The following is a 115343-nucleotide window of genomic DNA, read 5'->3' as shown; positions in this document are numbered from 1 at the left end:
GCTGCACGCGCATCAGCAGTACTGCGTTTTTCTTCAGCAGCAGCTTCTAATCCAGCGCGACGAGTTTCAAACTCAGCAACGTTTGTTTTAGTGGCAGGAACAGCTTTGCCATAAGGGATCAGGAAGTTACGCCCGTAACCAGATTTAACGTTAACCTGATCACCCAGATTGCCAAGCTTGCCAATTTTCTCCAGCAGAATCACTTGCATGGTTCTAACCCTCTCAAATACGCCGACATATGCCTTGTCCTACTGTGCAGGACGAACCGGCAAACGCCGTCTAATATCAATCCAACTATCCACAATCGCTATCAATATCAGCGCCACCCAAAGTGGTCTCAATATCAACAGCGCTACGTAAAAAACTATTAACCAAGCGCGGCCTAAACCTAATCGACCAACAACACCATGCACCAAAGCCAGACCAGCGATTACGATAGGCATTACACACATCACAGCCCAAAATCGGTAATCACCACCAATTTTGCTTAGCAACAACATCAACGCCACAAGACCGATGGTTATCATTGGCGACAATCTTAGCTGCCACATCTCCAAGCGGAAACCGCCGGGATTGTATAGCAGCGCCTGCCACCATCGCGCTAGCATTACAGCCAGCGTACTCCACAACACCGCGCTCACACCGATTAATGCAGCAACATCACCGGTTGTGATTTCCGGAAATGCTCCCGGCGCCGAAGCCTGCATCTTTTGCAGCATCGGCTGCACAAGTTCAAGCACTGAGGCCAGATAGGCATTCGCAAATTGCGTCAGCAACAAGGCTGAAAACAAGCCTACCGCTACCGCAGTGATCAATGCATTTGCCCACTGCTGGGTGTTACGAAGTACAAGAGCCGTTACGGAAGCCCCTAGCAACATTGTCAGCGGACCGACATCTGCTCCGATTGTTGCTACAGCTATGGCCGGTAACAGTGCCCAAAAAACCACATAAGCACCTTCGGCCAAACCTTTACGTAGCAACACCAGTACTGCCGCTGCTACACCGACCCAAGCAAATACGAGCGTACCAACGCCCAAGCCTGCAACGGCTACCGCCTGCAAGCGCCCTTTCATAATAAATTCAGCTAAGGCGCGCATGGTATAACGTCTTTTTCTTACTTATGACTGTCTGTGTAAGGCAGTAAAGCCAAGAAACGCGCGCGCTTAATTGCAGTAGACAATTGGCGCTGGTATTTAGCATTCGTACCTGTGATACGGCTCGGTACAATTTTGCCTGTTTCAGAAACATAGGCTTTTAGGGTTTCCAAATCTTTATAATCGATTTGTTTAACGCCTTCCGCTGTAAAGCGGCAAAACTTACGACGACGGAAAAAACGTGCCATAACTATTCTCCTAACTCAGTCCGCAATTATTCAGCGTTATCTTCTGCCGTCTCGGCATCAGAATCGCTATCGTCATCAGCTGCTGACTCAGAGTCATCACGGCTGCGCTCTACACGTTGCTCGCTGCGGCTACGACGCTCACGGCTCTCTTTTTCCGCTTTCATGATTGGAGACTCTTCAGTCACCGCGTCATCGCAACGGATAATGAGGTTACGCAATACAGCGTCGTTGTAACGGAAGTTAGTAGTCAACTCTTCCACTGCTTCAGCAGACGCTTCAGCATTGATCAGCACGTAATGTGCTTTGTGGATTTTGTTGATAGGGTAAGCCAGTTGACGACGGCCCCAGTCTTCTAGACGGTGAACTTTACCACCGTCTTTTTCTATGGCTTGCGTATAACGCTCAACCATACCTGGTACCTGTTCGCTCTGGTCTGGATGAACCAGGAACACAATCTCGTAGTGACGCATTTTCAGCTCCTTACGGGTTAAGCCACCCTTTACGGTGTGACAAGGAGGACAACTCCACCTTTAATTAGGCGGAGTTACCATAAATCAAGAGCGCGGATTTTAGGCAAGGGAGCCGTCAGATGCAAGCTATTCGCACAAATATTAGCCAATAGCTGAAGATTGGCGCTGGCGAACAGCCTCAAACAGGCAAATTCCGGTCGCAACAGACACATTTAGACTGCTAACCGTGCCGGCCATAGGCAGCTTAGCCAAATAATCGCAGTTCTCGCGGGTTAGCCTGCGCATACCAGCGCCCTCGGCACCCAGCACCAGAGCAACCGGCCCACTCAGGTCACGCTCATACAATGACGCCTCTGCCTCACCAGCCAAGCCAACCACCCAAATACCTGCCTGCTGCATTTGCTGTAAACTGCGGGCAAGGTTAGTAACCTGAATAAAAGGCACCACATCGGCAGCGCCACAGGCGACCTTAAATACCGTTGCACCAAGCCCGACCGAATTATCTTTAGGCGCGACAACAGCAGTGACGCCAGCGGCATCCGCACTGCGCAAACACGCACCTAAATTATGAGGATCAGTAACACCGTCAAGCACTAATATCAGCGCAGCACTCCCCGCTGCAGCCACCAGATCGGGTAAATCTTTTTCGCGATATTCAGTTGCGGGCTCAACCACCGCAACAACACCCTGATGGCGGCCCTCTACCATCTTATCTAACTCTTCGCGGGGACGCTGAGCAACGCCAATTGACGCCGAGGCCGCCAACCCTAAGACCTCTTGCAAGCGCTTATCGCCCCGACCATTTTGCACATAAAGATTTTTAACGCGTTCAGGGTTGCGCGCCAAAACCGCCTGCACGGCGTGAATACCAAATATTTTTTCTGCCACAATAAGAACTCTATCGACTGCGACGCTTGCCAGAAGCGCCCGATTTTCTTGCAGCGGCGGTTTTAGCCCCCACTCCTGTTTTCTTTGCCTTTGCCGCTGGCGTTTTTTTCGCCGCTGCCTTTGGTGCCGCTGCCTTAGATTTAGCGCCGCGACGTTTCGCCGCACCACTCTTAGCTGGCGCCTTGCCTTTAGGGGTTTTAGCACCTGACGCCGGCATCACTCCTTTTGCTAAAGCCTCACGCACAGAAGGCTTTTGACGCTTTGCCGGCTCACCTGCCGGCAAAGCCAAATCTATTTTACGCTGATCAAGATCAACCCCCATCACCTGCACCCGCACGGTATCACCCAATTGGAATACTCGACGCGTGCGCTCACCAACAAGGCGCTGATGGGCTTGATCAAACTGGTAATAATCCTGCGGCAAGGCAGAGATATGCACTAAGCCTTCGATATATAAGTCTTTAAGCTCGACAAACATGCCGAAGCCGGTCACCGCTGCGATAACGCCATCAAACTCACTACCGACATGCTCCTGCAAAAATTCGCACTTCAAAAATGCCATTACATCGCGGCTGGCATCATCAGCTCGACGCTCAGCCATCGAGCAATGCATACCCTGCGCAACTAGCGCTTCCATATCATAGGGATAGATTTTTTTCCGACTTAGCGCCGGCGCACCATCTACTTTAAGGAAACACTTCGCTGCCTCGCCACCGCCGCTGCGCACTAAATAGCGCAAAGCGCGATGCACAAGCAAATCAGGGTAGCGACGTATGGGCGAGGTAAAATGGGTATAACCCGAATAGTGCAAACCAAAATGACCTTCGTTGTCGGGCTGATACACCGCCTGACTCAAAGAACGCAGCATCATTGTTTGAATGACCGCCGCATCGGGACGCTCACCCAAGCTCGACAACAGTAATTGATAATCTTTAGGGCTTGGCTCCACACCGCCACGTAGACCTAAACCAATCTCTTGTAAAAATGTGCGAAGGTTAGTCAGCTTTTGCTCACTAGGGCCATTATGAACGCGATACAAGGCCTCTAAGCCAGCACGATCCAATGCCTTGGCCGTGGCAACGTTTGCACACAACATGCACTCTTCTATTAAACGATGCGCGTCGTGGCGACGAATCGGCACAATCGCTTCAATCCGCTTTTCATCATTAAACACGATACGGGTTTCAACCGTTTCAAAATCGATGGCACCGCGCTCAGATCGCGCTTTACGCAAAACGTGATAAAGATCCTGCAAATCTTTTAGGTGCGGTAAGACAGCGCGATTTTTGCCTGTATCGTAGCTCGGATCAACCTCTTTAAGTTCCAGCAAAGCGCCCACTTCGTTATACGTCAGCCGCGCATGAGAGCGAATCAAACCTTCATAAAACTGGTAGCCGCTGAGTTTTCCCGTCGCACTAATGGTCATTTCACAGACCATCGTTAAGCGATCTACATTCGGTTTTAATGAGCACAAACCATTTGAAAGCGCCTCTGGCAGCATCGGCACAACTCGATCAGGAAAATAGACCGAGGTAGCGCGCTTATTCGCCTCTTCATCCAAGGCCGAGCCGACCTGAACATAATGCGAAACATCCGCAATCGCTACCCACAACCGCCAGCCACCCGATTTTTTCGGTTCACAATACACCGCGTCGTCAAAGTCGCGAGCATCCTCGCCGTCAATAGTGACCAGCGGTAACTCCCGCAGATCCACCCGATGCTTCTTATCTTTTTCTAAAGGCTCAGAACCAAAACGCCGCGCCTCGTCATCGACGGCTTCCGGCCACTCAAAAGGAATGTCGTGGCTACGAACCGCCAACTCGGTTGCCACACCCACGGTGCGACGATCACCCAAAACCTCAGTAATCCGACCGCGCGCCTGCTGACGTGCACCGGGCTGCTGGGTCAGCTCGACCATCACGTAATCGCCTTCTTTAGCGGTCGCAACGTCGTTATCTTCCAGTGCCAACCAATTTTGGATACGAGTATTTTCGGGCACCACCTGTGGCAAGCCTCGATGCATCATCAGCTTACCAACTAATTGCTGAGTATTATGCTCAACAACCTCAATAATCACGCCCTCACGCCGACCACGCTGATCAACACCGGTTACTTCAACCTTGACGACATCACCATCAAACACCTGCTGCATTTGGCGGTTCGCCAAATACACATCCTCATCTTCGCCATCAATAACCACGAACCCGAAACCGTCGCGATGCCCCTGCACCCGCCCGAGCATGGCGTCACCACCACTGATCGCACGCAAGCGCCCCCGCCGTCCCTCGATAATCTGACCGTCGCGAAGCATAGCTTTCACGCGACGCCGCAAACCCTCCTCCTGATCTTCGCCCTCGATCTCTAACTGCCGGCGCAACTGCGACAAGCTCAAACCATTCTCTACATCTTTCAACTGCTCGAGAATAAATTCGCGGCTGGGTACAGGATTATCGTAACGCGAAGCCTCGCGCTCGGCATGGGGATCGGGGAGATTGCGGCGTTTTGCCATTCAGTAAAACTTCCTTTGAAACGGGATTTAAAAACTTATTCGCTAGTGTAACGCAACCGTTGACAAAAATACTTTCTATCAGTAAATTGCGCGCCTCGGCATAATAGCCGCACACCTCCTGCCCAGGTGGTGAAATTGGTAGACACGCCAGCTTCAGGTGCTGGTCCTCGCAAGGGGGTGGAGGTTCAAGTCCTCTCCTGGGCACCAAAACAAAAACCCAAGTATTTTCAAAAACTTAAAAACAGCACCAACTGAAATTGCTGCCGTCGAATCACGCAAAAATTTAGTCCCCCAACAGCAAGCTCTCATATTTTCTGCCTTCATTATAGCTAAGCTCTCACGCTTAACTCCCTGCGCCCCACAATCTCTCAATAAAATGACGAGAATAAAAGACCTGCAAATCGATTACATATTGCTCGCTACAGATTTACACTCCAATCTTTGCAATCGCACGTCAAAACACCCATCGCCATATGAAAGAGGGGAATACACATATCAGCAATAAGGAACTGATTCTCATCGGCGGCGGCCATGCACATGTGCAAGTACTCAAATTGTGGGGCTTAAACCCACTTGCTGGCGTAAAGCTAACGTTGATTTCCCCGCAGCATCAAACACCATACTCTGGCATGCTACCCGGGCTTATTGCAGGTCACTACAGCCAAGCCGCTACCCATATAGATTTAATTCAACTCTGCCAGTTTGCAGGGGCGAAATTTATTCAAGCTAGCCTCGCGCACATTGACCTTGCAGGCAAACAGCTACACCTAAACGAAAACGATCGCACCATAAAATTCGACGTGCTGTCCCTTAATAGCGGTATTACGCCCAATTTAGCCATTGAGGGGGCTAGCACATTTGCCACCCCAGTTAAGCCCATCAGCGAGTTTTATCCGCGCTGGCAGCAAACGCTAAATGAACTTTGCTCAGGCAATTCCGCTAAATCTATTGGCGTGGTAGGTGGCGGCGCGGCGGGAGTCGAATTAATCATGGCGATGCAGCACGCGGTGTTGCATCACGCGGGCATTTCTCGCGAGGTCAGGTTTCACTTTGTTTATCGAAACGATGAGCCGCTTAAACAATTCCCGCGCCGCATTCGCCATCGCGCACACGCCGCACTAAGCAAGGCAGGCATCACTCTCCACAATCACAGCGAAGTGTACGAGTTAAAGCACAACAAAATGTATTTTGCAGATAAGCGCTCACTGCACTGCGATTATATATTTTGGTGTACCAGTGCAAGCGCACCAGAATGGCCAAAGAAATCAGGATTAGATACCAAGAAGCAGGGCTTTATTAGCGTGCATGACACGCTGCAATCGAGCAGCCATTCCTTTGTATTTGCGTCTGGTGATGTGGCGCAACAATACAATCACCCTCGACCACACGCTGGTGTGTTTGCCGTTAGACAAGGGCCGATTTTATTTCAGAATTTGCAAAGAAAACTATTAGCCAAACCCTTGGTAAAACACCACCCTCAGCAGCATTTTTTAAGCATACTCGCATTGGGCGACAAGGACGCAATTGCATATAGGCGCTTTTTTCCCGCTCTGCAAGGTCGCTGGGTATGGCGCTGGAAAGACACCATCGACCGGCGCTTTATGGCCATGTTTTCAAAGTTAAACTAAAGCAACACAGCCGCAGCAAACACGAGCAAACCAGCAGCACTAAGCAGAATAGTTTTTTGTTTATACGCAGTCGACATCCAGCCTAAATACATTCCACTGAGCATAATCAACATCAAGCCCACGGCAAACACAGTCTCGAGCAGGACATAAATTTTAGGCCCATGACCTTTATGTAATTCCATCATCATGGCCTGCAAATTTGGGTTGGCAACTTCTACATCCACCCCCGACTCAGTTTGTCTTAGGGTGTAATTTTGACGACTTGAGGGACGGGTATAAAAATTTGTACCGCGCACCCGAACCTCTTCTACCCTAGCGTCAATATCAAGAGTGGCGAGAATTGCGACAACATCGCTTCTTAAAGTTTGACTATCGGCGTCTAAGCGAGCGTCGGCTACGTGCCCGACTTCGCTACGAACTACTTCACCTTCGTAGTCCAACAGATACAAGCCGCCAGACAGCGCCATAATAATAACAATGGGTGAAAAGAAAGCGGCAAGGTATAGGTGAATAGTAACAATGAGTTTGCGCGACATCAGACTAAGCTCTTAGCAATGAAAATAGCCCCGAATTATCCCTGTTTACCCAGAACATTACAGCCATAGCCCGCCATAAATTATAGAAATATTCAGCCATCCATGAAATCAATTTGCCATCTTGTGACCATACCCCCGTAGCCATGTAGCCATATACGTATTGGCGAGATAGTCTGAGAGAAGCATGCGACAAAGTGTCGCAGCCAAAGCTCGTCGCTACCGACAAGACCCGCGTATACTTATAATTTCACGCGCACTGAATATAACCATGGTCACCAAGGCACATAAAACGTGAGCTTAAATCCAAACACAGCCAACTTACGCGGCCTATGTATAATTCGCAGCTTGGTTATCGCCGGTCAATTCGGCGCCGTATTTTATGCTGAAACCCAATTAGGCTGGCTGCTACCCTACGTTATGTTAAAACTGCTGCTTGCTGCGATCTCCGTTTTTGCGGTTTTCAGCTGGTGGCGCAGTTTTCGCAGCTGGCCAGTGACGGACATCGAATTATTTGTCCATCTGTGTGTAGATATTGTTGGTTTTAGCGNCGTACTGTATTTCTCTGGCGGCGCGAACAATCCCTTTATTTCGTATTTACTCGTGCCCCTTTGTATTTCTGCCGCGACCCTAGCTTGGGCGTATGCGTGGACGCTTAGCGCCCTCGCCTGCGCGGCCTATAGCTTATTATTATTTTTCTTTATTCCTTTAGAGGCAGTAGCACCGCTACACCACCAACACGGCATGTCGCCCAACACTCATATCCTTGGTATGTGGGCTAGCTTTCTCGTCAGCGCACTGCTGATAAGTTACTTTGTGTTTAAAATGGCTCAGCGCTTACGTCAGCGTGAAAATGAATTAGCGCGCAGCCGCGAACACCGACTCCAAGATGAGCAAATGTTAGCGGTCGCCACCCTTGCCGCCGGCACCGCCCACGAATTCGGCACACCACTTTCAACAATGAAGGTAATACTGGAGGATTTGGCCGAGCAAAAAACCGCTGAAGACGCCGAGGACATCCGTTTACTAGAACAACAACTCGACCACTGCAAAGACATTTTAAATAAATTAGTCAGCACCGCCCGCGACCTAAGCGAGGGCGAAGTGATCTCGATTAATGCTGGCGATTATTTAGCAGAATTAGCCGAGCGATGGCAGGTATTACGCCCCGCGTGTGAACTGCAAACTGAAATTAGTGCCGATACCACAGCGCTAGCATTACGGCTTGATGGCACGGTTAGTCAGGCAATTTTAAACTTACTAAACAATGCGGCCGATGTCAGTCCAGACCATATTGGCTTGGCATTAAGCCATAGCAGTAGCGAACTCATATTCGCCATAAAAGATCGCGGCCCAGGACTTAGCCCCGAGCAGGCCAGCATATTGACCAAAGCATTTATCAGCACCAAGGGCAAAGGCCGCGGTTTGGGCTTATTCCTCAGCCATGCCACCGCCAATCGCTATGGCGGTACATTGAGCTGGCAGCAGCGGGAAGGCGGCGGCAGCCAAGTGGAATTAATATTACCGCTGGATAAAATACAGAGGCCAGCATGAGCCAAAGTTCAGAAAAATTTTTATTAGTTGATGACGACATCACCTTTAGTACAGCGTTGAGTCGATCACTGAAACGCCGAGGCTACACAGTCGAGGTCGCCCATAGCGTGGCGGATGCGCTGCAACAATGTGAAAACTTTACCCCAGACAAAGCCGTTATCGATTTAAAGTTAGAAACCCGCTCGGGGCTAAGCCTGATTCCCCTGCTGCGAAAACGCTTTCCCCATTTGCGAATGATCGTACTTACCGGCTACTCCAGCATCGCCACCACTGTTGACGCAATCAAAATGGGGGCAGAAAACTATTTGCAAAAGCCTGCTGGTACCAGAGAAATCCTCTCTGCGTTTGATGATCAGTCAAGCCAGCATGACGTACCCACCGACACACTCAGCCCACCGTCTTTAGACAGAATCGAGTGGGAACACATACAGCGGGTACTAGCAGAAAACGACGGCAATATTTCTGAAACTGCTCGCCAACTTGGTATGCACCGCCGGACACTGCAAAGAAAATTACAAAAGCGGCCAGTTAAATCCTAAGCCGCCCAAACGCCTATTAAATGGCGAAAAAAAACCGCGCTTTAATAGGCGCGGCTTTTTGTAAGCAAATTATTAATTACTGACTCACACCAGAATCAACTTTAATCACTCTCACATTACCCGTCTGTGCATTTGCAACAGCCAGATACGCGCTGCTATTTAAGAAAAACGCGGCAATGCCATCAGCACCAATATCCCCAGAGCCCTGCCCTTGGTTACTGTTAGCAAAATCGCGATTATTCACGTACTGCACAAACTGCACACCCAGCGGGGAGGTAATATCGTAGATTGCGATACCACCAGTGCGCTCCAAGCTAATAAAAGCGTAAATGCGATTCCCGCTAGACAACAGAGCAACACCTTTAGGTTCTGCGCCGCTATCATCACTTGCTTGATCACGATCATTAAAACCGGCACCCACCACTGCCTGGCTTACTTTGGCAAGATCCGATCCGGAGTCATACATCAACACGCCCTCTTCACTCCAAATAGAAAATGATCGAGCACCAAATGCCGAGATCTCATCAATATCGCCGTCGCCATCCGTATCACCAGCATCATTGCTTGCGAACAAACGCCCCAGCTGATTATTGTCTCGAGCCGCAAAATAATTGGGATTACCAACATCAATTTCAGGCTGACCAAAGCCGTCTAAATCCCTAGCTCGAACCGCGTCGCTAAAGGCCGAATTTGTCCGCACTTTACCTTCATTGGCCGTGACAAAATAATTTTTATTGCCAAATCTGTAGGCCGCAATGCCATCCGGTTGATACAGGCCGTAAACACCATCCCATGTGCGAATTTCTACGGTGCCGTTATCATTCACATCGAGCTCATTGCCGACAGCACCAAAATCTTTACTACCCAGCGCGATAATACGATCAATGCTCAAGCTACCTAAATCAATAACAGCAACGGCATTATTCTCTTGCAGGGTCACAAATAACTTAGCGTTATTCAAAGACACAGCAAGATGCTCAGGCTCCAAATCTTGCGCTACCGTAGGGCTATTCGCACCGAAGATTCGCACCGCCGCCGGCAATTCAGCCGCTCGACTAGCGCCTACATTAAAATCCTGAAAACCAATCGTCGTAATAGTTGGGCTGTCTACACCACTTGAAATATCGATAATGCTAACCGAACCCACTGGATCAGAGCTGTAATCGTTACTCGGCACGCCTTCGTTAGCAACGGCGATACGGGTAGACAAACCGTCAAACGCCAGCATTTTAGGTGCCGCCCCAACACTATATGTAGCTTCTAAACTCAGATCAGCCAAGGAGTACAAGGCAACAATACCGTTCGCCTGCGGGTTCACATTATCAATTGCCACCGCGACATAGCTACTGCCAATCGTTACCCATTTAGGCGCACCGATAGAAACGCCGGCATTACTTGCCGCTGCGGCAAGGTTTAACTGGCTACTGCTTGAAGGTGGCGTTAGCGGAGTGGAAATATCCCATACGTCTACCGAGTTAGCCTGTTTATTCACTACAAACATTTGACCTGTAGCACTATCTGTTGTTACGGCAGTAGCCGCATTGGAGCCGAATATCGCATCGCTACGCTTATACGATGCCGAATCAGCATAATCTAATGACGGTTCAATGGGTGCCGAGGATTGCACAATGTACGAACCAATTGGCGCAACCGCGGCAATACTCGCCTCACCGTAAATGCCATATTGATTGTCATTAAGCAGTACCGCAAAATTTGAATCCAGCAGCGCCATACCTTCAATGTTTTTCACCAGTGCATTGATGGTTGTAGGCAATGGTGTGGTCAACGAATCAAAACCTAATTGCTTAGTTACAAACTTCGTATCAACTAGATTCTCCTGCTCTTCCAAGCTGGGTACCGTGCCAACAAAATCCCAAGCACTTCCGAGTATATCGGTGGCATTGGCAAGATTAATTCTGAAATATTTACTAACTGTTCTCGCCTGCTCTACCACCACCAAATAATCTTCTGCAAGGGCAACCGCTTCATTAATGGTAACGTCGCCTTGTGGAACAAAATCTCCGTTGCTATCTAAGTCGCCACTATTTGTCGATTTGATTGCGTAGTTCGACGCAGCGTCGAGCTTATACAAATACTCCCCGACCATTGCGCTAGGCGTACCGTCAGAGTTCAACTGAATTTTACCGATACGCACAATACGTGAATTATTCGCAGCGTCGTTACTCGGATTCGCCAGCGGGCTTTGCATAATAAAATACAAATACTCATTGTCTGGACTCAAGGCCAAGGCTTCGATGCCACGACCAATTTTACGGCGCGAAAAAATAGCCGGTAAAATGTCATCTTTAACGGTGTAATTCGCACCACCAAGATCAAAGGCAGCACCAGCAGGAACCTGGCGCTGTAAAATCCGACCATCGGTATCAACAAGAAGCAGGCTTGGGCCATTCTCTTCGGCAATCCAGTACTTACCATTGTCGAGCTTAACAATGGCTTCTGGGTCAATCCCATTCGCCGTCGGCTGCAACTCACTACCATTGCTATCAAAGGCTTTTTCATTCAGCGCATTTGTAAAGTTATTGGGCAAACCATTTAATTCAAGGCCATTGCTGCCCGTTAGGCTTATCACTTCGACTTGCTCGAGTTTTAATTCTGTACCAATCCCACTAAGCTGCCACTTAACAATTTTGGGCACATAGCTGGGAAGCGCAAAAATAGAGCCAGTGCTTGCGCCGCAAAAATTGGCAACGCCAATAGCCGCCTGGCTATCTGCACAGTCAATGGTCGGGCCGCGATCACTAACTGTGTAAAACACGTCATTTGATTCTTGTATCGGACGAAAAGCACCGCTGCCCAAACTCTCGGTAAGGTTCAAGGTTGAACCACCGGCAAATGAAACCGTTGCCAAGCTTTCAGTGATATTAAACTGTCGAGAGTTAGGTTCTGTGCCTTTAAAGCTGGAAGTATTATTGCCGTCACCACTGCAGGCCGCTATCGTCGCGACACCAACTGCAAAGGACATAATCTTAAGGCTGCGTAGATAGTTTTGCGGTTCAAAAAAAGTCATTAATTGCGTCCCATTTTGCAAATACAGTCAGCGCCAACGGTGCACCGGAGCTTTAGCATAGTGACCAAAATATGGTCGTTATTGTTTTTTTATCTTTAAAAACAAAAAGGGGCTGTATCGCCCCTTTTTGTGCTGACAATTAAGACAGCTGTGAACGTCCCTTATTCGCGGCAATGCGCAAACGCAGCGCATTGAGCTTAATAAAGCCCTCAGCGTCCTTTTGGTTGTACGCGCCAGCATCGTCTTCGAAGGTAGCAATTGCCTCGTCAAATAAAGAATTATCTGATTTACGACCCACTACGACCACATTGCCTTTGTAGAGTTTCAGGCGAACTACGCCGTTCACAAACTCCTGCGATTCATCAATAGCGGCTTGCAACATACGACGCTCAGGGCTGAACCAGTAACCGTTATAAATCAATTTAGCGTAACGCGGCATCAATTCATCTTTTAAATGCGCCGCTTCGCGATCTAGTGTAATCGACTCTATGGCGCGATGAGCGCGCAACATGATGGTGCCACCAGGCGTTTCATAACAACCCCGCGACTTCATCCCCACATAGCGGTTTTCTACCAGATCTAAACGGCCAATGCCGTTGTCGCCGCCAAGCTTATTCAAGGTTGCCAGCATGGTTGCCGGACTCAGGGCTTCACCGTTTAAGGTCACCGGGTCGCCATTTTGATAGCCAATTTCAATATACGTTGGGGTATCTGGTGCCGCTTCAGGGCTAACACTCCAACGCCACATATCTTCTTCTGGCTCCCAGTACGGGTCTTCCAAATTGCCGCCCTCGTAAGAGATGTGCAGCAAGTTAGCATCCATAGAGTAGGGCGATTTTTTCTTTTTACCGGCGTAATCCACCGGAATATTGCGCTCTGCACAATATGCCATCAAAGTTTCACGTGAAGTTAGGTCCCATTCACGCCAAGGTGCAATAACCTTAATACCTGGCTTGAGTGAGTATGCACCCAACTCAAAGCGCACCTGATCATTACCTTTGCCGGTCGCCCCATGAGAAATGGCATCGGCGCCGGTCTCGTTGGCAATCTCGATTAAGCGCTTAGCAATCAGCGGACGCGCGATAGAGGTGCCCAGCAGGTATTCACCTTCGTAAATCGCATTAGCGCGAAACATGGGGTACACAAAATCGCGGACATATTCTTCACGGAGGTCGTCGATGTAAATTTCTTGCACACCCAGCGCCTTGGCCTTAGCGCGCGCAGGCTCTACTTCTTCGCCCTGACCTATATCGGCGGTAAACGTCACCACCTCACACTTATAGGTATCTTGCAGCCACCTGACAATAACCGAGGTATCGAGGCCACCTGAATAGGCCAACACAACCTTGTTGATATCCGACATTACACACTCCGCTGAAGCCCCGCAAAACGCCATGCCTGCGGGATGAAAAAGACCGCCATTTTACCGATCTTTACGCCGCCGCGCCATGCCGCTTTAAAGCGCGGTATTAATCGCTCAAAACAATGCAAAATGCGCGCACAAAAGCTATTGACGCGGAGGCCTTCAGCGGAAAAAAATAGCGCCCATTGCAAACCGCCACGGAAGCCCCCCAAGCAGTGTTAGAAATCATTGACGTTTCGCGCCGTTTTGGCGACTTTGTGGCCTTAGACAAGGTGAGTCTGAATATTCAAGCAGGCGAGTTTTTTACCCTACTCGGCCCTTCCGGTTGTGGAAAAACGACGCTACTGCGCCTTATCGCGGGCTTTGATCAGGTCGACGAGGGTGAAATATTACTCGACGGCAAGCCTCTAACAGCGCTAAACCCTGAACAGCGCCCAATTCACACCGTATTTCAAAGTTACGCGCTGTTTCCCCACATGACCGTTGCGGAGAATATCGCCTTTCCACTGCGCATGACCAAAATCGCCAAACCGGTTATCGACTTAATGGTGCGCGAAATTCTTGAAGATGTGCGCCTACCGGACAAGGCTAAGCACTATCCCGACGAGCTTTCCGGCGGCCAAAAGCAGCGAATTGCCATCGCCCGCGCTTTGGTAAACCGCCCGCGGCTCCTATTACTCGATGAACCCCTGTCTGCACTAGATGCAAAATTGCGCGAACAAATGCAGATCGAGCTTATTAATCTTCAAAAAGAAATTGGCATCACCTTTGTCTACGTCACCCACGATCAGGGCGAAGCGCTGGCGCTTTCGCACCGTATTGCGGTCATGAATAAGGGCACAATTAGCCAGATCGATGAGCCGTCGGTACTTTACAGCTGCCCAGACAATCGCTTTGTCGCGGACTTTATCGGCCAGTGCAATCTCCTCGATGCCACTGTGGTAAGTGTTGCTGAAAAACAGCTGCGCATCGCCATTGCAGGTTTAGGGGAGCTAGACGTTTGCGCAAACCCAGAAATCGACTTTGCTGTCGGTGACACTTGCGCCCTCACCCTGCGACCAGAAAAAATTCGCCTCGCGGCACAATTAGATATCACCGACGACGAGGTGCTATTCAGCGGTAAAGTGCACGACATGCTGTATTTGGGCGACGTAACGGTTTACATCATCGAACTCGCCAATGGTGTATTAATAGAGGCCATGCTCGCCAATGACGCCCCCGGTCGCACTCGACTATTCGACACCGGCGACGCCGTAAAAATTGCTTGGCACACCGATGCCGGCCATTTGGTAGCTTGATCAGTGACGACGCTGAACTCAAAAATGCCAAACCGCGCTGAACGTCTAAGCCGTATTTTGCTATCACTGCCGCCAGGCTTATACCTGCTGCTACTTTTTGCGGTGCCCAGCCTAATGATGCTGTTCGCCTCGTTTCGCTTCTCAGGTGAATACGGCGGCCTAGCGCCTTGGTATTACATTGAAGACGGCCAATTCACCCTAGACCTAACCTTAGAAAATTGGCAGCGCCTATTTGAATCAGACATCTATTTAGGGTTACTCCTAAAATCATTGGCCTATGCCTTAGCCACCACTCTGATCTGCGTCATCATGGCCTACCCACTCGCCCTGATGATTGCGCGAAGCAAGAAGCGCCATCGCGATTTACTGCTATTGCTAGTCATACTCCCATTTTGGAGTAATTTTCTGGTGCGCATTTACGCGTGGATGATTATTTTTAGCCCCCAAGGCGCACTGACCGCCGCCCTCAATGTGGTCACCAGCAGCCTTGGCCTAGAGCCCATTACGCTAATGTTCAGCGGCACCGCGGTCATTATCTGCTTAGTGTATGTCCACCTGCCCTTTATGATCCTGCCCCTGTACGCTAATTTAGAAAAACACGACCACCGCTTGCTAGATGCTGCGCAAGACCTTGGCGCCAATCGTTTTCAATGTTTCTGGCTGATTACCTGGCCGCTGTCTCTGCCCGGCATATATGCTGGCGCGGTATTAGTTTTCATTCCGTCGCTGGGGATTTTTGCCATCCCAGACCTACTCGGCGGCACCAATGGCATCATGATCGGCAATGTCATTAAGCAGCAGTTTGTCGAATCCCGCGACTGGCCATTTGGCAGTGTATTGTCACTGGTTCTTACCGCTATTACGCTAGTGCTTGTACTACTAGCCGCCAAACTAGGTAGCCCCGCTGGAGAAAACAATGGCAAGAAGTAACGCCTACCCCAGCAAATTTCTCATTGCGGCCGGCGGCATGGTGTATCTGTTTTTATACATTCCCTTGGCCGTCGTAGTGCTGTTTTCATTTAACGACTCAAAGCTCAATGCCGAGTGGGTCGGCTTTACATGGAAGTGGTATGACAAATTATTCCAAAACGGCGACATCTTACACGCGGCGGCAAACTCGCTCATTATCGCCGTTATTAGCGCCCTGCTAGCCACCATACTCGGCACCTTAGCTGGCCTCGCCATTTACCGATTTCGGCAAAAATGGCTGTCGGCCTTAGTGCTCGGCCCCATCGCCATGCCCGATATTTTAATCGGGGTCAGCCTGCTGCTGATGTTTATCCTTTTTAACGTCACGCTGGGCATGACCTCCATCATTCTCGCCCACGTTAGCTTCTGTATTGGCTTTGTCGCATTAGCGGTGCAATCGCGACTTTCAGGCATGGATCAAAGCCTAGTAGAGGCGGCGCGCGACCTTGGCGCCACTCCGTTTCAGGCATTTCGACTCATCACCCTGCCACTTCTGAAACCCGGCATTATTGCCGGCGGCATGATGGCCTTTACACTTTCTATTGACGATTTTGTAATTACGTTTTTTACTGCAGGCGTTGGCAGCTCAACGTTGCCTCTGGAGATTTATTCCATGGTCAAAATTGCTGTCACCCCAGAAGTCAACGCGGTGTCGACCTTGCTCATGCTGGTCACGCTGGTACTAATCACCGCGCTTTCCCGAATCTCACCAACGGTGTTGAGAAACTAAGCCACTACCCCTTACCCAACCCTTTTAAAAGGACGCTACCGTGAAAAAGATACTGTGCTGTTTTGTGCTGTGCCTTTCGCAATTTGCTATGGCCGAGAAAGCGTTACATTTATTTAACTGGAACGACTATATCGCCGAAGACACAGTCACCCGCTTTGAAGAGCAGTGTGGCTGTAAAGTTGTGCAGGATTACTTCTCTGCCACCGAAGAAATGATGGCAAAACTGCTCGCCGGCGCCGGTGATTACGACGTTGTTATTCCCACCCAAAACGCCGTCGAAGCATTGGTTAAGCAGGGCTTTCTGCTGCCACTCAATAAAAGCAAGCTAAGCAATTTAGGCAACACTGCCAAGGGCTTTCTCGACAAAGCTTACGACCCTGGCAACGTCTACTCACTACCCTATGCCTTCACTACTACGCTTATCGGTTACAACGAAGAAAAAATCGCTGAGCTAGGCATCGATCCGAGCAACTGGTCTATTATTTTTGACCCCGCCGTGCTGGAAAAAATCAAAGGCAAGGTGACGGTAATGGACGATTCAGAAGAGCTATTCGGCGCTGCGCTTAAATACCTCGGTTACTCGATCAACGACAACGACGAAAAACACCTAAAAGAAGCTCAGGCGCTGATCTTAAAAGCCAAACCTTACTGGGCAGCGTTTAACTCTTCTAGCTATATTAAAGAACTAACCGTTGGCAATATCTGGGTTGCCCACGGCTACTCCAGCGACATGTTCCAAGCGCGTGTAGACGCAGCAGATGCTGGGCGTGACTTTAGCGTGAACTTCGTACTACCAAAACAAGGTGCAGTATTGGCCTTGGATAATATGGTCATCCCGAAAAAAGCCCGCAATCCTGAACTGGCGCTGCAATTTATTAACTTTATGATGGCACCCGAAAACGCCGCAGAGTTAACTAATGTTGTTGGCACCGGAAATCCAAATGCGGCCGCCACACCATTTATCGAGCCAGAGATTCTGAAAATCTCCGCTATCTTCCCTGACGACGAAGCACAAAAAACCCTCGAGACCGTCGGCGCGCGCAATGCCAAACAACGCCGCCTAATCAATAAATTATGGACTGAAATAAAAGTTCGTTAATCCCCTCCACACCGGCTTTGCATAATAGCCGGTGTGTTCTATTCTAGAAGCAGGCACAGATAAAGTGTCTGCTTTAACAAACTTCACATAATTCATCTTGAAAAGGATTTTACGATGAAAACTATTCTACGCCGCTTGTCGGCCACTCGTATTTTACTCGCCCTCGTTCTAAGCCTCGGTTTTCTTAGCCCCAGCTATGCGCTAGACGTTAATACCGCCACCGCAGAGGAGCTACAAACACTCAAAGGTGTTGGCCCTAAACGCGCTGAAGCCATTATTCGCTACCGCGAAGAAAACGCCTCAATCAACTCAGCCGAAGAACTAATGAAGGTTCCGGGCATTGGGCGCAGCGTGATCGCTGCCAACAGCGATGAGCTGACATTCAGCGCCAGCAAATCAAAACCAGCAGACGAGTAAACCAGCTAGACCGGTATAAACACCCGTCACAACACGGCGGCAGGTGTTTATACCCCCTTCAAATTCCTGTAGCATTCTCCGCCAGATACCACACCTCCAAAGCCGGCCCTTATAGGTAGCTCGGCGGACGCTAGCAGTAAGGCTCAGCATGCAAACCTTAGAAATTACCCGACCCGACGACTGGCATATTCATTTGCGAGACGGCGAGGTATTAAGCCATACCGTCGCAGACGCAAGCCGCTATTTCGGCCGCGTGATCGTCATGCCAAATTTAACGCCACCAGTGCGCAATCTTGCCGAAGCAACGGCATATCGTCAGCGCATTGAGCAAGCATTACCCACCACTGGCCACAAACTGCAGCCGTTAATGGTGCTTTATCTAACCGACAACACCCAGCCAGAAGACATTGCCGCCGCCGCTGCGTCAGACGTGGTCTATGCTGCAAAGCTTTATCCTGCCGGTGCTACTACCAATTCGGATTCTGGCGTCACCAGCATCGAAAAGCTCTATCCAGTGCTAGAAAGCATGGAAAAGCACGGCTTGCCGCTGCTTGTTCACGGTGAAGTCACCGACGCTGAAATCGATATTTTTGATCGCGAAGCACAATTCATCGACCGCTATTTGCGTCAAATCTGCACGCATTTTCCAGCGCTAAAGTTGGTACTCGAACATATTACAACGGCTGACGCAGCACAGTTTGTAAGTGAGTCAGCAGATAACGTCGCGGCAACCATCACCGCCCATCATCTGCTGTATAACCGCAATCACATGTTGGCCGGTGGCATTCGCCCGCACTATTACTGCCTCCCCATTCTTAAACGCAACACCCATCAGCAGGCACTGATCGCCGCAGCAACGTCAGGCAGCCCCAAATTTTTCTTGGGGACAGACTCGGCCCCTCACGCACGCCACCGAAAAGAAGCCAGCTGTGGCTGCGCAGGCTGTTACACTGCCTACGCAGCAATTGAATTATATGTAGAAGCATTTGAAGCTGCGGGAAAACTCGACAAACTAGAAGCCTTTGCTAGCTTTTATGGCCCCGATTTCTACGGTTTGCCACGCAATAACGACACCATTATTTTGCAGAAGAACAGCTGGATCGCCCCAGAGCAACTTCCCCTTGGCGGCGACACTATTTACCCACTGCGGGGCGGTGAACAACTGCACTGGCAGATAGCCTGAGACAACTATGGACTTCAACGATGAAAAATCGATGATTGCGCAACGCTTTCGAGGCTTTCTCCCGGTTGTTATCGACGTCGAAACCGGTGGCTTTAACAGTCAAACAGACGCGGTGCTAGAAATAGCAGCGACGTTTTTACGTATGGATGATTCTGGCCAGCTCGAGCCCGACGACACCGTGAGCTACAACGTTGAACCCTTCGAAGGCGCAAATTTAGAACCCGCCGCCCTTGAATTCACGGGTATCGACCCCCATAACCCATTAAGGCAGGCACAGAAAGAAGTGACTGTAATGGGCGAGCTGATGAAACGAATTCGTCAGCAAGTTAAAGCCAGTGGGTGCACCCGAGCGGTGCTGGTGGGACACAATGCGCACTTTGATCTCGGCTTTGTTTTAGCCGCCATCGAGCGCAGTAATATCAAACGCAATCCCTTCCACCCCTTTTCGGTTATGGATACCGCTAGCCTCTCAGGGCTTGCCTACGGCCATACCGTACTGGCTAGAGCTTGCCAGTTAGCCGATATCGACTTCGACAATAGCGAAGCTCACAGCGCTGCTTACGATGCCTTTAAAACTGCCGAGCTGTTCTGCCAGATCGTCAATCGCTGGCAACAATTAGGAGGCTGGCGTTGGCCCTGATTTTGCTGCATTAATTCACGACCAACAGTGAAGTGTCAGCGAAACATCATGTAAATCAGGTACAACATTTAACTGCGTTACAACCCAAAACCATACTCAGGAGAGAATCACATGGCTTTTGAATTACCTGCACTACCCTACGCAAAAGACGCGCTGGAACCACACATTTCTGCCGAAACCCTCGACTTCCACCACGGCAAGCACCACAACGCCTACTTAACCAAATTAAATGAATTGGTACCTGGTAGCGAGTTTGAAGGTAAGTCACTAGAAGACATCATCAAAACGTCTAAAGGTGTTTTATTCAACCAAGCCGCTCAGGTTTGGAACCACACGTTCTACTGGAACAGCCTTAGCCCAAATGGCGGCGGCGCCCCAACTGGTGAACTAGCTGCTGCAATTGATAAAGCATTTGGTTCTTTTGACGAATTCAAAACCGCATTCAATGGCAAAGCCGTTGGCAACTTTGGCTCAGGCTGGACGTGGCTGGTTAAAAACACTAACGGCAGCTTAGAAATCGTTAACACCGATGACGCTGATACCCCAATCGCTCGCGAAGGTCAAACACCACTGTTTACCGCCGACGTATGGGAACACGCTTATTACATCGACTACCGCAATGCTCGTCCAAAGTATTTGGAAGGCTTCTGGAATTTGGTGAACTGGGAATTTGCTGCGGCTAATTTTGCTTAATTGCAAAATTTGGTCGGACGTCTGAGGTCGGGCGTCGGATAAAAAAAGCCCGATGCGTTTCACGCATCGGGCTTTTTCGTTTTAGCATCTGGCGTCCGACTTCCGACGCCCGACTATCTCATCACAGCTTATCTGAATTCTCAGCCAAGTAGGCAGCAACGCCGTCTGGTGATGCATTCATGCCTTTGTCGCCTTTATTCCAACCAGCTGGGCATACTTCGCCGTGCTCTTCGTGGAATTGCAGTGCTTCAACCAAACGCACTAGCTCATCAACGTTACGGCCAAGTGGCAGATCGTTAACTAATTGCGAACGAACCATGCCTTCTTTGTCGATTAAGAACGCACCACGGAAAGCAACACCGCCTTCAGCTTCTACGTCGTAGGCACGGCAAATGTCATGACGAACATCAGCAGCCATAGTATAAGTTACTGGACCAATACCGCCGTCTTTAATAGCGGTGTTGCGCCATGCATTGTGAGTGAACTGAGAATCGATTGAGACACTGATCACTTCCACACCAAGCTCACGGAATTTATCCATGCGGTGATCTAGTGCAATCAGTTCTGACGGGCAAACGAATGTGAAGTCCAGTGGGTAAAAGAACAGTAAAGCGTATTTGCCTTTAGCTACTTCGCTTAAAGTAAAGCTATCAACAATTTCGCCAGTACCAAGTACTGCTGCGCATGTGAAATCTGGAGCTGGCTTGCCTACGAGAACGCCCATGTAATACACCTCTGATTAATAGTTAATATAAGTTTATTAAACGACAAAACATGCCGTAAAAACATGATTCAGACCGGCAATCATACACGCCACCCCCGCCCAATCCCATTGAATTTTCTTATCGCCATCATAGCTATGCGCTATTGAAACCTGACTGTAATATACGAAAATACATAATTGACAAGCATTCTCATTTGCATTATCGTTGACATTCAATTTCGAGCCCACTGAGATTCAAAAAGTATGTACGTTTGTCTCTGTAAAGGTATTACCGACAAGCATATCCGCGACGCTGTAGATGCCGGTGCTGGCAGCTTCCGCGAGGTTCGTCGTCAACTTGAATTAGCCAGCCAATGTGGCAAATGCGGCTCACTCGCCCGCGATATTTACGATAGCTATTTAAACAGCTACGACGAAAACCTCTGTTATGCAGCAGCGTAACGCAACTGATAACGATTAGTTTTACCCTTCTCTTACCTCTTTAAAATCAATCACTTAGCTTGACTTTCCGCTTAGTCTGGGCGCACACTTTACGCCTCACAATCAGCTAATCGCACAAAGGACAGCAAGCATGAAAGGTGACAACAAGGTTATTGCCTACCTCAATAAAGCCCTCGGCAATGAACTCGTGGCGATTAATCAATATTTCCTCCACTCCCGCATGTTTAAAGATTGGGGACTGAAGGAGTTAGCCGACTACGAATACCATGAGTCTATCGACGAGATGAAGCACGCCGATCAACTCATCGAGCGTATTCTGTTTTTAGAAGGCCTGCCTAATCTTCAAGACCTCGGCAAATTACTCATTGGTGAGAACACCAAGGAAATGCTGGAATGCGACCTAAGCCTTGAGCTAAGGGCAATTCCGGATCTTAAAGACGGTATTAAGTACTGCGAGTCAGTCGGCGACTATATTAGCCGTGAACTGATGGAAAGCATTCTGGAATCTGAAGAAGAACATGTCGATTGGCTGGAAACCCAGCTCAGCTTGATCGACAAAGTAGGTATTCAGAATTATCAGCAGTCTATGATGGGCGGCATCGGCGCGTAATCACTCGCCAACAATTCGGCGTCCCATCAGGGGCGCCTCGCCACTCACTTTGGCGTTAAAGCTTCGCCCTCAAAACTCACCCCCGCCCAACCACTGCGCATAAAATTGCGAATATTTGCGTGATCGCTACCATCAGGGTTCCCCAAAACATCTTGAGTATAAAAATCACCGAAGGCATTTAAGGTTGCCTGCGCTGTTAATTGATGCAAACGTCCAAAGGCAAAAATCTTGCAGGAACCATTGTTCGTACCTGCTTGATTTTGCTGATCACCATTTTTAAATGTAGTGGGAACAAAAGTGTATTCCGCATCAATAAGCGCGATAACATCTGTAAAAGGTTGCGGCGCTTGCTTAAGCTTTTCTATTAGCTGGTCGCTTGTCATTTAATATCCTGTTTATAGTGCATAAAAACCAGAGACGGCAAACGTAGCTTCATTATTCTCGACACTACGCGGTACCTCTCAAGAACTAATTATACCTAGGAAAGCACTCTTCAAGGTTCATAAATTCGCCACAAAAAAATACCGGAGCGAGTCCGGTATTGTAATGCTATGTCACCTAGGCATTAGTGACGCTGATTTACATTCACTCGCGTATTCCAGTAAGCCTGATTATGCTTTTGACGATCATTTAAATTACCTCGGCCATATTGCTTGTTACTACCCTGATGGTCACGACCGTGGTTGTCGCGTGCAAAGCGGTCAGACCGGTTATCGTGCTTGTCATGGCGATAGTCTTTGCCTTTTTTATAGTCCTTACCTTTGTAATATTTATGACTGCTGTGGCCAGCATGAACATCGGTATACACTTTTTGATTCCGATAACCATTGTTATAACTATTACTGTAATTGTGATGGCCCGTGTCACGGTAGCTCACCTGATGGCCGCAATGCCTGTCATGCACATGATTTTTGCTATAACGGCGATCGTCTTTATAGGAATCATGTGCGGCATATAAAACTGCCGCGCCAATCATAATTGCAGCGGCGGTTTCTACCCCGTCGGCGTGGGCCTGCTTTGGCGATACCGCAACAGCCACAATCAGCAGCGCCGTAAGTGCGAAATTACGGATCAACGCTGGCGGTCCAATATGTAGTGCTTTGATATTTGTCATAGTCGCTTCTCCTTTGTGTAGCTGTAAAGTATCAGGAGTTAACTGAATGCCACCTTAAGCGCAGCAAATACGACTATATCTTATTGCGCCGTCATCGACGCACCATACTCTCCCATAACTTGCCCTTCTAAGGGGTCTTTAGTGGAGCCACGCAACATGAATATCTCGACGCGACGGTTTCTAGCCCGCCCCTCCTCTGTACTGTTGTCTTCAATCGGACGAGTATCTGCGTAACCAGCGACTCTAAAGCGGCTTGGTAGCTGACCGCTGCTCTGGACGATACTGCCGATCACCGTAGCCGCCCGTGCCGATGACAAATCCCAGTTTGAGTAGAATCTGTCGGTATGAATAGGGAGGTTATCGGTATGCCCCGCCACCACAATCTGACCGGCGATATCGTTTAAAACCATGCCAAATTTTTCAATTACGGTATCAAACCCCGGAGAGAGTTCTGCCTTACCGGAGGGAAACGATCCCCGTTCCCGAATCCGGATAATAATCACTTTATTGCCATCGTTTTCTACTTCTACCAAGCCTTCGCTAATTTCTAGAGCCAAATGCTCTTTTACCTTTTCTAAATCATCCAGCATGTCATCATCGGCTTCCTCTGATACAAACTTGGTCATCTCCTGTAACGCTTGCTGACGCACCTCTCGTTCCACCGTAGGTCGTACGGTGCCGGGGGTAAAATCTCGGGCAATCATGCTAGTGCCAATCGGTGGCTTAAAGGCGGGAATGTCCCGCTGCACCCCAAAAGCGTCTTTCATTGAGCCCGACAGTTCCTTGAATTTCTGCTTATCCATTTCTGAAAATGAGAAAAGAAGTACAAAGAAGGCGAGAAGTAGCGACATCAAATCTGCAAAGGTAAGCACCCACGCGGGCGCCCCTGCATCAGCTTTTTTTACCGGAACGTCATCCATCTACGCCTCCTCAGCCTTTTTCTCTGGCTCGCGCTTATTATCAGGCAAATATGTCGACAGCAAGGATTCTAATACACGTGGATTGACCCCCTCTTGAATTCCGTCAACTGCCTCAAGAATAAGATGACGATTACGGCGCTCTTCAGAGGTTCTAAAGGCGAGCTTTTCTGCTATTGGTAAAGCAACAACATTCGCCAGTACCGCGCCGTACAAGGTCGTTAACAGCGCCACCGCCATAGCCGGACCAATCGCTTTAGGGTCAGACATATTCGACATCATCTGCACTAAACCCACCAGTGTGCCGATCATTCCCATTGCAGGTGCCGACTCACCAAAGCCTTTAAACACCGCCTCGCCCATTTCGTGGCGCTCAATAGCCATGTTAATTTCTTTATTCAAGACTCTACGTACAAATTCTGGGTCGTGGCCGTCAATGGCCATTTGCACGCCCTTGTTTAAAAATTCGTTGCTAATCTCTAGCGATTCAAGGCCTAACAAGCCTTCTTTACGGGCCACGCCAGCCATTTCCATGCACTGCGCAATTAGGGCTTCTGAGCTGGTTGGTTTATGAACAAATGCGCGGGAGGCGACCTTAAAAGCCCCCATGGTTTGATCAAGTGGAAACTTAACCAAATTGGCGAGTAGGCCGCCGCCGACCACAATTAATAAGCTCGGAGTATCGATAAACCCACTTGCGCTGCCGCCGATCAAAATAGCCACAACTATGACGCCCAGCGCCCCTAACATGCCTAATAGCGTTGCGATATCCAAAGTCTTCTCCAATACCTTTGTTACCTACACCGGCTTATAGTCGGCTGACGGAATGTGTGTCGTCGACTATTGCCCTAATACGTAACCCACTTAACGGCTGAAGAATCACTCTCTGTATAAGAGAATACCCTGATAGCGCATAGGCAATTTTCTATTTTCCGCATTAGCACGAGCCATACACGCCACGCTTTTTGGCATGGTATGCTTGCTAATCACTAACAGAACTAATGAAACTACTCCATGTTTACCACTCATCAATTAGATTTTGGCCGCGGCCCAGCGAGCTGGCTTGAAGGCGGAAGTGCAAATGACACTCTGCATTTTGCGGCAGCAAATGGCTTCCCCGTTGGCAGCTACCATTTTTTTCTAGAACACTTCCAAGACAATTTTACTATTGCTGCACTTGAAAATCGGGGGGCATGGGACTCGCAGCCGACGCCGCGAGGATTCACATGGCGCCAGCACGCTGACGATCTCATCGCATTTCTTGATCATCGCAGAAAAACACAACATTCAGGCCCCGTCATAGCGATGGGGCACTCTATTGGCGGCACAGTTAGCGCCATTGCCGCCGCAAAGCGGCCAGATCTATTCAAAGCATTGCTCATGTTTGACCCTGCCACCATCCCAGGTCGAATTCTACCCATGGTCGCGGCAATTGCGCCGTCGACATTGATGGGACAAATGAACTTAGTCAAAAGCACTAAACGAAGAAAACCCCAATGGGAAAGCCACGCAGCATTTATTAGCTACCATCGCAAAAAATCTGCATACCGACGGTTTTCAGATGCGGCCTTTGAGGATTACGCCCGAGCTGGCCTAGTTGAGCAAAGCGATGGCAGTTTTACCCTGCGCTACAGCCGCGAATGGGAAGCTCACAACTTTCAGCACACCTATACACCCTGGCGAGCGCTGCGCCATATTACTGTGCCCACACTGGTTCTGCGCGCGGAGCATTCGTATCTACACAAGCACGCTGATTTTGCCCGTAATATCGCCCGTGTATCGCCAATGGTCAGTCATGATGTGATTAGCGGTGCTGGCCATATGGCCCTGCAGGAAGACTGCCAGCAAGTGGTGGCAAAAAGCTACCAGTGGCTGCGAGACAATCAACTCCTCGGCACGCCTACATGAGACGCTCGTACTGCCTAAGTAATTCTTTTAGACGCGGGACATTAAGCTTAGCCTCGCAAAAATATCTGCTTATTGCGCTGACCCTTATTGTCGCTACGCTAAGTGCCTGCACAAACAATCGTGTAAACACGACAGCTGAAAATCAACGCTTTAGCAGCGAAAAGTGGCAAACCGTAAGCCTTGGCGATCACAAAATGGGGTATCGCCACATTACGAGGGAACAGGAAACAAAACTGCTTAAAACCACCGAAACCTTAACCCTCACCCTCAGTCAACCCGGCGTTCCCGACCGTGAAATAGCGACGACTCTCAACTATCACGAATCTTTGGCGGGCAAACCGATAGCGCTTTTCAAAACAGTGAGCTCAGACACCGCCAATCACAAAATGAGCGCCACCATAAAAGGTAAAACGCTGATTTTAAAACGCGACAATTCTTCAACCATCGAACGCTACCCCATCCCCCAGCCATTTTTATTAGCCGAAGGCCTTAGGCTCACGCTAATAAAACTAGCTGACACCCGACAGGAATTTGAATATTACAGCTGGAATTTCAGCACCCGGCAGTTTGACAAAACGCAGCTGCGAATCAGCCCCTACACCAGTAGCGAACACCCCGATTACGCATGGCGTATACAGAAAACCACCGGCCTCAATTCCAATAGTAAGCACACCGATATATTCACCGACACCCAATTCCACGTACTAGAAGAGCGCAGCCACTCCAATGGTGAAGAACTTCTTATCACTAGCTGTGACAAGGCCTGCGCAACCGCCAGCTTTGTGCCGAATACCCACGTTTACCGGCAGCTCATTCAATCGCCTTATAAAATCTCCGATACCGCGTTACACGGAAAAATTCGTTACCAGCTAAGTGGCGACTTCCAGCTAGATTTACCCAATACCTATGAGCAGCGCAGTAATAGAACACTAGACGGAGCTGAAATTATTGTGTGCAAAGACTGTGGCACCGAAACGCCACCCGACAACTCAACACTGCGCGACACCCTAGAGGGCAACTATTGGCTGCCAGCACAAACCCCCATATTTAAAAACGTGGTCGCAGATATATTACCCAACAGCAGCAGCGCGAGCGGCCAAATGCAACGTCTTACCCGCTACGTCGCTAGACATATGAGTGAGGAACCGAGTTACTCTGGCTATGCCACCGCCCTTGAGGCCTACAACAGTAAGCAAGGCGATTGCACCGAACACGCACTATTACTTGCCACGCTGGCCCGCGCGGCGCAAATTCCAACGCGAGTTGTATTTGGTCTCGCCTATACTAACGAGCGATTTCTGGGGCGAAAATATGTGTTTGTACCCCACGCTTGGGTTCAAGCTTGGACGGGAGAGCGCTGGGAAAGTTACGACAGCGGATTAGGGGAATTTAGTGCCGGCCACATCGCCCTTGGCCTAAGCAATGGCGACCAAGCTGATATTTTGCGGATTAATGAACAACTGCAAAAAATAAAAATAACATCGGCAATACAAATCAGGAGTCGCTGATCAACTCAACGACTCCTGAAAATAAAGACCAATAGTGGAGATAAAACGACTACACAAAAACAGTATAACTAAGACAGGCTTACTCGTAAGCAACTGGCATGTCTTGCAGCGCGTCGTCCGCAGCCAAATCAATATCCGCAACCTCAACAGCGCCGCTGCGAACAGCACCGACAACCGTTACTTCTTCAATCAGCTGGGCGGGCTCATCAGCCATGGCGCTCATTGGCGCAACAACAGCAACTGCTGCCAGCATCAGTACACGTACAAAACTATTTACACTCATATCTACTCCGTCGCCCTTAGGCAGCTAATCTTAAATGCGGCAACCTTCACACACTGCACGAGGGCCTTAACGGATTAATTATCGTGTTAAATTGTTACATTCGTATTAATGAAATATGACAATTTTGGAGGAATTCAAAAAGAATTGTGACAATTTGTCACACTTGCGTAAGTAATAGGATCTCTTAGCTGCTAAGTATTACCAATTCACTCAGCAAAACAAAAAGCCAGAAGCGGCCTAAGAACTTACGACAGCACCCGCATTCCGCAGGCTATCGGGCAGATTGTCAGCAAGGTATTTAAGCAGCAATTTCAGCTTTGGCGACAAATGCCGATTTTGCGGATACAGCGCCCATATCCCTTCCTCCGGTTCTTGGTAACTATCGAGCAAGGTAATTAAATCCCCGCTCTCAAGATAAGACATCACGTAATAATCCGGCAGTTGAATGATGCCCAAGCCTTTCACCGCCGCATCCACCAAGGCGTAACCACTATTACAATGAATATTCCCAGTGACACGCACCGTGCGCAATTTGCTCTTTTCGTGAAATCGCCAATACTCCGACGCGCCGGTCAAACAATTATGGCGATCTAATTCTGCCAAGGTATGCGGCATGCCGTAGCGATTCAAATACTCTGATGATGCACACACATAGCGCCGCCGCGAAGACAGCTTTTTGGCTATCATGCTGGAATCCTTTAAGCTGCCAACCCGTATGGCTAGGTCATAGGATTCTGCCAATATATCTACCGTGTGATTACTTAGCTGACAGTCAATTTCGAGCTGCGGGTATAACTTCACGAAATCATTTACCAACGGCATCACGCTTTCTTCGCCGTAGGTAATTGGCGCGGTTAATTTAATTTTTCCCCGTGGTGAACTCTGTAGGTCAGAAATAGCACGCTCGGCATCTGCCAAGCCGTCAAGTACACTTCGACAGTGCTGGTAATACACCGCGGCCACCTCAGTCACCGTCACTTTGCGTGTTGTCCTATAAAACAACTTCGCACCAAGGCGGTCTTCCAGCTCACTAACTTGACGACTCACCTGCGCTACTGACAAACCCAAGCGCTTTGCCGCGCCGGTAAAGCTCTCAGCCTCGACCACCGCCACAAATTCACTTACCCCTCGCCAATCGCTCACTATTACACCACCGTAAAAGAGTTTTACATTTTTAGAGATTATGCCGGCAAGGGAAACAATTACAATGGAATCTGTCGATACACCTACAACTCACGTTCCACATACCATCACACTTGCGGGAGCAAACTTCATGTCAGACAATTTTATAAAATCGAAAGCCGCTGTAGCCTGGGGCCCCGGCCAGCCATTAAAGATAGAAGAAGTCGACGTTATGCCCCCCAAAGCGGGCGAAGTGCTCGTCCGTATTGTTGCCACCGGCGTATGTCACACGGATGCATTCACGCTGTCTGGCGATGACCCAGAGGGTATCTTCCCCGCCATTCTTGGCCATGAGGGCGGCGGTATTGTTGAGCAGATCGGCGAAGGCGTTACCTCGGTTGCCGTCGGTGATCACGTCATTCCGCTGTACACACCGGAATGTGGCGAATGCAAATTTTGCCTATCAGGCAAAACCAATCTTTGCCAAAAAATCCGCGAAACCCAGGGCAAAGGCCTAATGCCAGACGGCACCACCCGTTTCTACAAAGACGGCCAGCCTATTTTTCATTACATGGGCTGCTCGACGTTTTCGGAATACACCGTATTACCTGAAATATCACTCGCCAAGGTCAACCCCAGCGCGCCACTTGAAGAGGTGTGTTTACTGGGCTGCGGCGTAACTACTGGCATGGGTGCAGTGATGAACACCGCCAAAGTAAAAGCGGGCGACACCGTTGCAATATTTGGCTTAGGCGGCATTGGTCTCTCTGCCGTGATTGGTGCGGTTATGGCTAAGGCCAGCCGTATTATTGCCATCGATATCAACGAATCTAAATTTGAATTAGCAAAGAAACTTGGCGCAACAGATTGCATTAATCCCAAGCTCTTCGACAAACCAATACAGGAGGTCATTGTTGAAATGACCGATGGCGGTGTAGATTTCTCCTTTGAATGCATTGGTAACGTCAACACCATGCGTTCAGCACTAGAATGCTGTCATAAAGGCTGGGGAGAATCGGTGATTATCGGTGTTGCCGGTGCAGGCCAAGAAATTTCAACCCGACCATTTCAGCTAGTAACGGGCCGAGTATGGCGCGGCACCGCCTTCGGCGGTGTGCGCGGACGCTCGGAATTGCCAGACTATGTCGAACGCTACCTAGCGGGTGAATTTAAACTCAGCGATTTCATCACCCACACCATGCCGCTAGAGCAAATAAACGAGGCCTTCGATCTAATGCACGAAGGCAAAAGTATTCGCTCTGTCATTCACTACTAAACCACTGATCAACACGAGGACATTGCCCTGCGGGGCAATGTAGGCGCTTATGAGTATTGAAAATATTAGCAGCAACAAGAGCTTTGACGGCTGGAATAAGCAATACACCCACCGCTCGGCAGTGCTGAACTGCGAGATGCGTTTTGCCATCTATTTGCCGCCGCAGGCATCTGCAGGCGAAACCGTGCCCGCACTTTACTGGCTGTCAGGCCTTACCTGCACCGACGAAAATTTTATGCAGAAAAGCGGTGCACAGCGCGTCGCTGCAGAACTGGGTATCGCCATTATCGCACCCGACACCAGCCCACGCGGTGATGACGTTGCCGACGATGAGGCCTACGACCTCGGCAAAGGTGCTGGTTTTTATGTGAACGCCACCCAAGCACCGTGGAATCGTCATTACCAAATGTATGATTATATTGTGAAGGAGCTACCTGAGCTTATAGAAGCGAGCTTTCCAGTATCCGGACTCCGTGCAATTTCCGGCCATTCAATGGGCGGTCACGGCGCTCTGACCATCGCCCTGAAAAATCCGCTACGCTACCAATCGGTGTCGGCCTTCAGTCCCATCAGCAATCCGGTAAATTGCCCTTGGGGACAAAAGGCCTTCACGCAGTATTTGGGGGACGACAAAACCCAGTGGCTGCAATACGACGCCAGTGAATTAATTCGCGGCGCCCGCCAATTTGTGCCCGCCAGAATTGAACAAGGCAATGCCGACCAATTTTTGGAGGAACAATTGAAACCCGAGACTCTAACGAGTGCAGCTAATACCAGCGGCTATCCCCTGGAGCTACATAGTCACGACGGCTATGATCACAGCTATTACTTTATCGCCAGTTTTATTGAAGAACACCTGCGTTTTCACGCTACGCATTTACAGAAATAGGGCGATGGGTGTCAGCACAACGCTGACACCCATCTCTATCAATGACTCGTCGGCAGAGGCAAAACCGCTATTGACGACATCGCCAAACTTCCCAGCCATAAATGGCCGTCATACTCATTTACGCTAGTTATTGTGTGGTAAACGCCACTCTCGGACTGCAAATTAAATTTAACCGTTCCATCTAAACCCAAGCCCAGCGCAAAACCAAGCTTGCTAGCCGGCACCAGTAAATCTGCCGGCAGACCACCAAGCAGCTTCCGTAAAAATGGGTGCGCCGCCAAGGCATCAATTTCTTTGCTTCGCAGCGCAGGTATTGCCAACCAAAATGTATCTGTCCCGTTAAAGCTAATATTGTCCGGCATACCAGACAAGCCATCTATAAAAACATCTTGAACACCCGCTTTGGGCCCCTTGAGCCACAAACGGCTTACCCGCGACGCACCAGTTTCATTGACCAGCACCCAAGTATCATCTGGGCCAAGAGTCACGCCATTGGCAAAATAAAGCCCACTAAGATGCACTTTGGTCTGCCCATTAGATGGCATATAGCTCAACAAGCGCCCCGTTGCCGACGCCTCGATTAAATCGTAAATATAGTCATGCAAACCAAAACGGCTGGAGGCATCGCTAAACCAAATAGTGCCATCCGCTGCTACATCCACATCGTCAATAAAACGCAGCGACGGATCATCTGCGTAATCAAGCAAGGTATTTATTTCACCTGCTGGCGACACCGACAGCAAACCCTTGAATGCATCTGCAACAATTAAATTTCCAGCAACGTCAAATTGCATACCCAAAGGCCGACCACCGGTGTTCACAAACTCGCGAAAACTACCCTCAAGCACCTGCCCGTCGCGAACGGTAAATCGCACAATGCGGCCATCTTGGTAGCCGGTATAAAAATTACCGTCTGGGCCTTTCACAATATCTTCTGGGCCACTACCTACATGCTGCAAATAAGTCGTTACCGCCGCTAATTTTTCATTCCTTGCAAACGCGGCATTGGCCTCACTACCAGAAGGTTCAAAGACCACAGCTTGAATAGGTGAACGAGCATATAGCGCCAATACTCCAACAAACACAATCAACGCAACAATAGCGATCACACGAAACCAATTTGCCATACAAAATTCTCTTATTTTTATGTAGTTACTCGTTACCACAAACAAGCACTGGCGATTAAACCACGATACCGCTATGCTAAAAATTAGCATTTGACGACAGCATACTGGCTTTTTGATGGATGTAAACCTATGCGCCCCCTAGTCCGCGCCTCTGCTCTTAGTGGCTACATCGAACTCGTTCAGGCGCTAGGCGAAAACCCTAAGCCGCTGTTACGACGCTTCAATATCGACCCAGACCGGCTGGACGATCTCGACTATTTAATTTTTTTCCACAGCCTAATGCAGTTACTAGAAACCACAGCGGACACCTTGCAGTGCCCCGACTTCGGCCTGCGTTTATCTAAAAAACAAAATATGGAAACCCTTGGGCCAATCGCAATTATGGCCCGCACATCGAGTACCGTTGGCGACGCCCTCTTCTTTATTGCGCGCTATATATCCCATCACAGCCCAGCTATTACCTTGGCACTCGATGACACTTCCGCGCCCAAATTCCCGCGCATTATGCTCGACATCAACGTAGCCGATTACCCCTATCGTCACCAAACTACTGAAATGTCGATTGGCCTTATGGCAAACGTGCACGCCATGCTAACCGAAAACCGCAAAAAGCCCGAAGCCGTATTATTCCGTCACAGCAGAACCTTAGACATCAAAGTTTACCGACGCCACTTTGCTTGCCCCGTACTCTTCAATCAAGAATGCAATGCGCTGGTACTCACCCCGGAGCAATTTGATTTTCCTATTCGCACAGCCGACTCATTTCAACGCGACGTGATTGCCAACTATGTCATTAAAAAAAGCGGTGGCTCGCCATTAACGTTTATAGAACAAACCAAATTCATTATTAGCCGGCTACTACCCACCCAGTGCTGCACCATTAAAACCGTAGCCAACGAACTGTTCATGCACCAACGCACCCTGCAGCGGCGCCTCAAAGACGAGGGCCATATATTTGAAAAGATCGTAGACGAAATCCGTCGTCAAGATGCGCAGAATTTCCTCGCCGAACAAGGTATGCCAATGGCCCAAATTGCAGGCTTGCTGGGCTACCAAGAACAAAGCTCTTTTAACCGCGCCGCAAAACGCTGGTTTGGAGTGACGCCAAATACCTACCGTAAATCGCTACTAAGCATAGCAAAACAAAAAAGTTAGGCTAGGCTTGTAAATATCAGCCCAGTACTGGATCACAAATCTACGACGCGTGAATAATAACCAAGCCATATGTCATCAAATGACAATAATTAGTCGCCAAATGACAATTCCAAAAACCCGCCTTTCGGCATTCTCCACGCTCGTGAATTTCTAAATAACAAGACCCAATCCGTCATAGCTTGAAAGGAACTACACATGCAGCAACGTCGCTCAGCTACACACAAGAGTCGCCGACACTTATTGAGTACAGGTATTTACCTCGCCATTGCCAGCTCCTTTAACAGTGCTTTTGCTGCACCCATGCTGGAGGAGGTTTTAGTTACTGCCCAAAAACGCAGCCAGAGCACCCAAGATATTCCAGTGGCAGTTACCGGCTTAACAGGTACACAACTCGACAAATACGGATTCGAAAACGCCAGCGATATTTCTGCTCAAGTACCCAATATGCAGGTCAGCGGCCCCTACGGTGACATTCAACCGATCTTTGCTATTCGCGGCGTCAGCATGTCTGACTACAGTTCGAACCAAGCCAGCCCCATAGGCGTCTATGTCGACGAAACCTATCTAGCTCCGGTATACAGTCACGGCGCCAACTTTTTTGATATTGAGCGCTTAGAAGTGCTGCGCGGCCCGCAGGGTACGCTGTACGGAAAAAACACCACCGGCGGCGCGATCAACATCATTACTCGCACACCCCAATTTGGTGATGAACCGAGTAATTACATTAAACTTGGCGCTGGCAGCTACAACGCAACCAGCGCAGAAGCCGGTGCTGAAACAGAGCTAATACCAGGTATTTTAGCTGCGCGCGGCGCATTGAGTTTTAAGCGCGACGAAGGCTATGCCGACATCGTTGGCCGCAGCGAAAACGGCGCACAAACGGACTTTCAGGGCGGCCGTCTGGCCTTCCATTTTGCGCCGAACGACACCTGGGATGCCGTTTTTAAATACACCGTATCAGGTAACGATGCCCTAAGTACCCCAGCCCGAAACGAAGGCCGTACCAGCCTACTCGGTGCACCCAATTCTGACTACAACGGATACTCCAGCCAAAGCCGTAATTTAGACTTCCATGAAACCGAGGCCAACGAAGTTGGCGCACTCATTACCAATACCGATATCGCTGGCTTAACCGTCACCTTCGCTGGCGACGGCTTCTCTATCACCTCGGTAACGTCTTACTACGACGCAGACTATTATCAAAAAGCCGACACCGATGGCTCGCCAAACGACCTGCTAACCATCACCTGGTCGTCTGATACCATAGGCTACAGCCAAGACCTACGTTTCTCGTCAGAATTCGACGGCATGTTTAATATCATTGCCGGTGTTTACTACGGCTATGAAGATCAATACATGAACAATATTTACGACATCTTCGGCACCCCCCCAGATGTCCGTGTCGGCGTCGCGAAACCCGATACCGCCCAGCAATATCCCTTCTTACTCGACTACGGCATGCTTGACCAGCGCATGGAGACTAAAAAAACCAGCCTAGCCGCTTACTCGCAAATGCGCTTTGATTTTACCGACCGTTTTGGTATGGATTTAGGGCTGCGCTATACCAAAGACGGCAATAAACAAAGCTATTTCAATATATCCCGCGTTGGTTACGACGGCAGCCCAAGAGGCACTTACGTTCCCGGCAACAATACTGGCGTTGATGATGCGTATATCTCGTTGCCGCTATCTGGATCTCAACTGATCGACATTCTGGGCGACCCAACGCTACTACTAAATCTGTTAAGCCTTGGTTACACCCACGGTGCCTATACCCTTGATTCAGCCCCCAAGCTGGAAGCCAACGAAGCAGAGTGGACAGGTAAACTTGGACTGGACTACCGAATCAATGACGACGTGATGGTCTACGTTAGCGCCAGTCACGGCTATCGCAGCGGTAGTTTCAACGGCGGCGCATATTATTTAGCCCGCCCAATAGAAACCGCCTACGCATCACCAGAGTATATCGACGCCTTTGAAGTAGGTTTTAAAGCAGACTTACTTGAAAACAGCATGCGCTTAAACGCCGCGTTATTTTCCTATGACTACACCGATCAGCAATTTATCAACGTGGTTGGTTTCTCTAATTTCCTAGAAAACGCAGGTAGCTCCAAAATTGCCGGTGCAGAAGCTGAACTGTGGGCGCGCCTGACCGAAAAGCTCACCCTGCAAATCGGCTTTGGTTATTTACAAACCGAGTTTTCTGAACTCACCTTAGCAAATACCGAAACCATTGCTGACGCTGACAACCGCGTTGACTTAAGCGGCAACGAGCTTATCTCTGCCCCCAAGTTTAATTACAGCATCTCGCTGGATTACGATATTTGGGTAACCGAAGCAGGTTACCTAACGACTAATCTTAACGGTAACTTTCAGGATGACCAATGGTATAGCGCCTACAATGATCAATACGGCTACGGCAAAATTCGTCAAGATGCCTATTGGCTATTCAACGCTCGAACCAGCTGGCACGCTAGCGATGACAGCTATTCGATATCACTTTGGGTGAAAAACCTGATGGACGAAGAATACGATAGTTACGCAATTAACCTGCAAGCAGGCTTTGGTCACGACAATTACCTAGCTGGCCCACCGCGCAGCTACGGCGCTGAAGTCACCTACCGCTTTTGACAGAGATTGGTAGATAGCTGCGCAAATGCACAGCTATCTACTCACCAGCACTGCCACTACACGCAAGTAAGCAAGCAACATTGAATGAGCATCACGCCTTTGGCGCTCAGTTAATATATCGCCACACTCCCAGAAAAATTCAAGAACAAACCGCACTCAATTTACAAAAATATCACACAGAGTACACCCACGAGGTTAAACCTCACCTTGACACAAACCTTATTCATATATATTTTGTTCGCAAACTAACAGTTAGTGCTGCTTACAAATTTAATTAAACACTGCCACGCTTAGACACGGCCTCGAATTATCTAAGACCACACTGCACCAACTCCACCATCTGCATTAAAGGCTTACTCAGCCGCTCCGGATTTTACAATGACAAGATTAGCTCGCCATGCTAACTATAAAAGACTGTTAACCTTTATTATTTCATCAAGCCTAAGTTGCACTAGCCTTGCTGTTGAATTAGGCAGAATAGAGGGCTTTGGCCCTGTCTCGCGAGGATTTGCGGGCGGCGGCGTAGCACACGCCACCGGCGCCGCGGCAATCATCCTCAACCCCGCAGAACTGCTCTCCAACAAGCCCGGCCACGAATTAATGATGCAGGTCTCTGAGATACGTGCCGCCATTGATGTACGCAATGAACAAAGCCACGAAATTGTTCGCACCGCAAATTTAGGAAATAATCGCGGCCCCTACGACTTACCAGAAATTGCCTATAGCTATCGAGCTGATAAATGGGCATTTGGTGTTGGTCTTTTTGCAGCTGCAGGCTTTGGCATTGAATATGGTCGCGACTCATTTCTTTCCACAACGACGACCGGCAATGTCGACACGGGACTAGAAGCATCTGCCCGTTTAACGGCTTTGCGAATTCCGATCGCACTGGCTTGGCAGCCAACACCAACGCTACGATTGGGGGCCGCGCTAGATATTGTAAATTTAGGCATTAACATCGCAACGCTATACGACGCCAAACAAGTAAGGATGCTAGTACAACAAAACCGCGCATCTGGCGGACTAGTTACAGTTGTTGGCGCCCTGCCTACGCTTGCAGGTGTACATCTAAACTTCATTAATGATCACCCCATCTCCGGCGGCCTATCCGGCTGGGGTATCGGTGGCAGACTTGGCGTGTCGTGGCAGGTACAAGCAAACACCAGCCTAGCCCTTGCCTACGAGTTTGAAACACGGCTAACCGATCTGAGAGGCAAAGGCAGGCTGACAGCGGTGGATATTTTAAACAACCATATTCCTGTCGATGGTCAAGGTCGGTTTAACGATATGCAGTTACCCGCGGCATTTATTATTGGTGTGTCACATCAAGCAAAACCAAACATAAGCGTTATTGCTGACCTACGCAGAACTTTCTGGAAAAACATGCTTGGCGACGCCCGTTTTTCCTACCGCGCTCAAGGTGGTCTTTTTGATGGACAGGAGCTAAATGCACTATTACCGCTTGGCTTTAACAACATTACGTCGCTAACCCTTGGAGCAGAGTGGTCGCCCAACGACAATTGGACGTTCCGCAGCGGTGCATCCCACGCCGTGCAGCAATTAGTAAAGGATCAAAATTTCAGCGGAACCTTTCCGACGCTAACTCGAAACCACTTAGTTGCTAACGCCAGCTATCGCTGGCAATCACAATACGAGCTAACATTTGGCTGCACCTACGCATGGACACCGACGGTGCGCAACCCCGGCAACAACATCTCCAGCATCCCTCCTATTAAAGGACGAAACCACCAAATAACACCGGTTAATTTCCTACCGAATTAATTTCTAAAAGATCTAACAACAGCCGAAGTGCATCTGCCCTAATCTTCTTCATTAGCCTCGCGAATTCGTTCGCGACGTTCGGCTTCCTCTTCCATCACCGCCTTAATCTCCAGCAGCACTGAGTCTACATCTGCAGCTTCGCCGCTGTCTTCAAACTCACCGGTTAGCTCTGTGTCTTCATCCAGCTCACCGTCTTCGTACAGGGCCCACATCTCATCGGCATAGCGAGTCCTTAGCAGGGCCGGGTCAAACTGACCGTAATATTCTGTCATATTATTAATATCACGCCGCAGCATACTTTGCGCGTTATTGTTACCCGCCGCATCCACCGCTTGCGGTAAATCAATAATTACTGGGCCATATTCATCGACAAGTACGTTAAACTCAGAAAGGTCGCCATGAACCAAGCCAGCAACCAACATCAGCTTAACGTAATGCATCACCACCGCATGATCTTCGCAGGCCTGTTCGGCAGACATCGATACATCGTTCAAACGCGGCGCCACGCCGCCCTCTTCATCGGTGACCAGCTCCATAAGTAATACGCCATCAAAGCAGCCGAAGGGTTGTGGTACTCGCACACCCGCTTTAGCCAAGCGATAAAGCGCATCTACCTCGGCGTTATGCCAAGCATCTTCTTGCTGTTTGCGGCCGAATTTTGAGCCTTTTTCCATCGCCCGAGCACGACGACTATTGCGTACTTTGCGGCCTTCTTGATACAGCACGGCCTGCTTAAAACTGCGTTGTGCGGCTTCTTTGTACACCTTCGCGCAGCGAATTTCTTCGCCGCAGCGCACCACATACACCGAGGCTTCTTTACCACTCATTAACGGCCGAAGTACTTCATCTACAATGCCATCATCAATTAGCGGTTGTATGCGTTTAGGGGTTTTCATTATGTCCTTCGTATTGTGCTAGAAAAAACCAGCGTGATCTCGTCACACGGTAAAGCTAGGTTCATTGTAAAGCGCAACGTAAAAATAGGCGACCTCTGTGCTACTTGTTTGGCTTAAGTACAGCGAAACATACATAGCACATTTGCTAATTGGATTTTTTAACAAAGGCGCTAATAATCACAATCCGCGTGCCATTAACTCGGCCTTCAATATGCTCAGGGTTATTCGTTAAAGCAATACCCCGCACTGCGGTACCGCGCTTGGCGACAAAACTTGTGCCTTTAACATCAAGATCCTTGATCAACACTACCGTGTCACCGGCAAATAGCTGGCTGCCATTACTGTCTAAAGTAGGCTCGCCATCGTCGCGTTCCGGCGCATCAATGGCATCAGCCCACTCTTGAACCTCCTCACTCAAATACACGGTATCTAAGAGATCCTGCGCCCATGGCTCAGCGACAAGGCGTTTCAGTAAGCGATACGACAAAACTTGCACTGCGGGAACTGGGCTCCAAACCGTGTCATTCAAACTGTGCCAGCGTTTGGTGTCTAATTCGCCGCTCAGGGTAAGCTGCTCGCGGCACACTGCACATGTCATGACACATTGTTCGGCCTCACTGTCATCATAGGGTGCCACGGCAAATACGGCGAGATGTTCAGGAGATGTGCATAATTCACAGCGTGAGTCGCTGCGCTGCATTACGGCCTGCTCGGTGTTCATAGACATACCTGTTCTAAAAACAGCGTATTTTACGGCCAATAGTGCGTAGAAACGACTCAAATGCAGAAGAAAGGGAAAATTTTAGATTATTTAGAACGATATGGCACTGAAGAACAGTGCCAACAATTAAGACCGAATTAAGACGATTGACTCTCTGCTGATGACTTGACCGTGCCGCTTTCTTTTACTGCAGCATCATTCACAAAGGTTAAACGCGGCGTATCATGCTTTTTTACTTGGCTTGCACCAACAAACTGACCACCAGACTCAATCACCAACTCACGCACTTTAATCTCGCCACTCACCTGACCAGAAGCCACAATTTCAAGCCGATCAGCGTCTATCTTGCCGTCCAAAACACCGCTCACCAATACCCGTTTGGCTTTTACATCACCGGTAAAGCGACCGGTGGTACTGACTATCAAATCGTTCTTAGAGGTTAAATTACCTTTCATCACGCCATCTAGATGAAAATCGTCATTTAGCTCGACGTCGCCGGTAAGCGTGGTGCCAGCTGCGACCACCGTCGTTCTGGAACCGCCGTCTGTTTTCTTAGTGTTTTTGCCAGGGAATCCCATTTTATTTGCTCCTCGCGAGAAAAAAGAACATCGTAGTTCTCCCAAGACCATTCCATAAACGGGCCTGGAGCTAAGCGTCGATGTAAATGTCGTACTTCATAATGCAAGTGTGGTGCACTCGATAAGCCAGTATTACCGGTGTAGCCAATTAAATCGCCCTGACGCACATAGTCGCCACTCGTCACCGAGAGTTTACTCAAATGGCCAAATACCGTTACAAAGCCAAAATTATGGCTAAGCTTAATCATTTGGCCATAGCCACTGCTGGTACCCGCTAATTCAACAACTCCATCTGCAGTTGCATGAACCGGCGTGCCGATAGCCGCTCGTAAATCCGCGCCGCCGTGCAGAGCCATTTTGCCCAGCACCGGGTGATTTCGCATACCATAACGACTCGTCACATGAGCATCAGATAACGGATACCCGCTGGGGATGGTGCTAAGCATTAGATGTTTTTCCGACGCAGTCTGACTCGCCGTGTCTAAGCGCTGATACAAACCCGCATCTGGATCTGGCGTTAAACCAATCATGGTTTCAATCGAACCTAGCTCATCACTCATTACCGAAAGCGCCACCATTTTCTCATCAATGGTATCCTGCAAGCTCTGCTGCTGCGCCAAAAGTGCGTCATTTTCCGCTTTAATCGTGGTTTGATACTGCTGCAAACTCACCACTTCGGCGTTTAAGGTGCCCAAGCGACTGCTCAAAAACAAAATAGCTAAAAAGCCGCCTAAAAAGCAGGTACCTAAGAATATGCCTACGCCAGCCATATACCGACGCATAAGTTGAGTAACGGTGTAGTGCTTGGCACCACTGTAGCTAGTAATTGTTATTCTGTAGTGATCACGCATTCTAATTCTCTAGTGTGCCAGTTCAGCACCCCTTGCTGACCAGCCCTTAAGGGCAAATTAAAATCGAATATCATCCAAAAAAAACGTTAAATCGATGATATTTCCGAAGACCTAAGGGACGTCCAAGTCAATATGGCCGGCCCGATTATGGTATTACTGCGCAAAGGATGCAAATGTGCAGTACATTTATTGCTCAAATTTTCTACAGAGTCGACAAAAATATAAACTTAGAATGTAAAAAAGCGGCCATGAGGCCGCTTAAATTAGAACGCTTTGTGTATTGCGATTAGGGCTGAAGGCCACCAAGTAGGGTGCCGAGTAAACCTTGTAGCACTCCGAGTAAATCCGCATCACCATCTTGCGCTAACGCACCGGTAAAGGCGTTTGAAACACTGCACAGTGCATCAAGCGGAGTACCAGCCAATGGACACGCACCCGCACCACCATCTATTGCCGCCATTAAAGGTGACAACAGAATATCTAAGGGTGTTCCCGTTAGGCCATCGTCACCACCAGCATCACCGCCACCTGACAGCAGAGCTTGTAAGGGTGCAAGTACCTCTAACAGCGCGCCAAAGCCGCCAACATTAGAACCTGCGCCACCACCAGCCAATCCACCAGCTAAAGCACTTTGCAAACTAGCGAGGAAAGTATCGCTCAAGGGGCCAAACAGCGCGTCGGCAGGGCTACCAAAACCACCCGCTGGCAAGCCGCCAAAACCACCACCCAATAGGCCAGTCAATGAAGCAACTGCAGATTGAATCTGGCTACTAACAATTGGACCTTGACCAGATTGCTCTTCAATGAAGCCAATAGGTACCACATCGATCAATAAGCCGTTCAAGAGATTTTCAACTGTGACGCTTAAAGCCGCAGACGTTGCATCAACATCCATATCCTCAAGGGCAATAGCCGTCAAAGACAAGTCGCCTAATGCCTGCTCAAGTGTTGTCAGCAAACCGCCCAATACCGGTGCGCCGCCAATTTGACCTGTTGGATCTTGAGCAACAATTGCCGCCAAACCTTCACTAAACGCAGTACTTAGTTGAGCCAGCAATACTGATGGTGATGGCGCTTCACCACTGCCACCACCATTAGCCATCGCCAAAACCGGCGCCAAGGCTTGTGCCAATGGCTCAAGAGGCGTACCCGCTAACGCAGCTAAAGGATCAGAAGAATCTCCACCACTGCCACCACCTGTACACTCTTCACCCGCCAAGGACGCCAAGGCAATCGGCAAATCAGCGGCTAGCTCTGTCACCGTTGCTTGGAAGTTCGCCGCCGCACCACCAAATAGTGCCGCAGGGTTGCTCAGTGTAGCTGGATCGACATTTGCCAATACCGAATCTAAAACATCCAACACATCGGTAACAACAAAAGAAGTGACACAGCTAACTGGCCCCTCCAATGGTGTACCTGCAGCGCCAGCCACAATAGGCGCTAAAACCTGCTCAGACAGCGGCTGCTGTACCGCATCTAAAGGCCCTTCAACCTCAGAATAGCTTGTAGTTAATGGCTCGTTACTGCCACCTCCATCGCCGCCGCCATTTCCGCTGCTAGATGAGCCGCCACCTCCACCGCCGCCACCACCACAGCCGGTCAGTGCGAGGCTGGCGCTAAACGTCAATGCTAGCAGCCCCTTGTTAGATAATAATTTATTCATACTAAGTACTCCGTTAATTAGCGCTAAATTCGCTTAAACATCTACCCAATTGGCACGTCTGGCGACGCGGTAAAAACCAACTCACCAAGAATTTATGCTGCAATGCGTGCTGGGGACAGTAGAACAAAAATGAGCAATAGTTTAAGTAAGGGAAAACCGAGGAGAACTAAGTAGAAAGGGCCAAAACGAGAACTTCATCACACTCATACAAGCACACAGCAATCTCACAACCAACAATGCTAGCGTGTCGCTGTTTATACAGCATTAGGTGATAATGCATAATTTTGTCGGATTAAGATTTATGCAGGACAAACCGCTGACATGGGACTACCCAGCCCCGTTCACGCAGGAATTTAGTGTTCAAGCGGAACACATCGACTTTATCGGCCATGTTAACAACGCGGTGTATGTAAGCTGGTGCCAGCAAGCTGGCTGGGAACACTCATTAAGCCTAGGCTTGGGGTTTACAGAATACCAAGCCTTAGACGCCGCCATGATTATTCGACGCGCTAATTACGACTACATCCTCTCCGCCTACGCTGGCGAAGAGTGCGTGATGGGAACGTGGCTAACTGCCAATGACCACAAACTCACCATGGAGCGCTGTTTTCAACTGCTGCGCAAATCCGACGGCAAAACACTGCTGCGCGGACACTGGCAATTGGTGAGTATTCGCATGAGTAACGGTAAGCCTAGGCGTATGCCTGTCGAATTCGATGAACGCTATGGTGCGGCCGTGATAGATCCTGCTGCGTAGTCGAGTGCACCACCACACAATCCGTGTAGAATACGACGATCAATTTACTTAATAGAGAGAGTGCTAAGGTGACCAGCCAATACGCCGAACACCCCGCCATGTTTCGCAATAACCCACTGGGCTTTATACTTGCCGTCATTCTGATTCCCGCAGCTATCGGCATTTTGATCCTGCTGGTCTGGTATTTAAAGTGTAAATCAACTCTACTAGAGATTAACGACAACGAGATCATTCTTGAGCAAGGCCTGCTAAGTAAAGAGCGCACCGAACTTAACGTGTCAGGCATTCGCACCGTTAAAATTAAGCAGTCATTTTTCAATCGTTTATTTGGTGTTGGCACCGTGTCTATCTTCACCGCAGGTGACAATCCAGAGATTCAGGCCCACGGCATGCCAAAACCGGAAGTGTTTCGAGAATTGGTGAAAGCTCGCCAGTCCAGCCCAGCCTGAGCGCCGCAACAGCATGAGCACACCGCCCGACAAAAACGACAGCCAAGCCATTAAAATTGCGCTCGTCTCCGCCGCATTAATTGCTATGCTCGCCCTTGCCTTTATTTTATTTTTACCCTTGGCGTCGGCATTTGTAGAGCAGTACTTCAGTGCCGGGTTAGGTTTAAAAGACGCTGCCGTCATCGCATTTTTTATTACCGTCATCACCTTGGTGATTTTTGCTGTTGCCGCCGGCGACGGTTTACTCGGTGAACTGCAATTTATGCTCGGCGGTTTTTTCGGTTTCTTCCTCGTCCTGTGGTTACTCATTGCGTGGATATTTTAGACCCTACAATGCCTATCTATCGCAACGGAAACCTCTGGCATGCTTGATCTCTTCGATGTCACCGCGCTGTTTGGATTTTGCGCCATCCTCGGGTATTTTTGGCGAGCCCAAGGCACCCGTGAAATAGCACTGCGCGCCACCCGCCAACACCTTCAACAACAACAATTATCTTTGCTCGATGGCAACGTCGCCTTGCGGGCTGTTTGGTTTAAACGCAACCGTCAAGGCGAGCTAAAACTCTGGCGTCGTTATATATTCGAATTCACCGCCACCGGACACGAGCGATACAAAGGCTGCGTGATTACCCTCGGCAATCGCGTCGAGAATTTCCAGCTAGAACCACACCGCTTTCCGGACGATATACTTCACTAGTTAGTGTTGACCAGTACTCGCCAGCACACCCATTATTTTTAATTCTACTCAAGCGAAACCCACTATGCGCCACGGTACATCCTATTCCAAAAACCAAGATGTTAGCTGGAGCACATTGCGCGAGTTAATCCCGTATTTAATGGCATTTCGCTCACGTATTGGACTGGCCTTGGTGTGCCTAATTGCCGCTAAGGTAGCGAGCGTTGGCTTACCCTTCATTCTAAAAAACATTGTCGACACCCTCGACAAAAACGATCAGCCCGCCATCTTAATTTTACCGATTGCACTCTTAGTCGCCTACGGCGTGCTGCGCTTTGCCAATGTGCTCTTCGGAGAATTGCGCGACACTATTTTTGGCCGCGTAACCGAGCGCGCCATGCGCGAAGTTGGCCTCACTGTGTTTAAACACCTTCACGCCCTAGATTTAGAGTTCCACCTTAACCGTCGCACCGGCGGCCTATCCAGAGACATCGAGCGCGGCACCAACGGCATAAATTTTTTACTGCGGTTTATGGTATTTAACATCGTGCCGACGTTTATCGAAATCGGTCTAGTCATAGCGTTATTAGGCTGGCGCTACAGCATGTGGTTTGCGGTAATCGTATTTGCCGCGGTGGTTTGCTACGTCGCCTTTTCTATCTTTGCCACCGAATGGCGCACCGGCTATATACGCCGTGCCAACGAGGCGGAATCTCGCAGTAGCACCCGGGCAGTAGACAGCTTATTAAATTTTGAAACCGTGAAGTACTTTGGCAACGAGCAATACGAAGCCAATCACTACGACAATGAATTAGAAAACTGGGAGAAAGCGCGTCGCCAAAACCGCCTGAGCCTTTTCGCCCTCAATGCCGGTCAAGCTTTAATCATAGCATCAGCTATGACCGCCGCCATGGTGTTGGCCGCCAGCGAAGTGGTCAACAAAAACATGACCCTCGGCGACTTTGTGTTGATCAACGCCTTTATGATGCAAATTTTTGTACCGCTAAATTTTCTCGGCTTTGTGTACCGAGAAATGAAAGGTTCAATGGCTAACATCGAGGCGATGTTTGCTCTGCTCCGCCAAAAAGCGACGATTACAAATGCCGAGAACGCACCGCATTTACAACTTAGCGAAGGCCGTATTGAAGTCGAAAATCTCAGTTTTCGCTACCAAAGTGAACGCCCAATTATAAATAACATTAGCTTTAAAGTGGGGTCAAATCAGAAGGTCGCCATCGTCGGCAGTAGCGGCGCGGGAAAATCTACCCTGCTTAAATTGCTGTTCAGATTTTACGATGCCAGCGAAGGCCGTATTCTTATCGACGGCCAAGATATTAAAACCGTCGATCAATCCTCACTGCGACGCGCATTGGGCATCGTGCCGCAAGACACCGTGCTGTTTAATCAGTCCATTCTTGAGAACATTCGCTACGGCAGAATTGACGCCAGCGATGAAGACGTACTCGAAGCCATTCGCATGGCTCACCTCAGTGACTTTATTGCCCATCTGCCCAAGGGCGTAGACACCATGGTCGGCGAACGTGGACTAAAATTATCTGGTGGCGAGAAACAACGTGTGGCCATCGCCAGAGCCTTGCTCAAGCAATCGCCCATAATGATATTTGACGAGGCAACCTCATCCCTCGACAGCGCCTCTGAGCGCCTCATTCTTGAAGCCATTCGCGATATCGCCCGTGAGCACACCATGTTGGTTATCGCCCACCGCCTATCGACCATCGTCGACGCAGACCACATTTTAGTACTTGAACAGGGTGAAATAGTCGAACAAGGCACCCACATGACACTGCTCGAGCAAGGCGGCCAATACGCCCATCTTTGGTCTTTACAACAACGTGAACGGGCTTTGAGCGCCACTACCTAGCATCTGCAGATCGCCTCACCCTTTCCTGTGATTGCCAGCCCCTAAGGACTCTTATAATCTTAGGCGGTAATACACAATAGGGAATATTTATGCAGCAGCTTTCAGGTCAGGACGCCATGTTCATTCACACCGAGATTGAGGGTTTACCTCAGCATATCGGTATCATGAGTATTTACGACCAATCAACCGCCCCAGACGGCTTAGTGCGTTTTAAGCAAATTTTGCAGCTAATCGATAGCCGCTCACACCTGTCCCCCATCTTTAACCGCCGTCTTCGCAAAGTGCCATTAAACCTAGATCAACCCTATTGGGAAGACGTGGAAGATGCCGATATCGAGGCCCACGTACATCACATGGCACTGCCGAAACCCGGCGATTGGCGCCAGCTCTGCATTCTTGCATCACGGATTCATGCCCGCCCCCTAGACCTAAGCAAACCACTGTGGGAAATGTATATCATCGAAGGCCTAGACAGTGTTCGCAATCTTCCTAAAGGCTGTTTTGCGGTAATGACCAAGGTGCATCACGCGGCAATGGATGGCGCCACCGGCGCGCGCTTTGTGCCACTGCTCCACGATCTCAGCCCAGACACCGTCGACGTCGGAATAGCGCCAAGAAAAATCGTTCAAAAATATAACGACTGGCATATGTTGAATAAAGCCTTGGTGAACAACCTTAAAAAGCCAAGTCAATTTATTAATTTACTAGGTAGTGCGATACCAAGTTGGCGCCGCATCCAACGTGGCAAGAAAGAACAAGATTTCACCACCCTCGAAGACAAGCAAAAAACCCTCTTCCAAGGCAAGATCTCTTCTCACCGGGTTTGCGATGCCGTGCCCTTCGCCTTTGAAGATATTCGCGCCATTAAAAATACCGTATCTGGCGCCACTATCAACGACGCCATGCTGTGCATTATATCTGGCGCACTGCGCAAATACCTGTCTGCCAAAAACGCGCTCCCAGAAAAAACCTTGGTCAGCGGCTGCCCTATTGATGTACGCAGCAATGAAGAACGCAGCGCTGGCGGGAATATGGTCGGTTTTATGACGGTATCCCTGCACTCCGACATTACAGAACCAAAAGCCAGACTAAGCGCGATCCACAACGCATCTATGAGTAGCAAAGCCTACGCCGACGCACTCGGCCCACGTATGGCGGTAGATGTGACTAATGTGCTACCCGGCGGCATGTTATCCCTTGCCATGCGCGCTGCCTCGGCAACCGGCCTAACCGAGGCCGCCGTGATATTTAATACGGTAGTCACCAATGTACCCGGCCCCACACAGCAACTGTATTTCTGCGGTGCCAAAATGGTAGACGGTATGAATTTTGGGCCACTGTTGCCAAATGTCGGCCTCTTCCATATTGTTTACAGCTCAGTATTAGATAAGGTTGGTACTATTTCGGTATCCTTTAGCGCCTGCCGCAAAATGTTGCCCGATCCGGAATTTTACTCCGCCTGTTTGCAAGACTCCTTCGAAGAACTTAAAACGGCTTGTCTTGGTGACCACTCACAAGAGCATCAAAACAAAGCAGCGACGTAAATAAAATTAAACAGGAAACACCTCACCCATGAATGATAGCCACGACCTACGCCTGATTATTGAATCTCGTATTCCCGTGGTTATCATCGAAACATGGGAAGAAAAACGCGCGTTAACGTTACTGTCAAAACTCGGGATTCAACTCGGTATGCCGGTATTTGCATGGTCGATCACCGACGGCCTGCGCCGCTGTGACTACGACCAAGCAAGCAGCCAAACACTTACCACAGAGCCAGAAGCGGCACTGAAACATATTCGCAGTACTAAGCTCGCCGGCATTTATGCACTCTGCGATTTTCATCCGTTTTTAAATGACGAACCTCGTATCGTCAGACTAATAAAAGACATCGCTCTAGACGCTGAAGAAACAGGGCAGTGCCTCATTTTAATCAGTCACGCCATAGATATTCCCAGCGAATTCAAGCGCCACAGCGCCCGCTTTAGTCTTTCTGTACCGGAAGATCACAAGCTTCGAGCGGCAGTCTACAAAGAGGCCCAAGAATTCACCAATACCAAAGGTCGCAAAGTTAAAACCGACCGAGACGCGCTAGACAAGCTCATCAGCAATTTACGTGGCCTGTCCTTAGACGACGCCCGCAAACTAGCGCGGGGAGCTATTTTTCAAGACGGCGCCATTACCCATTCCGACATCGCCGCCGTAAACAAAGCCAAATTTGAATTACTCGATATGGAGGGCGTCTTAAGCTTTGAATATGACACTGCCAATTTCGCCCAAGTCGGCGGTCTTTCAAAATTAAAAGACTGGCTAGCTAAACGTGAACGGGCCTTTAACCAACACGGCGACGACTCACCCAAGGGTATTATGCTGGTTGGCGTACAAGGCGGCGGTAAAAGTTTGGCCGCCAAAGCCGTAGCGGGTTTATGGGGTTTGCCACTGCTAAGAATGGACATGGGCGCGCTCTACAATAAATTTTTCGGCGAATCTGAGCGCAATGTGCGCGAAGCTTTAGCGCTTGCCGAAACCATGTCGCCCTGTGTGCTCTGGATTGATGAAATTGAAAAAGGCATTGGTAGCGACGCCCACGACGGCGGCACCTCGCGCCGAATACTCGCCACCTTATTAACGTGGATGGCGGAACGAAAACACGCGGTATTTGTTGTCGCCACCGCCAACGACATTCAGCGCCTACCACCAGAACTCATTCGCAAAGGACGGCTCGACGAAATCTTCTTTGTGGATTTACCCTCAGAAAAAGTCCGCCAAGACATTTTTGCAATTCATCTTAAAAAGCGTAACTTTGAACTTCAAGACTTTCGCTGCGCCGAACTCAGTGCCGCCACTGAAGGATTCACAGGGGCAGAGATAGAACAAGCCATCGTCGCGGCCCGCTATTCCGCCAGTGCCCGCAATGAACAATTAACAACCGCTCATATACTCCACGAGATTTCGAATACCGTGCCGCTGGCAATTACCATGAGTGAGAATATCGATGCGCTGCGCCACTGGTGCCAAAGTCGGGCGGTGGCGAGCGACTAGAGCCGAGCCTTAGACTGCAATTTACGGCATACTGACGGCCTCAATTTGAAGCCCAGAACGGATACATCATGCCATTACTGCCCCTCACCCACCTGCTCTGCCCCATCGACCAGAGCGAGTTGCAACAAGACGGCAATACCTGGCGCTGCCAAAACAATCACTGTTTTGATATAGCAAAGCAGGGGCATGTAAACCTACTTCCGGTGCAGAATAAAAAGTCCCTCGATCCCGGCGATAGCAAAGAAATGATTGCCGCGCGGCGTGATTTTTTAAACAGCGGCGCTTACCAGCCGCTGGCGCAAGCCTTGGCATCGACTATAGAAACGCTCGCGCAAGGGAATCACCAGTTAGCGATCTTAGATGCGGGTTGCGGTGAAGGGTATTACCTTAATTCAGTTTGTGAGAGTTTATTAGCACAGGATATTGCGCTGACGGCAACGGGCTTAGATATCTCAAAGTGGGCAGTACGCAGCTGTAAAATCCGCAACCCCCAACTGAATGGTTTGGTTGCCAGCAACCGCCAAATACCGCTACCGGATCAGAGTCAGGATATCTTGTTATGCACCTTTGGCTTTCCGGTTTACAGCGAATTTAAGCGGGTTTTAAAGCCCGGTGGTCACATTGTAATGGCCGACCCCGGCCCTGAGCATCTGATCGAATTACGCAGTGCCATTTACGAAACGGTGCGTCGCAATCCACCTACCGACGTCAGTGCTGCCCTTGATGCAAACTGGCAACTCAGCCATAGCCAAGCTGTGCAATTCACCACTGAGCCACTCACCGCAGCGCAGTTTGAACAGCTATTAGTGATGACTCCACACCTCTATCGCGCAAGCCGCGAGGGCCGCGATCGAGTCGCCAAATTACAAGATATTGCGGTTACCGGTGATGTACTAATACGGGTAATCAGTCATCTCGGAAATTAAAATATTTACGTGAAAAAACAGAAAGAGGAACTGAGCGACCAGATAATATCCGGCCGCTCAAAATCAAAACTTACAATATATTTCGCGCAATAATCATACGTTGAATTTCACTGGTACCTTCGTAAATACTGGTGATACGCACATCACGCGCCAATCGCTCCAACGGGTATTCTCGGTTATAGCCATTGCCACCTAATATCTGCAAGCCAGCGTAACAAGCGCGATTTGCTGCTTCAGTAGCGAACAATTTCGCCATGGACGCCTGCTTACCAAAATCGCCGCCGCTCTCTTTGGTAAACGCCGCTTGCATCAAGAGCAAACGTGCCGCTTCCATTTCGGTGTAAGCGTCTGCGAGCATCCATTGCAAACCTTGGAAATTAGAAATAGCCTGGCCGAATTGCTGACGTTCCTTTGCATAATCGCGGGCGTAATCTAAAGCTGCTTCGCCGATTCCTAAGGCCAGCGAACCGACGCCAATACGACCACCTGCCAACTCGCCTAGCGCAACTTGGTAGCCGCGATGCAATGTCCCCATCAAGGCTGAAGCCGGCACGCGACAATCATCAAAATAGACGGGATTGGTCGCCGAGCCTTTCTGACCCATTTTTTCTTCAGCGGGACCAACGGTCAGACCAGCAGTTTCACGCTCAACCAAGAAGCATGAAATACCTTTGCCACGCGGCGCCTCTTTATCTGTCACCGCCCAAACCACAAACACACCGGCATATTCAGCACTAGTAATATAGGCTTTAGAGCCATTTAATACCCAGCTATCGCCGTCACGCACTGCCGTAGTTTTCATGCCAGATGGATCTGAGCCTGCTCCCGATTCTGTTAAGCAAAAGCCAGCTGCCAAATATTCACCTGAACATATTTTAGGTAGATACGCCGCCTTCTGATCTTCGCTAGCCACTGATTGAATCACTTCCGCCACCATATTGGTCACCGACACGGTGACGGCTGTTGACGCACAGCCTCTCGCTAATCCAGTAATAGCAAGGCTAAACGCAACTGTACCCGCTTCTGTGCCACCGTAATCAGCGGCCACGTTCAAGCCCATAAAGCCGAGGTCGGCTAGCTTTTTAAGGTTAGCTAAAAATTCCTCTTTGCCTTTTCCTTCATCCAATTTAGCAGCGTTTGGCACTAGCTCTTTGGCCGCAAAATCCGCTGCCGTTTGCTGAATGAACTGCTGCTCTTCTGTGAGATTTAAATTCATTACACCTAGCCCTGCCATATAAAATTTAAAGAAAAATAATAAAAGCAGGAGACGCTCAGCGCCTCCTTTTTTCAACCATTGAATTACATACGCTCAATGATAATTGCTGGCGCCATACCGCCCGCAGTACACATGGTAATTAAACCGCGCTTTAAATTTCGACGCTCTAATTCATCCAAAACGGTACCGATTAGGATAGAACCGGTCGCGCCAATAGGATGACCTAGGGCCATTGAACCGCCGTTAACATTTATCTTGTCACGGTCAATATTTAGCTTGCGGATAAAGCGCTCAAGTACCACGGCAAAAGCTTCGTTAACTTCAAACAGGTCGATATCATCAACGGTTAAACCCGCTTTTTTAAGCACTTTTTCAGCAGCAGCCACCGGCGCATTCAGCATTAGAGTTGGGCAGTCGCCCATGTTCGCCATGGCCAAGACTTTTGCGCGAGGCTTCCAGCCCTGCTTTGTCGCGTACTCTGGTGAAGCCAGCAAGATCGCCGCCGCACCATCAACCACACCTGATGAGTTACCTGCGTGGTGAACGTGATTTATTTCAATATCGGGGTATTTTTGCTGCATTAATTTGCGATAGGTTAGGCCGCTCTCGTCCAACTCTTTATCGGCCAGCGCGGGGAATGAAGGCTTAAGTTGCGACAAGGTTTCAAATGTTGTGCCTGGACGTGGAAACTCTTCTTTGTCCAAGGCCAAAGTGCCGTCTTCGTGATAAACCGGCACGACACTTTTCTTGAAATAACCATTCTCGATCGCGTGGGCCGCGCGCTGCTGGCTCAAGGCTGCCAACTTATCCAAGGCTTCGCGATCGATGCCTTCCAAGGTTGCAATGGTATCTGCACACACACCTTGATGGCTTTGTGGATGGCTTTCACGCAAACGTAAATTGCCGCTGTCCATAATCTCTGGCAAGCCGTTATCGTGGCCGTAGCTAGACATCATCTCGGCACCACCGGCAATAACCATATCCTCCATACCAGACATAATCGAGGCCGCAGCAATATTCACACTGGTAATACCAGAACCACAAAAACGGTCTAGCGTTACGCCGCTAGAGCGAATATCAAAACCAGCATCTAAGGCCGACATCCGGCCCATATCACCGGCGTGACGACCGCGCTGGCAGCTAGTGCCCCACACTACGTCGTCCACTTCCGCAGTATTAATTTTATTGCGCTCAACCAGCGCTTTTAATACGCAGGCACCCAACTGCTGTGGATGAATTTCTGCCAATGCGCCCTTACCTAATTTACCTATGCCACGCGGCGTACGGCAGGCGTCGATAATCCATGCTTCACTCATAGTTAATTCCTCAATCATTCATAAACTAAACACGTATTGAAAACCGGTTCCGGTCGTACTTAACGCGCTACCAGCAGAAAACCTGTAACTATTTTGGCTGCATACGCAGGCCAGCATCCATACGGATACACTCACCGTTGATGTAATCGTTCTCAATAATGCTGGTAACCATGTGGGCGATTTCAGGTGCACGACCAAGACGTTTTGGAAACAGCGGCGTGCTGCTAAGCGCTTGATAAACAGGTGCCGGCAACGATTCAAACATCGGTGTATTGATCAGGCCTGGCGCAATAGTGTTTACCCGAATGCCCACGGTGGATAGATCCCGCGCGATAGGTAAAGTCATGCCCACAATACCGCCCTTGCTGGCACTGTAAGCCGCTTGTCCAACCTGACCTTCAAATGCGGCAACAGATGCGGTGTTAACAATGGCACCGCGCACACCGTCTTCGTTGTCTGGTGTGTTCTTGGCCATTTGCTCGGCGCACAAACGCAGCACGTTAAAAGTACCGGTTAAATTAACCGCCAAGGTTTTTTGCCATAAATCCAGCGGGAAAGGGCCGTCTTTGCCCAGTGTTTTACTACCGGTGGCAATGCCCGCACAGTTAACGCAAATATGGATTGCGCCGAAGGCCGCCATAGTAGCGTTCACACCTGCTTGCACAGATTCTTCGCTGGTCACGTTTACGTCGGCAAACATGACTGACTCACCAAGCTCGACAACAACCGCCTCACCCGCCGCTGCATTCATATCAAATATCGCGGCCTTAGCACCTAGGTTTACCAAGCGTTTAACGATCTCTAATCCCATACCAGATGCACCACCGCTAACAACAGCGACTTTACCTTTGATATCCATTAACTTTCTCCAAATGAGGGAAGGAACCGCACGCAGCGGCAAAAAAATAGACTTGTGCGCAATATTCCGCTTCTGTACTGCTTAAAACAATGACGTAAAAGAAGACAAAAATAGACATATTGTTATAATGCCGAATCACATTAAGCTGAGCCTATTGCCGTGCGTTCGCCGACCATCTCCATTTATTTCATTCAGGCCTGCCTAAAAAACCTGAGTCACCAGCCTGACAAACAACTGGCATTGCTGGCGAAAAATCATATTTCGCCGATGATTTTGCAGTCCACCACGGCGCGAGTACCCGCCGAGAACTACGCGAATCTACTCCGCGACACTATGCAAGAAATGGACGATGAGTTAATGGGTTACGGCAGCCTGCCGCAAAAATTAGGCTGCTGGAGTACGATGGTGGAGCTAGCGGCCAACTCAAGTAATTTGGGCGAAAGTTTAAAAAAGCTCGCCCGTTTCTATCGCTTAGTGCCTTGGGGCTTAGAAACCAAACTGAGCACTGACAGCAATGGCAACGCCTACCTATCACTGAACCGCAGCAACAATGAACGCGGCGATAGGCAGTTTGATCCCTATTTATATGAATCTTTTTTATTCTATATTCATCGCACCGCAAACTGGCTTATCGGCCGGCAAATACCACTTCACGCGGTTGACTTCTGCTTTGCAGAAACGCCACATCGCCAGGTGTATTGGGACATGTACTTTTGCAAAGATATTTATTTTCAGCAGCCACTGTCTCAGCTACGATTTTCATCCGCGATGCTCGATCTACCAGTGGCAAAGTCCGCCCAAGCAGTTAGCGCCTTTTTAAGCCACGTCAATCAAGCCATGATCACGCAAGTCTATGCTCAAAAAAGTTGGCACTACAAAGTAAGTACCCGTCTAGAAGCACAACTCAGCGACAACCCCTCCTTTAGTGATTTTGCTAAGGGCTTTAATATTCACCCCCATACTCTGCGGAGCTATCTGCGCGATGAAGGTTTTCAATACCAAGATATAAAAGACCGTGTTCGCCGCGACAGCGCAATTTTCTATTTGAGCTCGCGGGGGAAAAGCGTGGAGGACGCGGCCGCTTTAACCGGATTTTCTGAGGCCAGTGCGTTTATTCGCGCCTTTAAAAAATGGACTGGAAATACGCCGATCCACTACAAACGTAAATATTAAACTTCTCGCCTAATAGCCAAACTTCTGCCGATATGACCTTGGCGTTAATCCGGTTTTGCGCTGAAATAGGCGATTAAAAGAGCTGATGTCGGCATAGCCGATACGCTGCATTATTTGCTCGGAAGACATACCAGTACTTTCCAGTAATTTCTTCGCGGCTTCAATCCGCAGGTTTTGCAAATAGCTATTCGGCGTATCGCCTACCGCTTCCTTAAAACGCCGCATCAATGTTCTTGAGCTAACGTGAAATTGCGCAGCGAGCTTATTCAAGGAAAACGGTTCCGTCAGATTTTTCTCAAGATGATCCTGTGCCGACAGTACCAGCACATCACTATGCTCCTGCTGTCTCGGCAATATTAAATACGGGGTTTGCTGCGTTAGATTGGTATCGACCAATAAGGTTTTTGCGCACAAGGATGCCACCGCCTTGCCCATATAGCGCTCTACCATTATCAATGCCGAGAGCATTTCAGCGCCATTGGCACCGCCTGTTATTAGACGTGTTTCATCAACAACCAATTCGCCGGCACGTAAATCAATATCAGGGTAGCGCTGCCTAAACTGCTCGGCCAGCCACCAGCTCGTGGTCGCACCCAAGCCACTTAACAAGCCAGTTTCTGCCAACACAAAGCTACTCGTACAATGTGCACAAATGATACTGCCGTTGGCATACTGGCGCCCAAGCCACGCGATGATAGTGCCCATCGCCTGTAATTTTTGACTGAATGCCTTGCCACCAGGGTAATTCATGGCCGGTAACACCACGATACTTCCTTCGCCCAAATCCGTCAGCTCGCCATCGACCGCAATTCGCAAGCCCGATGCCGTCTTAACCGGCCCACCATCCTCGGATAGAACCTTCCATTCAAAGACACCTTCCTGCCGTTTATACTGCTCACGCCAATGGGAATTGGCGACTAAATACAGATCCTGCGGATTGGCCAAGCTTCCCGCATAGCAATCTTCATAAGCAACAACATAGACCTTCGGCATTTTTCACCCCACTCTGCCCTCCGAAATCCCCAAACACCAAGTGTCTCTATCAGCATGTTTAATGTCAATACAGACACTACCCCAAAGCCAACCAAGCCTATAGAGTAAGTGTTCCAAAAAGCCTTCCAAGAAGAGTATTGCGACTATGTCCCTCCCCGAACTTTTGAAAAATCGCCTGCAATTGCCCGCCGTTGCCGCCCCTATGTTCTTGGCATCTGGCCCCGAGCTTGTTATTGAGACTTGTAAATCCGGTATGGTTGGCTCTTTCCCCGCATTAAATCAACGCAGCAGTGAAGGATTTGAAGAGTGGCTCAACACTATCAATGCGTCACTGGCAGAATATGAAAAAGACACCGGCAAAAGGGCCGCGCCGTTTGCCGTAAACTTAATCGTGCACAAAACCAATCCTCGCCTAGAAGCCGACCTCGCTTTATGCGTAAAGCATAAAGTACCAATGATTATTACCTCGCTAGGCGCGGTTAAATCAGTCATCGATGCGATACACGGCTATGGCGGATTAGTATTCCACGATGTCATTAATGCTCGTCACGCTCGCAAAGCAGCAGACGCGGGTGTCGACGGCTTGATCGCCGTTTGTGCCGGCGCGGGCGGTCATGCCGGTAACACTAACCCCTTCGCGCTAGTTGCAGAGATACGGCAATTCTTTGATAAAACGCTTTTATTGGCAGGCGCAATTTCTAAGGGCAGCGATATCGCCGCCGCCCGAATGATGGGAGCCGACCTTGCCTATATGGGCACGCGCTTTATCAACACCCAAGAAAGCCTTGTGCAGCCAGAATATAAGCAAATGATTGTTGATTCTGGCTCTAGTGACATTGTTTATACGCCAAACATTTCTGGCGTGTTCGCCAACTTCCTCAAGCCCAGCATTGTTAACGCCGGACTTGACCCGAATAACTTGGCGCCCAAAACAGACATCGATTTTGGTGAAGAGTTAGAAGTCGATGCCGACCACAAAGACGGCGACAAAGCTGGCGGAGCATGGAAACAAATTTGGTCTGCTGGTCAGGGCGTCGGCGCCATACAGAATATTCCGACCACCGCAGAACTAGTGTCTACGCTGATTAAGGAATATCAGGACGCGGCGACATCCTTTAGCTCGCCAAATTAATTTCTAGCTGAATGACTGCGCGGTGCCCTATTACTGGCACCGCGTATCGCTAGCAATCGCTAAAAATAAAACTTAGCTCTTAGTGACAATCTCAATCTCTAGACGCTTTTGCGCCGTGAGGGAATTACTCACAATACAAATTTTCTCAGCCTTAGCCAGTAAGGTCTCCGCCTTTTGACGTGACGTCTCAGAATCAATGGTCAGCGCGACTTTAGTAACGAGCTCGGTAAATTGCATTGCGCGCTCGACTTTATCCAGCACCCCCTCTGTCGTGCATTGAATTGCCTGCCATTCTAATTTGGCGATAGACGCTACCGTACGAAATGACAACACAAAGCAATTCGCGGCTGCGGCTAACAATAATTCTTCTGGTGACCATTTATCACCAGGGCCATCAAATTGCTTAGGGGCTGCAACTTCCAATACAGATAAATGAGCGGCAGAGACCCGCAAATTATTTTCCGGATTTGCGTCGACCGTAACCGAATAGTGATGAGGTAAAACGTCCATCGAAACTCCTTAATATTAAAATTTAATATACTTGCAGATAACATCAGCTTATTAGTAATTAAGCAAATTAAATAAATATCCACAATCTTCCTTAGAATGCCGAAATGACTATTGAAAAGCCGACTCATGGTGTTGATTTTTATCGTGAAGCTCACGCAAACTGTTTACAGTTTTACGGTCTTTTTATTTCCCCCAACAATGACACTTAGACCCCGTAATGACAGCAACCATATTAGCGCTCACCGATAAGATTTGAACTACCACAAAATGGACAAGGTAAACCACCACATTGAGTACCGACGAGGAATTCGTGCATGAAGCAATTATCCCAGTTTGATTCTATTTTCGTTTACAACGAAACCACTTCAACACCACTGCACATCAGTCCCATACTTATATACGACCCCAGTACTGCGCCCGACGGTATTGTTAGGTTTAAAGATATTCTCGCCAAGTTTAAGGAGCGCATTCACAAATCTCCAGTATTCCGCAGAAAGCTTGTTCGCGTTCCCTTTAACCTAGACAGCCCGTATTGGATTGAAGATAAGAACTTCGATTTAGAGTTCCATATTCGCCACATTGCGCTTCCCCAGCCCGGCGACTGGCGACAGTTTTGCATACTGCTTGCCCGCCTACACAGTCGACCATTGGATTTAAACAGGCCGCCTTGGGAGGCGTATATTATTGAAGGTTTGGACAATATAAACGGCATGCCTTCAGGCTGCTTTGCCATGTACCTTAAAATTCACCACAGCGCGATTGATGGCGCTACCGGCAACCAAATTATAGAAGCACTTCACGACCTAGACCCAAATTCAGTGATCATTACTGACCCAGACAACTGGGAAGGCGAAGAGGAACCCAGCTCTTACACCCTACTTAAAAATGCCTATTTAGGTATGTTCAAGTCGCCCCAAAAAGTGACTCGCTTAGTAAAACAAGTCATCAATTCACGCCGCGAAGAAAACAAAGGCTACGCCGGCAAAGCATTTGAAAATCACGGCGTAAAAGACCGTATACGATTCAATAATACGGTAACGCCACACCGAGTATTCGGTGGACTGCGCATGGAACTCCAAGATTTAAAGCAGATTAAAAATACCGTCGGAGACTGCACATTAAATGACGTATTATTGAGTATTGTTGGCGGTGCGATGCGCAATTACCTGCTAGAAAAGAATGAATTACCAGAAAGCTCACTGGTAGCCGGTGTTCCCATTAGCACCCGAACCAAGGAAAATAGCAACGCAGACGGTGGTAACGAAGTGGCGGGAATGCGCCTGCACTTAAGAACCGACATTGAAGATCCAATTGAACGACTCAAGCTGATCCACAGTGACGCAACCACCACCAAAGCCTATGCCAATGCAGTCGGCGTTGAATTACTATCAACCATCGTAAATTCAATCCCATCTGGTCTAGCTTCGCTCGGTATGCGGGTAGCCGCGAACACAGGGCTGACTAGTAAAACGCCGGTATTTCACACCATCGTCACAAACGTACCGGGGCCGCAGTTTCCCATGTATATGTGTGGAGCCAAAGCCATGACGTGGTTGGGTGCTGGTGCCCCACTAGACGGCGCGGGCTTATTTCACACAGTAAACAGCTATTTTGGAAGCGTATTTCTAACGTTTATTTGTTGTCGCGAAATGATTCCCGACCCTGACTTCTACCATCAATGCATTAATAATGCCTACCGCGATTTGCTGAACGCCGCCGAAGCCTTACGTAAGCCAGTCGCTGACAAAACAAGCTCGACATCAAAAGTTGCACCAAAGAAAAAACCACCCGTTAATAAAGCTGCGAGCAAAGTCAGCGCGACGGCAGATAGCCCAAAATAATTTTGGCCATACTTTAGACACAAGGATTATAAGCACTGTGAATTACTTTAATTTAAGCGGAAAAGTTAGCCTGATCACCGGCGCCTCAAGCGGATTAGGCGTGCACTTTGCCAAGGTATTAGCAAATGAGGGCGCGACGGTTATTCTCGCCGCACGACGCACCGACAAATTGGCCACCGCCGTAGAAGCAATACGTGAGGCCGGCGGCAAGGCCTTTGCTATCCCCATGGACGTATCAAATGCAGAGAGCGTAGAGAAAGCATTCGCAGCCATCCAAAGCGAACATGGCGGTGTGGATGTGCTCGTAAATAACGCCGGTGTCGCCGATGACCCCAAGAAGTTTTTAGATACCACAGAAGAAGACTGGAATTGGGTAATGGAAACCAATCTAACCGGCGCATGGCGAGTTGCGCGGGCGGCCGCTTTGCAAATGAGCAGCAACAATACCGCCGGCAGTATTATCAACATTGGCTCGATCTACGGCCTGCACACCGGCGTCATGAAAGTGGCTTATAACGTCTCCAAAGTTGGCGTGGTTCAGCTTACCAAGTCTATGGCGATGGAGTTATGCCGTAAAAATATTCGCGTCAACGCACTCTGTCCCGGCTGGTTTGTGACCGAAATTAATGACAGCTATTTTTCATCGGAAAGCGGTCTACGTTATATACAGGGTTTCCCCTCCAAGCGCCTCGGGCAAATGGAAGACCTAAGCGTGCCCTTGCTACTCTTAGCCAGCAATTCTGCCGGTGCGTATATGAATGGCACGACACTGACCGTCGATGGCGGCTTAATTGAGTCCCCCATCTAATTAGCATTAAATCCACCACTCTGATCGCAATGAGCACTGACATGACACACGCTAGCGCAGTACGCAGTTTTAATGAACTTATCGCTAAGCACGCCGGTGCTCAGCCAGACAGGAACGCAACAATATTTAATGGCCGTAAAACCAGCTACGGTGAACTCGACAAAATCAGTAACCGACTCGCCAACGCCTTGCTTGATGCCAATATTCGCAAAGGCACGCGGGTCGGCATACTGGCGAAAAACTCTGACACCTACCTACAGCTGCTGTTCGCCTGCGCCAAGGTCGGCGCAGTGACCGTGGGACTAAACTGGCGGCTCGCGCCCGCCGAGCTTAGCTATATTGTCAATGACAGCGATATGGAATTGCTATTTGTTGGCTCTGAGTTTTTTGACACCGCGGAGATCGTCAGCGCCGCCTCACCAAAGCTAAAGCACATTGTCAGCCTCAATAATGCGTATGAACAATGGCCGGCAATAGATGACTGGGCTAGCGACAATGACGCGCTGCCAAGCATTTCTGTTTCCCCCGACGATGCTGCTTTGCAGTTATATACCAGCGGCACCACCGGCCACCCCAAAGGCGTCGTGCTACCCCACAAGGCATTCTTTGATCCCTGGATTTACGACGCCAATCCGCTAATGGCGTGGAATGAAGTAAGCCAAGATGAAGTATGCTTATTGGCGATGCCCTTTTTTCATGTTGGTGGCATCGGACTCTGCTTTATGTCACTTCGCACAGGTTGCAGCGCTGTTATTGTTCCAGAATTCTCGCCGATGGAATTTCTCCGCCTTGTACCTGCGTACAAAGTGACAAGGACCTTTCTCGTTCCCGCTGCGATACGCACTATATTACTACTACCTGCAGCCGCCACTACCGACTGGTCATCATTAAAGCTCGTTATTTATGGCGCGGCGCCAATGCCAGAGGCCTTACTGCTTGATGCACTCAACATTCTCAAATGCGACTTCACCCAGCTATATGGCATGACCGAGGTATGCGGAGCCGTTGTACATTTACCACCACAGGACCATATTGAAGGCAGCCCACGTTTACGCGCTGCGGGAATCCCCATACCGTCAACCCGTATTAAAATTATCGATGGTGCTGGACAGTTGGTAAAACAAGGTGAGGTAGGCGAGATACTACTCAGCAGCCCTGCGGCAATGCATAGCTATTGGAAAAATGCGGACGCTACCGCTAAAACACTGGTTGACGGTTATATTCATACCGGCGACGCGGGCTATCAAGACGAAGACGACTATCTTTATATCTTTGACCGCGTCAAAGACATGATTATTAGCGGCGGCGAGAATATATACCCAATTGAAGTTGAAAACGCGCTATACCATCACGCCGATATTAGCGACGTAGCGGTAATTGGCATTCCCGACGAAAAATGGGGAGAATTAGTGGCCGCCGTAGTCGTCGTTAATGCTGGCTGCACCCCGACTGAAATTGAATTGATAGACTACGCCAAAGCGCAGATCGCCAGCTATAAATGCCCGAAGAAAATTATCTTCACCGAGGAGTTACCTCGCAACGCCTCTGGAAAAATACTAAAGCGCGAGCTAAGAAAGCCATTTTGGGAATCACTAGAGCGCAAAATTTAAACTCAATCATCACACCATTCCCAAGCGCGACACCAGCCCCATTTGACCAATGGCAAAAAATTATCAATTTTTTGCCATTGGTGCAGGCTATCCACACCACATTCAGTCTATAGTATTAACTAAACATATTGCTGTGCGCATGTCTGTCACAATTCAGCAGTAGCGTTATTGATTGATAATAAGCAGAAGTGAAGATGCCTGTATTCTCTAAAAACGTATTAGCCGTCGCTATTTTTAGCAGCTTGATAGCTTGTAGCAATACCGAGATTCGCGACGTAGCGACATTGGATATTCAAGCACCCAGTAGCGAACAGGTCACCGCCCTATTATTGCCAAAGCAAGGCAGTGAAGGCGTAGATGTCAGCATATATCCAGAAGACAATATTCTGGCGATGAACGCTGAAATGCGCTATTTCGTAGAAGAAAACGTACCTGCCGCACTTTCCCCGCGAGCCCGCTTGAGCTATCTGCTCGACAGCATGGTTAGACCGTCGCAACTGGGACTAACATATGACCCCGGCATCACCCTAAACGCCACCGAAACTTTTCAACAAAGAACCGGAAACTGTTTGTCGCTCACGTCTTTATTTATAGCCTTAGCCCGAGAGGCAAAATTAAAGGTTTACTACAATGAGGTCACTATTCCGCCAAGCTGGGACATGGTCAGCGACAATAGCATGGTGTTTTATAAACACATCAATGCTGTTGTGGATTTTGGTGAAGACGGTAAAGAAGTCGTTGACCTAAGCGTGGACAACTATGAGTATCATTACCCCCAGCACAGGGTCACCGAGCAACAAGCAGCAGCCCAGCATTACAATAATCGCGGCGCGGAATACCTTAATCAGGGAAATAATGAAAAAGCAGACTTATATTTTCGGCGCGCGCTATTCTTAGACCCAGACGCTGGGCATATTTGGGGAAATTTAGGCACGCTATTGCGTCGCCAAAAACGTGCGACTGACGCCGAAATTGCTTATCGGCATGCACTAGCTCTCAACCCCAACGACCAAGTTGCCATTAGCAATCTAGGACGCTTCTATCGTGAACAGGGTAACAAAGACGAAGCCCGAAAACTCGAAGACATTGCCGGAAGTTTCCGCAAGAAAAACCCATTCTGGCATTTTAGCCGCGCCAAGGCGGAGTATGAGAAAGGTGATTTTGACGAGGCCTTAAAATTTATTCAACAGGCGATCCGCCTTCAAAAAGATGAATACCGCTTTTATCGATTTGCCTCTTTAATCTATTTCCGTCAAGGAAAATTAGTTCGCGCCCAACAATTTTCCGATAAGGCCAGCAGATTAAAACTCAGCACCAATTAATTATTTTTAATCACAAAAAAGGCGCCTTTCGGCGCCTAATTCAGCAAATCCTTTGCTTATAACATCCGAGTCACTTATCAGTATTTCCAGCTCAAACTTAGACCAACACTTGTGCCAACTTCTTGCTCAAGTATTTTCACATTCGTGCCCGAACTGTTCTTCTGCTCAAATTCACGGCTAGAATCTAGCAGATTCGACAGTTTCACTTTTAATGACAGCGTTTCAGTTGGGTAGTAATTATAGATCAAGTCTAAAGAACCAAATGGCTGCTCAAATGCGTCATCATTACCCGAGGTACCGGCAAAGAAAATGCGTTCACTAGATATGTTATATAACAGTGAGGCACTGTGGCGCTCATCTGGCGAATCATAACCAAGCGATGCATTTACAACGTACTTAGAATGCCCAGTTAAACGACGGTCGGTATTAGTCACTTCGTTATTACTGGTGATCGAAATTTCCGAATCACTTAACGTCACGTTACCCGACAAGAAGAAACCCACAGGCAAGGTTTTTAAACCCTCAAACTCCACACCGTACACTTCACCGGAATCACCGTTTATATAACGCAAAACGGTATCGTCATCAGAACCCGCGCCTTCAACCTGTTCGATAGGCAGATCTAAGTCTTTATAGAACAGTGACACAGTAAAATTGTCGCCGCCTTCATAGTAAAATTCACCGCGTAAATCAAAGTTACGGATATCCGTGGACTTCAACGCTGGGTTACCGAAAACGCGCACACTTAACTCTGGATCGATATAGGCAACGTCTGCGAGTTCACGTAAATCAGGGCGAACAACGGTGTCGCTGACACTAAAGCGAACTTGAAACTCTTCAGCCCCAATCAAACCCAGACCTGAATAGGTAAGCGCAAAGCTCGAATAGATATCATCATTCTGGAAGGCAAATGTTTGATTTGGATCCTGAAGCTGATTAATCAATTGCTGATTAAAGACACCGGTATAGTCGAGCAAGTTAACAGGCAATACCGCTTGCTGATATTCTTCCCAGCGCGCACCTACCGTCAAACGCCACTCTTCTGTCATACGAAAATCTAGACCACCGTATACCGCAGAAATTTTCTGCGCAGCTACATAACTTTCGTTACCAAAGCCAGAGCCCATCGAAATATCAAAAACATTATTCAAGTCGTTGATTCGATCATCGGTAAATACTGTTTGTGGTGTACCAACCGTTGCATTGGTGCCCACGTTAGCGGTGTAACCATAATATTCCCGTGATTTTTCAGAATTCCACCAACCACCGGAAACCGTTAGCTCACGGCCATCGATATCGATTGGCAATTCCGCTCGTCCGCCCCAGCTTTCCACATTATCTTCTAGCGACAAAAAGGCAAACTGGCCGGCGGTAGATGATTGTGAAATAAAGGGAGTCTCTGGTGATGTCGTTCTATCGATGGAGCCAGAGAATGTTGTTGCATTTGGAATGTCTGTGGTCGCTTGCGCGTCAGAGTAAAACCAATCAAAGCTCAGCATTTCTAACGCTGCTATAGGGGAAAACTCACCCAAGCGATGCTTGCCAGACAATTGAGTTAATTCCAATTCACGCTCTTCTAAACGCGTCACATAGTCCACATCCGGACGATTCTCCGACGCGGGGTTGTTGTTGCTAAACCCTGTTGTTATACGAGCTTCGTCCGCGTCATTTTGAATCAGATAGTGGCTAAGCTGTAAGGTATTGTCGTTTGCGTATTCTGCACCCAATACAATCGCCAAGGTTGTGCGTTCTTCGTAAACGGTTCTGTCCACATTCGAAAAACTGTCATTCGGGCTACCGATACTACGCTTAACTTGGCTTTTATTGCGGTATTTTTCGTCGTAAGCGCCGCTTATAGAGGCACCTAAAACAAGGTCATCACTGACATCCCAAGCATTTCCAAGATCGACTTTAATATCACGATCTGGATCAAGACTAGCTTTTTTAATCGCTACATTGCGATTCAGCGAGCGAATTAAGTTGCGTTGAATTTGCTCAGCCTCGTCGCGAGAAATGCCATTTCCGGCGTCGTTTTCAACGTCAAGAATATTGCTTTGTGACAAATCCCCTTTGTAGCGATCAATCGCACCAGACAATGCCTTGGGCATTGATCCACCACTACTCGCGTAGGTCAGGCCATTATCACTTTCGGTATTCAATCCAGTGCCAATACTTACCGAAGCCACTGGCCCACTGGGAACACTGCGTGTACGAATATCAATTGCACCACCACCAAAGTTAGCAGGCAATTCAGGGCCCCACGATTTTTGCACCTTTAGTGATTCAACAATACTCGAGGGAAACAAATCTAGAGGAATTACACTACGCGCCAAATCTGGTGAAGGCACTGCCGCGCCGTTAACAGTCACGTTGCTGTAACGCTCGCCAAGGCCTCGAATATAAATAAATTTATTGTCTACTAGCGTCACGCCGGTAACACGGCGCAGCGCAGCGCCAATGGTACTATCGCCAGCGCGAGAGATGGCTTCAAAGCCAAGAAAGTCTGCAGAATAAGGTAATTCTAGACGCTCGTCAGTTAACGAGGCCGCTACACTTTGTAGCCGACCGACCACAACCACTTCTTCTAGTGCGATGGGGCGGAACTGGTCGCTGTCATCTGGCGCGCCGTTCTGGGCTATTGCGGAGCTCATAAGCCCGCTGCTTGCCAGCGCTACGGCTATTGGAAGCTGCTTTCGCGCAAATCGTTTAGTTAGCATAATCATAATCCTAAGTGCTCAGGAAAATGCTCTCACGAACGGAGAGCGTTCTAGCGCTGTTACTGACGGGCCGGAGCCCGTCTTTCCTGTTTTACAGGGTGTTGCCGTATAACTTAGGGATTAAGTGGAGCGCTTAAACCTACAGTCCAACCAGCCAACCAGTCATCGCTTGCGCTGGCGCCGCCCAGGTAGCTAGGCTTTTTGAAGTATGAGTTCACTGCAGATACGTCTGTTAGATCGGCAGCTTGATTAAACGCTGGCGTTCCATCTGCCTTGGTGATAGTTGCTGCAGTCTTATATCCGCGAGTACCAACGCCACCTACGATCAGGCTTTGTGCTGGAATATCTGTACCAGTAAGCACTACGTTCTTGTCGTTATCATTCGCAGGAGTATCCGCATTCACACCACCGCCGTTCAACCAGTTTGCTAGATCAAACGAGCCTTTTGTCGCGTCACCGCTCACTTTCAATGGCTCGCTACACGCGATCAAGTTACTGCTCGCTTTACTCACTTTAGCTTGTGCAGCGTCGATAGTTTGTGGACCTTCAGTATCATCCAACTCAACACACTCATTACTCGCCATATCTACTGCGTTAGACGTTACGATTGAGTTGTACATTTGGAAGAAGGCACCTTCGCGGAATAATGGGCCTTCCGAGTCGCCTTTAGAGGTCGCGTTAATACCGCCGTTTTGATCAATATTCGAGGTGATACAAGTCATGTTCGAAATGATCAGATTAGTTGTTGGCGTAATACCATCGCCACGACCTTCACCGGTGTTATCGCCTTCGATACAGCGGTTAGAACCTGAGGTGTGAACAACCACAGCATATTGGATCATGCCGTTGTAGCCTTCAGAGTAATCGATTGAATCGTCACCTACATTCACAGCCACTAAGTGATCTGCATTTGCCGCGCCACCAAAGAATTCAAAACCATCATCTTTAGATGTGTACGCTTGAAGATAACTTAGGGTCGTGCCGCTACCAACGCCATTAAAGGTAAAGGCATTCAGCTCATTACCGTCAACAACTTCGAAACCAGCGTGTTTAACAACAACATATTTCATGACACCTGAGCTTTCAGCGTTGTTATTGCCACCGTAAGTTGCAGGCTGACCTTCCGCTTCTTGGTGACAGTTATGCGGATTATTTGCAGTTGCTGTAAAGTCGCTAACTGAACCAGTACCTGAGCCAGTTGCAGTACCGTCATGACACTTGTTAGTCATGCCGTTACCGTTAATTTGCAAACCACCCCATAAGCCGCGATCGTCTTCAGTTGCAAAGCCGTCAATATCTTCATCAGCTGTAAAAATGATTGGCGCAGTTGCCGTACCATTTGCAAATATCTGTGAGCCACGAGTTATGCGCACATAGCTATTTTCGTTTTTAAACACCATCGTCACGCCAGCTTCGATATTCAGCTTGGTACCTTGGCCTTGTTGTAAAACAGGTGTACCTGACGCTGCAGCTTGGCCGTCAACGTCTGCACCTATAAACAAGCTTCCATCAAACTCGTGCACACCAGCAATGGCAGAAAAAGTAACTTGGCTAGCAGTGATAGGGTTGTTTGCACTAACAAAGGAACTGCTATATGAGCAGTTTCCAGATGAAAACGCACCTTGGACAGTAGAGCCGTTTTTAACATACGACGCGCAAGGGTTATTAGTGCCGCCGCCATTACCACCACTAGAACCACCGGTGCTGTTATCTACAGTTGTTGGGTTTAGATTAATATCGCCACCACCACAAGCTGCCAGTAATAAGGCAGATGACATTGCTGTCAGTGCAAAAAGCTTTTTCATAATTAACTATCTCCGAAACCAACTCTAAGGATTTACCAGGATTGAATTTATGTAGCGTATGGTAGGGAGACTTAGTGACAGATATGTGAATAGTATGTTTCAGTTGTGTGACAACTGCGAAAAATTGAAACGAATCCTTCTTCACATTTAGCGGAAAACTAGAAATATCTCACAGATAAATTAGCTCCGTCTTACAATGCAAGAGTTCGCATTGCGATTGGTACGGCGGGAACAGAAACAAAAATGCCGCTGAAAACAGCGGCATTTTTTATAAGGGCTTAATGAAATTAGCCGAAGGGGTGACGCAATACGATGGTTTCTACCCGATCAGGACCGGTAGAAATTATATCGATGGGCACACCAACTATTTCTTCAATACGACGAATATAAGCACGCGCATTTTCTGGTAGCTCGTCTAATGATTTTGCACCCACGGTAGATTCTGACCAACCAGCCATATCTTCGTAGATTGGCGTGATGGTGTCGTAATCTTCACAGTCAAACGGCGCAGCAATCGACTCGCCTGCTGGATTTTTATAATCGACACAAATACGCACGGTATCTAAGCCATCAAGTACGTCGAGCTTTGTAAGGCACAGCCCAGTCACGCTATTGATTCGCACCGCTTGGCGCAAGCCAACGCCATCAAACCAACCGCAGCGGCGTGGACGACCCGTAGTGGCACCAAATTCATGCCCTTTTTTAGCGAGATACGCACCGGTGTCATCGAATAATTCCGTTGGGAATGGACCACTTCCAACGCGGGTTGTGTAAGCCTTGGTAATACCCAATACATAATCTAAATACAAAGGGCCAAAACCGCTGCCCGTTGCGGTACCGCCTGCAGTGGTATTAGAAGAGGTTACAAAGGGATAAGTACCGTGATCGATATCCAGTAGAGAACCTTGCGCACCTTCAAAGAGAATGTTCGCACCCTCTTCACGGTATTTATGCAAAACGCTGGTTACGTCAGTCACCATCGAACGCATTTCTTCTGCCATACGCAGCGCGTCATCAAGGGTCTTCTGGTAGTCAACCGCTTCAACTTTATAATAAGAGGTAAGCATAAAGTTGTGATATTCCATCACTTCTTTAAGTTTTACCGCAAAGCGCTCTGCATTATATAAATCACCTAAACGCAAGCCGCGACGTGCCACCTTGTCTTCATAGGCGGGGCCAATGCCACGGCCAGTCGTACCAATTTTTGCTTCACCACGCGCAAGTTCACGCGCTTGGTCTAATGCAACATGGTAGGGAAGAATTAGCGGGCAGGCTGGACTTAAGCGCAAACGCTCACGTACAGGAACGCCTTTGGCTTCAAGCTGCCCCATTTCTTTTAGTAATGCGTCTGGCGCCAACACCACACCATTGCCAATCAAACAGGTTACGCCTTCGCGTAATATGCCCGACGGAATTAAATGCAATACCGTTTTTTCGCCGCCGATAACCAAGGTGTGACCCGCATTGTGGCCACCTTGAAAGCGGGCAACTGCGGTCGCCTGATCTGTAAGTAAATCGACGATCTTGCCTTTGCCTTCGTCGCCCCACTGGGTGCCTAGCACCACTACATTCTTGCTCATATCCGCTTCTCTGGATAAAGGTTAATACACTGACTCGCAACCACCGAGCCTAATTAATTCAGCGATACCACAGACCACTGTTCTTCCTCTTTACGAATTATCCGGTTGCAAGCTGCATCGGCATCCTGCCCCGGTAAACCGCAAATCACCTTTTCACCAGACTCGCGCAAAGTCTGTACAAACTGCCATTGCGCAGGGCTTGGATCATAAGGAGCGAATATCGCTGCAACCTCAGTAACCGGCGGCAGCAAACCCAGAAGGGCTTTTAAATCTATACTGAATCCCGTAGCAGGACGAGCGCGACCAAACACTTCGCCGATATCATCGTAACGGCCACCCGATGCGAGCGCCTGACCGTGCTCCCGCACCAGAGCCGAAAACACAACTCCGGTGTGGTAGTGATAACCACGCAGTTCTGCAAGATCAAAATAGAACTGCAAATCTGGAATGCGCTGCGCCAAGGCTTCGGTTAACTGCTCTAAACTAGCAATCGCCCCGATGGCGTCTGGAATATCAGCAAAAACTTGTCGGCCTTTGGCCAAAACATCATTTCCGCCGTGTAATTCGTTTAATGCCAAGAGCTGCTCGGCGACCTTATCAGTGGCATTAAGGGCCGCTACAAATTCACGCAACTCGGTCTTAGCCTTGCGCTGCAAAATATCGAAATAGCGGGCTTCTTGTTCGTCATTCAGCGCCGCGGCCTTAATCACTGCACGGTAGATACCCACGTGACCAGTGTCCAAGGTAATACCGTCAAGCCCAGCAACCCTGAGGGTTTCTAGCATCAAACAAATAATTTCTAAATCACTGGCTGGGCTGTTATCGCCGTATAACTCCGCACCCAATTGAATGGGGGAGCGCGATGCCAATGGCTTTTTCGGTTTGCTATGTAACACACTGCCGGCATAGCACAATCTAACTGGGCCTTCGCGCCCTAAACTATGTGCGTCTATGCGTGCGGCTTGCGGCGTAATATCTGCACGTAAGCCCATCATTCTGCCGGTGAGTTGATCAGTTACCCGAAAGGTCAGCAAATCAATATCGCTACCCAAACCCACTAATAAAGATTCTGTGTATTCCAGCATAGGCGGAATCACCAACTCATAACCCCAGCGTTTATAGAGGTCTAAAAGTTGCCGACGCAGTGCTTCGACCTGAGCCGCTTGAGCGGGCAACAGTTCTTCAACACCGTCCGGAAGTAACCAACGATCTACCGAAGTCATACGCGATTTTTGCTCTCTTGATCAGCTATCAGACTTTATCGCAGCAAACTCAACATTATGAGGCCCGATAACATACTTATTAAACCGGCAATGCGGACAGTTCGACTATCCATATCTGCCATTCGGTATGCAAACAACCGCCAGCGTTCTGGACTCAGAAACGGCAGCACACCTTCAATAATAAGTACCAGACTGAGAGCCACTGACAGTTCCTGCCACATGCGCTTTGCCTGCCACAAACATAAAAAATCCGCGCTGCCCAAAGACGTTTCGGTCTCGGATCAGCCCGGATCTGTGAATGATACCATACTCCCCGCAGTAGCGAGGAGTATAAGGACAATTATCGCTTAGCCGCACCCTGTTTCAGGTAACGGAAAAACTCACTTTTGCTATCAACAACCAGCAAATCACCTTTATTGTTAAAGGATGCTCGATAAGCCTCCAAGCTGCGAACAAAGGCATAGAACTCTGGATCAGCACTATAAGCTGCCGCGTAAGTACGGGCCGCCAAAGCGTCGCCCTCACCACGTAGTACCTGTGCATCACGATAGGCATTTGCGCCAATAACGGTGCGTTGACGATCAGCGGTAGCACGAATTTTCTCTGCCAATTCACGACCTGTCGAACGGTGTTCGCGTGCTTCACGCTCACGCTCAGACTTCATCCGATCAAACACGGACTGACTAACCTGTGACGGCAAATCAATACGCTTAACGCGGACATCAACCAACTGAATACCGAATTCGCTAGTGGTGATCTCATTGAGATCACGGGTCAAATCCGTCATCAACAGATCACGCTCGCCCGACACGACTTCGTGGAAGGTGCGCTCACCAAATTTGTTACGCAAACCAGTGTTGATACGCTGCGCCAACAAGCCTTCTGCTCGAACTTCTTCACCGTTAGTCGCGGTGTAGAATTTCTGGGTATCGATGACACGCCACTTCGCGTAGAAGTCCACATCCAGTGGTTTTTTCTCAATAGTCAGAAAACGCTGAGTTGGCGCATCCAAGGTCAGAATACGACGCTCAAATTTACGCACCATGTGCACAAACGGCGTCTTAATATGTAGACCCACACTAATATCAGGATCTACTACTTCACCAAACTTGAGCAACACTCCGCGCTCAGTTTCACGTACGATGTATAAAGCATTAAACGCAAGTACAAGCGCACCTAACAATAAAATTACGACAGTAAAAGAACGATTACCCATCTTAACGGCCCTCCCTGCGGGTGGTCTGCGTGTCGCGGCGCAACTGCTCAACCACTTTATCGGTCAAAGCGCGAATATCGACTTCTTCTTGCGAACCCTTGCGGACAGTAGCGGATTTCTCCATCAATTTATCTATCGGCAAATACATCATATTGTTGCCACCATCCACATCCACCATTACTTTGGTTGCGTCGGTGTATAGAGTTTCTAAGGCGTCAATATACAGACGCTCACGCGTAACCGCGGGCGCCTTGCGATATTCGGTATACAAGTTTGCAAAACGTTGCGCCTCACCATCGGCTCTAGCCACAACTTGCTCTTTATATGCTTGCGCCTCTTCTAATTGACGCTGAGCGGCACCACGAGCTTCTGGAATAATGCCATTTGCATAGGCTTCAGCTTCGTTCTTTAAACGCTCGCGGTCTTCTTTAGCACGGGTTACGTCATCAAACGCATCCTGTACTTGAGACGGCGCTTGTGCATCTTCGATATTGACTTTGGCGACCAAAATACCGCTTTGGTAGGTATCCAAATAGTCCTGCAAACGCTGCTGAGTATCCACAGCGATTTGCTCACGACCTTCAGTAATAACCTGATCCATTTTTGAGCTACCAACAACATGGCGTAAGGCACTTTCTAAGGCGTGCTCCAAGCTCAGCTCAGGGCTTTTCACTTTAAGTAAAAAGTTAGCCGGATCAGCAACCGTGTATTGAACAGACAGCGCAACATCAACGATATTCTCGTCTTCGGTCAGCATCTGGCCACGACTGGCAACACCACGTACTTTAGTGACGTTGATTTTGTTAACTTCGTCCATTAGCGGCGGATTCCAACGTAAACCTGGCATCACTGTTTCGCTATAGACACCAAGCCGTAAAACCACCGCGCGCTCTTGCTGGTCAACCTGATAAAACCCAAACAAGCCCCACACAACAACAGCTAACACGCCAATAACAACTAGCGTGCTGGCACCGATTTTTACATCGCCACCATTACTTCCACCGGACTTTTTGCCTCCGCCGAAAATACTGTTGAGTTTCTCCTGAAGCTTTTTAAGCGCTTCATCCAAATCTGGCGGCCCTTGGTTTTTACCACCCCAAGGATCGTTATCTTTGCCACCACCCGGCTCATTCCAAGCCATAGCCCTCTCCTATGTTATCGTATTGTTTCGCTATGTAATCATCACGACCATATTGGCCATCGCATTAAAATCAGCGATCCAACGACTTATTGTCCGGCGGGCAGTCTAGCAGAATTCTTCCTGCGTGCTAACCGGACGCGTTGAGTGTAAAGACACCTCACTTACTGACTCGTTTGACAAAAATCGCTGCCAATCAGCTTCTAATAGACGCAAATTCAAATTCTGCGAGCCATCATCATTTAACTGTTCGTCCATCACGGCCCCTAGACCGTACAGCAACGCCCGCAGACGCCCCTGTCCAGCGGTCAAGGTAATCGTGGTTTCGCAAATTTCGTTACCCAGAATTTCACTCAAGGCTTGGTAAAAAAGTGGCAAACCTCGCGAATCGCGAGCAGACAGCCACACTCTAATCGGCCTACCCTGATCATTGCGCTCGATTCGCGGCTCAACGTCAATCAGATCCGTTTTGTTGTAGACCTCTAGCAGCGGAATATCACCCGCGCCAATTTCGGCCAAGACCTTTAATACCTGCTTAATATTGTCTTGCCGTTCAGGATCAGCGCAATCCACAACGTGAATGAGCAAATCTGCTATTGCCGCTTCTTCCAGTGTTGCCCGAAACGCCTCAACTAGTTTATGGGGGAGGTGACGGATAAATCCAACCGTGTCGGCCAAAATAACGGGGCCAACATCGCCCACAGGAATACGTCGCACCGTGGGATCGAGGGTCGCAAACAACTGATCTGCCGCGTACACCTCAGATGTCGTTAACACATTAAACAGCGTCGACTTTCCCGCATTGGTGTAGCCCACCAAAGACAAGGCTGGAATCTCTGCACGCCGACGCGCTCTCCGCGCCTGCTCACGCTGTTTGCGAACTTTTTGCAAACGTCCTTGAATACTTGTGATGCGCGCACGTAATAAGCGGCGGTCGGTTTCCAGCTGGCTCTCACCCGGCCCCCGCAAACCAATACCCCCCTTCTGACGCTCAAGATGCGTCCACCCCCGCACTAGGCGAGTAGACATATGCTGCAATTGGGCAAGCTCAACCTGCAATTTACCCTCGTGGGTATTCGCACGCTGCGCAAAAATATCGAGAATCAAACCAGTACGATCAAGCACGCGACACTGTAGTTCGCGTTCAATATTGCGTTCCTGACTAGGAGAAAGGGCGTGATTAAATAGCACTATCTCGCCTTCGTTGGCGATTAGCGCTTCACGGATTTCTTCAAGTTTGCCAGTACCAACGAATAAACGGGCATCCGGCCGCTTTCGCGAACCAGTTATGAAAGCAACTGGGTCCCCCCCTGCAGAGGTCACCAGTTGCACAAATTCGTTGGAATCTTCGCGCTCGTCTTCACTGTGAAAATCCAGATGGACGAGAATTGCACGCTCACCGGAGTTAGGTCTTTCAAATAGCAAGGACGAACCTCAATTCAAAGAATTGCCGTTATTAAGCGTCTTCTTGCTCTTCGTCGTCTTCTGGCGGATGCGCCATCGGCAAACGAACAACACGAGACGGCACGACAGTAGAAATCGCGTGCTTATATACCATTTGGCTAACAGTATTTTTCAGCAGTACCACGAACTGGTCGAATGACTCGATTTGGCCCTGCAATTTAATGCCGTTGACCAAGTAGATAGATACCGGAATACGCTCCTTGCGAAGAATATTCAGATAAGGGTCTTGTAAGCTATGCCCTTTTGACATGGTGTAGCCTCCTGTATTGCCCAAATCGGGCGTTGATAAAACGTATCAAGAAAAAGCAGCAATATGGATCGCAAACCTGCGAATAAGTTCGCGATCAGACTGGGTAAGTTGCAGTATACCGGAAGTTATTGATATACGGCAGCGCCAGAATGCATCAAGACCTTATTTAGCTGAGATTCTGTCGTTTCGCCAGAGTCCAGCCAAATTAAATCTGACCATCCTCTCAACCACGTTAATTGGCGCTTGGCTAACTGACGGGTGGCGATTAGCGCGCGGTCAAAGGCGGTATCGACGTCGTAATCGCCCCGCAAATGTTCCCATACCTGCCGATAACCCACCGCTCGAATGGACGGTAGATCAGGATGTAAATCACCGCGCGCCATCAAACCCGCAACCTCATCAATAAAACCGCCGGCAAACATTTGCCGCAAACGCTGTTCTATACGGGAATGCAGTACTGCGCGGTCTGGCGGCGCAATAGCGAATTGATAAACCTGATAGGGCAACACCTGAGCAGACTGCCGAGCCTGCCATTCACTCATGGCCACACCACTAATGCGATAGACCTCAAGCGCCCGCGACAATCGCTGGGAGTGATTGGGATGAATACGCGCCGCAGAATCTGGGTCGATGGCGGCCAACTCCGCATGCACTGCGGGCCAACCTTGGGCTAATGCCAAAGCATTAATATCAGCGCGCACGTGCGGGTCTGCACTGGGCATATCCGCCAAACCTTCGATTAAGGCTTTGAAATATAACATGGTACCGCCAACCAGCAAGGGAATTCGACCCGCTGCGGCACTTTTCGCCATCGCCGCCAGCGCGTCCTGCCTAAATTGGGCGGCGGAATACGGTTCCGAGGGGTCGCAAATATCAATTAACTGGTGAGGATAACGCGCCAAGGTTTCCGCATCGGGTTTGGCGCTGCCTATATTTAAACCGCGATACACCAGCGCCGAATCCACGCTGATGAGATCGCAGGGTAAATGTTCGCTCAATGCCAGCGCCAAATCGGTTTTACCCGCCGCCGTTGGGCCCATCAGGAAAATGGCGGGAGGCAAAGGCATAGCGTGCGAATCAGAGTTCGTGCTAGCGGCCACGTAAAAACCATTTATCAAGCTCGGCCATACCTACCTGTACCCAAGTTGGACGACCATGATTGCACTGACCGCTGCGTTCGGTGGCTTCCATGTCACGTAGCAGACTATTCATTTCTGGCAGTGTTAAGCGTCGATTCGCCCGCACCGAACCATGACACGCCATAGTCGACAGGATTTCATTGATATGTTCGCGAATACGATCGCTGCTGCCAAACTCCAGCAAATCTGACAAAACATCGCGCACCAACTGCTCAACCGAGGTATCGGCTAAAATGGTGGGCAGCTCGCGCACAATGACCGATTCTGCCGCCGCGCGCTCAATGCGCATCCCCAGCTCAGCAAAAACATCACTGTGTTGCTCCGCGCAATCCGCCTCTCGCTCACTCACTGCGAGATTCATGGGCACCAATAAAGGCTGGCTGCGAATACCTTCGCCATCGCGGGCATTTTTCATCCGCTCATAGGTAATGCGCTCGTGCGCGGCATGCATATCGACCAAGACCAAACCCTGTTGGTTTTCGGCCAGAATATACACGCCTTTTAATTGCGCCAGCGCATAGCCCAGCGGTGGAGCCAGACCATCGCCCTCTGCACCACTCGTTTGAGGCGCCGCTTGTAGTCGCTGATACGCTGCCTGCTGATCTGCAACGCCGCCAGGCGAATAGCTAGGCCGGTATTGAGATTGGAAGCCACCCAAAGAATGACTCACTGGCACTGCAAGCTCACCACGGGAACTTGAGCCCGCGTCATTATCGGCCAACGCCATCGCCGACTGGGTTTCCGGCATCGCCATCATCGGCTCGCCGCTCATCTGCGGTACCGATGCATTTTGCGGAACCGTATCTGGGCGCACATCCGCCAGCACTTTGTGCAGCGTACGGAAGATAAAATCGTGCACGGTGCGGCCATCACGGAAGCGCACCTCGTGCTTAGTCGGGTGAACATTCACGTCCACCGAGGCCGGCGCCAACTCTAAATACAACACGAAGGCGGGATGACGACCGTGAAATAGCACGTCTCGGTAGGCTTGCCGCACCGCATGCACAACGAGGCGGTCACGCACATAGCGGCCGTTTACATAAAAATGCTGCAAATCTGCTTGGCTGCGAGAAAAACTCGGCAGCGCCACCCAACCCCATAAGCGCAGCCCCATTGCCTCGCGGTCTATATATAGGGCCTGCTCCATAAACGCCGGCCCGCATACTGCGGCTAAACGACGCTCTTGCTCTAGTTGATTATCTGCGGGCTTCAAACTATGAATTGCGCGGCCGTTATGGCGCAATGAAAAGCCGACATCGTAGCGGCTCAAGGCCTGACGCTTCACCACCTCATCTAAATGATTGAATTCGGTTTTTTCGGTGCGCAGAAATTTACGGCGGGCTGGCGTATTAAAAAATAAATCGCGCACCTCAACGGTGGTGCCACGCGGGTGAGCAACTGGCGCTAACACAGCCGCCATATCACGACCTTCGCTGCGAGCAGACCAGCCCGAATCGCTACCTTCGCGAGCAGTGCTTAAACTCAATCGCGAGACTGAGCTGATACTTGCCAAAGCCTCACCACGAAACCCCAAGCTAGCTACCGACTCTAAATCTTCAAGCACCGAAATTTTACTAGTAGCATGGCGGCTTAACGCTAAAGGCAAATCTTCGTGGGCGATGCCTTCACCGTCATCACGAACGCGAATCAACTTCACGCCACCATCTTCAATTTCTAATTCAATCCGGCGAGCACCAGCATCGAGACTGTTTTCCAGTAACTCTTTTACAACCGACGCTGGCCGTTCAACAACTTCACCCGCAGCAATTTGGTTGGCCAAACGCGGATCTAATAAATGGATTTTTGTCATTAGGATGCGGGGATCTGTATTTTCTGACCAACACGGATATCACTACCCGAGAGTTGATTCTGGCGTTGTAAATCTTGCAGCGGCACATTGTAACGATGCGCAATACCAGACAGCGTATCGCCATTCGCAATCACATATTCACGCACGCCAGCCGCCGTTGCAGGACCACTCGCGGGCGATATGTCGCCGCGCTTTACCGCTGCAAAATAAGTGTCTGGCGGCGGGCTCTCACGGAAATAGCGATCAATACCTTCATATATCGCCTGCGACATTTGACTCTGGTAATGCGCGCTTTTTAATTTGCCAGCTTCATGGGGATTTGAAATAAACCCCGTCTCAACCAACAGGGACGGAATATCCGGCGATTTCAACACCGCAAAACCCGCCTGTTCAACACGCTTGCTGTGCAGCCGCGAAATTTTCCCCATCTCGCCCAACAACTGGCCGCCCACACTCAAACTCGCGTCCAAGGTTGCCGTCATAGATAAATCTGTCAGCACCCCAGCCAACACCTGATCTTTGTCAGACAGACTCACACCACCAACCAAGTCAGCCTCGTTTTCGCGCTGCGCCAAAATCCGCGCCGAAGCACTAGTCGCACCGCGTTTAGACAGTGCGTACACCGAGCTGCCGTTCGCACTGGGGTTGGTAAACGCATCGGCATGAATAGACACAAAGAAATCGGCCTGAGCTTTTCTGGCCAAATCGCGGCGCTTCGCCAAGCCAACATAGTAATCGCCATCGCGAATCATCACCACGCGATAGCCTTTTTTGCGCTCAAAGCGCTCTTTTAAACGCTGGGCAATTTTGTAAACCACGTCCTTTTCTTTAACCCGGCCTGGGCCAATGGCACCGGGGTCTTCACCGCCATGCCCCGCATCGATGGCAATCACCACGTCGCGATGAGAGCTATTTTCAATACTTTTCGTCACCTTTGGCGCGCTAGGGCTGGCACTGGGATTGGGCTTCGAGCTAGCGCTGGCACCCGGGCTGGCACTACTGCCCGCAGATTCACCGGTGTCTAAAAAATCCACCACTAAGCGGTCATGTAAATCACCGCTGGCAGCCAACAGAAAGCTTCGTACCTGCACCGCATTACTGAGGTCAAATACAATACGCAGCGCACCGTCAGGCTTTTCGGCGTGACGTAAGCGCGAAATAGGACTATTGGTAAATTCGAGTTTACTGACGTCCGAGGTAAGCTTGGCGCCTTGTATATCAATAACAAGGCGGTCAGGATTGTCGAGGGTAATGAGTTCGTGCTCTACTGGCCCACTGAGATCAAACACCACCCGGCTGTGGTCGGGCGCCCGCCAAAATCGGACGTCGCGAACTTCCGCCGCCTGCGCAGTCGCCGCTAAAAATAGTAAACCGCACAATATTGCACTGCTAATCCGTTTCATATTCGCTCAACTGCGCCAGAATTTGCTGCCCGCGCAACGTCGCGCCACGCGCGGCAAGAAGACGGCCCGCCCCTTGCGGCTCAATGCTAACCATTATGTCGGCAGATGGCAAAAATCCACTGCCGCGCTGGGGCCATTCGATCAAACATATTGCATCATTATCAAAATAATCGCGGATGCCCATATACTCCAACTCCTCGGGATCGCCGAGGCGATAAAGGTCAAAGTGATACACACTGACCGCCTTAGCGTGAGCCGGTTCCGCCGTACACGCCAAGTCTTCATAGGCTTCGACCAAGGTGTAAGTTGGGCTTTTAACTGGGCCAGCATAGTCAAATGCCCGCAGAACGCCGCGGCAGAAAGTGGTTTTACCGGCACCTAATTGACCGTCCAAGTACACCACCGCGCCGCTGCGCATCGCTTTACCTAAAGACTCTCCCGCCGCCACCGTCGCGGCTTCACCGTCAAGATACCGCTGCATACCCGTTGATCACACCTCGTAAATTATCGATAACATCGCTAGCCAACATACCGCGCTCACCCTGCCGTGCCGCGCAATCTGCTGCGGCAGAATGTACCGCCGCCGCCAAACATGTCGCCGCCGCTGGCGCATGCCCCTGCGCAACAAACGCAGCGATCACGCCTGACAATACATCGCCCATGCCCCCCGTTGCCATACCGGGGTTCCCACCGCTATTTAAATAAATTGGCGATGCGCATTCCGCATCTGCGATGAGCGTACCGGCACCTTTTAATAACACCGTCGCTTGATATTTATCCCGCAGCGCCAACACACTCGCAAAGCGATCACATTGCAATTCGGCAGTGCCGCAAGCCAGCAATCGGGCCGCCTCGCCAGGATGTGGCGTGAGTATACGTGGCCCGCGGTGAGAATGCAGGATCTCTGGTGTTTGCGCTAATAAATTCAAGGCATCAGCGTCGATGACCAAGGGCTTATCAGAATTCAGCACGGCGTTTAAAAGCATTTGCCCCCACTCACCCAGCCCAAGCCCAGGACCAATCACAATCACACTGGCTTTTTCAATTAAGTCATTCAGAACAGCGCCACTCATCAACTGTTCGCAGCTAAGTCCATGCACCATCAATTCAGGCCGTGCAGCAATAAAAACGCCACTGTGTTCTGGCCTAGTGATACAAGACACCAACCCCGCGCCACCGCGCGCCGCCGCCGTTGCTGCCAGTAAACTTGCACCGGCCATGCCCAGATCGCCGCCAATCACCAAGACATGTCCAAACATGCCTTTATGAGCACCGCGGGGACGCTCACCCCACTGACTCAACATTGACGGGCCGTCGACTCTTAGCACCCTAACCGCCGCAACATCAAGTTGCTGATAGACGTCGCGCGGCACCGCAAGCGAATCAAACACTTTGCCCCCCGCGCAATCTACGCCATCTAACGTGTATAAGCCGCGCTTTCGGCCAATAAAACTAATGGTGGCTGAGGCACGAACAGCGCCCCCTAACTGGCTCCCCGTATCACTGCACAAACCCGACGGTACATCTATTGCCAACACCGGCGCAGCACTCGCATTAATGATCGAAATCGCCTGCGCGTATTTTTCGCGAACCACGCCGTTCAAACCTGTCCCGAGCAGCGCGTCAACAATCACTCCATCTGGATTTGGCTCTTCGCCCTGCCAAGCGCGTATAACGACACCAGCATCCACTGCGCGCTGCACAGCCAGAGCCGCGTCGCCCTTTAAAGACCCGGGGTCAGCCAGTGCCCACGCACGCACAGACAAGCCATTTTCTTTTGCCAAGGCCGCAATAATATAGCCATCGCCGCCGTTATTACCGCCGCCGCAAAACACCTCGATAGGGGAGCGATCCAGCCAACGCTGCTGCACTTCTCGAAACGCCGCCAAGCCTGCCCTCGTCATCAATTCAATACCGGTGATGCCGCCGGCTATAGCAAGCCGGTCCAGCTCCCGCACCTGCGCAGCGGTGTACAGAATTTGCTCAGCGGCAATGGACTGATCTTGCGGCAACAATGACATACCGTGATTTTCCCGTGATGATCTAGAAGACCCACCTATCATAGCGCGCAAGCAGGCGCTGACAAGTTAAGCCCCCGCAGTATCAACACGTAGAAGCACCCTAGCACGACATTACCGTTGACCAACACCTAGCTCGCCGTGGTGGCATTAGTACTGGGACGCGCGGCCAATGGCATTAAGCGAATCTCGGATAAGCAGCTCTTGAGCAGCCACCTTTTTAAATAAACCACCCGCCGCCTGTTGCACCACATATTCGCCCAACTGGTCTGGAGCCACCGCCTGCTCAGTTGCCGTAGACGCAACAGCATTCTCAGTAGCGCCCGCCGCAGCACTGGCCTTTTGCTGAGACTGCAGTAAATCACCGTAAAGTTTAAGCGCACCATCGGCCGCCAAACTTTGACTCACTGCGGGCAACAATACCGACTGCACCATGCCACCACCTTCAGCCATCAACAGATCCGTCGCTGCGCTGCGGGGTGAGTGCACCAGTTTTTGTAAAGTGTCAGCATCCAGATTGGCCACTATATTTTTCAGAATTGGCCCCGCCACCGGAATCGCATTCTCAGCCGCTCGATTCATTAGGGTTTCCAGCAGTGCTGCCTGCGGATTCTCATTAAAATCGCGCGCCACATCAATCACCAGCCCTAAGGGTGGCGGCAATAAAATTCGCACTATTGGATCATCCAGAAATCCGCCCTTAACAGCCAATTGCCCGACCACCAGATCAATACCGGCAGTGAGCTTTTGAGCAAACTTATTGGCAAGCATTTGCTGAAATTTGGCCTGGGCAGCCAAGGACATATCATCGAACATCGACGCACAGCTAGACGTCAACAGTGCCACTACCAGAACGGCAACCACACGGAACATTATAAGATACCAGCGCAAGAAAGCTTGAAGGGAGATGCCGAAATGGCGACGCATTCTAGCACGCCACTCAAAGAACGGAAGTAGCGCAATGATTAACTATTGGGACCGCTGATAAATACCTGAAAGCAAATAAACTAAGGTAATACTGCTGATGTGGTTTTATCCATTCCAACCAATAAAAAACAGCTATGTAGGCCCTCACCACAAGCATGTACTGAGCGTACTCTGGGCGACGCTAGCAAGGACATACAGCGGCAAGCCAAACGTGTAAAATACCTGCCCATCGTCTCTTCAAGTAGGCAACGGCAACTTGATCACCCCAACTCCAACTGACCTTGAGGCCCTAGCGCAGCAAATTAAAGACTGGGGCCGAGACCTCGGTTTCGCCCACATTGGTATTAGCCCTGCGACCAATGCCGCCCACGCAGAACATCTGCGCAACTGGCTGGCAAAAGAATACCACGGCGAAATGGCCTATATGGCTGAACGCGAAGGACTGCGCGCCACCCCCGACGACTTGCATCCGGGCACCATTCGCGTCATAAGCGCCCGCCTAGATTATCTACCCGACGGCGAAAGCTGCGACACTATTCTAAACACACCCAGTAAAGCCTATATCTCTCGCTACGCTTTGGGCCGCGACTATCATAAATTAATTCGCAAACGCCTCAGCCAACTCGCCGAAAAAATCAGCGCCGTCGCCGGCGGCAGCCACCGCGCCTTTGTCGACAGCGCGCCGGTTTTAGAGCGCGGCTTTGCCGAGCAAGCCGGTCTTGGCTGGATTGGTAAAAACAGCATGCTGATCAATAGCAAAGCGGGGTCGTGGTTTTTCTTGGGCGAAATTTATACCGATGTACCGCTGCCAATCGACCCACCCCAAGAAACCGGTCATTGCGGCAGCTGCCGCGCCTGCCTTGATGACTGCCCAACCGGCGCGATTGTCGCCCCCTACCAAGTCGATGCGCGGCGCTGCATTTCTTATTTAACGATTGAACTCAAAGACAGTATTCCAGAAGACTTGCGCCCCTTAATGGGCAATCGCGTGTTTGGCTGCGACGACTGCCAATTGGTATGTCCGTGGAATAAGTTTGCGCAGCCCACCAAAGAAACTGACTTTTCGCCACGCCATCAGCTTGATAACAGCGAATTAGTCAGCCTGTTTTTATGGTCTGAACAAGAGTTTTTAGACAACACCGCCGGCTCTGCCATTCGCCGCATTGGCTATCAGCGCTGGTTGCGTAATTTGGCCGTTGGCATTGGCAATGCGCCCGCAAGTACTGCCGCTATTCAAGCCTTAAAATCACAATACGCCGTCGCCGGTGACATGGCCCGCGAACATATCGACTGGGCACTGACCAAACAGCATTCAGCACCATCACGGCATGCGTAAAAAAGCCCCAATCAAGGGGCTTTAAGTGACAAGCGCTAGATGGCCGTTCAGAACGGCAGGGAATAATTCAACATCACACTCTCACGCCCTTCGCCTTCGTCGCTATAATTAATATTCAGTGCTAAGCGCGACTTATCTATGGCCACCGACGCGCCTAGGCTGGCATCGACAAAAGTGTCGCCATCAGTGCGATAGCTCGGCAAGCGATAACTAATATAGCCTAGGTTGGTATTTCTCACTTCAATCGTTTCGTCTGCATCTTCAAGCTCTGACACCGAGAACACTTCAGCATACAAATTCACACCCTCGCTCACCGCTATATTTGCAAGTACACCGGCTCTTAGCTGACGACTCTGACGGCTTTGCTCGCCCCATTGATAATTTGATACGGCGCCACCTGATTCGGTATAACCATCAACCTTGGCACTCAGTAAGCGAGCGCCCACGGCGGGAGCAATACTCAGCGCTTTCGATGACGACAGCTCATAAGCCACTTGACCATCAAAGTGCCAGCCATAACCTTCGGTACCGCCAGTCGCCGTCAAACCCTGATCACCTAAATTAAAGTGACGATCGACATCGCTGTAATCGACAACGCTCAAACCGACACTGCCTTCGGCCAACCAATGATTCTCACGATAATTTAGCAAGCCGCTATAACCAACGCTGGTTGCTGAAAATTCAGCGTCGTCGGTATCGGTTTCGTGCTTAGCCATGCTCAAGGCAGCACCTAAACTCATAGATGGCGATACCGCGTGGCTATACCCCAGAGTCAGGTAACTACTCTCCTGATCACCGCCACTTGGCACATCTTCGTTCGCGCCGCTGGCACTAATAAACACGCGACTGGTATTTTCAAACCAGCGATTTTCTCGCAAGGTTTGCGTTAGGCTCTCGTGTTGGCTGCGCGCGAGCCCAATGCCAATCCCAGAAAGCTGACCAACAAGTTGCGGCGCAACCACCACATCAATAAGATAATCACCGGTAATTTCACCGACCTTGCCGGTGGGGTGGACCCCATCATTAAACAGCAATTTATCGGGATCGGGATTAGTACCATCTATGCCGTAAATCGGGTGCTCCACACAGTCGCCGCCGCTGTCGTCAAAGCACATATAGCGCTGATCAAAGGTCGCCAAAGGGCCGAACGCAACATTGGCGCCATTGGCAAAGCCGTATGCCTCAGCATTGTCAGACACATATTCAATGACCCCTGCTAAATCCACGGGAATAATATTCGCGCCGCTAAAGTTGGCATAGGTCTGCAACGCTTGGTTGTAACCGGCTGCACCGGCAGACACTGTTGCGGCATAGCCAGGCAGCGTTAAGTTTTGCGCCTGTGCCGCAGGGGTTTTGCCTAAATCTGGCAAATTACTCAGCATAATATAGCGACCACCTGCCGCATCGATGGCTGACACACCGGCTATCAGTGTTTGTGCAGACGCAACAATCGTTGCCTGATCTACCGCCGTGCCGTTGAGAAAATCATTACCGCCACCATCGATTAAAAACAGCGCATTTCGGTCAACGGTATTCTCAGTTAAATATGCGGGCCTTGCCTCAGCACCACCCGCCGGCAGCGCCAGACCAGTTCCATTAATGGAATTTAAAATGTCTGCCGTTTCATAACCGCCGACGGCATAGTTTGTGCCGCCAGCAACCGCTGGATCAGTGGACAGCCCCAGTGCCATCCCCAAGTATTGGGGGGCAATATTGGCATAGGGGCCAAGGGTATAATCACCAGAGCCATCGCCGAGCCGGTTGGTAAAGCGTTTTCCAAAGTTGCCGCTATCTAACAAGCTGTCACCAAAAATAACAAACTCACTAAAATAGCTTTGCGCAGATAAGGGGGTACAGAATAAAGACGCCACACACAGCGCAGTTAACTTTCTCATAACATTCCACCTACTTATTGTTATCTATCTCATCGCCGACCTAAAATTGACTACGCAATTTGTGGTAATTAACACCGCTAATACGCGAAGTTTTCATCGACAACATGAATCGCTACAAGACCCGTTTTTGCGCTTGATCACAATAGGGGTAAATACAGATAGCTACTAAACCATAGAAGACGGTAGGCATTTACGCAAAGGCAGCGCTATGAAAACCAAGAATACACCCGCGCCGCCATGACTAGCGGCGCGGTAAATCACGGAAGGCTAGGAAAGACGAAGGAAATGCTCCCGGTAATAGCTCAGCTCAGCAATCGAGTCGTAAATATCATCAAGAGCCAAATGCGTTGCCGATTTTTTCAAGCCAGCACTCAAGTCTGGCCGCCAGCGGCGCGCCAACTCTTTCACACTACTCACATCCAAATTGCGGTAATGGAAATAGGCTTCCAGTGCAGGCATTTCACGGGCCATAAAACGACGATCTTGACAGATGCTGTTGCCGCACATGGGCGACGCACCTTTTTCAACATGCTTGTCTAAAAATGCCAAGGTTAAACGCTCCGCCTCTTCAGCGGTAATGCAGGTATCTTGCACCCGCTTAATCAATCCAGATTGGCCATGCTGCCGAGTATTCCACTCATCCATCCCCGCCAACACCTCATCGGGCTGATGTATTGCCAATACAGGGCCTTCGGCAAGCACATTTAAATTGGCATCGGTTACCACAGTCGCAATTTCAATAATATGATCGTTGATGGTATCTAGACCCGTCATTTCCAAGTCAATCCAAATCAAGTTCTGTGCTTTATCCATCGGTTCGCCTATATGGTAAATGTAGTCAATGCCGGTATGTCGCCACGTATTCAGTGGATACCAATACGCCGAATTCACACCCTCAACTGCGCAAAGTGTCGATTGTATCAGCACATAGGGTAAGATGGCGTCTCTTAGGCGAATGATCCTTCATGACAAAACGTAAACTCAGCCGTCAGCAGCGCTGGCGCATCGAAAAAGTACAGGCGGAACGCAACGAGCGCGCAAACAAACGCGACTCTCAACTAGACCAAGCGCTAAATGAAGGCGAATTAGGTCCGGAGCAAAGCGGACTTATTGTGAGCCATTTTGGTCAACAGGTTGAGGTAGAAGCCGACAACGGATTTCGGCAGCGCTGCCACGTTCGCGCCCACATCGAAGGCTTGGTAACCGGCGACAGCGTCACTTGGCGGGAGGGCAAACCCACCGGCGTAGTCGTTGCCTGCAACACCCGTAGATCACTGCTGTCTCGCCCAGATAATCACGGCAAATTAAAACCGGTTGCTGCCAATATTGATCACATTGTGATCGTAATTGCCCCCGAGCCTCGCGCCCACGCCAATCTCATCGATCGCTACTTGGTTGCTTCAGAAGCTATTGGCATTCGACCTATTCTCCTTTTGAACAAATCTGACCTGATCAACGACGACAATCGCGAATATCTCGACACCATGCTGGCTCGCTACCAAGACATTGGCTATCAAGTCACCCGCGCGTCTACCGCTGCAGAGCACGGCCTAAACGAATTAAAACAAACACTTTGCGGCCATATCAGTGTATTTGTTGGTCAATCCGGCGTGGGAAAATCATCGCTAGTAAATAGCCTGCTGCCAGGCACCGACACCCGAGTAGGTCCGTTATCTGAAAGTACCGCCAAGGGTAAACACACCACCACTACGGCTCGCCTCTATCATTTTCCCGACGGCGGCAGCTTAATCGACTCTCCCGGCATTCGTGAATTTGCGCTCTGGAATATGGATAGAGAAAAAGTATTAGATGGATTTATTGAATTCCGGCCTTTTCTCGGCCTCTGCAGATTTCGAGACTGCAAACACGAACATGAGCCGCGCTGCGCGTTGCTAGACGCTGAAGCAGAAAACAAAATCAGCCCCGAACGTATGGGCAGCTATCGGCAAATAATTGAAAGCCTGAATAGTCAATAAAGCAATTAGTCACATCCGTTCGCTATAATAATTTTATGGCTCACCGCCGCAAATTTAAAATAGAGTGAGTGAGAAAAGCTCGAAATTTACTGTCCCAACAATAAGAGGCTGCCGAGCAACACGATAGTAACGTCGCCTGACAGCCGCAGCTACTGCTACAATTCATCCACATACTTAGCACAAGAAGTCGATAATGAAAGACTGGCCATTATTAATTGAAACCACACAATTAGCGGAAGCGCTGCACAATCCTAAATTGTTAATTTTAGATACCAGCAGCGCCGCCAATTACGCCGAGCACCACATACCGGGTGCTGTCCATATCGCGCCATCGGAGCTGCAATGTGGCGTCAAACCAGCGGTTGGCAAACTGCCAAGTGTCGACGCCCTCAACGCCCTTTTTTCTAAGGTAGGACTCAGCCCTGACAAGCACGTAATAGCCTATGATGACGAAGGCGGCGGTTGGGCTGGCCGATTAATTTGGACCCTCGATGCCATTGGCCATCACAATTACTCCTATCTTGACGGCGGCCTACACGCTTGGCTGCACGGCGGTCACCCAACCGAAAAAGTTGCCAACCACCCCGCCCCCACCGAGCAAAACATCACGATTGACAGCCTGCCAATAGCTGAAATTGAAGACTTCATCAGCATGCTGGACAACAGCCAACTGGCGGTTTGGGACGCGCGCTCACCGGAAGAATACCGTGGCGAAAAAGTATTATCTCAACGCGGCGGCCATATTCCTGGCGCCATCAACCTAGACTGGCTGGAATTGATCGATCGCGACCGGCAGATGCGCTTAAAAGATTTAAGTAGCCTGCAAGCACGCTTAAACGAATTGAGCATCACCGCCGACAAAACCGTGATCACCCATTGCCAGACTCATCATCGCTCCGGCCTGAGTTATCTGCTCATGAAAATTCTCGGCTACCCACATATAAAGGGCTACCACGGCTCGTGGGGAGAATGGGGAAACAGTGATTTTACCCCCATCGAAACCGGCAGCAATGCAAAAAGCAGCGCGCAAAAGCCCTAGTGTTGCTGACAACAAAATTCTAATTATTTACCGAAGGATACCCTGTGAAAATTGCGTTCATTATTTTGCAATACCTGCTACCCCAGCACTTCTTATCACGACTGGTTGGCAAGCTTGCGGAAACAGACATTCCTTGGCTAAAAGACCTACTAATCAGCCGCTTCATCAAACAATACAAGGTTGATATGGAGGAGGCGAAAGACCCAGATCCACGCCATTATGCAAACTTTAATGCCTTTTTTACTCGGGCATTAAAAAGCGGTGCCAGACCCATTTGCGAAGACGATGATGCCATCGCCTGCCCAGCAGACGGCGCGATTAGTCAGATCGGCAAAATCACCGGCGGTCGCATTTTTCAAGCCAAGGGGCAGGACTACAGCCTACTAGCACTGCTAGGTGGCGACCGCGAAGCCGCCGCGCTGTTTGAAAACGGTAGCTTCGCCACAGTATATCTCTCGCCCCGCGACTACCACCGCGTACACATGCCCCTTAGCGGTACATTGCGCAGCATGAGCTATATTCCTGGCGCGCTATTTTCAGTGAACACCACCACCGCTGAAAACGTTCAAGGCCTGTTTGCCCGCAACGAACGGGCGGTGTGCCTATTCGACACCGAAGCCGGCCCAATGGCGGTTATCTTAGTCGGTGCGATGATCGTAGCCGGTATTGAAACTGTGTGGGACGGTCAAATTGCACCACCGCCGAAAGGCATAAAAACAACGGATTACAGTCAAGGCGCTCGTGAAATCCACCTGCAAAAAGGTGAGGAAATGGGGCGCTTCAAACTCGGATCAACAGCAATTGTTTTATTTGCCAAAGACAAGGCCGATTGGCATGAGGGCTTTCAAGCCACCACGCCAACACGCCTAGGAGAAATCTTGGGGCATATTAAGACAGCTTGATAAATTCATTGGAGCGGGCCTTCACGCCCGCTCCAATGGAAACGCAATCACTTCATCAATTCGTTCTACATCACAGGCCAACATCGCTAAACGATCAAAGCCCATCGCCACACCGACACACTCTGGCAACGTAGCCATTGCCTTTAATAAATGCCGATCAATAGGGGGCAAAATCTGGTTGTTCTCAGCTCGGCGGGCGTGATCATCACGTATTCGCCTAACCAATTCATTGGCATCGCGTAACTCGTCATAGCCATTCGCCAATTCCATACCGGCGTAAAACGCTTCAAACCGAGAGGCGAGCTGAATACCATCAGCGTTGCTGCGGGTGTTCGCCAAAGCCGCCTGCGAGGCGGGAAAATCGTATACAAAACTAAGGGATTCACGATCCAACAAAGGCTCAATCACCGATGACATCAAAAGCTGCAACCACACATCGCGGTCATCAGTATCAAAATGGAGATCCAAGTGCGCACGCGCACAGGCTTTTAATTCAGATAATGACGCGTGGTGTGGACTCAAGCCGCAATGCCGCTCAAACACCTGCTGATAACTATAATAATGTGATTCAACCGGCCCTACCGCCAAGGCCACTATCACCGCGACCTCATCCATCAACTCCTGCAAGCTCAGGCCAATGCGGTACCACTCCAGCATAGTGAACTCGGGGTTGTGCCGGCGCCCCCGCTCACCCCGCCGAAAGGCCTTACAAATTTGATAGATAGACCCACTACCCGCAGCCAGCAAACGCTTCATGGCAAACTCTGGCGAAGTCTGCAAATACATAAGGGCATCACCGTCAGGCGAGACGGTGGTGATAGCTTCAATATTGGGATCGGTGACTGGCGCCGTCGCTAGCAGTGGTGTGTCCACTTCTAAAACACCGCGCTCCGCAAACAAGGCGCGCACCGCAGCAAGTAATTGTGCGCGGCGGCTTAAAGCCGAAAAATCAGCCGTGGGCCGCCAATCAGACATTTAACTTTTCACTCGGTTCTGATATTCGCCGGTACGAGTATCGACCTTTATGACTTCGCCAACACTTAAAAACAACGGCACTTTCACAACAGCGCCAGTGCTTAAGTAAGCCGGTTTGGTGCCGCCTTGCGCGGTATCACCTTTAACACCCGGATCAGTCTCAACGATCTCTAACTCAACAAAGTTTGGCGGGGTAACTGACAACGGTGCGCCGTTGTACAAGGTCACGGTGCAAACATCCTGCTCTTTTAGCCAGTTAGACGCATCGCCAACCGCTTTAAGATCCGCTTGAAACTGCTCAAACGATTCGGGGTCCATAAAGTGATAGAATTCGCCGTCGTTGTACAAATATTCCATACTTTGATCGATGACATCAGCGCCCTCGAGAGACTCGCCGGATTTGAAAGTACGCTCCCAAACCCGACCTGAGTTAAGATTGCGCAAACGAACACGGTTAAAGGCTTGCCCCTTACCCGGCTTAACAAATTCATTATCTAAAATAGAACAAGGCTCGCCGTCGAGCATCACCTTTAGTCCGTTGCGAAATTCATTGGTAGAATAATTAGCCATGATTTTCCTCAGCGACGGTGTAAAACCGTAGTTTAAAAAGGCAGCAATGATACCCCTAAAAGACACTTTTTGGCAGGCCGAAAGCTGGCAGCAACAAATGAGCGGTATGATCCGCGAGCCAGCACGACTATTTCAGCGTTTGCAATTAGACCCAAATGAACACCCAAACATTACCGCAGCACTCGAGCAATTCCCGCTGAGAGTGCCCGAGGCCTTTGTTGCCAAAATGGCTATTGGCGACTGGAACGACCCTCTACTTTTACAAGTATTGCCGCTAGAAAAAGAGACACGGCAACACGTCGGCTACATTAATGATCCTTTGGAAGAAGTCAGCGCCAACCCCGCACCCGGCCTAATTCATAAATATTACGGACGGGTTTTACTCATCACCAGCCCAGCCTGTGCCGTTCACTGCCGCTACTGTTTCCGCCGTAACTTCCCCTACGAGGCCAACAATCCGAGTCAGCGTGACTGGCAAAAATCGCTAGACTATATTGCAGATCGCAGCGAAATTAGCGAGGTCATACTCAGCGGCGGCGATCCGCTATCGGCCCCTGACGAATACTTACACAAACTTATATTAAAAATTGCCGCTATTCCGCATGTCGACACCCTGCGTATTCACACCCGATTACCACTGGTATTACCCGCCAGAGTGACACCAGAGCTTATTCAGGTACTTAGCGCGAATCGCCTACGCATTGTGATGGTAATCCACTGTAATCACGCCAATGAAATTGATAAGCACACCGAAATTGCGCTGGCAAACATGCGCAGCGCTGGGTTTACACTCTTAAACCAAAGCGTTTTACTTAAAGGAATCAACGATAATGCCGATACCTTAGTAAAGCTAAGCCGACGCCTATTTGAAGTTAACGTCATGCCCTACTACCTACATTTACTAGACAAAGTGAACGGCGCCGCGCATTTTGACGTAAGTGAAGTACAGGCACGCTTACTAATGAAGGCTATACTAGCCAAGCTACCAGGCTATTTAGTGCCGCGACTAGTCATAGAAGAACCGAATGCAAGTAGTAAACGACCGCTTGCACTATTTTGATTTAACGCGTAAAAACATAGACTTAAAACACAAAGCGAATGCAACATTACATTAAAACAGTCATTCACAGGACGTTATGAATAATAACTCAAGCCTTGCAATTGCAACGCCTGACATAAACCGTGACTCACATAGCCAGTTCGCATTAAACGCAACGGCCGTCAGCACTTGGGTAAATAACCTGCCGCTAGCTAATCTGGGTGAAGCCACGCGCCTGTTATTTCAAGCACTATCAGAACTAAGCCATACCGCCTGCAAACCTAAGGATCGCTACGAAATCCTTGAGAAAATTCGCCCCCATGTTCACCGCATCGTAAAGGCCCTTTCTCAGCACTACCTCAACAAGCCGGTGGTATTGCCAGAGAAAACCCAAAAAATAGTCCTACTCGCAAACACCCTAAACTCTCAGCTCGCGACAGGCTATTGCCAAGCATTCAAGGGGCTGGAAGGCGAGAATCGCTTACTTCGTTCTAAAGACGCACTTTCAAGCTGCCTACACAGAGCGCTGACTGAACATAGCAGAATATTGCTGCGAACTTATCAGCTATATCGCTCAAGTCATCCAGAGTTTTGGTTAAGCGCACATAAAATTTACCAATGCGCCCACGCGCAAAAACTACGCAAATCCAAAGTCATTGATAGCGTCTATGGCGACGGCACAGTGCAACAAGCCTATCTTCGCCTGTTAATGTTGAGCTGCAGTAAAACCCACCAACTGCCCCAGCGTTATATCGACGACATTTTTAATGAATTAAACAACTGGTCGGCCTTCATAGAGCTGCGCACAGACCGGCTGGAAAGCAGTGTATTTTTGTTTAACCCCACCGAGGACTCTCCCCCCGTATACCGCGAATTAATACAGCGGGCACCGTCCCCAGGTTGGCTAGGCATAGACACCAAACCCCTGCTCTCACAAAGTGGTGGACTCGCTGGAGCAAACACTCCGCGCAAGACCAATAATCCAACAAAACTAAGCAGCTCAATTCTCGATCACCTCGCTATTTCTTGGAGCTCAGCAACCTCACGCGCTGCAGAACGTATGCCCTGTAACGACCCGGTACTTATTACCGTGGGCATGAATACCACACACTACTATGTCGCCAATCAATTAGATTTTAGTCACTTCCACATTGAGCCAGACCACGACAGCAGCTCCCCCCTCTTTCAAGAACGACGTGCAGACCAAGACGATGTTTGGAGTCGAAGCGGCGGGGCAGATACTCGCGGCCGCGATCCCGACCAAAAATCGTCAATCGATTATCGAGCGGGCGATGTAGAAACCATCAGCTATAGCTTGCCGCAAGATAATCCAGCGCCAGTTAGCGCTGACAATAAATATGAATATTTGCGCTCACGCATTCTAGATACCAGTAGCTCCGGCTGCCGAATCGAATGGCCTAGCACTACCCAACTTCGTATTCGCACTGGCGAGTTAGTCGGCCTGAAAACCGACGATTACGACAGCTGGCGCGTTGGTGTTGTTCGCTGGCTGCGCAGTGATGGCAGCCACCAAGTTGGCATAGAGGCACTCGCATCTACAGCGACGCCGTACAGCGCCCGCCTCATTCAATCCGGCCTACCCGTGAACGAATACCAACGGGCAATGCTGCTACCCGGTGGACATATTGCAAAGGGCCCCATGTTATTGCTATCTGGGGTCATTGGAATATCAGAAGGACACACAGTAGAGCTCTTGCGCCCCGGCCATTCCATGCGTATAAAATTAGGAAAAATCGTAGAGCAATCCAACGCCTTTAAATTATTCCGCTTTGAAGATATTGCCCGCAATACCATCAAGATTGACGTAGCAGATGCCGATGAAGTTAATAAAAGCGACTTTAATCAGCTCTGGGATATTCTTTGAGTGACTGCATAAACAGTCATTTATAAAATAAAACCGCTACTATTATCGAGCTATTATGAGCAGCAACACCGCGATCAACATTCTCCTGTTTTGTCTCGCGGATAGTGACGCGGAGCAATTGGCTACTCATTGCCGTAGAGGGGGCCGTATTGCTCATACGCTCAATATTGATACCGGCGAAAAACTAGCGACAGCCATTTCTGATAACAACAATTGGGACGTTCTTGTCTTCGACGCAGAACAGGCCCAACTCGATATAGAGCGTTGCTGCCATATCCTGCGTAAATACCATAAAGATATTCCCGTTATCTACATGGGGGAAGGAGACTCCCTGCGCCCGCCAGACCCCTGTGTTGTAGATGTTATTACTAAATACAATATTTCCCATCTGGTAAATGCCGCGTTTAAGGCGCAAACATCTGTGCAACTCTACCGCCAACTCGCTGCAGCTAAACTTGCCTTGGCCGAAGCTGAGGAGCGAAACCAATTACTGTTGATTGATCACCAAGACCCCATCGCCTACATCACTGACGGCATGGTGATTTATGCAAATACCCCATTTTGTGAGCACATGGGCTACGACGACCTTGACGGTTTTCCCATTGTCGACTTGATCGCCAATAAAGATAAAGACCGTTTTAAAAACGTTCTTAAAAAACAGCAGCAAAATAGCGAGCACCAACAATTAGAAATCAGTTTTTTCCTTGCTAACCACACCGAACTTAAAACACATATTCATTGTGACAGCGCTCACTACGAGAGTGAGGATTGCATTCAGCTCACTATTCATAAAGCCAATGACAGCGCTGCGGTAAACGGTGTTGATAACAGCACGCGAATGAGTAGCAAACATCAATTTCTAAGCCTGCTACAAGATTTTATTGAAAACGAGCGCAATAGTAATTCATCGCTCATCCTAATTTCGGTTGACCACTTTAGTAAACTACGCCACAGCACCAGCCTCATTGATGTTGAACATCTCATCGAGGCGCTCAGTAATCATGTGCGCGCAGGTATGCCTGCACAGCATTACGGCCGTGTCGCTGACGATATGATCGCTGCCATTGCTCATCATGTCCCCAGTAATACAGCGCTTGAAATGGCGCTTGAATTAGCTAGCACTATAGAGACAGAAATATTTGAAGTACGTAAACAATCACTGCAATGCACGGTGAGCATTGCCATTTTAGCAATCAACCATCTCACCCCACCAAAGGCCTCCCTGTTACTAGATACCGCCTTTGACGGCGTTGAAAAAATATACCACTCCGGTGGCAATAATGCGGAAATATGCAGCCGCGACCGCCAGCAACTCAGCCGCAAAGATTCTGTAAACGACAACATCGCGGAAGCATTGGCAAACGCTCGTTTAAGCTTATTATTCCAGCCGCTGGTCAATCTTGGCGCCTCTAGTGGTGACCATTACGAGGCGACATTAAGTATTAAAGACTGGGCTGAAGGAGAACTTACGGCGGGAGAAATGCTAAGAGCGATTGAACGTGAACCTGAAAATTCAGAACTTGATCACTGGATTGTCGTCGAGGCCACCAAGCAGTTAGCCAAAGAGCGTCTTGCCGGCCAAGACCTTAAGCTCATCATCAACCTAAGTGGCAATGTGTTCCACGACCCAGAGTTTTGCGCGTGGTTAAGCGTTGCCTTCAAAGCGGCTGGAATACCGCCATCATCGGTCATTCTACAATTTAGCGAAGAAAGTATCGCCAATACGCTAAAGCCGGCCCTGAATTTTGTAAATCAACTACAAAAATTAGGCGCGTCCTTAGCAGTACGAAACTTTGGCCGAACCCAGAAAGGCAACAAATTTTTAAACCACATTCGTCCGAGCCTAGTAAAACCAGGCTACCGCGCGACCGATACGCCTAGCGACCAAGAAATTCGTGATATGGTGCAACAAGCTCGCTTGCTGAACAGCCAAATCATGATCCCCAATGTTGGCAGCGCCGCAACACTAGCGATGCTTTGGCAGCTCGGCCCAGATTTTATTCAAGGTAGTTATGTCAGCGAACCCATGACCAGCATGAACTATGAATTCGCCGCATTTGGGTGAAGCCCTAAGGACTGACGACGAGCATTCTTTCACTTCAGCAATAAATCACCCTGCAGAACGAAAAAATGCCGACACAAAATCTACTTCCCTGTTAAACGGTCGCTAATTCCTAGTAAATAAAGAATGCCATCAAGACCGAGAGTTGAAATTGACTGCTTGGCGTTCTCGCGCACTATTGGCTTGGCTCTAAAAGCGATACCCAAACCGGCAATACTCAGCATAGGCAAATCATTTGCACCGTCGCCCACCGCGATAACCTGTTCCATATCTAAGCCTTCACGCTCGGCAATTTCGCGCAACAACTCCGCCTTGCGCTTACCGTCTACCACAATGCCCTCAACCTCGCCGGTCACCCGCCCGTCGCGAATAACAAGTTCGTTGGCGTGCACGTAATCAATGCCAAGCTTGCGCTGCAGATAATGTCCAAAATAAGTAAAACCGCCGGATAAAATCGCAGTTTTATAACCAAGCTGTTTGAGGGTAGAGACTAGATTCTCCGCACCTTCAGTAATACGCAAGCTCTCTGCAATACCTTCCAGCACTGACTCATCTAAGCCCTTAAGCAAGGCAACTCGCGCTTTAAAACTTTCGGTAAAATCAATTTCGCCACGCATTGCTCGCTCGGTAATTTCGGCGACTTGCTCACCGACACCAGCGGCGATCGCTAGCTCATCAATCACCTCCGCTTCAATGAGGGTTGAATCCATATCAAACGCCACCAAACGCCGAGTGCGACGGAACATATTGTCTTCTTGGTAGGCAATATCAATATCCATCTCGCTGGCCAAATGTAAAAGCTCACGGCGAAAATCCGTGGCATCCGGCAAATTACCACGCACCGACAATTCAACAGACGCCTTTGACTGCTGCTCAACACCCTCAAGCGGCACACGCCCAGACAAACGGTCGATGCGATCAATATTTAATGCATAACGGGAAACAATATCCGTGACACCCGCAATATGCTTTGCGGTAATCTTACGCGCCAGCAAGGTGACAATATGACGCTGCTTACCTTGCCCAGACACCCACTGATTATAGCTCTCAGGGCTAACTGGCAAAAAGCGAACCTGCATACCCATCTCATGGGTACGAAATAAAATATCTTTGAGAATACTGGCCGCCTCAGCGCCCGCAGGCACTTCGACCAGTAAACCCAAGGACAAATTGTCATGTATCACCGCTTGGCCAATATCCAAGATATTCACCTGATGATCCGACAAAATACTGGTGATTGTACTTGTCACGCCAGGCCGATCATCGCCCGCTATATTGATCAATATAATTTCGTTCACACCACCCCCTACAGCAATCGGCGTATTGTAGCGGTAGACGTAACTCCACCCAAGCACCACAACCTTGATATACTCTCAAAATAATAGAAGCCTCGCCTTCCCGATGGAAAGTACAACATGCTCAAGCAGCTACTTAAATTACCCCTGTCAGCAAAATGCGGCCTGATTACTGCGCTAATATGCGCTGTGGCAGGAATGACCCTACTACTCACTAGCATGACGGCCAGTAAACAAATTCTTCTTGAAACCACCCATTTAATTGGGCAGCAGTGGACTAATCAACTGGCATCACAAAGCCAACAAGCCCTGCTTCGCAATGACAAAGTCAGTCTTCAAGCCATTTTACAGGACTATATCAATAGCCCCCTCATTGTTTATGGCAGTATCGCCAATGCCCGTGACGAAACCGTGGCAGAAACTGGCCACTGGCGTGCGGAAAATTTAAATTACGAAGCACCCGTAGCTGCTGACGGTCGACTCGGCTTAGTAAAATTATCGTTAAGCCGCGAATTAATTGGTGACGAAATACGCGACCTAGGCAAAACCTTACTTATTCTAACCGGGCTGCTAGCCTGCCTTAGCTATGCCATTATCGCAGTACCTATGCAGCGCATAGAAGCGTTTCTCGAACTCGCTCGCACCCGCCTCGCCCAACCTCTACGAAATGACCAAAGCGGCTACCCCGCCGCAGATAGCTTAGGGAAGCTACTGGAAGAAATTCACGATCCGCAGATACGCCTAAGTAAACTCGGTAAAAATCGCTTCAAAGATTATTATATTTTGCACTGCCACTGGCAGTCTTATAGCGCCCTGCACGCTCAGATGGCACCGGAGAGTTTTCGCGAACATCTGCGTACCAGCTACGCTCGCGGTGAAGCCATTGCCAAACTCTATCACGCCGATATTGTAGTACACCGACACAACGCGATTAGCCTGCGCTTCTTTGAAGTAGCCGGCACCGATCACCCCTTATTTCGCGCCTTGTGTTGCGCCGAATTATTCCAAAGCCTCGATAAAGTACTGCGCAGCCGAGCCGGTATTGCGCACATTCACGGCGAAGGCGATCACTGGGAGTGCGCCGCCAAAGAATGCGCTGCCGTCGACCAATTACACACCGCAACTGCCGACGGCAAAGGCACCTGGCTTGATGACAGCAGCCGCAGCAACGAGCGAATAGACGCATGGGTGGATATTAGAGGCAATCACACCAGCCCCATGAAAGCTCCCTATGGCGACTTACTTGAACGGCAGCAAACTCAATTGAAAAAATTAACCCTAGAGTCGTTCAGACAAGAATCAAGCAAACCCCAATCAGACAGTAATCCAGCGGCGTAAAAATCAAAAAGGCGTACCGTGATTGGTACGCCTTTTTGATTAACCGTTCAGCACGCGCAAGTTACCAAGCGCAGCGATTTCCTATTTTTAACCCGCCGTCACCGTTTGCAAGGCATCGACTTTTTGGAAACCTCTCGGCAATTTATGGCCACGGCGACCACGCTCACCCAAATAATGCTCTAACTCAGCAAACTTCAGTGACAAATGGCGCTTACCAGAAATTACTTTTAAGGTGTCGCGCTCAGAGAAAATAGCCACCGCAGTCACATACTCGTCTCTACTAGCCACTCGCGCCGAGGGAATACCAATCATCTTATTCCCTTTGCCACGCGGCATTAATGGTAAATCACCAACGGGAAATATCAGCATGCGCCCCTCTGTGGTTACCGCGACCACATGGCTAGACGCCATATCACTGACTGCCACTGGCGGCAATACCAGCGCACCTTTTGGCAGAGTCAACGCCGCTTTACCGGCTTTATTCTTACTCTGCAAATCGGATAATTTCGCAATAAATCCATAGCCAGCATCAGACGCCAACAAATAGTGCCCCTCATCACTTCCCATCATCATGCCGGTGAAGCTCACGCCAGATGGTGGATTTATGCGCCCTGTCAGTGGCTCACCTTGGCCCCTGGCAGACGGTAGGCCATGGGCAGCTACCGTATAGGTTCTACCGGTGCTATCTAAAATAATAACGGGTTGATTACTTTTACCCTTAGCCGATAATTTAAAACGATCACCCGCTTTATAGCTAAGACTTAGCGGATCAATGTCATGCCCTTTGCCCGAGCGAATCCAACCCATATCTGACAAAATTACCGTTACCGGCTCGGCGGAAACAATTTCTTCCTCAGAGAAAGCCCGCGCCTCTGCCCTAGCCACCAAGGGTGAACGACGCTCGTCACCAAACTCCTCAGCCGCTGCCAGCAGCTCTTTACGAACCAAGCTCTTCATACGGCGCGCAGAACCTAACGTCAGCTCTAAGCTATCGCGTTCAGTGGCAAGCTCGTCCTGCTCACCGCGAATTTTCATTTCTTCAAGTTTAGCTAAATGGCGTAATTTTAATTCCAGCACCGCTTCAGCCTGGGTATCGGTAATGCCAAAGCGTGCCATTAATACCGGCTTAGGCTGATCTTCTTCGCGAATAATGGCGATGACTTCGTCAATATTTAAAAATGCGATCAGCAAGGCATCTAAGATATGCAAACGCTTGAGCACTTTATCCAAGCGGTACTCTAAGCGGCGGCGGGTTGTCGCGGTGCGAATCTCTAACCACTCACCAAGTATTTTATCTAAGCCTTTTACCTGCGGGCGACCGTCCAAACCGATCACATTCATATTGACGCGGTAACTGCGCTCTAAATCCGTGGTCGCAAACAAATGATTCATCACCGCCTGCTTATCAATGCGATTCGAACGGGGAATCACCACCAGCCGAGTTGGGTTTTCGTGATCAGACTCATCGCGCAAATCCACAATCATAGGCAATTTTTTAGCCTGCATTTGCTGTGCTATCTGCTCTAACACCTTTGAGCCCGACGTCTGATGCGGCAGAGCGGTAATAACAATATCCTCACCCTCGTCCTGCCAAAGTGCGCGCATACGCAATGAACCGCGACCGCTCTCATACATTTTCCGCAAGTCTTCTGGCGGAGTAATGATCTCGGCATCCGTCGGGAAATCTGGGCCTTTTACATGCTCACACAACTCAGCAACACTGGCGTTGGGTGCGTCGAGTAAATGAATACAGGCACTCACCACTTCACGTAAATTATGTGGTGGAATATCGGTCGCCATACCTACCGCAATACCGGTGGTGCCATTCAATAAAATATTCGGCACCCGCGCCGGCAACGTCGCAGGCTCATCCATTTGGCCGTCAAAGTTTGGCACCCAATCCACCGTGCCTTGACCCAACTCGCTGAGTAACACCTCAGCATATTTGGTCAATTTAGACTCGGTATAGCGCATTGCCGCGAAGGACTTAGGATCGTCAGGTGAACCCCAGTTACCCTGCCCGTCGATAAGCGGGTAGCGATAAGAGAAGTTTTGCGACATCAACACCATCGCTTCATAAACCGCGCTGTCGCCATGGGGATGAAACTTACCAATAACGTCACCGACAGTACGCGCAGACTTCTTATGCTTGGCGTTGGATTTAAGCCCAAGCTCACTCATAGCATAAATAATACGACGCTGTACCGGCTTCAGACCGTCTGCAATATTGGGCAATGCGCGGTCGAGAATAACGTACATGGAATAGTCCAAATACGCTTTTTCGGTGTAGCTTTTCAGTGGCATTTGCTCGACGCCATCGGCGCCAATCACAATAGATTCTGACATATTCTGTTATTCAATCCTTATTCAATGATCTCTCACCTGCACCGCTACGTAGAAGCCACTACGGAACACATAGCTCTCTACGGGTAATTACGAAGATTCACACGCCTCGCGCCGACCTATACTGACTCCACGTTGATCAAAGGAGATCCGACATGACTGCGCAAAAAATAGTAAGCCTATCAGAATATCGCCAAGATACGCAGCAAATGCATATTGATGACGTTAGCGCACAGGCCTTCTTGTTTCTACAGGAACAAGCCCAAGAGCTCGATCTTCCTATGCGAAAATTGCTAAAAGAGCATTTATTGGGTATCGCCTGTGTCGTCAAAGCAGTTGAAGGCTTAGACGAGGCACAGAACTGGCTCGCCATTATCAGTGATGAGATCAACAATGGCGAACACCACTAAACGTCACGCCAGCTAATGTGCGGTGATTTTCTTTTCACCGCAACGCTCACAAATATACACCGTAATTAATTTTCCCAGCCTCACATCAAACTTCTTGGCCTTGTCGACTCGCCACTTATGAAAACCTTCACGGCACAAAGTGTTTGCGGTTTTACCTTGTGACGACTTCCGCTTAAAGGGCAACACATCGCCCATAGCAACTCTCCTGTCAGATTTACTACAACGCCCTACCACTATGTGGAATTCGCGATTACTATACGCGCCTTGAGATAGCTGCGCGATAACAGAACGCAACGAGGGAGCACCATGGAAATCAGCCGCAATAAAGTCGTGTCATTTCACTACCAACTTAGCAATAGTGACGGCACCGTATTGGAAGACAATTTTGACGACACACCATCGCTATACATGCATGGCGCCGAAAATATTATTAGCGGCTTAGAGAAAGCGATGGCCGGCCGCACCAATGGCGACGAATTTGACGTCACGCTGGCACCAGAAGATGCCTACGGCCACATTGAACCCAACAAAACCGAACGTATTCCTGCCAAATACTTAAAACACGAAGGTAAAATAAAAGTCGGCCAAGCTGTGCGTTTCAATACCGACAAGGGCATGCGCAACGCAACCGTAATTAAAGTCGGCAAGTTTTCAGTCGACGTAGACCTAAACCACCCACTCGCTGGGCAAACCCTCAGCTTTAAAATTCTTATCAAAGATATTCGTGACGCCACCGATGAAGAAATTCGCCACCGTCATGCCCACGGCGAAGGCGGGCATCAGCACTAAGCCACATAGCTCAGAGCCGTTGAGTAGCGTTCATAATAACGACATCAATTCGCTAATTCTCGCCGGCCGAAAACACCACTAAGCACTGCAAACATCATTATTGCAGGCATAAAAAACCCCGCACACAGCGGGGTTCATTAGATCCAAGCACAAGACACCTTATTCAGGGGCTTGCTCGCTTGCTTCCTCTACAACTTCAGCGCTATCAGCTACTGCTTCTTTGATAGACAGTTTAATACGACCACGAGCATCAACATCCAGTACTTTAACCTGAACATCTTGGCCTTCTTTCAGGTAGTCGCTAACGTTCTCTACACGCTCATCAGAGATCTGAGAGATGTGCACAAGACCGTCTTTACCCGGCAGAATGGTTACGAAGGCACCAAAGTCTACGATACGAGCTATTTTGCCCGTGTAGATTGCGCCTACTTCCGCTTCTGCAGTGATCGCCAGAATACGGTTTACTGCGTCATCACGTGATGCTGCATCGGTACCGTAAACGCGAACTGTACCGTCATCTTCGATATCGATTTGCGCGCCAGTTTCTTCGCACATTGCGCGAATTGTTGCGCCGCCTTTACCGATAATGTCGCGGATTTTATCTGAATCGACTTTCATCACGTGCATACTTGGCGCGTTATCAGAAACACCGCTACGTGAAGTAGCAAGAATTTGATTCATTTGACCAAGGATATGCAAACGGGCTTGCTGTGCCTGCTCAAGCGCGACTTCCATGATCTTCTGGGTAATACCCTCGATCTTGATGTCCATCTGCAAAGCAGTAACGCCATCAGCAGTACCGGCAACTTTAAAGTCCATATCACCCAAGTGATCTTCATCACCTAAGATGTCGGTTAGAACAGCAAAACGCTCGCCTTCTTTAACCAGACCCATTGCGATACCAGCAACCGGTGCTTTCAACGGTACACCAGCATCCATCAATGACAAGCTGCCTACGCAGACAGAGGCCATTGAGCTAGAGCCGTTTGATTCAGTAATTTCCGATACCACACGAATGGTATACGGGAATTCTTCAGCCGTTGGCAAAACAGCTTCTAGGCTGCGACGCGCCAAACGACCATGACCGATTTCACGACGACCCGTGCTACCCATACGGCCGCACTCGCCTACTGAGTAGGGAGGGAAGTTGTAGTGCAACATGAAGTTATCTTTAAATTCACCTGCCAAGGCATCAACAAACTGGGCATCACGAGTTGTACCTAAAGTAGCAACACCGATAGCCTGAGTTTCACCACGAGTGAACAGAGCCGAACCGTGAGCCTTGCCCAATACACCAACTTCAACATTAATTGGACGTACAGTGCGACCATCACGGCCATCGATACGTGGCTCGCCGTTCAGAATACGCTGGCGAACAATTTGCTTTTCTAGCTTAGCGAATACACCGCGAACATCGTCAGCGCTGTATTGCGCATCATCACCAGTCGCCAATTCTGCGATAGCTTGGCTACGCAATTCGCCGACCTTCGCGTAACGCTCCATTTTATCAGTAACGCGATAAGCATCACCCAAGCCCGCTTTGTAACCGCCGGCAACAGCGCCAAGCAATGCGGTATTTTCTTCCTGTGGCTGCCAATCCCATGCTGGCTTGCCCGCATCAGTAGCCAGCTCTTTAATCGCTTGCACTACTGCTTGCATTTCTTGGTGTGCGTACAGTACTGCACCCAGCATTTGATCTTCGGTTAACTGCTGAGCTTCCGACTCAACCATTAATACCGCGTCTTGCGTACCAGCAACAACCATATCTAACAGGCTGGTTTCTAGCTGTGCATAGCTCGGGTTAAGGATGTAACCATCCTCAGCAGTAAAGCCAACGCGAGCAGCGCCAACTGGGCCAGCAAAAGGCACACCAGAAATAGCTAATGCCGCTGAAGTACCAATTAACGCGGCAATATCTGGATCATTTGCTTTGTCTGCAGACATAACCGTACAGATAACCTGTACTTCGTTCTGAAAACCTTTAGGGAACAGAGGCCGAATTGGACGATCGATCAGACGTGACGTTAATGTCTCTTTTTCTGAAGGACGCGCTTCGCGCTTAAAGAACCCACCTGGAATTTTACCAACCGCGTAAGTACGCTCTTGGTAATGCACAGACAGCGGAAAAAAGTCCTGACCAGGCTTAGCAGCTTTTGCCGCCACAACGGTACACAGTACTTGAGTATTATCGATAGTAACTAATACTGCACCGGTCGCTTGACGCGCGATACGGCCAGTTTCCAAGGTGACAGTCTGACTGCCCCACTGGAATGTTTTAGTAACGGGATTCACGGAGTAATTCCTCCCAAATAGGGGTTATATAAAGTAATAAGGGGGCCACTAAGGCCCCCTCACTTATTCTTGTTTTAGCGACGCAGACCTAAACGTTTAATCAATTTGCTATAACGCTCTTGGTCTTTGCGTTTTAAGTAATCCAGCAATTTACGACGCTGGTTTACCATACGAATCAAACCACGACGTGAGTGGTGATCCTTTTTATGGCCTTCAAAATGACCCTGTAGTTTGTTGATGTTAATAGTTAACAATGCAACCTGTACTTCTGGAGAACCAGTGTCACCTTCAGCAGTCTGGTAGTCCTTAACAACATCAGCTTTCTCAATAGCAGATAATGCCATCTTCTTTTTCCTCATCACAAATATGCGTTTATAAATCGAGCCTGACCGTGCATATTTACAGTCAGGTTCGGAAGGAATGACACCCTGCCACCACCTTCATTTCCTTTTTACCGGAACACCGGCACAAATTCAGCCGCGCATTATCCCATAGTTGAGAGCAAACGACGAGGTGTAACACGCCCATCGTCTAAAATTTCACCAATTCCGAGGAATTTTCCATCTTCCGCCAATAAAACCACGGTTCCCGAGACTGGCGCACCAGACACCTGCACAGGCTGACCTTGCAATAAATAGTAAGCGGCGGTCTCACCCAAAGTAAGCTGTGGAATATGGCCAAGTGCATCGGTTATCGGTAGCAATAAGGCATCTAATGCCTCGAAATCGTCTGTATCGCGGAGAGCCTGCAGGACCTCAGTCGATACCGACTGCGCCTCAACAAACGGCCCCGCTTGCAAACGCCGCAAACTTGCAACGTGTGCACCACAGCCAATTGCCACACCCAAGTCTTCTGCTAAAGAACGAATATACGTACCTTTGGTACAACGCACCCGCACCACCGCAACAGCCAAAACCCCTGGCGTAAAGGACTCCAGCTCAAATTCACGAATAGTCACCGGTCGCGCTGCTCGCTCGACGGTAATGCCTTTGCGGGCTAATTCATAGAGGGGTTTGCCGTCGCGCTTAAGTGCCGAATACATGGGCGGCACTTGTAAAATGTCACCACGCAATTTGGCAATTTGCGATTCAAGCTCGACGGCCGTGAGCTTTGAGGCATCAACTTCAGCCAACACAACGCCTTCGGCATCGCCGGTATCGGTTTGCTGACCAAAGAAAAAGTGACTGCGGTATTCTTTATCGGCGTCCAATAAAAACTGGGAGAATTTGGTCGCCTCGCCGAAACACACTGGCAGCACACCGGTAGCCAAAGGATCTAACGCACCAGTATGCCCAGCCTTGCTGGCATTATAAATTGCACGAGCGGTGACCATTGCACCATTGGAAGAGCGACCAGGAGGCTTGTCCAACACCAAAATGCCGTCAACAGACCGGCCTTTACGACGTCTTGCCAAAACGATTATTCCCCGTCGCCATCCGTGTAACGGCTGCGATCAGCTTCAACCGCGTCTTGAATAAGCTTACTAATGTGCTGGCCGCGATTAACACTGGTGTCGTAATAAAAACGAAGTTGCGGGGTAGTACGAGCATTGTTAATTTTAGCAACTTGGCTGCGTAAAAAGCCCGCCGCCTTGTTTAACACCGCCAAGGATTCTTTCGCCTCTTCAGCTGTATTTTTGCCCATAACGGTGACATAAATCTTGGCATGGCTTAAGTCACGACTGACTTGCGCATCGATAACACTGACCATGCCAAGACGCGGATCCCGCAGCTCTTTCTGGATAAAACTACCCAGCTCTCGCTTTAAAAAATCCGCTATCCGCGCTGTACGGCTAAACTCTTTCAATTGACTCGCTACTCCGCAACGTCAGCCCTTAAAGGCTACGTGCAATTTCCTTCACTTCGTACACTTCGATCTTGTCACCGGGGCGTACATCTTTGTAGTTCTTCACACCAATACCGCATTCAAGGCCGTTTTTAACCTCGGCTGCATCATCTTTGAAACGGCGCAGTGATTCCAACTCACCTTCATAAATAACGACATCTTGGCGCAGAACACGGATTCGCTTGTTACGGTAAACCGTACCTTCAATAACCATACAGCCCGCAATATCGCCAAACTTAGGTGAACGGAATACATCGCGCACCTCAGCAACACCAACAATGTCTTCACGCATTTCAGGACTTAACATACCTGTTAACGCAGCAGTCACATCATCGATAACATCGTAAATAACACTGTAGTAGCGAAGATCAACGCCCTCGTTCTCAGCCAATCTACGCGAGCTTGAGTCAGCCCGTACGTTAAAGCCAAACATTACCGCACCCGACGTCAGCGCTAGGTTTACATCCGTTTCAGTAATACCACCAACGCCGGCTGATACGATATTAACGCTAACTTCGTCATTACCAATATCCATCAACGACGCTTGCAAAGCCTCTAAAGAACCGCGAACGTCAGTTTTAAGAACCACGTTCAATATACGGCGCTCAGCAGATTCCATGCTTTCAAACATGCGATCCAACTTGGCCGCCTGCTGACGCTTAATACGTTGCTCACGATCACGCACTTGACGGAAGTCTGCAACTTCACGGGCGCGCTTATCGTTCTCAACCACTACGAAGCTGTCGCCTGCATCTGGCGTTCCATCAAGACCCAATATTTCAACAGGAATTGAAGGGCCCGCTTCTTTAACTGGCTTGCCATTTTCGTCAAGCATGGCACGAACACGACCAGAACACTGACCAGCCAAAACGATATCGCCCTGACGCAAAGTACCACTTTGAATCAGTAGCGAGGCAACTGCACCACGCCCCTTATCTAAGCGCGATTCAATAACCAAACCTTGCGCCGGCAAGTCTGGAGCTGCTTTCAATTCTAGTAATTCAGCTTGCAACAATACGGCGTCCAGCAATTTGTCTATGCCTTCACCGGTATGCGCAGATACGTGTACAAACTGAGTATCGCCGCCCCATTCTTCAGAAATAACATCTTTAGCAGACAGTTCGTTCTTAACACGGTCTGGGTCAGCGCCCTCTTTATCCATTTTGTTTACCGCAACAACCAAAGGCACACCCGCTGCTTTCGCGTGAGCTACTGCCTCTTCGGTCTGCGGCATCACGCCGTCGTCTGCCGCAACAACGAGAATAACAATATCCGTGCTTTTTGCACCACGGGCACGCATCTGAGTAAACGCGGCGTGACCAGGTGTATCAAGGAAGGTGATCATCCCGTGACCGGTTTCAACGTGGTAGGCACCGATATGCTGAGTAATACCGCCTGCCTCACCACTGGCCACCTTAGTCTTACGGATATAATCGAGCAAAGATGTCTTACCGTGGTCGACGTGCCCCATAACGGTAACAACAGGCGCGCGAGTCATCATGGTACCTGCACCACGCGCTCCCAATGTTTCTTCAAGCGCCTCTTCAACAGCGTCCTCAGAAACCAATTTAACCGTGTGCCCCATTTCTTCAACGACCAACTGCGCCGTCTCTTGGTCTATAGGCTGGTTGATGGTGACCATCATGCCCATTTTGATCATTTCTTTAATAACTTCAGCAGCCTTAACCTTCATTTGCTGCGCAAGCTCTGCCGCCGTGGTGGTTTCACCAATATTTACGGCATAAAAAATCTTATCTGTCGGTGCTTGGAAAGCATGACGCTGCGCATCATCTGGCAACTTCAAGGTCTTCTTCTTACGACGGCCGCCGAATGAACCTGCACCATCTAAATCGTCGCGTTTATTACCGCGAGACTTCCCGCCTTTACGACGCGGACGATCATCATCAGTGCTAGCAGTATCACTTGGAGCCGCGCGACGATGATGACGAGGTGCTGGTTTTTCTGCAGCATCGCCACCAGTTTCTTTAGCAGCAGGTGCTGCAGCCGGCGCCGGCGCCTTCGCTTTAGCACTCCGCCGCTCTTCTTCACGTTTTTTGTCTGCCAGAACTTCTGCTCGGCGCTCCTGAACACGCTTTTCTTCTTCCTTACGACGCAGGATGGCGCGCTGACGAAGCACTTCAGGATCGACATCTAATACGTCTTCGACAACTTCTCTGTACTCATCCGTTTTATTCGCTGGTGCGACGACTTGCACTTCAGCAACAGGCTCTTTTTCAACAGGCTCTGCTGCTTTTTCTTCTACAACCGGCGCTGGCTCAGGTTCTGGCTCAACCTTGGGCTCCGGCGCCTTTTCTTCCGCAACTACCACAACGGGCTCTTCAAACACCTCCGCAACAGGCTCAGGTGCAGTTTCTACAACGACATCGGCGCTAGCTTCAGCCGCGATAGTCGCTTCTTCGCCTACCTCTACATCAACGTGCGCCTGCTCTTCTGCCGCAGCATCAGCAGCCATTTCAGCCGGATCGCGCTTGATATAAGTTCGCTTTTTACGAACTTCAATATTAACTGTCTTCTTCCCCGCACCGGACCCCGTTTTAAGCGTGCTTAGGGTCTTGCGTTTCAAGGTAATTCTCTGCGGGGCGTCGGCTGATTCTCCGTGGCTCCGCTTTAAGAAAGTCAATAAGGTTTGCTTGTCTTCATCAGACACAGCTTGCCCAGCAGCACTGTGAGACAGCCCCGCTTCTTTCATTTGTCGCAATAATCGTTCTACAGGCGCGCCAACGACTTCGGCAAGCTGGCTCACGGTAACTTCAGCCATTCATCATTCTCCCTAAACGGTACGACTCGCTTATTTTGCAGATTCGTCTTCGTCTGCAAACCACGGAGCACGGGCAGTCATAATTAACTCACCAGCCCGTTCTTCAGTCATGTCTTCAATGTCGAGAAGATCTTCAACAGCCTGTTCGGCCAGATCCTCCATCGTTACAACGCCACGGCTAGCAAGGATAAAAGCGAGATGCTTTTCCATGCCATCCATTGTTAACAGGTCTTCAGCCGGTTCGGCGCTCTCTAATTTTTCTTCACTGGCTATCGCTTGAGTCAACAAGGCATCTTTAGCGCGAGCACGCAGCTCTTGCGCTAACTCTTCGTCAAAGCCTTCTATAGACATCATTTCTTCAAGCGGTACGTAGGCAACCTCTTCCAAGGTTGTGAAACCCTCTTCCACCAGCACTTCAGCAATGTCTTCACCAATATCTAGGGCGTCAACAAAATAGCTAATAACTTGTCCAGATTCCTGCTCGTGCTTGGCGCCCATTTCCTCAATGCTCATCACATTGATAGTCCAGCCAGTTAACTGACCAGCAAGGCGAACATTTTGACCTGCACGACCAATTGCCTGCGCAAGATTGTCATCTGCCACACCAACGTCCATGGTGTGAGTGTCTTCATCGACGACAATAGACTCTACTTCAGCAGGCGCCATTGCATTGATAACTAACTGAGCAGGGTTGTCGTCCCACAAAATAATGTCAACGCGCTCATTACCCAACTCACCAGATACTGCCTGTACACGCGAACCACGCATACCAACACAGGCGCCAACGGGATCAATACGACCATCATTGGTTTTTACTGCAATTTTTGCCCGCGAACCTGGGTCACGAGCAGCCGCACGAATTTCAATAACGTCTTCAGAAACTTCAGGCACTTCGATTTTAAACAGTTCGATGAGCATTTCTGGACATGCGCGACTTAAAAACAACTGTGGACCGCGAGCCTCTGGACGCACATCAGCCAAAATAGCGCGAACCCGATCATTGATCCGAAACACTTCTCGACCAACTAATTCTTCACGGGGCAATAATGCCTCTGCGTTATTACCAAGATCGACAATAATACTGTCGCGGGTCACTTTTTTGACAGTACCGTTAATCAGCTCGCCAACGCGGCTACGGTATTCATCAACGATTTGCGCTCGCTCAGCCTCGCGCACTTTCTGCACAATAACTTGTTTGGCTGTTTGCGCAGCAATACGACCAAAGCCGACGTTTTCAACGACTTCTTCGTGGGTGTCGCCCGCTTTTAAATCGGTGCTGTACTCGTGCGCTTCTTCAATTGTTAACTGAGTACCCAGCAGCGCCATCTCATCGTCAGGCATAACTAACCAACTGCGAAACGTCTGATAATCCCCTGTGTGACGATCAATCACCACACGAATTTCAGAGTCTTCGTCGTAACGCTTTTTGGCGGCTGTTGCCAATGCCTGCTCAATCGCTTCGAAAATGATGGTTTTAGAAACACCTTTTTCGTTCGATACGGCCTCAACTACCAGCAATATTTCTTTACTCATTATCCGCCTCTTTCCGCAGCCGGCTATTTGAAATCATTAACCCCGATTAAAACCGAGGCACGACATTCGCTTTATCGATCTGATCGAAAGGAAGCAAATAATCATGCTCCTCAACCATCACTACTACATCACCATCCTCAATCCCCATCAGGCGACCAAGAAATTTACGCCGCCCCTCAAAAGAGGTGCGTAAACGAACACTTACATCACTACCTACATACTGCTCAAATTGCGCCAAGGTAAACAATGGTCTATCCATTCCTGGCGATGACACCTCGAGGTTATATTCACCCGCTATGGGATCTTCGACGTCCATCACACCGCTGATCTGATGACTTGCTTTAGCACAGTCATCAACACCAATACCTTTCTCGCTATCAATATACACACGTAGCATCGTGTGACGGCCATGAGACTGGTAATCCAGACCCCATAACTCGTAGCCGAGAGCTTCCACTCCCGGCCTTAATAATTCTTCTAGCTTGACGGTCTTGTTGGACAAGTTCACTACCCACCAATAAAAAATGGGCCCAAGGCCCACATCGAAATTCTTTGACGCACGCCCTTTAGCGATACGAAAAAGCCCCTATGGAAGGGGCTTCTAAAAACTTCTGATCAATAAAAGCGAAGTCACCCTACGCTTGGAGGAAGCCCTTAAAACCATTGCCGCTACCTCATATCAGGAGGCGCATTATATTCGCCAAACGAGCATAGGTCAAGGTAAGTCCTCCGCCCCAACGGTACTCCACCTACATACTCACAACAACACCCAATCGCTCCGCAATGACCTCAAAATCAAAAGCCAGCTGATCCTCCCATAGCGTTACCAGCCTAGGCAGCTGACCAAGCCCATCCTGTCCCGCAGGCAACGCGTATCTCCGCAGCGCCTCGTCAGCCACAACCAAACCCTCCAACTCAAGATAGACTGTTAATTCTGGATAACGCTTACATATACGAATCAAACCCACTAGACACTGCTTCTTCTGCAAAGCCAGGTCGCGCTCCAGTCGCTCAAACTCCAAGCCACGCCTTTCCGTGCGATTAAACGTATTATCAAGGAAACGCCCAACCCCACCAGAAGGAGCAAGTAATACCTCCTGTATTTGCTGCCGCTTCAGAGCAAGTTGGCGCGCCTTCGGAACAAAACCTTTTACCAAGCCCCTAAACTCTTGCAATGGCAACTTCGCATCATCAAGTGCCACGGGGTCCTCCCGCAAACTCAGAGAAAAAACCTTATCTCGTCGTTTTTCCAGCAAACGCAGATAACTCAATATGCACAACTCCAACTCTTCAACCGAATCACTCAACACCAAGGAGGATCGCCCACTAAAATCCCGAACATCTGCCGCTAACTGCAGAAAATACGCATGCAAATTAAAAAACAGATAGTCATGATCATCATTTGTTCTAGCAAAGACACGCAGCGCCTGAGGCAATTTGACCAATACATTATTTACCAACAGCTCTTCAAACACTTTCAGCTTGCCAGCAACCGCCATTCCGTAGCCAGCACCGTCCGCTGCAATATCCTCGGCTAAAAGCGGAAGCAGCAATTCCACCCGCGTCTTGTGCGCCGCATCCATAATCGCCATGACACCAGCACTAACTTGGCGCTCGACCGTAACGACCCGACTGAGGGACCACGATAAATGCTTTAAAATCTCGTCTTTTTCCAAGGAAACAAACGGGATCGCCATACCATTAAAGAAAACGGCACTGCCATTTAACAACACATCTTCATACAGAAACCGGCGCGCCGAATACGGATTAAGGGAGAAACTCCTTACCGGACCGATCAAAAACAGATATCGCTCACAAGACACGAACTCGCACTGCCGAATACAGGCCTCGCCGGCAATCTCATCTCTAATAAATGCATTCGCATGCAACTTCAACTCTTCTGCCGGCCGCACTCTAAAGCGATAACCGAGCATTTGCTGCTTTAGATACACTTCAATGACAAAATCACGTACCGCCCCAGAACTTAGCCCCCGGTGGGTCGTCGGCACAACCATTGGCGCAGATCGAGTTAACATAACGAGCTCATCCAAAAAAGCCTGCCGCAATGCCCGCTTTAAACGGATCTGCTGCAAATCCTCTTCAGAGTGAAAATCGTTGATCAAAGAAAGACTAGCTTCAAGCAAATCAACATAAGGAATCGCATCACGCAAATCGCTTAATGTCGCAAGCACTGCCTCAAGTTTATTAGCAATGGCAATAAGCTTTGAAGAACCTAGCTTAAGCTTTATCTCTGCCAGGCTAGGCCGCCCCGCAAAGGTAAGCCGCTTATTCTCGGCGTCTATCCTTATGCCCTTTGGGGCAAGATAACGATAATAGGCGTATTTACGCTCATCCCCACTCAGCCTTTTAAACGCTGCACTCACCGTGACCTGCCACTTGGCATTAAGCAAAGGATCCAAATCCAAAAGCTCTGATGAAATGTCAGGAGAAATTCTTGGCCGAAACTCCCGAACTGCCTGCCCACCCTGCAAGGCCCCTTGCCCACCCCCAGCATCCATACTCATATCCTTTACGTATTCTTGCCCAGCATCCTTTTGAACATACTTATCGATATTAAACAGAAAGACAATAAAAAAGGGGATCTGCGATGCAGATCCCCTTTACATTTTTTGGTGCCGAAGGCGGGACTTGAACCCGCACGAGCTATGCTCACCACCCCCTCAAGATGGCGTGTCTACCAATTCCACCACTTCGGCAAATTTTTACTCGGCTGCTGCCGGCATATCACTTGTTACTGGCATATCTGATTCAGTGTCGCCCTCTTGCGATGGCATACTGTCATCGCCCACAGGAGCAACATCACGACTTTCCTGCAACACCGGCACATCAATAATATCTTCGTCAACGCCACTGCGCTGCTTAGCAACATAGGCAAGGGACAAGCTAGTAATAAAAAACACCGTCGCCAAAACTGCTGTGGCCCGAGTTAAAGCATTACCACTACCACTGCTACCAAATAAAGTTTGCGACGCACCGGAGCCAAACGAAGCCCCCATATCTGCGCCTTTACCTTGCTGAACTAAAATCAAACCAATAATGGAAAGACCAGCCAACACATGTACGATTAATATAATTTGTTCCATTACTCCGCCGCCCGACATATTGCGGAAAATTCCTGTGCATCAAGTGACGCACCACCAACTAAACCGCCATCAATATCCGCCTGAGCGAACAATTCACCTGCATTGGCGGCCTTTACGCTGCCGCCGTACAGAATTCGCAAACCCTTCGCCAATTGCTCACTTTTCTTTGCAAACAGCGCACGAATAAACGCGTGCACTTCTTGAGCTTGAGCGGGACTTGCCGTCTTACCTGTGCCAATCGCCCAAACCGGCTCGTAGGCAACTACAATTAACTGTAACTGCTCTACACTTAAGGCCGAAAAAATTGGCTTAAGCTGGGCTGAAATAACTTCTAAAGTTGCACCCTCATCACGCTGTGCCTCAGTTTCACCGACACATACCAAAGGTATCAACCCCTGCAATAGAGCCTGCCTAGCCTTTTCTGCAACTTGTTCGCTGGTTTCTGCATACATTGCACGGCGCTCAGAATGCCCAACAATGACATAACGACAACCGACATCAGCCAGCATTGAGGCAGACACCTCACCCGTAAATGCACCATCATTAGCTTGATCACAAACGTTCTGATTACCGACTGCAACCGGCGAGCCACTTAAACCTGTTAGCACCTGCGCTAAATACACCGAGGGAGGAAAAACCGCGATATCAACTCCAGGCTCAGCAGGTAAAGACGCTCTCAATTCCGCCACCAACTTTCCAATGCTGGCGCTATTGCCACACATCTTCCAGTTTCCTGCTACGAGATTACTCCGCATGCCATTTCCCTTAGCGCAAAATGGGCGCCAATCTTACATAAACTTATAAATACATACAAGAACAGCCATCACTTATGATGAAAGCTTTTGCACCTTGTCTGTCAGGCGCTGACACAAGTCTGCAACTTGGGTGCCGTTCTCGCCCTCAACCATGACTCGCACCAAGGGCTCAGTGCCTGAGGCGCGCAATAATACCCTGCCTCGCCCTGCTAATTCCAGCTCAACCTGCTCTACCGCTGCACGCAATTCCGAATGATTAAGATCCATCGGCTTTTGTATGCGAATATTCTGCATAATTTGCGGGAATTTCTTCACCGGCTTTCGTAGCTCGAGCAAACTTTTGCCACTCGCCTTCACCGCCTGCACCACCTTCAGAGCAGCAACAATCCCATCACCCGTAGTACTCACATCACCACAAATAATATGGCCCGAATTTTCACCACCCAAGCGCCACCCCAGAGCATTCATTTTTTCTTTTACGTAGCGATCGCCAACTTGAGCACGCTCAAACGAAACACCTAGGGCTTTTAATGCCAGCTCGAAACCAAGATTTGACATCAGAGTGCCAACAACACCCTCACAGCGCTCACCTCGGCGAAGCTGTTCCGCCGCGATGATGTACAACAATTCATCGCCATCAACCAACTCACCCGACGCATCTGCAAACACAACGCGATCACCGTCACCGTCAAAAGCGATACCAAAATCTGCGCACTCTTGAACAACTCGCTCCTGCATACCAGCAGGATGAGTGGAGCCGACTTTAGCGTTGATATTCAGACCATCTGGCGACACACCTATGAGCACAACCTCGGCACCCAACTCAGCAAACACCGCAGGGGCAACGTGGTAGGTTGCACCATGAGCACAATCGAGAACAATTTTTAAACCCGCCAGCGA

The 115343-nt window shown here is 49.5% G+C and carries 104 protein-coding genes and 2 tRNA genes (2 of these 106 cut by a window edge); 45 read left to right on the top strand and 61 right to left on the bottom strand.

All coding sequences use genetic code 11. The features are described 5' to 3' along the window. The 6 genes from rplI to rnr form a co-directional block, all read right to left on the bottom strand. Positions 1-209: the beginning of a 50S ribosomal protein L9 gene (rplI, locus tag GVJ32_RS05230; RefSeq protein WP_159239001.1), read on the bottom strand. 238 nt of this gene lie to the left of the window's left edge; 209 of the gene's 447 nt are visible here — the first part of the coding sequence; the start codon lies at positions 207-209; its stop codon lies off the left edge, out of view. A 39-nt stretch (positions 210-248) separates the two neighbouring features. Continuing rightward, positions 249-1097, bottom strand: a complete 849-nt coding sequence (locus GVJ32_RS05225; RefSeq protein ID WP_159239000.1) for a hypothetical protein — start codon at positions 1095-1097, stop codon at positions 249-251. A 17-nt stretch (positions 1098-1114) separates the two neighbouring features. Further along, a complete protein-coding gene (rpsR, locus tag GVJ32_RS05220) occupies positions 1115-1342 on the bottom strand; it encodes a 30S ribosomal protein S18 (protein ID WP_159238999.1) in 228 nt (75 codons plus the stop codon). A 26-nt stretch (positions 1343-1368) separates the two neighbouring features. Then, positions 1369-1812 carry a 30S ribosomal protein S6 gene (rpsF, locus tag GVJ32_RS05215; protein WP_159238998.1) on the bottom strand — a complete coding sequence of 148 codons (444 nt, stop codon included), beginning with the start codon at positions 1810-1812 and terminating at the stop codon, positions 1369-1371. Between the two features lie 141 nt (positions 1813-1953). Beyond that, positions 1954-2700, bottom strand: coding sequence for a 23S rRNA (guanosine(2251)-2'-O)-methyltransferase RlmB (gene rlmB, locus GVJ32_RS05210; protein WP_159238997.1), 747 nt, complete (start codon positions 2698-2700; stop codon positions 1954-1956). 10 nt (positions 2701-2710) lie between these two features. Further along, the gene (gene rnr / locus GVJ32_RS05205) at positions 2711-5209 is read right to left on the bottom strand and encodes a ribonuclease R (RefSeq protein ID WP_159238996.1); all 2499 of its coding nucleotides are present in this window, start codon (positions 5207-5209) and stop codon (positions 2711-2713) included. 120 nt (positions 5210-5329) lie between these two features. Between rnr and GVJ32_RS05200 the strand changes: the two genes are divergently transcribed. Continuing rightward, positions 5330-5416: transfer RNA gene (locus tag GVJ32_RS05200), tRNA-Leu, on the top strand. 266 nt (positions 5417-5682) lie between these two features. Further along, complete coding sequence (locus GVJ32_RS05195) at positions 5683-6837, top strand: FAD-dependent oxidoreductase (RefSeq protein ID WP_159238995.1); 1155 nt, start codon at positions 5683-5685, stop codon at positions 6835-6837. Here GVJ32_RS05195 and GVJ32_RS05190 read toward each other — a convergent pair. Next, positions 6834-7373 (bottom strand): PepSY domain-containing protein, encoded by a 540-nt coding sequence (locus GVJ32_RS05190; RefSeq protein WP_159238994.1) that lies wholly within the window; start codon positions 7371-7373, stop codon positions 6834-6836. The genes GVJ32_RS05195 and GVJ32_RS05190 overlap by 4 nt on opposite strands. Before the next feature lie 417 nt (positions 7374-7790). On the opposite strand from GVJ32_RS05190, the gene GVJ32_RS05185 reads away from it, so the two are divergent. Then, positions 7791-8924: an ATP-binding protein gene (locus tag GVJ32_RS05185; protein WP_435808068.1), complete on the top strand. Its 1134-nt coding sequence runs from the start codon at positions 7791-7793 to the stop codon at positions 8922-8924. Then, positions 8921-9463: a response regulator transcription factor gene (locus GVJ32_RS05180; RefSeq protein WP_159238992.1), complete on the top strand. Its 543-nt coding sequence runs from the start codon at positions 8921-8923 to the stop codon at positions 9461-9463. Before GVJ32_RS05185 ends, GVJ32_RS05180 begins: the two co-directional genes overlap by 4 nt. A gap of 76 nt (positions 9464-9539) precedes the next feature. On the opposite strand, the gene GVJ32_RS05175 is transcribed toward GVJ32_RS05180, so the two are convergent. Beyond that, positions 9540-12491, bottom strand: a complete 2952-nt coding sequence (locus GVJ32_RS05175) for a choice-of-anchor I family protein (RefSeq protein WP_159238991.1) — start codon at positions 12489-12491, stop codon at positions 9540-9542. A gap of 139 nt (positions 12492-12630) precedes the next feature. Next, positions 12631-13854: an argininosuccinate synthase gene (locus tag GVJ32_RS05170; RefSeq protein WP_159238990.1), complete on the bottom strand. Its 1224-nt coding sequence runs from the start codon at positions 13852-13854 to the stop codon at positions 12631-12633. A gap of 215 nt (positions 13855-14069) precedes the next feature. On the opposite strand from GVJ32_RS05170, the gene GVJ32_RS05165 reads away from it, so the two are divergent. From GVJ32_RS05165 to GVJ32_RS05130, 8 genes are all read left to right on the top strand, one after another. Continuing rightward, a complete protein-coding gene (locus tag GVJ32_RS05165) occupies positions 14070-15152 on the top strand; it encodes an ABC transporter ATP-binding protein (RefSeq protein WP_159238989.1) in 1083 nt (360 codons plus the stop codon). 3 nt (positions 15153-15155) lie between these two features. Continuing rightward, on the top strand, positions 15156-16082 hold the full coding sequence (locus GVJ32_RS05160) for an ABC transporter permease (RefSeq protein WP_235035046.1): 927 nt from the start codon (positions 15156-15158) through the stop codon (positions 16080-16082). Continuing rightward, positions 16069-16851, top strand: coding sequence for an ABC transporter permease (locus GVJ32_RS05155; RefSeq protein ID WP_159238988.1), 783 nt, complete (start codon positions 16069-16071; stop codon positions 16849-16851). Before GVJ32_RS05160 ends, GVJ32_RS05155 begins: the two co-directional genes overlap by 14 nt. Before the next feature lie 40 nt (positions 16852-16891). Continuing rightward, on the top strand, positions 16892-17950 hold the full coding sequence (locus GVJ32_RS05150; RefSeq protein WP_200841341.1) for a polyamine ABC transporter substrate-binding protein: 1059 nt from the start codon (positions 16892-16894) through the stop codon (positions 17948-17950). Between the two features lie 114 nt (positions 17951-18064). Beyond that, positions 18065-18367, top strand: coding sequence for a ComEA family DNA-binding protein (locus GVJ32_RS05145; RefSeq protein WP_159238987.1), 303 nt, complete (start codon positions 18065-18067; stop codon positions 18365-18367). 148 nt (positions 18368-18515) lie between these two features. After that, positions 18516-19550: a dihydroorotase gene (pyrC, locus tag GVJ32_RS05140; RefSeq protein ID WP_159238986.1), complete on the top strand. Its 1035-nt coding sequence runs from the start codon at positions 18516-18518 to the stop codon at positions 19548-19550. 7 nt (positions 19551-19557) lie between these two features. Continuing rightward, complete coding sequence (gene rnt, locus GVJ32_RS05135; protein ID WP_159238985.1) at positions 19558-20190, top strand: ribonuclease T; 633 nt, start codon at positions 19558-19560, stop codon at positions 20188-20190. Positions 20191-20301: 111 nt separating this feature from the next. Beyond that, positions 20302-20883: a superoxide dismutase gene (locus tag GVJ32_RS05130; RefSeq protein ID WP_159238984.1), complete on the top strand. Its 582-nt coding sequence runs from the start codon at positions 20302-20304 to the stop codon at positions 20881-20883. Positions 20884-21004: 121 nt separating this feature from the next. On the opposite strand, the gene GVJ32_RS05125 is transcribed toward GVJ32_RS05130, so the two are convergent. Continuing rightward, positions 21005-21607 carry a peroxiredoxin gene (locus tag GVJ32_RS05125; RefSeq protein WP_159238983.1) on the bottom strand — a complete coding sequence of 201 codons (603 nt, stop codon included), beginning with the start codon at positions 21605-21607 and terminating at the stop codon, positions 21005-21007. A 243-nt stretch (positions 21608-21850) separates the two neighbouring features. Here GVJ32_RS05125 and GVJ32_RS05120 point away from each other — a divergent pair, with 243 nt between their 5' ends. Both GVJ32_RS05120 and bfr read left to right on the top strand, forming a co-directional pair. Then, entirely contained in the window at positions 21851-22048 is a 198-nt protein-coding gene (locus GVJ32_RS05120; RefSeq protein WP_103683134.1) for a bacterioferritin-associated ferredoxin, read from the top strand. 130 nt (positions 22049-22178) lie between these two features. Further along, complete coding sequence (gene bfr / locus GVJ32_RS05115; protein WP_159238982.1) at positions 22179-22658, top strand: bacterioferritin; 480 nt, start codon at positions 22179-22181, stop codon at positions 22656-22658. A gap of 44 nt (positions 22659-22702) precedes the next feature. On the opposite strand, the gene GVJ32_RS05110 is transcribed toward bfr, so the two are convergent. From GVJ32_RS05110 to pomA, 4 genes are all read right to left on the bottom strand, one after another. Continuing rightward, a complete protein-coding gene (locus tag GVJ32_RS05110; protein WP_159238981.1) occupies positions 22703-23041 on the bottom strand; it encodes a HopJ type III effector protein in 339 nt (112 codons plus the stop codon). A 182-nt stretch (positions 23042-23223) separates the two neighbouring features. After that, positions 23224-23772: a hypothetical protein gene (locus GVJ32_RS05105; RefSeq protein WP_159238980.1), complete on the bottom strand. Its 549-nt coding sequence runs from the start codon at positions 23770-23772 to the stop codon at positions 23224-23226. A gap of 80 nt (positions 23773-23852) precedes the next feature. Then, entirely contained in the window at positions 23853-24692 is an 840-nt protein-coding gene (locus GVJ32_RS05100) for a flagellar motor protein MotB (protein WP_159238979.1), read from the bottom strand. Next, the gene (gene pomA / locus GVJ32_RS05095; RefSeq protein WP_159238978.1) at positions 24693-25463 is read right to left on the bottom strand and encodes a flagellar motor protein PomA; all 771 of its coding nucleotides are present in this window, start codon (positions 25461-25463) and stop codon (positions 24693-24695) included. A 240-nt stretch (positions 25464-25703) separates the two neighbouring features. Between pomA and GVJ32_RS05090 the strand changes: the two genes are divergently transcribed. Together GVJ32_RS05090 and GVJ32_RS05085 are read left to right on the top strand one after the other, a co-directional pair. Next, positions 25704-26597, top strand: a complete 894-nt coding sequence (locus GVJ32_RS05090) for an alpha/beta hydrolase (protein WP_159238977.1) — start codon at positions 25704-25706, stop codon at positions 26595-26597. Beyond that, the gene (locus GVJ32_RS05085; protein ID WP_159238976.1) at positions 26594-28105 is read left to right on the top strand and encodes a transglutaminase-like domain-containing protein; all 1512 of its coding nucleotides are present in this window, start codon (positions 26594-26596) and stop codon (positions 28103-28105) included. Before GVJ32_RS05090 ends, GVJ32_RS05085 begins: the two co-directional genes overlap by 4 nt. A 79-nt stretch (positions 28106-28184) precedes the next feature. Here GVJ32_RS05085 and GVJ32_RS05080 read toward each other — a convergent pair whose 3' ends face one another. Together GVJ32_RS05080 and GVJ32_RS05075 are read right to left on the bottom strand one after the other, a co-directional pair. Next, positions 28185-28388 carry a hypothetical protein gene (locus GVJ32_RS05080; RefSeq protein WP_159238975.1) on the bottom strand — a complete coding sequence of 68 codons (204 nt, stop codon included), beginning with the start codon at positions 28386-28388 and terminating at the stop codon, positions 28185-28187. Between the two features lie 237 nt (positions 28389-28625). Then, positions 28626-29531, bottom strand: coding sequence for a LysR substrate-binding domain-containing protein (locus GVJ32_RS05075; protein WP_159238974.1), 906 nt, complete (start codon positions 29529-29531; stop codon positions 28626-28628). A 130-nt stretch (positions 29532-29661) separates the two neighbouring features. On the opposite strand from GVJ32_RS05075, the gene GVJ32_RS05070 reads away from it, so the two are divergent. Both GVJ32_RS05070 and fghA read left to right on the top strand, forming a co-directional pair. Further along, positions 29662-30786, top strand: coding sequence for an S-(hydroxymethyl)glutathione dehydrogenase/class III alcohol dehydrogenase (locus GVJ32_RS05070; RefSeq protein ID WP_159238973.1), 1125 nt, complete (start codon positions 29662-29664; stop codon positions 30784-30786). Positions 30787-30835: 49 nt separating this feature from the next. After that, positions 30836-31675 carry an S-formylglutathione hydrolase gene (gene fghA / locus GVJ32_RS05065; RefSeq protein ID WP_159238972.1) on the top strand — a complete coding sequence of 280 codons (840 nt, stop codon included), beginning with the start codon at positions 30836-30838 and terminating at the stop codon, positions 31673-31675. Positions 31676-31713: 38 nt separating this feature from the next. Here fghA and GVJ32_RS05060 read toward each other — a convergent pair whose 3' ends face one another. Then, positions 31714-32802, bottom strand: coding sequence for an SMP-30/gluconolactonase/LRE family protein (locus GVJ32_RS05060; RefSeq protein ID WP_159238971.1), 1089 nt, complete (start codon positions 32800-32802; stop codon positions 31714-31716). A 129-nt stretch (positions 32803-32931) separates the two neighbouring features. On the opposite strand from GVJ32_RS05060, the gene GVJ32_RS05055 reads away from it, so the two are divergent. The 3 genes from GVJ32_RS05055 to GVJ32_RS05045 all read left to right on the top strand — a co-directional run bounded on the left by GVJ32_RS05055 (position 32932) and on the right by GVJ32_RS05045 (position 38370). Next, positions 32932-33957, top strand: coding sequence for an AraC family transcriptional regulator (locus tag GVJ32_RS05055; RefSeq protein ID WP_159238970.1), 1026 nt, complete (start codon positions 32932-32934; stop codon positions 33955-33957). A 195-nt stretch (positions 33958-34152) separates the two neighbouring features. Beyond that, the gene (locus GVJ32_RS05050; protein ID WP_159238969.1) at positions 34153-36588 is read left to right on the top strand and encodes a TonB-dependent receptor; all 2436 of its coding nucleotides are present in this window, start codon (positions 34153-34155) and stop codon (positions 36586-36588) included. Positions 36589-36966: 378 nt separating this feature from the next. Beyond that, positions 36967-38370 carry an OmpP1/FadL family transporter gene (locus GVJ32_RS05045; RefSeq protein WP_159238968.1) on the top strand — a complete coding sequence of 468 codons (1404 nt, stop codon included), beginning with the start codon at positions 36967-36969 and terminating at the stop codon, positions 38368-38370. Positions 38371-38408: 38 nt separating this feature from the next. Here the strand turns inward: GVJ32_RS05045 and GVJ32_RS05040 are convergent, their stop codons facing one another. The 5 genes from GVJ32_RS05040 to GVJ32_RS05020 all read right to left on the bottom strand — a co-directional run bounded on the left by GVJ32_RS05040 (position 38409) and on the right by GVJ32_RS05020 (position 43079). Continuing rightward, positions 38409-39266 carry a PA4780 family RIO1-like protein kinase gene (locus tag GVJ32_RS05040; protein WP_159238967.1) on the bottom strand — a complete coding sequence of 286 codons (858 nt, stop codon included), beginning with the start codon at positions 39264-39266 and terminating at the stop codon, positions 38409-38411. Positions 39267-39411: 145 nt separating this feature from the next. Further along, on the bottom strand, positions 39412-39993 hold the full coding sequence (locus GVJ32_RS05035) for a PhnA domain-containing protein (protein WP_235035044.1): 582 nt from the start codon (positions 39991-39993) through the stop codon (positions 39412-39414). A 131-nt stretch (positions 39994-40124) separates the two neighbouring features. Then, the gene (locus GVJ32_RS05030) at positions 40125-40511 is read right to left on the bottom strand and encodes a bactofilin family protein (RefSeq protein WP_159238966.1); all 387 of its coding nucleotides are present in this window, start codon (positions 40509-40511) and stop codon (positions 40125-40127) included. After that, positions 40469-41416 (bottom strand): M23 family metallopeptidase, encoded by a 948-nt coding sequence (locus tag GVJ32_RS05025; protein WP_159238965.1) that lies wholly within the window; start codon positions 41414-41416, stop codon positions 40469-40471. Before GVJ32_RS05025 ends, GVJ32_RS05030 begins: the two co-directional genes overlap by 43 nt. 286 nt (positions 41417-41702) lie before the next feature. Beyond that, on the bottom strand, positions 41703-43079 hold the full coding sequence (locus tag GVJ32_RS05020; RefSeq protein WP_159238964.1) for a hypothetical protein: 1377 nt from the start codon (positions 43077-43079) through the stop codon (positions 41703-41705). Between the two features lie 301 nt (positions 43080-43380). Between GVJ32_RS05020 and GVJ32_RS05015 the strand changes: the two genes are divergently transcribed. The 8 genes from GVJ32_RS05015 to GVJ32_RS04980 all read left to right on the top strand — a co-directional run bounded on the left by GVJ32_RS05015 (position 43381) and on the right by GVJ32_RS04980 (position 50811). Then, positions 43381-43836 (top strand): acyl-CoA thioesterase, encoded by a 456-nt coding sequence (locus GVJ32_RS05015; protein ID WP_159238963.1) that lies wholly within the window; start codon positions 43381-43383, stop codon positions 43834-43836. 68 nt (positions 43837-43904) lie between these two features. Then, a complete protein-coding gene (locus GVJ32_RS05010) occupies positions 43905-44285 on the top strand; it encodes a PH domain-containing protein (RefSeq protein ID WP_235035043.1) in 381 nt (126 codons plus the stop codon). A gap of 13 nt (positions 44286-44298) precedes the next feature. After that, on the top strand, positions 44299-44610 hold the full coding sequence (locus tag GVJ32_RS05005) for a hypothetical protein (RefSeq protein WP_159238962.1): 312 nt from the start codon (positions 44299-44301) through the stop codon (positions 44608-44610). 39 nt (positions 44611-44649) lie between these two features. Continuing rightward, positions 44650-44982, top strand: coding sequence for a DUF3301 domain-containing protein (locus GVJ32_RS05000; RefSeq protein ID WP_159238961.1), 333 nt, complete (start codon positions 44650-44652; stop codon positions 44980-44982). Between the two features lie 64 nt (positions 44983-45046). Further along, complete coding sequence (locus GVJ32_RS04995; protein WP_159238960.1) at positions 45047-46843, top strand: ABCB family ABC transporter ATP-binding protein/permease; 1797 nt, start codon at positions 45047-45049, stop codon at positions 46841-46843. An 89-nt stretch (positions 46844-46932) separates the two neighbouring features. Next, a complete protein-coding gene (locus GVJ32_RS04990; protein WP_159238959.1) occupies positions 46933-48387 on the top strand; it encodes a WS/DGAT/MGAT family O-acyltransferase in 1455 nt (484 codons plus the stop codon). A 28-nt stretch (positions 48388-48415) separates the two neighbouring features. Next, positions 48416-49885: an AAA family ATPase gene (locus tag GVJ32_RS04985; RefSeq protein WP_159238958.1), complete on the top strand. Its 1470-nt coding sequence runs from the start codon at positions 48416-48418 to the stop codon at positions 49883-49885. Positions 49886-49953: 68 nt separating this feature from the next. Next, on the top strand, positions 49954-50811 hold the full coding sequence (locus GVJ32_RS04980) for a putative RNA methyltransferase (RefSeq protein WP_159238957.1): 858 nt from the start codon (positions 49954-49956) through the stop codon (positions 50809-50811). Positions 50812-50881: 70 nt separating this feature from the next. On the opposite strand, the gene GVJ32_RS04975 is transcribed toward GVJ32_RS04980, so the two are convergent. The 3 genes from GVJ32_RS04975 to GVJ32_RS04965 form a co-directional block, all read right to left on the bottom strand. Further along, entirely contained in the window at positions 50882-52027 is a 1146-nt protein-coding gene (locus GVJ32_RS04975) for an acyl-CoA dehydrogenase family protein (RefSeq protein ID WP_159238956.1), read from the bottom strand. Between the two features lie 83 nt (positions 52028-52110). Continuing rightward, entirely contained in the window at positions 52111-53343 is a 1233-nt protein-coding gene (locus tag GVJ32_RS04970; RefSeq protein ID WP_159238955.1) for an acetyl-CoA C-acetyltransferase, read from the bottom strand. Positions 53344-53431: 88 nt separating this feature from the next. Further along, complete coding sequence (locus tag GVJ32_RS04965) at positions 53432-54202, bottom strand: SDR family NAD(P)-dependent oxidoreductase (RefSeq protein ID WP_159238954.1); 771 nt, start codon at positions 54200-54202, stop codon at positions 53432-53434. Positions 54203-54361: 159 nt separating this feature from the next. Between GVJ32_RS04965 and GVJ32_RS04960 the strand changes: the two genes are divergently transcribed. Then, positions 54362-55375 (top strand): AraC family transcriptional regulator, encoded by a 1014-nt coding sequence (locus GVJ32_RS04960; protein WP_159238953.1) that lies wholly within the window; start codon positions 54362-54364, stop codon positions 55373-55375. A gap of 9 nt (positions 55376-55384) precedes the next feature. Here GVJ32_RS04960 and GVJ32_RS04955 read toward each other — a convergent pair whose 3' ends face one another. Further along, the gene (locus GVJ32_RS04955; protein ID WP_159238952.1) at positions 55385-56368 is read right to left on the bottom strand and encodes a GlxA family transcriptional regulator; all 984 of its coding nucleotides are present in this window, start codon (positions 56366-56368) and stop codon (positions 55385-55387) included. 145 nt (positions 56369-56513) lie between these two features. On the opposite strand from GVJ32_RS04955, the gene GVJ32_RS04950 reads away from it, so the two are divergent. Further along, on the top strand, positions 56514-57500 hold the full coding sequence (locus GVJ32_RS04950) for an NAD(P)H-dependent flavin oxidoreductase (protein WP_159238951.1): 987 nt from the start codon (positions 56514-56516) through the stop codon (positions 57498-57500). Between the two features lie 72 nt (positions 57501-57572). Here GVJ32_RS04950 and GVJ32_RS04945 read toward each other — a convergent pair whose 3' ends face one another. Next, positions 57573-58010, bottom strand: a complete 438-nt coding sequence (locus tag GVJ32_RS04945) for an OsmC family protein (RefSeq protein WP_159238950.1) — start codon at positions 58008-58010, stop codon at positions 57573-57575. Between the two features lie 314 nt (positions 58011-58324). Between GVJ32_RS04945 and GVJ32_RS04940 the strand changes: the two genes are divergently transcribed. The 4 genes from GVJ32_RS04940 (at position 58325) to GVJ32_RS04925 (ending at position 63591) form a co-directional block, all read left to right on the top strand. Further along, a complete protein-coding gene (locus GVJ32_RS04940; protein ID WP_159238949.1) occupies positions 58325-59851 on the top strand; it encodes a WS/DGAT/MGAT family O-acyltransferase in 1527 nt (508 codons plus the stop codon). A 37-nt stretch (positions 59852-59888) separates the two neighbouring features. Then, positions 59889-60659 carry an SDR family NAD(P)-dependent oxidoreductase gene (locus GVJ32_RS04935; protein WP_159238948.1) on the top strand — a complete coding sequence of 257 codons (771 nt, stop codon included), beginning with the start codon at positions 59889-59891 and terminating at the stop codon, positions 60657-60659. A gap of 41 nt (positions 60660-60700) precedes the next feature. Continuing rightward, positions 60701-62269, top strand: coding sequence for a long-chain-fatty-acid--CoA ligase (locus GVJ32_RS04930; protein ID WP_159238947.1), 1569 nt, complete (start codon positions 60701-60703; stop codon positions 62267-62269). Between the two features lie 194 nt (positions 62270-62463). After that, positions 62464-63591, top strand: a complete 1128-nt coding sequence (locus tag GVJ32_RS04925) for a tetratricopeptide repeat protein (protein WP_159238946.1) — start codon at positions 62464-62466, stop codon at positions 63589-63591. Positions 63592-63668: 77 nt separating this feature from the next. On the opposite strand, the gene GVJ32_RS04920 is transcribed toward GVJ32_RS04925, so the two are convergent. The 15 genes from GVJ32_RS04920 to GVJ32_RS04850 all read right to left on the bottom strand — a co-directional run bounded on the left by GVJ32_RS04920 (position 63669) and on the right by GVJ32_RS04850 (position 82281). Beyond that, positions 63669-66242: a TonB-dependent receptor domain-containing protein gene (locus GVJ32_RS04920; RefSeq protein ID WP_235035041.1), complete on the bottom strand. Its 2574-nt coding sequence runs from the start codon at positions 66240-66242 to the stop codon at positions 63669-63671. Between the two features lie 179 nt (positions 66243-66421). Next, on the bottom strand, positions 66422-68113 hold the full coding sequence (locus GVJ32_RS04915; protein WP_159238944.1) for a hypothetical protein: 1692 nt from the start codon (positions 68111-68113) through the stop codon (positions 66422-66424). Between the two features lie 287 nt (positions 68114-68400). After that, positions 68401-69693, bottom strand: a complete 1293-nt coding sequence (locus GVJ32_RS04910) for an adenylosuccinate synthase (protein ID WP_159238943.1) — start codon at positions 69691-69693, stop codon at positions 68401-68403. A 53-nt stretch (positions 69694-69746) separates the two neighbouring features. Beyond that, on the bottom strand, positions 69747-70916 hold the full coding sequence (locus tag GVJ32_RS04905; RefSeq protein WP_159238942.1) for an ATP phosphoribosyltransferase regulatory subunit: 1170 nt from the start codon (positions 70914-70916) through the stop codon (positions 69747-69749). A gap of 35 nt (positions 70917-70951) precedes the next feature. Beyond that, the gene (locus GVJ32_RS04900; protein WP_159238941.1) at positions 70952-71137 is read right to left on the bottom strand and encodes a DUF2065 domain-containing protein; all 186 of its coding nucleotides are present in this window, start codon (positions 71135-71137) and stop codon (positions 70952-70954) included. A gap of 119 nt (positions 71138-71256) precedes the next feature. After that, positions 71257-72132, bottom strand: a complete 876-nt coding sequence (hflC, locus tag GVJ32_RS04895; protein ID WP_159238940.1) for a protease modulator HflC — start codon at positions 72130-72132, stop codon at positions 71257-71259. A 1-nt stretch (position 72133) separates the two neighbouring features. Next, positions 72134-73273: an FtsH protease activity modulator HflK gene (gene hflK / locus GVJ32_RS04890; protein WP_159238939.1), complete on the bottom strand. Its 1140-nt coding sequence runs from the start codon at positions 73271-73273 to the stop codon at positions 72134-72136. A gap of 105 nt (positions 73274-73378) precedes the next feature. Beyond that, a complete protein-coding gene (hflX, locus tag GVJ32_RS04885) occupies positions 73379-74695 on the bottom strand; it encodes a ribosome rescue GTPase HflX (protein WP_159238938.1) in 1317 nt (438 codons plus the stop codon). 31 nt (positions 74696-74726) lie between these two features. Continuing rightward, positions 74727-74984: an RNA chaperone Hfq gene (gene hfq, locus GVJ32_RS04880; RefSeq protein WP_159238937.1), complete on the bottom strand. Its 258-nt coding sequence runs from the start codon at positions 74982-74984 to the stop codon at positions 74727-74729. Positions 74985-75109: 125 nt separating this feature from the next. Then, a complete protein-coding gene (gene miaA, locus GVJ32_RS04875) occupies positions 75110-76051 on the bottom strand; it encodes a tRNA (adenosine(37)-N6)-dimethylallyltransferase MiaA (protein WP_159238936.1) in 942 nt (313 codons plus the stop codon). Positions 76052-76073: 22 nt separating this feature from the next. Beyond that, positions 76074-77933, bottom strand: a complete 1860-nt coding sequence (gene mutL / locus GVJ32_RS04870; RefSeq protein WP_159238935.1) for a DNA mismatch repair endonuclease MutL — start codon at positions 77931-77933, stop codon at positions 76074-76076. Next, positions 77933-79336 (bottom strand): N-acetylmuramoyl-L-alanine amidase, encoded by a 1404-nt coding sequence (locus GVJ32_RS04865; protein WP_159238934.1) that lies wholly within the window; start codon positions 79334-79336, stop codon positions 77933-77935. The genes mutL and GVJ32_RS04865 overlap by 1 nt, the downstream gene beginning before the upstream one ends. Beyond that, the gene (tsaE, locus tag GVJ32_RS04860) at positions 79323-79817 is read right to left on the bottom strand and encodes a tRNA (adenosine(37)-N6)-threonylcarbamoyltransferase complex ATPase subunit type 1 TsaE (protein ID WP_159238933.1); all 495 of its coding nucleotides are present in this window, start codon (positions 79815-79817) and stop codon (positions 79323-79325) included. The genes GVJ32_RS04865 and tsaE overlap by 14 nt, the downstream gene beginning before the upstream one ends. Continuing rightward, complete coding sequence (locus tag GVJ32_RS04855) at positions 79801-81357, bottom strand: NAD(P)H-hydrate dehydratase (RefSeq protein ID WP_159238932.1); 1557 nt, start codon at positions 81355-81357, stop codon at positions 79801-79803. Before GVJ32_RS04855 ends, tsaE begins: the two co-directional genes overlap by 17 nt. A gap of 147 nt (positions 81358-81504) precedes the next feature. Further along, positions 81505-82281, bottom strand: coding sequence for a DUF4197 family protein (locus GVJ32_RS04850; RefSeq protein ID WP_159238931.1), 777 nt, complete (start codon positions 82279-82281; stop codon positions 81505-81507). Positions 82282-82537: 256 nt separating this feature from the next. Between GVJ32_RS04850 and queG the strand changes: the two genes are divergently transcribed. After that, the gene (gene queG / locus GVJ32_RS04845) at positions 82538-83617 is read left to right on the top strand and encodes a tRNA epoxyqueuosine(34) reductase QueG (RefSeq protein ID WP_200841340.1); all 1080 of its coding nucleotides are present in this window, start codon (positions 82538-82540) and stop codon (positions 83615-83617) included. 47 nt (positions 83618-83664) lie between these two features. Here queG and GVJ32_RS04840 read toward each other — a convergent pair whose 3' ends face one another. Both GVJ32_RS04840 and orn read right to left on the bottom strand, forming a co-directional pair. Further along, positions 83665-85512 (bottom strand): autotransporter domain-containing protein, encoded by a 1848-nt coding sequence (locus tag GVJ32_RS04840; protein ID WP_159238930.1) that lies wholly within the window; start codon positions 85510-85512, stop codon positions 83665-83667. A 267-nt stretch (positions 85513-85779) separates the two neighbouring features. Next, positions 85780-86325, bottom strand: coding sequence for an oligoribonuclease (gene orn, locus GVJ32_RS04835; RefSeq protein ID WP_159238929.1), 546 nt, complete (start codon positions 86323-86325; stop codon positions 85780-85782). A 152-nt stretch (positions 86326-86477) separates the two neighbouring features. Between orn and rsgA the strand changes: the two genes are divergently transcribed. The 3 genes from rsgA (at position 86478) to asd (ending at position 89429) form a co-directional block, all read left to right on the top strand. Further along, complete coding sequence (rsgA, locus tag GVJ32_RS04830) at positions 86478-87488, top strand: small ribosomal subunit biogenesis GTPase RsgA (RefSeq protein WP_159238928.1); 1011 nt, start codon at positions 86478-86480, stop codon at positions 87486-87488. A 193-nt stretch (positions 87489-87681) separates the two neighbouring features. Next, entirely contained in the window at positions 87682-88527 is an 846-nt protein-coding gene (locus GVJ32_RS04825) for a sulfurtransferase (RefSeq protein WP_159238927.1), read from the top strand. Positions 88528-88571: 44 nt separating this feature from the next. Next, complete coding sequence (gene asd / locus GVJ32_RS04820) at positions 88572-89429, top strand: archaetidylserine decarboxylase (protein WP_159238926.1); 858 nt, start codon at positions 88572-88574, stop codon at positions 89427-89429. A 21-nt stretch (positions 89430-89450) separates the two neighbouring features. On the opposite strand, the gene epmA is transcribed toward asd, so the two are convergent. Together epmA and efp are read right to left on the bottom strand one after the other, a co-directional pair. Then, positions 89451-90404: an EF-P lysine aminoacylase EpmA gene (gene epmA / locus GVJ32_RS04815; protein WP_159238925.1), complete on the bottom strand. Its 954-nt coding sequence runs from the start codon at positions 90402-90404 to the stop codon at positions 89451-89453. Next, positions 90405-90974, bottom strand: coding sequence for an elongation factor P (gene efp, locus GVJ32_RS04810; protein WP_159238924.1), 570 nt, complete (start codon positions 90972-90974; stop codon positions 90405-90407). 46 nt (positions 90975-91020) lie between these two features. On the opposite strand from efp, the gene epmB reads away from it, so the two are divergent. From epmB to GVJ32_RS04795, 3 genes are all read left to right on the top strand, one after another. Further along, a complete protein-coding gene (gene epmB, locus GVJ32_RS04805; RefSeq protein ID WP_159238923.1) occupies positions 91021-92034 on the top strand; it encodes an EF-P beta-lysylation protein EpmB in 1014 nt (337 codons plus the stop codon). Positions 92035-92110: 76 nt separating this feature from the next. Further along, positions 92111-93898, top strand: a complete 1788-nt coding sequence (locus tag GVJ32_RS04800) for a hypothetical protein (RefSeq protein WP_159238922.1) — start codon at positions 92111-92113, stop codon at positions 93896-93898. A gap of 55 nt (positions 93899-93953) precedes the next feature. Then, a complete protein-coding gene (locus GVJ32_RS04795; protein WP_159238921.1) occupies positions 93954-95963 on the top strand; it encodes a sensor domain-containing phosphodiesterase in 2010 nt (669 codons plus the stop codon). Positions 95964-96043: 80 nt separating this feature from the next. Here the strand turns inward: GVJ32_RS04795 and serB are convergent, their stop codons facing one another. Continuing rightward, positions 96044-97258, bottom strand: coding sequence for a phosphoserine phosphatase SerB (gene serB, locus GVJ32_RS04790; RefSeq protein ID WP_103683137.1), 1215 nt, complete (start codon positions 97256-97258; stop codon positions 96044-96046). Between the two features lie 117 nt (positions 97259-97375). Here serB and GVJ32_RS04785 point away from each other — a divergent pair, with 117 nt between their 5' ends. Continuing rightward, entirely contained in the window at positions 97376-98593 is a 1218-nt protein-coding gene (locus GVJ32_RS04785; RefSeq protein ID WP_159238920.1) for a hypothetical protein, read from the top strand. An 87-nt stretch (positions 98594-98680) separates the two neighbouring features. On the opposite strand, the gene parC is transcribed toward GVJ32_RS04785, so the two are convergent. Further along, positions 98681-100939: a DNA topoisomerase IV subunit A gene (gene parC, locus GVJ32_RS04780; RefSeq protein WP_159238919.1), complete on the bottom strand. Its 2259-nt coding sequence runs from the start codon at positions 100937-100939 to the stop codon at positions 98681-98683. 152 nt (positions 100940-101091) lie between these two features. Here parC and GVJ32_RS04775 point away from each other — a divergent pair, with 152 nt between their 5' ends. Then, positions 101092-101346: a hypothetical protein gene (locus GVJ32_RS04775; RefSeq protein WP_159238918.1), complete on the top strand. Its 255-nt coding sequence runs from the start codon at positions 101092-101094 to the stop codon at positions 101344-101346. 12 nt (positions 101347-101358) lie between these two features. On the opposite strand, the gene GVJ32_RS04770 is transcribed toward GVJ32_RS04775, so the two are convergent. Then, positions 101359-101541 carry a hypothetical protein gene (locus GVJ32_RS04770; RefSeq protein ID WP_159238917.1) on the bottom strand — a complete coding sequence of 61 codons (183 nt, stop codon included), beginning with the start codon at positions 101539-101541 and terminating at the stop codon, positions 101359-101361. 111 nt (positions 101542-101652) lie between these two features. On the opposite strand from GVJ32_RS04770, the gene GVJ32_RS04765 reads away from it, so the two are divergent. Continuing rightward, complete coding sequence (locus tag GVJ32_RS04765) at positions 101653-102135, top strand: FKBP-type peptidyl-prolyl cis-trans isomerase (protein WP_159238916.1); 483 nt, start codon at positions 101653-101655, stop codon at positions 102133-102135. 159 nt (positions 102136-102294) lie between these two features. Here the strand turns inward: GVJ32_RS04765 and pnp are convergent, their stop codons facing one another. From pnp to glmM, 12 genes are all read right to left on the bottom strand, one after another. Beyond that, positions 102295-104427 carry a polyribonucleotide nucleotidyltransferase gene (pnp, locus tag GVJ32_RS04760; protein ID WP_159238915.1) on the bottom strand — a complete coding sequence of 711 codons (2133 nt, stop codon included), beginning with the start codon at positions 104425-104427 and terminating at the stop codon, positions 102295-102297. Between the two features lie 74 nt (positions 104428-104501). Continuing rightward, on the bottom strand, positions 104502-104771 hold the full coding sequence (gene rpsO, locus GVJ32_RS04755) for a 30S ribosomal protein S15 (RefSeq protein ID WP_159238914.1): 270 nt from the start codon (positions 104769-104771) through the stop codon (positions 104502-104504). Positions 104772-104911: 140 nt separating this feature from the next. Next, the gene (truB, locus tag GVJ32_RS04750; RefSeq protein ID WP_159238913.1) at positions 104912-105841 is read right to left on the bottom strand and encodes a tRNA pseudouridine(55) synthase TruB; all 930 of its coding nucleotides are present in this window, start codon (positions 105839-105841) and stop codon (positions 104912-104914) included. Positions 105842-105846: 5 nt separating this feature from the next. After that, positions 105847-106233, bottom strand: a complete 387-nt coding sequence (rbfA, locus tag GVJ32_RS04745; protein ID WP_159238912.1) for a 30S ribosome-binding factor RbfA — start codon at positions 106231-106233, stop codon at positions 105847-105849. A gap of 28 nt (positions 106234-106261) precedes the next feature. Further along, positions 106262-109051: a translation initiation factor IF-2 gene (gene infB, locus GVJ32_RS04740; RefSeq protein WP_159238911.1), complete on the bottom strand. Its 2790-nt coding sequence runs from the start codon at positions 109049-109051 to the stop codon at positions 106262-106264. A 30-nt stretch (positions 109052-109081) separates the two neighbouring features. Next, positions 109082-110584 (bottom strand): transcription termination factor NusA, encoded by a 1503-nt coding sequence (gene nusA / locus GVJ32_RS04735; protein ID WP_159238910.1) that lies wholly within the window; start codon positions 110582-110584, stop codon positions 109082-109084. Positions 110585-110630: 46 nt separating this feature from the next. Continuing rightward, positions 110631-111086, bottom strand: a complete 456-nt coding sequence (gene rimP / locus GVJ32_RS04730; protein ID WP_159239325.1) for a ribosome maturation factor RimP — start codon at positions 111084-111086, stop codon at positions 110631-110633. A 247-nt stretch (positions 111087-111333) separates the two neighbouring features. Continuing rightward, positions 111334-113103, bottom strand: a complete 1770-nt coding sequence (locus GVJ32_RS04725) for a hypothetical protein (RefSeq protein WP_159238909.1) — start codon at positions 113101-113103, stop codon at positions 111334-111336. 112 nt (positions 113104-113215) lie between these two features. Next, a tRNA-Leu gene (locus tag GVJ32_RS04720) sits at positions 113216-113301 on the bottom strand. 6 nt (positions 113302-113307) lie between these two features. Then, positions 113308-113688, bottom strand: coding sequence for a preprotein translocase subunit SecG (gene secG / locus GVJ32_RS04715; protein WP_159238908.1), 381 nt, complete (start codon positions 113686-113688; stop codon positions 113308-113310). Next, positions 113688-114443 carry a triose-phosphate isomerase gene (gene tpiA / locus GVJ32_RS04710; RefSeq protein WP_159238907.1) on the bottom strand — a complete coding sequence of 252 codons (756 nt, stop codon included), beginning with the start codon at positions 114441-114443 and terminating at the stop codon, positions 113688-113690. Before tpiA ends, secG begins: the two co-directional genes overlap by 1 nt. Before the next feature lie 72 nt (positions 114444-114515). After that, positions 114516-115343: the 3' portion of a phosphoglucosamine mutase gene (gene glmM, locus GVJ32_RS04705; RefSeq protein ID WP_159238906.1), read on the bottom strand. Its footprint extends 507 nt past the window's final position; the window shows 828 of its 1335 coding nt (coding positions 508-1335); its start codon lies beyond the right edge, outside the window; its stop codon occupies positions 114516-114518.

It is taken from the genome of Zhongshania aliphaticivorans, from assembly GCF_902705855.1.
Classification (GTDB): domain Bacteria; phylum Pseudomonadota; class Gammaproteobacteria; order Pseudomonadales; family Spongiibacteraceae; genus Spongiibacter; species Spongiibacter aliphaticivorans_B.
The sequence above is the reverse complement of the archived record's forward strand: the minus strand, read 5'-3'. Positions and strand labels throughout refer to the sequence as shown.

Excerpts from the sequence above, each read along its gene's own strand:
- GVJ32_RS04980 (WP_159238957.1), top strand. The coding sequence starts at position 49,954 with ATGCCATTACTGCCCCTCACCCACCTGCTCTGCCCCATCGACCAGAGC.
- GVJ32_RS05060 (WP_159238971.1), bottom strand. The coding sequence starts at position 32,802 with ATGGCAAATTGGTTTCGTGTGATCGCTATTGTTGCGTTGATTGTGTTT.
- GVJ32_RS05020 (WP_159238964.1), bottom strand. The coding sequence starts at position 43,079 with ATGAATAAATTATTATCTAACAAGGGGCTGCTAGCATTGACGTTTAGC.
- rpsF (WP_159238998.1), bottom strand. The coding sequence starts at position 1,812 with ATGCGTCACTACGAGATTGTGTTCCTGGTTCATCCAGACCAGAGCGAA.
- GVJ32_RS04970 (WP_159238955.1), bottom strand. The coding sequence starts at position 53,343 with ATGAGTGAAGCATGGATTATCGACGCCTGCCGTACGCCGCGTGGCATA.
- fghA (WP_159238972.1), top strand. The coding sequence starts at position 30,836 with ATGAGTATTGAAAATATTAGCAGCAACAAGAGCTTTGACGGCTGGAAT.
- GVJ32_RS04985 (WP_159238958.1), top strand. The coding sequence starts at position 48,416 with ATGAATGATAGCCACGACCTACGCCTGATTATTGAATCTCGTATTCCC.
- rnt (WP_159238985.1), top strand. The coding sequence starts at position 19,558 with ATGGACTTCAACGATGAAAAATCGATGATTGCGCAACGCTTTCGAGGC.
- GVJ32_RS05040 (WP_159238967.1), bottom strand. The coding sequence starts at position 39,266 with ATGAAAACCCCTAAACGCATACAACCGCTAATTGATGATGGCATTGTA.
- rnr (WP_159238996.1), bottom strand. The coding sequence starts at position 5,209 with ATGGCAAAACGCCGCAATCTCCCCGATCCCCATGCCGAGCGCGAGGCT.
- GVJ32_RS05225 (WP_159239000.1), bottom strand. The coding sequence starts at position 1,097 with ATGCGCGCCTTAGCTGAATTTATTATGAAAGGGCGCTTGCAGGCGGTA.
- GVJ32_RS05080 (WP_159238975.1), bottom strand. The coding sequence starts at position 28,388 with ATGAGTGTAAATAGTTTTGTACGTGTACTGATGCTGGCAGCAGTTGCT.
- GVJ32_RS05125 (WP_159238983.1), bottom strand. The coding sequence starts at position 21,607 with ATGGGCGTTCTCGTAGGCAAGCCAGCTCCAGATTTCACATGCGCAGCA.
- GVJ32_RS04955 (WP_159238952.1), bottom strand. The coding sequence starts at position 56,368 with ATGCCGAAGGTCTATGTTGTTGCTTATGAAGATTGCTATGCGGGAAGC.
- GVJ32_RS05035 (WP_235035044.1), bottom strand. The coding sequence starts at position 39,993 with ATGTCTATGAACACCGAGCAGGCCGTAATGCAGCGCAGCGACTCACGC.
- GVJ32_RS04900 (WP_159238941.1), bottom strand. The coding sequence starts at position 71,137 with ATGTGGCAGGAACTGTCAGTGGCTCTCAGTCTGGTACTTATTATTGAA.
- GVJ32_RS05180 (WP_159238992.1), top strand. The coding sequence starts at position 8,921 with ATGAGCCAAAGTTCAGAAAAATTTTTATTAGTTGATGACGACATCACC.
- GVJ32_RS04990 (WP_159238959.1), top strand. The coding sequence starts at position 46,933 with ATGCAGCAGCTTTCAGGTCAGGACGCCATGTTCATTCACACCGAGATT.
- rsgA (WP_159238928.1), top strand. The coding sequence starts at position 86,478 with ATGACAAAACGTAAACTCAGCCGTCAGCAGCGCTGGCGCATCGAAAAA.
- GVJ32_RS04930 (WP_159238947.1), top strand. The coding sequence starts at position 60,701 with ATGACACACGCTAGCGCAGTACGCAGTTTTAATGAACTTATCGCTAAG.
- GVJ32_RS05050 (WP_159238969.1), top strand. The coding sequence starts at position 34,153 with ATGCAGCAACGTCGCTCAGCTACACACAAGAGTCGCCGACACTTATTG.
- hfq (WP_159238937.1), bottom strand. The coding sequence starts at position 74,984 with ATGTCAAAAGGGCATAGCTTACAAGACCCTTATCTGAATATTCTTCGC.
- GVJ32_RS05175 (WP_159238991.1), bottom strand. The coding sequence starts at position 12,491 with ATGACTTTTTTTGAACCGCAAAACTATCTACGCAGCCTTAAGATTATG.
- GVJ32_RS04765 (WP_159238916.1), top strand. The coding sequence starts at position 101,653 with ATGGAAATCAGCCGCAATAAAGTCGTGTCATTTCACTACCAACTTAGC.
- rpsR (WP_159238999.1), bottom strand. The coding sequence starts at position 1,342 with ATGGCACGTTTTTTCCGTCGTCGTAAGTTTTGCCGCTTTACAGCGGAA.
- pyrC (WP_159238986.1), top strand. The coding sequence starts at position 18,516 with ATGCAAACCTTAGAAATTACCCGACCCGACGACTGGCATATTCATTTG.
- mutL (WP_159238935.1), bottom strand. The coding sequence starts at position 77,933 with ATGACAAAAATCCATTTATTAGATCCGCGTTTGGCCAACCAAATTGCT.
- GVJ32_RS05130 (WP_159238984.1), top strand. The coding sequence starts at position 20,302 with ATGGCTTTTGAATTACCTGCACTACCCTACGCAAAAGACGCGCTGGAA.
- orn (WP_159238929.1), bottom strand. The coding sequence starts at position 86,325 with ATGGATAAAGCACAGAACTTGATTTGGATTGACTTGGAAATGACGGGT.
- GVJ32_RS04940 (WP_159238949.1), top strand. The coding sequence starts at position 58,325 with ATGAAGCAATTATCCCAGTTTGATTCTATTTTCGTTTACAACGAAACC.
- GVJ32_RS05170 (WP_159238990.1), bottom strand. The coding sequence starts at position 13,854 with ATGTCGGATATCAACAAGGTTGTGTTGGCCTATTCAGGTGGCCTCGAT.
- GVJ32_RS04800 (WP_159238922.1), top strand. The coding sequence starts at position 92,111 with ATGAATAATAACTCAAGCCTTGCAATTGCAACGCCTGACATAAACCGT.
- efp (WP_159238924.1), bottom strand. The coding sequence starts at position 90,974 with ATGGCTAATTATTCTACCAATGAATTTCGCAACGGACTAAAGGTGATG.
- secG (WP_159238908.1), bottom strand. The coding sequence starts at position 113,688 with ATGGAACAAATTATATTAATCGTACATGTGTTGGCTGGTCTTTCCATT.
- GVJ32_RS05190 (WP_159238994.1), bottom strand. The coding sequence starts at position 7,373 with ATGTCGCGCAAACTCATTGTTACTATTCACCTATACCTTGCCGCTTTC.
- GVJ32_RS05155 (WP_159238988.1), top strand. The coding sequence starts at position 16,069 with ATGGCAAGAAGTAACGCCTACCCCAGCAAATTTCTCATTGCGGCCGGC.
- hflC (WP_159238940.1), bottom strand. The coding sequence starts at position 72,132 with ATGGGTAATCGTTCTTTTACTGTCGTAATTTTATTGTTAGGTGCGCTT.
- GVJ32_RS04905 (WP_159238942.1), bottom strand. The coding sequence starts at position 70,916 with ATGACTTCGGTAGATCGTTGGTTACTTCCGGACGGTGTTGAAGAACTG.
- nusA (WP_159238910.1), bottom strand. The coding sequence starts at position 110,584 with ATGAGTAAAGAAATATTGCTGGTAGTTGAGGCCGTATCGAACGAAAAA.
- GVJ32_RS04775 (WP_159238918.1), top strand. The coding sequence starts at position 101,092 with ATGACTGCGCAAAAAATAGTAAGCCTATCAGAATATCGCCAAGATACG.
- GVJ32_RS04950 (WP_159238951.1), top strand. The coding sequence starts at position 56,514 with ATGTCCCTCCCCGAACTTTTGAAAAATCGCCTGCAATTGCCCGCCGTT.
- epmA (WP_159238925.1), bottom strand. The coding sequence starts at position 90,404 with ATGTCTGATTGGCGGCCCACGGCTGATTTTTCGGCTTTAAGCCGCCGC.
- GVJ32_RS05025 (WP_159238965.1), bottom strand. The coding sequence starts at position 41,416 with ATGCGTGATCACTACAGAATAACAATTACTAGCTACAGTGGTGCCAAG.
- GVJ32_RS05070 (WP_159238973.1), top strand. The coding sequence starts at position 29,662 with ATGTCAGACAATTTTATAAAATCGAAAGCCGCTGTAGCCTGGGGCCCC.
- GVJ32_RS05100 (WP_159238979.1), bottom strand. The coding sequence starts at position 24,692 with ATGGATGACGTTCCGGTAAAAAAAGCTGATGCAGGGGCGCCCGCGTGG.
- GVJ32_RS05090 (WP_159238977.1), top strand. The coding sequence starts at position 25,704 with ATGTTTACCACTCATCAATTAGATTTTGGCCGCGGCCCAGCGAGCTGG.
- GVJ32_RS04770 (WP_159238917.1), bottom strand. The coding sequence starts at position 101,541 with ATGGGCGATGTGTTGCCCTTTAAGCGGAAGTCGTCACAAGGTAAAACC.
- GVJ32_RS05000 (WP_159238961.1), top strand. The coding sequence starts at position 44,650 with ATGCTTGATCTCTTCGATGTCACCGCGCTGTTTGGATTTTGCGCCATC.
- GVJ32_RS04850 (WP_159238931.1), bottom strand. The coding sequence starts at position 82,281 with ATGCGTCGCCATTTCGGCATCTCCCTTCAAGCTTTCTTGCGCTGGTAT.
- miaA (WP_159238936.1), bottom strand. The coding sequence starts at position 76,051 with ATGCCTTTGCCTCCCGCCATTTTCCTGATGGGCCCAACGGCGGCGGGT.
- GVJ32_RS04910 (WP_159238943.1), bottom strand. The coding sequence starts at position 69,693 with ATGAGCAAGAATGTAGTGGTGCTAGGCACCCAGTGGGGCGACGAAGGC.
- GVJ32_RS05110 (WP_159238981.1), bottom strand. The coding sequence starts at position 23,041 with ATGACAAGCGACCAGCTAATAGAAAAGCTTAAGCAAGCGCCGCAACCT.
- GVJ32_RS04795 (WP_159238921.1), top strand. The coding sequence starts at position 93,954 with ATGAGCAGCAACACCGCGATCAACATTCTCCTGTTTTGTCTCGCGGAT.
- GVJ32_RS04785 (WP_159238920.1), top strand. The coding sequence starts at position 97,376 with ATGCTCAAGCAGCTACTTAAATTACCCCTGTCAGCAAAATGCGGCCTG.
- GVJ32_RS05005 (WP_159238962.1), top strand. The coding sequence starts at position 44,299 with ATGAGCACACCGCCCGACAAAAACGACAGCCAAGCCATTAAAATTGCG.
- GVJ32_RS05105 (WP_159238980.1), bottom strand. The coding sequence starts at position 23,772 with ATGACAAATATCAAAGCACTACATATTGGACCGCCAGCGTTGATCCGT.
- GVJ32_RS04925 (WP_159238946.1), top strand. The coding sequence starts at position 62,464 with ATGCCTGTATTCTCTAAAAACGTATTAGCCGTCGCTATTTTTAGCAGC.
- hflK (WP_159238939.1), bottom strand. The coding sequence starts at position 73,273 with ATGGCTTGGAATGAGCCGGGTGGTGGCAAAGATAACGATCCTTGGGGT.
- GVJ32_RS04865 (WP_159238934.1), bottom strand. The coding sequence starts at position 79,336 with ATGAAACGGATTAGCAGTGCAATATTGTGCGGTTTACTATTTTTAGCG.
- epmB (WP_159238923.1), top strand. The coding sequence starts at position 91,021 with ATGATACCCCTAAAAGACACTTTTTGGCAGGCCGAAAGCTGGCAGCAA.
- GVJ32_RS04725 (WP_159238909.1), bottom strand. The coding sequence starts at position 113,103 with ATGGATGCTGGGGGTGGGCAAGGGGCCTTGCAGGGTGGGCAGGCAGTT.
- GVJ32_RS04945 (WP_159238950.1), bottom strand. The coding sequence starts at position 58,010 with ATGGACGTTTTACCTCATCACTATTCGGTTACGGTCGACGCAAATCCG.
- GVJ32_RS04840 (WP_159238930.1), bottom strand. The coding sequence starts at position 85,512 with ATGAGAAAGTTAACTGCGCTGTGTGTGGCGTCTTTATTCTGTACCCCC.
- bfr (WP_159238982.1), top strand. The coding sequence starts at position 22,179 with ATGAAAGGTGACAACAAGGTTATTGCCTACCTCAATAAAGCCCTCGGC.
- GVJ32_RS05055 (WP_159238970.1), top strand. The coding sequence starts at position 32,932 with ATGCGCCCCCTAGTCCGCGCCTCTGCTCTTAGTGGCTACATCGAACTC.
- infB (WP_159238911.1), bottom strand. The coding sequence starts at position 109,051 with ATGGCTGAAGTTACCGTGAGCCAGCTTGCCGAAGTCGTTGGCGCGCCT.
- rpsO (WP_159238914.1), bottom strand. The coding sequence starts at position 104,771 with ATGGCATTATCTGCTATTGAGAAAGCTGATGTTGTTAAGGACTACCAG.
- tpiA (WP_159238907.1), bottom strand. The coding sequence starts at position 114,443 with ATGCGGAGTAATCTCGTAGCAGGAAACTGGAAGATGTGTGGCAATAGC.
- GVJ32_RS04975 (WP_159238956.1), bottom strand. The coding sequence starts at position 52,027 with ATGAATTTAAATCTCACAGAAGAGCAGCAGTTCATTCAGCAAACGGCA.
- GVJ32_RS05195 (WP_159238995.1), top strand. The coding sequence starts at position 5,683 with ATGAAAGAGGGGAATACACATATCAGCAATAAGGAACTGATTCTCATC.
- GVJ32_RS04920 (WP_235035041.1), bottom strand. The coding sequence starts at position 66,242 with ATGAGCTCCGCAATAGCCCAGAACGGCGCGCCAGATGACAGCGACCAG.
- parC (WP_159238919.1), bottom strand. The coding sequence starts at position 100,939 with ATGTCAGAATCTATTGTGATTGGCGCCGATGGCGTCGAGCAAATGCCA.
- tsaE (WP_159238933.1), bottom strand. The coding sequence starts at position 79,817 with ATGCAGCGGTATCTTGACGGTGAAGCCGCGACGGTGGCGGCGGGAGAG.
- GVJ32_RS04825 (WP_159238927.1), top strand. The coding sequence starts at position 87,682 with ATGAAAGACTGGCCATTATTAATTGAAACCACACAATTAGCGGAAGCG.
- GVJ32_RS05120 (WP_103683134.1), top strand. The coding sequence starts at position 21,851 with ATGTACGTTTGTCTCTGTAAAGGTATTACCGACAAGCATATCCGCGAC.
- GVJ32_RS04855 (WP_159238932.1), bottom strand. The coding sequence starts at position 81,357 with ATGTCATTGTTGCCGCAAGATCAGTCCATTGCCGCTGAGCAAATTCTG.
- GVJ32_RS05085 (WP_159238976.1), top strand. The coding sequence starts at position 26,594 with ATGAGACGCTCGTACTGCCTAAGTAATTCTTTTAGACGCGGGACATTA.
- GVJ32_RS05045 (WP_159238968.1), top strand. The coding sequence starts at position 36,967 with ATGACAAGATTAGCTCGCCATGCTAACTATAAAAGACTGTTAACCTTT.
- GVJ32_RS04915 (WP_159238944.1), bottom strand. The coding sequence starts at position 68,113 with ATGAAAAAGCTTTTTGCACTGACAGCAATGTCATCTGCCTTATTACTG.
- GVJ32_RS05145 (WP_159238987.1), top strand. The coding sequence starts at position 18,065 with ATGAAAACTATTCTACGCCGCTTGTCGGCCACTCGTATTTTACTCGCC.
- GVJ32_RS04965 (WP_159238954.1), bottom strand. The coding sequence starts at position 54,202 with ATGGATATCAAAGGTAAAGTCGCTGTTGTTAGCGGTGGTGCATCTGGT.
- GVJ32_RS05015 (WP_159238963.1), top strand. The coding sequence starts at position 43,381 with ATGCAGGACAAACCGCTGACATGGGACTACCCAGCCCCGTTCACGCAG.
- GVJ32_RS04995 (WP_159238960.1), top strand. The coding sequence starts at position 45,047 with ATGCGCCACGGTACATCCTATTCCAAAAACCAAGATGTTAGCTGGAGC.